The organism is Micromonospora sp. NPDC093277 (assembly GCF_044765245.1).
GTDB lineage: Bacteria > Actinomycetota > Actinomycetes > Mycobacteriales > Micromonosporaceae > Micromonospora.
This window is the reverse complement of the sequence record NZ_JBIWJO010000010.1, coordinates 115034-227358: the sequence shown is the minus strand read 5'-3', so window position 1 is coordinate 227358 and position 112325 is coordinate 115034. Positions and strand designations below refer to the sequence as shown.

Genomic DNA, 112325 nt, shown 5'->3' with positions numbered 1-112325 from the left:
GGTGGTCAGCGCGGACGCGGCCCGGGCCGCCACCGACGCCGCCCGCTGCCCGACCGGCGACAGCCCGGCCAAGGGCGGCTGCGGCGGCTGGTCCACCGCGGACAGCGTCCGGGGCACGGTCGGCCGCCCGGTCGCCGGCAAGACGGGTACCACCGACAGCACCCGGTCCGCCTGGTTCGTCGGCTACACCCCGGAGCTGGCGGCGGCGAGCTTCGTCGCCGACCCGGACAACCCGTTCAACGCGGTGGGTGACGGCATGTCCGAGGTGCCGGTCGGCGCGGTGGCGAACACCCTGCGCGACGCCCTGAAGAACCAGCCGGTCCGCCAGTTCACCCCACCGTCCGACCAGATCGTCGGCTGAGCTGTCGCACGGCCACCCGGGGGTGCGCCCGGGTTAGTTGATCAAGAGGTTTGCGTCCGGGATCACGCGGATCCCGACGCAAACCTCTTGATCGCCTTCATGGGCTGGGGGTGGGGGGCAGGGGGTTAGTGGAGGTCGGCGGTTACGAAGGACCAGAGTTCCAGGTCGGCGCGGGCGCCGCGGACGAAGCCGGCGTTGCGGAGCAGGCCCTCGTAGCTGAAGCCGGCCTTCTCGGCCACCCGCCGGGACGCCACGTTCCCGGGCGCCACCCGCAGCTCGACCCGCTGGAAACCGTGCTCCAGGATCAGCGCGATGGCGACCGCGTCCACCGCCTCGGCAGCCAGGCCGTAGCCGCGGGCGTGCGGGGCGATCGCGTACGACACCTCGGTCAGCCGGGCACCCCAGTCGGTGCGCCGGGTCCAGAGGCAACCCACCACCCGCTCGTCCTCGCGACGGAGCACCGCGTAATGGTCGCCGTCTCCACTGTCCCGCCGCTGCCGGGCCAGCTCGGTGCACCACGCCTGCCCGTCGATCTGCCCGGACGAGTCGGCCAGCGGCAGCCAGCGCTGGGTCTGCCGATCCGCGAACACCTCGTCGACCGCCTCGGCGTCCGTCGCCACCAGCCGACGTACCTCGGTGCGCGGGGTCGAGACCGTCAGCTCCGGAAATCGGCGCACGGCCACCTGCCCGATCACGCCACAGCCTCCGCGTCCGCCCCGACCGCCGCGACCAGCCGGGCCGCGATCTCCGGGTACGCGGCCCAGTGCGGCGCCAGCTGCGAGGCGTGCACACCGCGCCAGACGAAGCCCTCCGGCGCGCCGCCGTCCCAGCTCCACGCGGCCCGCTCGCCGGCCCGTGGGGTGAGCACGGCCACGTGCTGCTTGTACCCGACCACCACCGTGCCGGCCCCGGCCACCGGGCTGTCGCTCTGGGCGGTGGCCTCGCGGTAGCCGGCCACCAGGCCGTCCCGGCTGGTCCCGGTCGCGTCCAGCACCCCGCACATCGGCAGCCCGTCCAACTCCCGGGCCAGCCACAGCAGGCCGGCGCCCTCGGCGATCACCGGCCGGCCGGTACGGGCCAGCTCGGCCACCGCGATGCAGAGCCGGCGGTTGGCGGAGAGCTGCTCCGCGTACGACTCGGGGAGCCCGCCGCCGACGACGAGCGCGCGGGTCCCGGCCGGCAGGGCCTCGTCGCGCAGCGGGTCGACGGTGACCACCTCGGCTCCGGCGGCGCGCAGCAGCTCGGCGGTCTCGGGATGGCTGTAGCTGCCGCCCGGGCCGCCGGCGAGCGCCACCACCGGACGCTCCCCGGTCGGCGGATCGGCCGCCGGTGCGGGTGACCAGGGCTCGACGGCGAGCTCCGGGGCGGAGCGGGCCAGCACCAGCAGCCGGTCCAGGTCGACGCTCGCGGCCACCGCCTCGCCCAGCCGGCGCACCGCCCGCAGCGCCTCGTCGTCGCGCCGCACCACCGGGCCCATGCCGTGCCGGCGGGGTGGGAGCACCGGGGGCAGCTCGTGGCGGCGCAGCGCGCCGTAGACGGGCACCCCGATGTCGTCGAGCGCCTCGCGCAGCATCGCCTCGTGCCGGGGTGACGCCACCCGGTTGAGGATCACCCCGCCCAGCCAGAGCTGCTCGTCGTACGCCCGGAAGCCGTGCACCAGGGCGGCCACCGACTGGCCCATGGCGGCCACGTCCACCACCAGCACCACGGGGCTGCGCAGCGCGGTGGCGACGGCGGCCGTGGACTCGGCCTCCGGCCGGCCGGCGATCGAGTCGTAGAGACCCATCGTGCCCTGCACCAGGGCGAGCCCGGCCCCGGCCGCACCGTGCGCGAAGAGCGGCGCGACCCGCTCCGGCCCGACCAGCCGCGGGTCGAGGTTCCGCCCCGGACGCCCGGCGGCCAGCCCGAGGTATGCCGCGTCCACCTGGTCCGGCCCGATCTTGAACCCGGCCACGGCCAGCCCCCGGTCGGCGAGGGCGGCGAGCAGGCCGAGGGCGAGGGCACCGGTGCCGTGCCCCGAGGAGGGTGCGCTGAGCACGACGCGCGGTACGACGGTCATCATCGACTCCTCGCGGGCGACGGGGACGCACCGATGGACGGTGCGGGGGATTTCCGCCCGCGTGACCATACCCGTCCGGACCGACCCGCGATGGCCGCCGACCGGCCGGTTCCGGCCCGGCCCAGCTCAGTGGCGATACGCGGGCGGGTAGCCTTGGCAAACGTGTACCGGTTCCTGCTGACCCCGCGCTGGCTGGGCTATCTCGCGCTGACCCTGGTCGCCGCCGCGCTGATGGTGTTCCTCGGCAACTGGCAGCTGGACCGCTACCGGGGCCGTACCGCGATCAACGAGCGGATCGACGCCGGGTCGGCGATGGCCCCCGCGCCGCTGCGCGACGCCCTGCCCGCACCGACCGGCGGGGCCGGCAGCACCGGCCCGGCCCCGGCCGAGCAGGTCACCTGGACCAGGGCCACCGCCACCGGCCGGTACGACACCGCCAACCTCGTCCTGGTGCGTGGCCGGACGGTCGACAGCAAGGTCGGCTTCGAGGTGCTCACCCCGCTGGTCCTCGCCGACGGCACCGCCGTGCTGGTCGACCGGGGCTGGATCCCGCCCGTTCCGGGCAGTGGCGCCACCGCCCAGCCGCCGGTGCCCGCCGCGCCGACCGGCGAGGTGACGGTCACCGGCCGGGTGGTGTCCAGCGAGAGCGGCGGCACCGTCGAGCGGCGGAACGGCAAGCTGGAGACCCGGCGGATCAGCATCTCCCGCATCGCCGGGCAGTTGCCGTACCCGGTGGCGGGCGGCTACCTGCTGCTCGACCAGCAGACGCCCGCGGCCGACGCGGCGTTCCGGGCGGTGCCGATCGGGCACACCAACAACTGGCAGAACTTCGGGTACGTGGTGCAGTGGTGGCTCTTCGCCGGCATGAGCCTCGTCGGCTACGGCTGGGTGGCCCGCCGGGAGGCCCACCGCGCGGCCGGCCTGGACAAGCCGCGTACGCCCGTCGACCGGGCCGCCGAGCCCGCCGCCACCTGACCGATCGGAGCCCGGCCCGGCCCCATGCGGGGGCACCTGAGGCAGCCTGATCGCGGGTAGGGTCCCGTCCATGATCAGCAGCCGTGAGGGGGTCCGGTGACGACCCCTGATCCCACGATGCCTCCGCCACCCGCCGAGCCGCCGACCCAGGCGCACCCGGCGTACGACCCGTGGGCCGCCATGCCGCCCGCCGCAGCGCCGCCCACCGAGCGGTTCCCGGTGCTGCCCGCCGGCTCGGTGGGCGGTCAGGTCCCGCCGACCGCGCCGCTCGCCGCCGTTCCGCCGGCCCCGTTCCCCGCGTCACCGCCGGCGCCCACGCCGCCCCCGATGGCCGCACCGCCCGCCGTCCCGGCGCCACCCGTGACAGCGCAGTTCTCGGCGCCGCCCGCCTTCTCCGCGCCGCCCGCGACCGCCCAGTTCTCGGCGCCGCCCGCCTTCTCCGCGCCGCCCGCGACCGCCCAGTTCTCGGCACCGCCCGCCTTCTCCGCGCCGCCGGCGCCGCAGTACGGGGAACTGGCGGCCTGGCCCGGGCCGCACCCGCCGGTGGGACCGCTGCCGCCCGCGCAGTCCGTGGTGGCGGTGCAGATCGCCGAGATCATGGTGGCGCCGCCGGTGATCCGTACGCCGGCCGGCGTGCTGCCGCTCGCCGGCTCCTCGTGGCACGTGGTCGACCACTGGCAGAAGGAGGAGAAGATCGCGACCTGGGCGCTGGTCTGCGCCATTCTCGGCTTCTTCTGCCTGACCGTGTTCAGCCTGTTCTTCCTGCTGATCAAGGAGACCAAGCACCACGGGACCGTGCAGGTGACGGTGACCAGCGGTGGCCGCCAGTACGTGGCCCGGATCCCCGTGGTGGATCAGTCCCAGGTGCAGCACATCAACAACCAGGTCAACTACGCCCGGTCGCTGTCGGTCGGCTGACCGTTCCGGCGCCGGAGGTGGCCCGCACGCTCGCCTCCGGCGCCCGCGGACTCACCCGGTGGCCCGTCCGAGGTGGATGGCGCGTACGTCGTCGATCGTGTCGGCCTCGGCCGCGGTCTTGTCGTCCCGGTAACGCACCACCCGGGCGAAGCGCAGCGCCATGCCGCCCGGATAGCGGCTGCTCATCTGCACCCCGTCGAACGCGATCTCGACCACCTGCTCGGGGCGGACCCGGACCACCCAGTCGCCCCGTTCCACGGCCAGGTCGAGGAACCGCTCGGTCTGCCAGCGCAGCAGCTCGTCGCTGAGCCCCTTGAACGTCTTGCCCAGCATGACGAACTCTCCGCTGCGCGGGTCGCGGGCACCGAGGTGCAGGTTGGAGAGCCAGCCCTGCCGCCGGCCGCTGCCCCACTCGACCGCGAGGACGACCAGGTCGAGGGTGTGCCGGGGTTTGACCTTGACCCAGGCCGAGCCGCGCCGGCCGGCGTCGTAGGGGGCGGCCGGGTCCTTCACCACCACCCCTTCCTGGCCGGCGTCGATCGCCGCCGCGAAGGCGGCACCGGCCTGCGCCGGGCCGTCCACCTCGATCCGGCCGACCAGCAGAGTCGGGTCGACCGCGCCGGCCAGCGCCGCCCACCGCTCCCGGCCGGGCCGGTCGATCAGATCCGTGCCGTCGAGGTGCAGCAGGTCGAAGAAGTACGGCGTCAGCACGGTCTCGCCGGCACGCTCGGCCGCGGCGAGCACCGCGGGCGCCACCGGTGCGCTCCCGGTGGTGCTGGGGGTGGTGCGCCGGGCCGCCCGGCTGGAGGTCTGTTGGAAGGGCAGCGGACGGCCGGTGGCGTCCAGCCCGATCGCCTCGCCGTCGAGCACCAGCTCTCGTGCTGGCAGCGCGCGGACGGCCGCCACCACCTCGGGCACCCGGACGGTGATGTCGTCGAGACTGCGGGAGAAGACCGCGATGTCCGGGCCGGACCGGTGCACCTGGATGCGGATGCCGTCGAGCTTCACGTCGACCACCGCCGGAACGCCGGTGGCGGTGAGCGCCTCGTCGAGGGTCGGGGCGCTCTGCGCCAGCATCGGAGCCAGCGGGCGGCCCACCTGGAGGCCGAACCCGGCCAGCGCCGCCGCACCGCCGGAGAGCGCCGCCACCGCCACCGTCCGCAGGTCGCCGGCGAGCAGCAGCGCCCGGCGTACGGCCGCCACCGGCACCTCGGCGGCTCGGGCCACGGCCTCGGCGAGCAGGCCGGCCTGGGCGCCCTGGCGCAGCTCGCCGCGGAACAGGCCGACCAGCAGCCGCTGCTCGTCGGCGGTGGCCGCGGCGAAGAGCCGGTGCAGCAGCTCGCGGCGGCGGGCCTGCGAGCCGGGGCCGCGTACCGCGGCGATCTCGTCGACGGCCGCGTCGACACCGGCCACGGTCAGCGTCGGCTCGGTGGCCGGCGGCGGCAGGTCGCGCAGGCCGGCCCAGCCCACGCCGGTCTGCCGCTGGCGCAGCTCACCGGCGAGGTAGCCGGCGCCGGCCGGGACCTCGGTCGGGTGGAGCGAGCGCAGCGCAGCGGCGAGCAGCTCCACCTTGGCCCGCCGGCCGTTGGTGGCTCCCACCGCGGCGGAGGTGGCCGCCAGGTCGAGAAACCGCACGGATCCCATCCTGCCAGCCACCCCCGACGCGGCGGCGCATCCCGACCAGGCGACGGATCCCGTGCGCCGCCCAGCCGGACGCCGCCCGACCGGCCCCACGGCCGGCCGCCGACCCGCAGCGGGTCGCGGCATTCCGTGGTCTCCAGCCGGTGATCCACTCAGCGTGCCGCATCCCGCGGTGTCCGGCGAACGGAAAAGCCCACCTGCCGCATCTCAAGTCGGTCACGACACCCGCTGCCGAGGAGCCGGTCCCGGTCAGACCGGGACCGGCTCCTCGATCCGCAGGCCACGGGCGCGGACCTCGTCGGCGACCCGGGTGAGCAGCGCGTCGAGCGTGACCAGCGTGGCGGAGAGCTCGCCGAGCCGGTCCTTGAGCGTGTCCTCGGGCCACGCGGAGACGTGGACGTCTCCCAGAGCGCTGACGGCGGCCTGGAGCCGCGCCATCTCGTCGTTCGTACGCATGTTCGAAAGGCTATAACACCCGTGCGCCCGACACACCGCAAACTCCGACATCGGCCGGGAAGTTACGGTTCCGACACCTTCACCGCCGGTTCGCGCCCGCCTCGGCGACCTTGGCCAGCAGCAGCGCCTCGGCCAGGCAGACCCGGGCGAACTCGCCCAGGTGCAGGCTCTCGTTCGGCCCGTGCGCCCGGGCGTGCGGGTCCTCCACGCCGGTCACCAGGATCGCCGCGTCCGGGAACATCTCCTGGAAGGTGGCGATGAACGGGATCGAGCCGCCCACGCCGATGTCGACCGGATCGGTGCCGTCCCAGGCACCCCGGAAGGCCGCCCGCGCCGCCTCGAACATCGGCCCGGTGGCGTCGATGACGCAGGGCGAGCCGTCGTGCTCGAAGGTCACCGTCACCCGCGCGCCCCACGGCGCGTGCTTCTCCAGGTGGGTGGTCAACGCGGCGTACGCCTTCTTCGGGTCGTCGCCCGGCGCCAGCCGTACGCTCAGCTTCGCCTTCGCCGACGGGACGAGCGCGTTCGGCGCCTCGGCGGTGGCCGGCGCGTCGATGCCGAGCACCGCGAGGGCCGGCTTGGTCCAGAGCCGGTCGGTGATCCGGCCGGTGCCGAACAGGTCGGCCCCCTCGACCAGCCCCGCCTCGGCGCGGAACCGGTCCTCGGGGTAGTCCACCGTCGCGCCCTCCCGCCCGACCAACCCTTCGACGGTCACGTTCCCGGCGTCGTCGTGCAGCGTGGCGAGCAGCTTGACCAGCGCGGTGAGGGCGTCCGGCACGGCACCGCCGAACATGCCGCTGTGCACGGCGTGGTCCAGGGTGCGTACCTCCACGAAGCAGTTGACGATGCCGCGCAATGAGGTGGTCAGCGCGGGCACGCCGACGTCCCAGTTCGTCGAGTCGGCGATCACGATGACGTCCGAGGTCAGCTCCTCCCGGTGCTCGGCGAGCAGCCGCTCCAGCGAGTCCGAGCCGTACTCCTCCTCGCCCTCGATGAAGAGGACCACGCCGACCGGGAGCCGGTCGCCGAACGCGCGCAGCGCGGCGACGTGCGCCATGATGCCGGCCTTGTCGTCGGCGGCGCCCCGACCGTAGAGGCGGCCGTCCCGCTCCACCGGCTCGAACGGGTCGGACTCCCACTTCGTCAGGTCGCCGACCGGCTGGACGTCGTGGTGGGCGTACATCAGGACGGTGGGCGCGCCGGGCGGGGCCGGCTTCGTCCCGATAACCGCCGGCTGCCCGCCGGAACGCACGATCTTCGTGTCGAGGCCGCAGCCGCGCAGCAGCTCGGCCACCGCCTCGGCGGAGCGCTCCACGTGTGAGTGGTCGAAGCCGTCGAAGGCGATGCCCGGGATACGGACGAGGCGTTCCAGGTCGGCACGGACTCCGGGCAGCTCACGCTCGACGGCGTCCCGCACCTCGGACTCGGAGAGGATCGGTGTGGTCATGACCGGCATCGTATGCCGGCCTTACCGCAGGCCACCCCCGAGGCCGCCCCACCACCCCCAGGGCCGCCCCACCACCCCCAGGGCCGCCCGCCCCGGTCGGCGGGGGCGCCGCCGGACGAGCGCCCGGCTTCGCCGGGGACGGGTCCGGCTTCGCCGGGACGTCCGGCCGGTCAGCGACGGCGGACGTAGTACCGGTCGGGGTCGTGGGCCAGGGCCGCGGCACCGTCGACCACGAGATCCACCCCGGACTCGGTGTCGTCGGCCGCGAAGTGCGCCCGCTCGCCAGCGTGCCAGCGGCGCAACTCGGGCAGGATCGCCGCGCCGTCGCGGGCGAGCGCCCGGGACAGCCGCAGCTGCGCCGGCGCGGTGACGAAGACCGACAGGGTCAGCTCCGGCCGGACAGCGGCCCGCGCGGCGCTCACCCCCTCCACGATGAGCACGGGGCCGGCCGGGACCGGCACCTCGCGGTCGAGGAAGCCGCGCCGCTCCCAGCTGTACGGGCGGTACGCGCCGGGCCGGCCCGCCCTTACCGGCCCGAGCACCCGGTGCTCCAGGCGGGGCCAGAAGGTGAGCTGGTCGTCCCAGCCGTCCAACAGGTCGTCGGTGCGGACCACCGGTGGCCGGTCGCCGCCGGGCAGCGCGGCGAACGCGTCCGCGAGGCGCGCCGCGAAGACGCTCTTGCCCGCACCGCTCGGCCCGTCGACCGCCACCAGTCGGGTACGCCCCAACCGTGCCGGCCCGGCAATCACCCGCTCCGCCAACCCGGCATAAGCCTCGACCACCGCCCCCACCACCACCGCCTCCGCCACCACCGAGCAAACGCTAGCGCCGTCCGTGACCGTGCCGATCCGAGGGCGCAGTTTCACGGAAACTGTGGCCTTCCAGGTGCCGATAGGGCCACTTTCCCGGAAGTTGTGGGCTGACCTGCCGTCGGTGGAGGCGTGTGGGGGGCCGCGGCGTAACCCGTTTGCTTGATCCTGGACTTGAGCCGGGCGTTCGGCGGTCCGGCCGGGGCGGTCAGCGGCATCATCGGGTGGTGCTCCACGACGTGATGAGTCCGGGCATCGACGCCCTGCTGGAACAGGCCCGAGCCGGGCTCCGCCGGCTCACCCCGCACGAGACCGTCGCGGCGGTCCGCCAGGGTGCGCTGCTGGTCGACACCCGCCCCGACGCGCAGCGACGCGAGCAGGGTGACCTGCCCGGCGCGATCGTCATCGAGCGGAACATCCTGGAGTGGCGGCTGGACCCGGCCAGCGCCTGGCGCATCCCGGAGGCGATCGGGTACGACCGGCAGATCGTGGTGGTGTGCGCCGAGGGCTACAGCTCCAGCCTGGCCGCGGCCAGCCTCCAGGCGCTCGGCCTACGCCGGGCCACGGACATGATCGGGGGCGTGCGGAACTGGCGGGAGTTGGGCCTGCCGATGTCCGAACGCCCCGCCGACGTGCGCTACTGAGCGGGCATTCGCGTCGGCTGCCGATGGGCGGCCACCGTTCGGCGTCAGCCGCTCGGGTTTGACCGGCCGGGCTCAACCAGACGGGTTCGGCCGGCCGGGTTCAGGCGGTCGGCGCGCCCGGCGGGATGAACGGCAGGGCCGGTGGCGCGCCGGTCTCGATCAGTTGCCACAGGGCGTCGGTGTCCAGGTGTTCCTCGACCAGGTCGCCGAGCAGATCCAGGGTCCGCTCGCGGGCGGCGGCGAACGCGGTGTCCGGGGCGACCTTGAAGCCGGTCCGACCGGCCTGCCGGGCGACCTCGGTGAGGAAGCGGCGGCGGAACTCGTCGGACTCGAAGGCACCGTGCCAGTGGGTGCCGTGCACCGCGCCGAGCCGGGCTCCCTCACCGACGCCGTCGGCGTACCGGAGCAGCGGGGGCAGGGCCGGGTCGGCGGCGGAGACGTACCCGTGGTGGATCTCGTAGCCCTGCACCGGGACGTCACCGGCGGCCGTACCGGTCGCCCGGCGGACCGTCTTGCGCGCGTCGAAGGTGACCTCAACAGGCAGCAGCCCGAGCCCGGGGACGCTGCCCCGACCGCTCTCCACCGGGTCGTGGATGGTCCGGGCCAGCATCTGGAACCCGCCGCAGATGCCGAGCAGCGGCCGGCCTGCGGCGGCGTGCCTCGTGACGGCGTCGGCCAGGCCGGTCTCCCGCAGCCAGGCCAGGTCGGCCACGGTCGACTTGGAGCCGGGCAGCACCACCAGGTCGGCGGCCGCCAACTCGGCCGGCTCGATGGTGAGCCGTACCCGCACCCCCGGCTCGGTGGCCAACGCCTCGACGTCGGTCGCGTTACTGATCCGGGGCAGCCGGACCACCGCCACGTCGAGCCAGTCGGTGCCCCGAGGCGCCGCCGGCCGGCCGAGCACCCGGCCGTACGCGAGCGAGTCCTCGGCGTCCAGCCAGAGGTCCAACTCCCAGGGCAGCACCCCGTACGTGGGCCGGCCGGTCACCCGGTGCAGCATGTCCAGCCCCGGTTGGAGCAGCCCCAGGTCACCCCGGAACTTGTTGATCACGAAGCCGGCGACCAGGGCCTGGTCGGCCGGATCGAGCAGCGCGACGGTGCCGAACATCGAGGCGAACACGCCACCCCGGTCGATGTCGCCGACCACGATGGTGGGCAGGCCGGCGTGCCGGGCCAGCCCCATGTTCACGTAGTCGCCGGCCCGCAGGTTGATCTCGGCGGGGCTGCCGGCGCCCTCGCAGATCACCACGTCGTACGCCGAACGCAGCTCGGCCAGCGCCGCGTACGCGGTCTCGGCGAGCCGGGGACGCAGTTGCCGGTAGTTGCCGGCGGTGACCGTGTCGACGGCTTCGCCCAGCAGCACCACCTGGCTGGCATGGTCGCTGCCCGGCTTGAGCAGCACCGGATTGAAGCGCAGGTCCGGGGCGAGCCCGCAGGCGGCGGCCTGCATCGCCTGGGCGCGGCCGATCTCGCCGCCGCGCCCGCCCGGGCCGACCACGACGGCCGAGTTGTTGGACATGTTCTGCGCCTTGAACGGCGCCACCCGCACGCCCCGGCGTCGCAGCCACCGGCAGATGCCGGCGGTGAGCACGCTCTTGCCCGCGTCGGAGGTGGTGCCGGCCACCAGCAGCCCGCCGCTCACCGCCCGCTCCCCTGTCGCGCCGGACCGCTGGCCGCCCGGACGCGACCGGCCACGGCCCGGCCCGGCCACGGCACGGCACGGCCCGGAACACGACCGGCCACGGCACGGCGTGGCCCGGCCGCGGCACCACTGCCCGCGACCCGGCGCAGCACGGATCGGGCGGCCGTGCCGACCAGGCGGCCCACGGTCAACGGGTAGATCGCGGCGACGCCGAGGGCGGCCAGGCCGACCGCGCCGGAGATCCGGGCGGCCCGTTCCAGGTGCGGCGCCTCGGGCCGGGGCCCGTCGCCGAGGAACGGCCGGGTCTCCGAGCGCCCGAAGTAGACGTTGCGCCCGCCCAGCCGTACGCCGAGCGCGCCGGCCATCGCCGCCTCGCACTGGCCGGCGTTCGGGCTCGGGTGGTCGTTGCGGTCCCGGCGCCAGATCCGCCGGGCGGCGCTCCGGTCCCCGCCGGCGGCCGGCGCGAACGCGATGGTCAGCAGCCCGGTCAGCCGGGCCGGAACCAGGTTGAGCAGGTCGTCCAGGCGGGCGGCCGCGGTGCCGAAGCGGGCGTAGCGGGGCGAGCGGTGCCCGACCATCGCATCGAGCGTGTTCGCCGCCCGGTAGCCGAGCAGGCCGGGCAGCCCGGCGATCGCACCCCAGGTCAGCGGTGCGACGACCGCGTCGGAGGTGTTCTCGGCGACCGACTCGACGGTGGCCCGGGCCAGCTCCGGCTCGTCGAGCGTGGCCGGGTCCCGGCCGCAGAGATGGTTGAGCCGGCCGCGGGCGGCGGGCAGATCACCGTCGCGCAGCGCCCGGGCCATCACCGTCGACTCGTGCCGCAGGGCGCGGCCGCCCAGCACGGTCCAGGTGCCGGCGGCCACCAGTGCCGCACGGGCCAGCGGTCGACGTCGGGTGGCGAGCGTGGCGGCGACACCGAGCAGCACCGGCGCACCCACGGCCAGCCCGGTGAACGCGGCACCGGCCGACCGGTCCGGCCGGTAGATCCGCCGCTCCAGGGCCCCGGCCGCGCGGCCGAAACCGGCCACCGGGTGCCACCGGCGGGGATCACCCAGCAGCGCGTCCAGGGCGTAGCCCGCCACCAGTCCCGCCGCGTTCGCCATCGCGGTCGCCTGACGCACCGTCACCACCTCCGGCCGGCAAGCCTAGTCGTACGGCGGGGTGGCCACCTCGGCGTCGCCACCCCGCCCCTGCACGAAACGGCCGCTCAGGCCGGCACCGGCGTCCGTCGCCGCCCCCGGCGACCCGGACCGGTCGAGGTGACACCGCCGGCCTCGGGCGCGGAGGCCCCGTCGCCGCTGCCCTCGTCGGGCTCGGGGGCCAACTCGTCGTCCCCCTCGTCGTCGTCACCGGCCGGCTCGTCGAACGGGTCGACCAACCCGTCGACCTCACCCGCCGGCCCGCCCGAGCCGCCCAGCAGAACGTCACCCGCCGGCCCGCCCGGATCGCCCGAGAGCTCGTGGCCGGGCCGTCCGGCGAACTCCGGCAGCTCGTGCCCGGCCCGTGCGGCGAACGCCGGCAGCTCGAACTCGTCGTCGAAGGGCCGGTCGTCGAGGGTGGCCGGTGCCTGCGCGTCCGGCACCGACTCGGTCTCCTCGCCGTGCACCCGGCGTTCCGCCTCGGCGTCCTCGACCGTGCTGGTGGTCGCGCCGGGCCGGTTGCGCAGGAACCTGCCCCGGCCCCGGGACAGGTCGTGGCCGACCGCGACCGCCTCCAACTCGTAGAGGGTGCGGTGGTTGCCCGCGTCGTCGGTCCAGTCGCGGGTGTAGAGCCGGCCGACGACGACCACCGGGTCGCCGACCATCACCGAGGCGGCCACCCCCTCGGCCAGCTTGCGCCAGCAGTTCACCCGCACCCGCAGGCTGTTCCCGTCGACCCAACGGCCGCTGTCCCGGTCCAGCCGGCGAGCGGTGGAGGCGACCTTGAAGTTGGCCACCAGGGTGTTGCTCTGGGTGGTGCGGCGCCACTCCGGCGCGGTCAGCACATTGCCGACGATCGTTACATAGGTGTCGAACATCGCCCCTCCACGAAGACTCGGCTTGTCAAGGCCGAGCCTCGACCGGCGGAAGCCCGGTCACCAGCCGCGCCCGGCCAGCCTGTGGACGAACGGATCGGCTGTGGACAACCACCTGATCAAGGTCCCGTCTGCTAGGGACCAGAGCCCCTGTGGCGGTGGCCTGCGGCGCAGCATGATCAGAAGTGCCGACCGGGACACCGGGGACAGGGGTTCCGGACGCGGCCCGACCGGGTAGGAGCCGATCAACCGAGAGAAAGGGCAGCGAGATGATCATCCGCGCACCCCGTACCGACGCCTGTGGGGCCGGGCGATGAGCGCCGTGGCGAACCCCGCGACCGTGGCCGAGTGCCTGCGGATCGGCGCCGGGTTCTCCCAGGGCGACCGCACCTGGATCGCCGAGCGGTTCGTCACCCTGGACGCCCGGCTCGCCGGGTTCCACGCCGACGCCACCGAACTGGAGGTGTCGGTCAAGGATCGGGAGGCCCGGGGACAGAAGGTGACCCTGGAGTGCTGGATCGCGGGCCGGCAGAAGATCGTCACCACCTCCGTCGAGGAGGATCTGCACGCCGCGCTCAACGACGTCCGGGACGACCTGCGCCGCCGGCTCAACGACGCGAAGACCCGGCAGGAACCGCGTAACAACAAGCACCTGCGCGAGGGCCACCACGCCGAGGTCGTACCGGCCCAGGCCGAGGCGGTTGACGAGCGGGCCGACGCGGAGACCGCCTGAGTGCTCCCCCGCTCCCGTTCGCGGCGGTGCGACGGACGGGAGCGGGGGCCTACCGCCGGGTAGCATCGCGGCGTACCGTCGCGGTCGTGGAAGCCGATGTGCTGGGACCGCCGTACGAGCGGCAGACGATCGACCTCGGCGGCGACGACGAGGGTCCGGTCGTCGCGACCCTGGTCCGCCGGCGGGCCGAACGCCCCACCCGCCGGGCGGTGCTCTACGTGCACGGCTTCGTCGACTACTTCTTCCAAACCCATGTCGCCGACTTCTTCGCCGCGCGGGGCTGGGACTTCTATGCCCTCGACCTGCGCAAGTACGGCCGCAGCCTGCTGCCGCACCAGACCCCGAACTTCTGCCGCGACCTGAGCGACTACTTCCCCGAGCTGGATGCCGCCGCCGAGATCATCCGCACCGACGAGGGGCACGACACGCTGCTCGCCATGGGTCACTCCACCGGCGGCCTGATCATGTCGCTGTGGGCGCACGCCCGCCGCGAGGCCGGCCTGGTCGACGGACTCTTCCTCAACAGCCCCTTCTTCGACATCAACGCCCCCTGGCTGGTCCGTCGGCCCATCGCGGCCGCCGTCTGCCGGCTGGGCCGCCGGGCGCCGCACCGCGCCCTCCCGTTCCGGTTCGGCACCGTGTACGGCGAGAGCCTGCACGCCGACCACCGCGGCGAGTGGCGGTACGACCTGGCCTGGAAGCCGCTCGCCGGGTTCCCGGTGAGGGCCGGCTGGCTCAACGCGATCCGCGCCGGCCAGCGACAGCTCCGGGCCGGTCTGGACATCCCGGTGCCGGTGCTGCTGGCCTGCTCCACCCGCAGCTACCGGAGGATGAAGTGGCACGAGTCGGCCACCGTCGCCGACGCCGTGCTGGACGTGGAGCACATTGTGCGCTGGGCGCCCCGGCTCGGCCGGCACGTCACCCTGGCCCGCTTCGACGGCGGGCTGCACGACCTGACGCTCTCCAGTCCCGCCGTACGGGAACGTGTCCTCGCCGAGGCCGGCCGGTGGGCGGAGGCGTTCCTCGGCGCCGGCCCGACGCCGGACGCTCTGCCGGCGGCGCGCCAGCCGGCCGACGACCGGACCGGCGCCGCCGCCGAAGGCTGAGCCGGAAGGGTCAGCGGTAGCCGGCGGTGGCCGCCGCGATGGCCGAACTGATCCGGTCGAACGTCGCGACCCGGTGACCGCCGTGCTCGCCGGGCAGCACCAGGCCGAGGCAGCTCAGCGCCAGTTCCCCTTCGGCGCGCGTCCCGACGCCGAACACGGGCGCGCCGACGTACCCCGCCGGCAGTTCGGCGGTGACGCGCAGGTCGTCGCCGTCCCGGACCACCCGTTCGATCCCTGCCTCCAGCTGCCGCGACCCGTCGTCGGCGACGCCGAGCGCCAGCACGAACGCCGCGCTCGGCTCGGCGCCGATCCCGGCAATCGCGTCGGCCTGCGCGGCCACCGCGTCGGTCACCTGCTGGGTACGCCACCACCAGCCCTCGTCCTCGGCGTATCCGTGCAGCCCACCGGTGGGCATGGCGGCGACGCCGATCTCCGGAAGGTGCAGCCACTGGCCGGCGAGGTCGGGCAGCAGAATGCGGTCCGGTGCCGCGTCCGCAGGCTCCGCGACGCTCGGCCGCAGACCGATTTCCCCGTACGCCGATGTTGTGGCCGCGTCGGCGGTCAGCAGCCACTCGTGCACCACGTCCCCGTCGTCGGTGGCACCGACCAGCTCGCTGTAGAAGAAGGCGGTGGCGAAGCCGTCCACGGCCGCTCCGGGGCGGTCGAACCGGCTCAGCGGCAGAATGGACCGCCCGAGCAGCTGGCACAGCTCGTAGACGATCTCGTTCTCGGTCTCCTGATCGAGCAGCACGACGCAGAGGGTACAAACCGGTCCGGGCGGCCCGCGCGCGGGGCGTAACCGGGCTGCCGGAATGGGACAGCTCGTGCGACCCTGGGCAACGGCGTGGCCACGACCACCCGTTCCCCCGACGACGCCGGGGGCGGCGGTACCCTCTTGGCGCGACACGTCGACGCGCGCCCGTAGCTCAGCGGATAGAGCAGGGGACTTCTAATCCCAAGGCCGCAGGTTCGAATCCTGCCGGGCGCACCACCGTCACCCCAGGTCAGCGGCCGATAGCTTCCGGTCCAGTCGGTCACCACGGCTCCCGTACGGCCAAGTCAGCCAACAAGCTGCCTCGCGGCCTCGTCCCGCTGCCGATCTTCTAGCGGATGGCATTGGAACAGTGGCACGCTGGCTCCGCGGAGGTACGCTCGCGGACGTCATCCTCTGGTCGGCAATCGAAAGCGGGGCGGATATGACCGGGCTGGCCGCTACCGCGCTGGCGTCGATCCTCGTCCTGCTCGTCGTGCTCAGTGTCGACGCCTGGGTTTATGCGGATGCCAAGAAACGACAGAGGAGCGGAAACGCAGCCTCGGTTTCACTTGGCACCTTCCGTGTCGAGAGCCCGGAGGCGTGGTTCCTCGGTTGTGTGATCCTGTGGGTGGTGTTCGTCCCGCTCTACCTGACCACGACAGGGCGCAACCCCTTCGCTCGCAACCGCGGCTGACGATCCCGACCCCTGATTCAGGGGCGGCCTCCCCCTACCGCCCCCTGACGCACCGTCCCCGGACCGGCTTTCATGGACGCCCCTCGTCCTAGTCAGACTCGTGCCCATGCCGCACGCCCGGTTCTTCTTCGACGCAGGGTCTGGGGGGCTCCTGTGGCCAACCGGCCAACAGGACCAGGATGCCTGGGAGTATCCGGTACGCCTGGAGGCGCTGCCGATCAGCGCGGCCCTTCGGGATGAGCTGACCCGGTTGGTCAAGTGGTACGACGGATCACTGAACTGGGACTATCCGCCTGACCCAGGGCCATGGCGCGAGCCGGAATGCCGGGCCTTCAACACGGCCGTTCGGCGGGCACTTGACCAGCTACGCGCCGAACTCGGCGAGCGGTGGGTGATCGCGGACGGATTTCACGAGGTGCACGAGGATCCGGACCTCGATCGGTACCTCGCCGACCCGGTCAGCTTCCGGCGATGACCTGCGCCGGCCCCAGCAGCCGACCTCCAAGACCGACGCGGCTCGACCCGCCCGAACCGGCCCGCAAACGAGGCGAGCACCCCGGCCCAAACCGGCTCCCACCCGACAGGTTTACGCGGTGGCGCGCGGCGACCGCCAGATCTGAAGTTATGTCCACAACGTACAGACGATCACGCGGGAACCAGAGGCCGACGGCGTCCGTCACACCAGTTGTCGGGTACCGGCACGTGAGTGGGCGGATGGACGAGGGAGTGGCATGGCACGACGCAGCGCGACAACGTTGGCGGTGCTGATGTCGCTGGCAACGGTCGGATGCACCTCCTCTACCGCGCCAGATGAGGCGCCGGCCGGAACGACCGGTGTGGGCAAGACATCCGCTGAGGTGGCGTTCGACTTACGCACGCACTGCGGCATTGATGAGGCGAGGTTCGAAGGCCGCTACTACGAGGCGGTTCATCCGCTCTCCGACGGAAGTGGCAACCCTCCGGATGGTTGGGGCAACCCCTACCAAAGTGGCACGATGCAGGTTGTCTCGGCCAACGAAGCAGAGTTCCGCGACGGGGCGGGACACGTTGTACTGTTCCGCCTTCGACCGCAGGCGACGGCCTTTCAACGCCTGTGCTTGGACTGACGGCGACCCAAAAGTCCGCTTACGCACTGCTACCCTCCACGCTCGTGATTGGAGCAAACAGCGCAGGTGCTGCCGATGAGTTTTGCGCCCGCATCGAGGCCGCTGCCGCAGGCACGCCGTATCGGATGTGCCGGACGGAGCGGGGATTCGACCTGACCGTGGACGTCAACGTCCCACAGTGGCAGGCGCTGCTGACCCGTCGCCGGATCACCCAGGTGAACACCTACCGCGTCGCGCTACGTCCGGAGAAGAAGATCTTCACCATGACGGACATTGTGCGCACCGTCGAGTTCAAGGCGGGCGTGGGCGGAGTGCAGCTGGGCAAGACTGCCTTCGTCGGCCGGAGCGTGTCCGTCACCTCGTACCAGGCATTGGACGGCTCCGATCAGTACACCTTCTCGTCCGGTGAGGGCCACCATCTGATCCGGAGAGCGGCCGGGGAGTTGGGCTGGCAGGAGGCTCAGCCCGCCGTCGTGAAGATCGCCGCTGGCGTCGCAATCCTCGGCGGCCTCGGCGGCCTCGCCGCAGTGATCACCCTCGCCATCACCAAGTGGCTCTGAGCTGAGGGCGGCGCTATTGCCTCTCGACGGTCACGCCCAACTCAGTGACGGCCAGGTCCGCCAGGCCCGGCAGTTGGTCCGGGGCGAGGGTGACGCCAGCGAGGTTGGACAGGCCGGCTTTGAGGCCCGACAGGTCGTTACCGCGTAGGTCCGCGCCGCGTAGGTGGCAGCCGTCAAGTTCCGCGCCCATCAGCTTGCAGCCCGACAGCGCGCATCGCTCGATGGCGGTCTCGAAGGCCGTCGCTCTGCTCGGTCCGCGCCCGCCGTGAGCGCGTACGACAAGTGCCTGAGCATCGCCTGTACGACCTTCAACTTGGCCCCGGCCCTAGAGCCGTCGTGGCCGCCCCGTGGCGAAGATCGTGCAGGCGGATCGGCGGGAAGTCCAAGCGCTTGACGAGGCGATCGATGGAGGTGTGGCCGCTCTGGGACGACACCGACGTGCCGAGGCGCTGTTGTCGTGTCCACGGTCGTCACCCGATTGGAGTGCTCATGTCGAGGGGCAGATCCTTGTTGGTTTCGACGCTGATCCTTACGGCCCTGACGGGTTGCAGCCACGCCGACGAGAGACCGTGCCTTTTGATCAATGCCCCGAAGGGGATCGGCGTCACCATCAACTCGGCGATTGCGGAGCGGATTGACACAGCAGAGTTGACCTTGTGCTGGGACAGTTCCTGCCAGCCACGGCCGGTCGGCCTGCGGTCTGGTTCCAAGATCGCTGGCGACGGTTGCACCGGGAGCGGAGCCGATGCCGTCTGTGTCGCGCGTTCGGAGCCTACGGACGAGGAGGTGGGCTTTCTTGACCTGCCCAACCTGCCGTCCAGCCCGGTTGAGGTGACCGTGATCGTGACCGATCTGGCGGGCACCCGGATTGTCGATCAGACGTTGATGCTCGATTCGAGAACGGTTGATTCCCCCGGGGAGTGTGGCGGAAGGCCGCAGGGGTGGATCACGGTCGACGCCGACGGGTGGGCGCGTGCGGCCGGCTAGATCGGCCGCACGAAGCGCTGTGGAGGCAGCGTGCTGCCGTCCACACGGCGGGTCCAGTCGGCCACCACGGCCCCGTACAGCCGAAGAGCCGACGCCGTGCAGGACGGCACATTTCCCGGCGTCTCGATGGTCTTGACGGACGAGTCATGAAAGGGTGTCCTGATGAGCGTCACGTTCACTGTGAGTCACCGGGCCGGCATCCTGGGTGTCGGCTACGAGGGCCGCTCGATCGATGAGTTCGTGGCGGGTTTGGTGGACGTAGGCGTCAGGCGCCTGATTGACGTCCGAATGACGCCGATCTCTCGGAAGCGCGGCTTCAGCAAGTCGGCCCTCAGTCAGGCACTCGCTGCACAGGGCATCGCGTACGAGCACCGCCGGGAACTGGGCAACCCGAAGGAAAATCGCCCTGGCTTCGGTGGCAGTCCCGAGGAACTGCGTTCCGCCCGTGCTGTTTACGCTTCGCGGCTACACCGCGCTGACTCCTTGGCTGTGCTCGACGCGCTCGCCGAGACGGCACAACGCGAGCTGATAGCGCTGCTCTGTTTCGAGGCGGACGAGAGCCGGTGCCACCGCCAAGTAGTGATGGATGCGCTCGCCAACCGGATGACTACCGCTTCGGCCAGTACACGCCCAGCACGCTGAAGACGTGAACCCGCTTGGCTTGGTTGCCGACGTAGAAGGCGACGGCACGGTTCGGCGCGCACATCTCTCCCAGAAACTTAGCCTCCAGCGCTTCCCGAAGCGCAGCATCTGAGTAGCCAGCGAGCCGGCGTTGCAGAGCCACCAACTCCCAGTCAATGACGTGCTGCTTGTGCCCGTTGCACCCGCGTTCATGGCAGCGATAGTGATATGCCGCCTTGAAGCGGGGCGCCTCTAGCGGAGATCTGCTCAAGCCGCTGAAGAGATCCGGCTGATTCGCGTACGCATCGATCTTGCGTTGCTCGTCAGGGGTCCAGCCAGGATGCGGCGTAACCTTCAGGCCGCGAACTTCTTTGGGACGCACGAGGGCCAGCGATTGCGCGTCCGCGCGCTCCCGAGCCTCGCTGTTGAGCCGGCACATCGAATCCTCTACAGCCGGATCGAGCAACGGCTGTCGCGGCCTCCAGCCGTCGAGATGCCGCTCCTTCTGTAACCGATCCATGATCGGCTTCCAGCTCTCACGCCGTTGATCCTGCCGTGCCGGTTTGGCATCAACGGAGATGATGTCGTACTTCTTGAATGCCTCGTCGCTGTCGAGGTGCCGGAAGTTGATCGGATAGAGGCGCACCCACGTCGGCCTCAGCACGTCCGTCCGCAACCCTGCCACGCAGACGGTCTCCCCGTACTTCTCTGAGGGGTTCGGTGCAGCCTTCACCGTGATTAGTAGCTGCAGCCGAACGGTGCGGTCGTCCGCAGGCTTCGGGTCGGGTCCGGCCTCACTGGACCCGAAAAGCGACATCTGGGACACCGCGCCTCCAGCCAGGTAGCTGCGAGTAGTCACACAATCACTGAGGGGTTCAGGTTCTCATGAATCGACGGGCGCGCATAGGGGCCGTAGTGCGGCACGTGGTGCGAAGCGCAGGCAGTTCAAGGCCATCGAGCCGCCACCGTCGCCCTTGACGAGCTGCACGCCAGGTACACCTCGACCAGCTGTGCACCGAACTCGGCGAGCAGTGGGTGATCACGGACGCATTCGAGGGGGTACACGAGGATCCGGACCTCGATCGGTACCTCGCCGACCCGGTCAGCTTCCGGCGATGACCTGCGCCGGCCCCAGCAGGAGACCGGAGGGGCGCATGTCCCACTCAGCTGCCCCGGGGTAGCACTCCGTCTGCTTGACCCTCGACCTGGTCGAGCCATCAGGATCATCGGGTCAATCATTCAATGGGAGTGATGGTGGATCTCGGAAATCCGGTGCTCAAGCTGTGCCAGGACGGGATGCAGGCGGAGGCGGAGGGACGGCCAGCTGACGCACGGGCGTTGTTCGAACAAGCCTGGGCGGGGCGTACCGACAACTACGACGCCTGCGTCGCCGCACACTATCTCGCCCGGCAGCAGGACAACCCCGAGGAGATCCTGCGGTGGAACCAGGCGGCGCTGCGGCATGCCGACGCCGCCAGCGACGACAAGGTCGCCGCCTTCTACCCTTCGCTGCACGTCAGTGTGGCGACGGCTTACGAACGGCTGGGCAACACGATCGCGGCGCGCGCCGCCTTTGAGCGGGCAGCCAACCATGTCGCCGCCCTGCCGGCAGACGCGTACGGCGAGCACCTTCGGGCGGCCATCGCCGACGGTCTTCGCAGGCTGAGCTGACTTCTTGGCCTTCTTTCGGTTCCCGCACACATAGCGGCCCACAGCCAGCCTGCCCAGAGGTCTGGCGGCTGCCCGACAAGGAGATTGGCCGCTCCTGGAAGACTCCCCGCATGACTTACGACCTGGCGGTGTGGGAAGGCGAGCAGCCCACGGACGATGTTGAGGGCGGGCAGGTCTTCCAGCAACTCTACGAGAAGTACATCGACGCGGACGATGAAACGACGCCGACACCGCGCATCCGGGCCTACGTCGACGCACTGCTGGAGCGGTGGATCGACATGACCGAGGACGAAGAAGACCTCAGCCCGTGGTCGGACGGCCCGATGATCAACAATGCATCGGGGCCGATCATCTACTTCGCGATGCGGTACAGCATGTGCGAGGAGGTGTCGGCCGAGGCAGCGAAGATAGCGGCGGAGCGAGGTCTGATCTGCTTCGACCCCCAATGGAGCCGGCTGCGGCCAGCACGCGAGGAACATCCGATCGGGCCATCCGCAAGCCAGTAGCGGGCCGGCACAACGGGCATCAGCGCTGCATGGCGGCCTAGCTGATACCGGGGAGCACGGCGAGCAGGCTGTCGGCACCCTTGCGGACCGCATCGTCTTGGTCATCGAGCAGTGTCGCAAGCACCGTTTGGAGGTTAGTGCGCTGAGGATCAGTCGAGTCAAGCCAGAGGCCGTAGCTGGTGGCGCCATAAAGGTAGTCAGCGATTTCTGACAAGTGGGTGCTGTCCACCTCTGAATGAGCTCGATGCCAGCCTGCGGCGAACGGACGGAGCGCTGCTCTGTCGCCGCTCTTGATCAAGGCTTCCGCAGTCACCCGAACGGGAAAGGTGTTGTCGTCGTCCAGCAAGAGCTTCAGCAGCACCTGGTCGACAGCCTCTGATCCAGCGAACCGGCTCAACTCGGTGCCAGCGCGCGCACGCTCCGAGTAGTCATCCGACTTGGCCCGACGCAACAGTGTCTCGACTACGTCCGTCAAGAGGAGCCTCCTCGAAGAACTGGTGGGCGGATCGTACCGGCCTCACGTGGCCCCATTGGTGACGGTGCGCGGGCGATCGGGACGGCGGGCGCGCCTGTTACCCGCCGGACAACAGGAAACGTCGGGGTGGCATAGCCTTCTGGAGGCGTCATCCGAGGAGGCATCATGATCGGAAAGATTGCCCGGCACCTTGCTGGTGCGGCTGCCGCCTGGTTGGTGTTCGTCGTGCAGGGGGTCGTCGCATACGTTGGACAACTCGCGTATGCGGTGGTGGCCGATGCGGATACGGGCGGTCCGCTCGCGGGACCACTGCTGGTGCTGCTTGCCGGCGGGGTGGGCGTCGCCCTGGTGCCGCTGCTGTTCGTGCCAGCCGGGTTGGTCAGCGAGGTCGCCACGAAAAGCGGTCGACTACTCCCGAAGTTGCTGATCGCATTCGCCGTCGCCGCTGCGCTGGCCACGATCTACATTACCGTCGTGGCAGTGGCAACCGACGTACCGATCATCGGCGCATTGTCGGCGTGCCTGGGCGGCGTGGTCGCTGTGCTTGGCCCTACTGCGGTCCATGTCGGCGTCTCTCACGGCACGCTGAGCATCGGCTCGATCTGGCGGCGCTTTCGGCCGGCTGCACCTGGGGTCCGCATTTAGCTGCAGCTGGCGAGGCGGATCAAGGCTCCCGGGTCGAGGAAGCGACGGCTGCGGCGATCGCCTCCGCCACGCACTCATAGTCCTTGGCCAGCGGCCCAACCAACTGCGGTTCGGCCTCGACTGCCTCGACCAACCCACGCACCAGGTCGCGAACCCTGGCCTCGTGCGATGGCTGATGGATGCGAGGGTGCCGCCGATGGAAGCTGTGCCAGCGGCGCAGGCCGATGTCGACGAGGCGCTCGCGGTCATCGGGTGCGGCGATCGGACATCCTTGGTCCCACAAGTCGGTCAAAGCCGCCAACGCGACCGCGCGAGCTGGTTCGGCCACCCTCGCCTCCTCGTTGCTTGCGCTGACCCGTGGCGACCGTACAACCATCCGTACGGCCAGGCCCGCCCGAAAAGCCTCCAGCCACGAGGTGATCCGTTCTCTACGACGCCCCGTCCAAACCCAGGGCACCCGGCAACCCGTGAATGAACTCAGCGCGTTCGGGCTCCGCTGCCGCAACCTGCTCCAGCAGATCACGGAACTCCTGACGTTCATCGGAGTTCATCTGGCCGAGCAGGTATGCGATCCCTTCCAGCGTATTCAGACCGGTGCGCTCTGTATCCCAGCCCGATTCGACGGACTCGGCCAACGTACCAATTGCCGTCAGGAGTGCCCTGGCAAGGTGGTTGGCGATCATCTGCGTGCCCTCCGCATTTCGGATGCAGTGCCTGAGAAGACGCTATTGCCTCTCGACGGTCACGCCCAACTCAGTGACGGCCAGGTCCGCCAGGCCCGGCAGTTGGTCCGGGGCGAGGGTGACGCCAGCGAGGTTGGACAGGCCGGCTTTGAGGCCCGACAGGTCGTTACCGCGTAGGTCCGCGCCGCGCAGGTGACAGCCGTCCAACTCCGCGCCCATCAGCTTGCAGGAGCGTACGGCGGCGTTGGGTAGGCGGCAGGAGGTCAGCGTGGCGTTGGTCAATACGCAGTCCACGAACGCGACCGCACCGGTCGCGACGACGAGCCGCAGCGAGGCGTAGTCGAAGCGGCAGCCTTCGAACAGCACGTCCTTGAGGGTCACGCCGGACAGTCGCGCGCCGGTGAGCTTGCAGCCCGACAGCCTGCACCGCTCGACGGTGAGCCCGGACAGTTCCGCGCCGGACAAGTCCACGCGGTCCAGCTCACAGCCGAATACTCGGCCGCCGTCCCACACCGACTCGCCAAGGTCGACACCGATGAGGCGACTGCTCTGCCACCGCACCTCGTCCAGCCGCGCCCGCGTCCAACGCACACCGTCGACATCAGCTTCTTGCAGGTCGTCGCTCTGCTCGGTCACCGCGTCCAGGTCACGGGGATCGAGGTCCGGCAGCAGGATCGACAGGTCCCCGAATGTTCTGGTGTGCACGCTCTCTCAACTCACTCACGCGGGGAGCGGTCACCCGATCCCCGAACATGCGGGCCTCCATCAGGGCTCCCGTGCGGACCGGCGGCAGAACCGGCCACGACAGGAAACGATCAAACAATTCCTCACTACCGGGCGTGTCTGCGCGCAGCTTCGCCAAGTCGTCCACCGCATCACCGAGGCAGCCCGCAAGGTACACGAACAGGCTCACCCGATCTCGCTCGTATTCGGCCAGTAGCGCGAGCTTGGCCTCACCGCACGGCCACCGATGGCCGCAGGCGCGACACAGCCAGATCGGCCGGATCGGCGTGTGCGGACGCCGTGTCACCGGGGCCGCCTTGCCCGGCCCGCTGTCGTCATAGTTCCCCCGGCCTGTGCGTGCGGTGCGCCGTCGTCGGGGCTGTCCAGGACCAGCCGGAACCGCGTCTTGGCATCGGCACCAGCGCGCGCAAGCGACTCGTCCAACATGACCTGTATGGACATCTTCAAGGAGGTGGAAGCGGTCCGGCGTTCCCACCCCGAAACGGTCTCCCTGGCCACCCTGAGGAATTCAGCAAACGCACCCACGGTCATCCGCAGCGCCTCCCGCAGCGCCCGGGACTCCCGCCCGGTCCACCGCCCGACCGCCACGCCGCACCCGCAGCCACCCGACCCCGCCATCGCGGCCTCGACGGCCGGCGGGGCCGGCTGCTCGTGCTCAAGGTTGATGCCCGCCGTCTGCATGCGGCGGTCCCGCGCAAGCGCGTCCACCTGATCGAACGCCGCAACCAGCGCACCACCAGCGCCGACCTCAGCGTCAGCACGCTGCCAAAACTGGCGAGTACTGCGGTCCCGACCGATCTCGACATTCGCAATCGAGCTTCGCGAGTAGCAGATACGTCGGCAAGCTCCACCTGTGTCAACCCGGCCGCGTCGCACCACGCGGCCAGTTGCCGACCCAGCCGTTGACGCGCCTCAGCCACCTGATCCGGCGTGATCCGGTCCCCGGCCGACGTGATCCGCTCTCCGCCACCGATGCGACCCGGCCGAGCCGGCACCCGCCGAACCAACCCGCCCGCCCCCGGCTGCCTATCCGCGATCACGACCGCGCCTGCCGCTCGTTCAGCGCGTACACCCGCGCCCCGCCAACCACCATCGGCGCATCGACGACCGCCGGAACGACGCCGCCGGCCGCAACGGTGCCGGACAAGTCGATCAGCAGATGGACCGGTCCGGCCAGCACCGCACCGCCGGGCGACTCGTCATGACACACCACCGTGAAAGCCGCATCCCCGTTCACACTGACCTGCACCGCCGCCGCACCGGCCGGCACCATCACAGACGCGCCACCCATCCCGTACGCAGGCGTGTCCCCCGGGTCGACGGCCACCCCCGGTGGCACCGCCGTATGCCGGTCGATCGGCACGGCGTTGGACGGCCCGGCAGCCAAGGCCGGTTCTGCCGGGTGTCTGGGGTCCTTGGCGTGGCCCTGGATGACGAAGAGGCCAAGCTCAGCGTCCGTGGCCTTGCCCAACACCGCCCGCAACGCCGCCCGATAGTGCGCCGACGGCCACCGAGTATCACCACGCTCAAGACCGCCGATGTACCGGGCAGCGATAGCGGTCCGGCGCCCCATGTGCTCGTACAACCACGCGTTCACCGCCTCGGCCAACTCCTGCCGCGACATCGGCCGACCCGACCCCGAAGGAGACCGCAACGCCTGCCGCGCCGCGCGGACCAGATGATTCGGTCCCGGTTGATACGCCACTACGAAAAGTCCATTCCTGGTCGCCGCTTGGTCAAGCGGTGGGGAGTTCCGGAAAGCAGATGAACCCGCTCGACAGCGATGAGGGCCGGAGCAGCACCCTCACCCATGGTTCATGCCGCGCCATCACGACGGGGATCGGCGGAAGGGGCCCCAGGCCACGAACCGTTTGAACAGTTCCTCCGGGCTCGGCCCGCCCTCCGGGTTGAGGCGGTAGAGATCCCTCATCGCCTCATACATCAGACCCGCCAGGTAGATCGACAGGCCCTGGTGGTTACGGTCGTGCTCAGCCCTCAACATCAGCCGGGCCGTGCCGCACGGCCACGGCTGACCACACGCCCGGCAGGCCCACATCGGACGCAACGGAGTGTGCGGCGGGGTGCTCTGCGTCCGGTAGCGCGGACGATCCGGCTCCGGGCAGGAGCCCGGAGAGGGCAACATCGTCATGATCATCGACGCCTCCCGTCGGCTCGCCGCTCCTGGCCCGGGGTCAGGGTTACGCGGTCGTCTCCGTAGTGATGAGAGCGCAACTCCGCGCACCTCGTCATCAAGGGCCGGTTGCCCGCGACCGGCATTAGCACCGTGGGCCCGTACCACTGGGCGACTCCGCGCACCGGCCCGGACACCATGTCAATCGGTTTGGCCTTGCGTTGAAACCACTTCCACCGAGGCACGTCTTTTACCTCCCGTCACGTCGTCTGGTTTCAGCCTGCGATCAACGGACTACGCTCGGAAGGAGGTCGATGCTTTCAGAGGCTTTCAACAGGGGGACCCGTGGACGACCTTGGCGCGCAGTTGCGGCAGGCTCGTACCGAGGCCGGGGTGACGCTGGCTTCGGTGGCGGCCCGATCGTGCTACTCGGCTTCGCATTTGAGCAATGTGGAGGCAGGACGGAGGGTCGCGACCCCTGACATCGTGCTCGCCTACGCGCGGGCGCTCGGGGAGGTTGACGTGAACCGCCGACAGGTGCTCGGACTCGCGGCCGGCGTCGTGGGCCCGGTCGTGGCTGGAGAACTCATCCGGGCTGGCTTCACCGCAGCCCTTGATGGCCGAGGGGCCGAAGAGAACTGGCGGGAGCGGGTTGACCAGTACGGCCGGGACTACATGGCCGTAGGCGCGGCGATCCTCCAAGCCAGGCTTGCGAGTGACCTCGTGATCCTCCAGCAGCACCTAGACACGCCATACATGTGGTCGCACGCCGCGCGGGCGCTGGTCACCTACGGGAAAACCACGCCCAACCCGGCCGAGGCGATCCGTTGGTACGACCTGGCGACAACGGCGGCGGACCGATCCGGCGATCTCGGAGTCCGCGTGTGGGTTCGGGGCCGAGCAGCTATCGCGCTCGCCTACGAAGGCGCGGCCCTTCCAACGGCCCGGCGGTACGCCGACCAAGCCCTAGCCCTGTCCGACCGGCCCTCGATCGGCCGCGTCCAGGCCCTCATGGCAGGAGCGCACGTCGCGGCAGGACGCGGCGACCAGGCGGGCGCGGTCGCGCTTGACACCGAAGCGCGGCGAGCCTTCGATCACGTCGCGTCGCCGGACGGCGAAGTCTCCGACACCGCCGTTCCGCCGTGGCGAATGGCGACCTTCCGCAGCATGCTGTACGCCCGCCTTGGGATGACTGGTCCAGGTAGCGAGGCTCAGGAAGAGGCCGACCGGACACGGCCGGCAGGACTCCCGCGCTTCGCGACGCACATCGAGCTACATCGCGGTCTGACGATGGCGAAGGCCGGCGACAAGGCTGGCGGCGTCGCGTACGCCCGGCGGGCTTGGGACGCACTTCCGGCCGAGCGGCGATCACAGAGCCTCGCGTTGATGCTGCGCGAGGTCGAGCGATCCTGACAGCGCGGCGGAGCCTACTGCGGCTGAGGGGAGCAGTAACACCTGGCCACCGTTCCAATTTCCTACCGCTGAGCAAAAGATTGAGTCAGGTCGCCATAGTGTCCATCACCCACGACCATGATCGGGATTCAACCCCTAATCCCAAGGCCGCAGGTTTGCATCCTGCCGGCCGACACCACTATCACCTCAGGCCAACGGCCTGCCGCTCCCGGTCCAGTAGGTCACTACGGCCCGTGTATTGCAGGACGTGCCGCAGGTTGTCGGCGTCCTCGATGGCGTGGCGGGTCACGGTAGGGGCTGGGTGACACGCATGCCGCGAAGACGCATGGGCTCTCCACCGGTGGGACAACCGCCCTGCCGCCACCGATGATCACCAACTATTCCGTGGGAAGCCTTTAATTGGAGGATGACGACCCTCCACGCGAAGCCTTCCACCCTGCGGCCACCGGACCGGGTCACCCGTCGACTGCTCGGCTGCGGTGCCATCGGCGCGCCCCTGTTCGTCATCGTGTTCCTCGTTGAAGGTGCGGTGCGACAGGACTACCGCCCGCTGCGCGACCAAGTGAGCGGCCTGGCCATCGGGCAACGCGGCTGGGTGCAGATCGCCAACTTCATCATCTGCGGTGTCCTCATGCTCGCGCTCGCCGTCGGACTGCGCCGGGCGCTGCGCCCAGGCACGGTCGCCGTGGTGGCGCCGGTCCTGGCAGGGCTGTACGCGTTGGGCCTGATCGCATCTGGAGTGTTCGTCACCGACCCGCGAGACGGATACCCACCGACCAGCCCGAGCGGACAGGCCGCGGCGCATACCTGGCACGGAGACGCCCACAACGTCGCCGGCACCGTGGTCTTCCTGGCGCTGCCGGTCCTGTGTTTCGTGGTCGCTGCATGGTTCACGCGACGCAGCCGTCAGTGGCTGTGGGCCGCGTACAGCGTGGCAACGGGTGTGGCAATGCTGGCGCTCATCCAGGGCCTGGCCGTCGAAGACCACGGCGGGCTGTATCAACGGCTCACCATCGTGGCCGGCTGGGGATGGCTCACCGCGCTCGCACTGCACCTGCGCCGACGGGCCACCACGGCGCCGGCCGAGGTGCTGGCCCATCTCCCCGGCACCTGACCCACCCCAGTGGACAATGGAGAGATGGACAGCGTCGCGCAGTTGATTATCGTCCGTCACGGGCAGAGCACCGCGAACGTGGCCTTCGCCGACGCCCAGGCGCGGGGCCTGGCCGACCACGGCCTCACCGGCCGCGACGCTGATATCGAACTATCTCCGCTGGGGTGGGAGCAGGCCGGACACCTCGGTCGCTGGCTCGCCGGCCAACCCGTCGACCAGCGTCCCGAGGTGGTCGTCTGCTCCCCGTACCTGCGGGCCCGCCAGACCTGGACCCGGGCGGCCGAGAGCGCCGCCGAACTCGGCGTGACCTGCCCGCACGCCATCGTCGACGAGCGGCTGTGCGACCGGCTCATGGGCGACCTGGAACTGCTCACCCCGATCATGATCGCCAACCAGTTCCCCGCCGAAGCCGCCCGGCTGACCGCCGACGGCCTCTACGCCTACCGCCCACCAGGTGGCGAGGCGTTCCATGACGTCGCCGAGCGGGTCAAGGCCGTTCTGGACGACGTCAACCGGGCACACTCCGGCCGGCGGGTCCTCGTCGTCGCCCACGACGCCGTGGTCGTCGCGGTACGTCACCTCATCGAGGGCCTGTCGTTCACCGACCTCGACGCGATCCTCGCCGTCACCCCGGTGTCCAACACATCGATCACCCGCTACGCCCACGCCAGGGGGCGCCTCGGCCTGGTCAAGTTCGCCGCCACTCCACACCTGCGGCCCGGCGAAGAGGACCACGCCCACCTCGGCCGATGAGAGCTGCACGGACAGCAGGAGCCGTCGCGGAGCCGGATCAGCCGCCCTACGCGTGGAGAAGTCGGTCGCCGGTCGTGCCCACCCCTGCTTGACTCCATCGGATGATTACCGAGGAGAGGCTGCGATCGTGTCTGGCGGACGCGTGGGGTGTCACTGACGCGACGGTGGAGCCGCACCACGGCGGCATGAACTCGGCGACCTGGTTCGTAACCGCCGGTGAGGAGCGTTGGGTCGCCAAGTCGGTCGTGCCGGGGTCACGCCGCTCCTTCCTGGGCGGACTCACCGTCGCCGGCCACGTCGAGGCAGCGGGAATCTCAGTGGGCGCACCGATAGCGACCAGGCAGGGGACGATCGTCGCGGACGTCGAGGGGTTGCCTCTGGCACTGCTGCGCCGGGTCGACGGGGACGAACTGTCCGGCGGCACCCCTGACGAGCAGCGGCTGATCGGCCGGACCCTCGGCCAGGTGCACAAGGTGTTGCGGGATGTCCCGGTCGGGGAGGCCGACCAGTTCCATTGGGTGGACGTTCGGGCCGCCCATCTGGCGATCCGGCCTTGGGTCCGGCCGGCGGTCGCCGCCGCCGTGGCGGCGTACGAAGCTCTTGATCCCTCGGCTCTCTCCTGGGGCCTGTTGCACACCGATCCCGCCCCGGGGGCCTTCCTGCTGGACGGACGTACCGGAGTATGCGGCCTGATCGACTGGAGCGTGGCGATCAGAGGCCCACTGCTCTACGACCTCGCCTCGGCGGTGATGTACGTCGGCGGCCCGCAGCGGGCCAACTGCCTGATCGAGGCGTATCTGACGAGCCGGAATCTCTCCCACGCCGAGGTGGAGCACGGGCTGCTGACCATGTTGCGGTTCCGCTGGGCGGTGCAGGCTGACTACTTCGCCCGCCGCATGGCAACCAATAACCTGACCGGACTCGCCGGCAATGAGGGAAACGAACAGGGCCTGGAGGACGCACGCCAGCAGCTGAGCCAGGCTCGGTCGAACCCGCAATCTGCGATCACGCCTGCGGAGGCCCGAGATGAATGACCAGGAGGGTGCACACATGGGCCAGGAGAACGTGAGCGCCATCCTGACCATCGTCGCCGCTCGGTCCGTCCGAGGCCAAGGTCACCCTCACCTACGACTGGTCGGCGGTGCCGCAGTCCATCCGGGAATACCTCCACTTCCCGCCGTTCGGCTCTGAGCATCTCGCCAACTCGCTGCACCACCTGGCGTCGTTGGCCGCCATATAGGGTGCGGTCGCGAGGGTGCCCGGATCAACGCGCGACCTGCTGGCGGTGGGGTCCCCCGTGCCTCAAGGGCGCTTACGGTCACCGGCCGGCGGCAACGGTGTAGCACGTTCCTCGTACACCTGGATCTCCGCGCGGAACCGGTAAGCCGCCGGGTGCCAGATCTCGTCGAACGGCCCCATCACGTCGCCGCCGATCCCGCGTCGGCGGACCCGGGCCGCAAGCCACGCGAGGAGCGCCAGGAAGGCGGCGAGGGAACCGATGACCAGCAGGATCGCCGCGAGTTCCGCCATGGGACCACGTTACGGCACGCCAGGGGCACGTGGCCGGGCGCCGATCACTGGCACCCGTCCGGCGACTCCTGGTCACACCCGCTGCACATAGGCGGCCCGCCACTCGGGCGAGGGGTCCGCGCCCGGACAGGTCCAGTACTCGCGGCCGTCGACGATCTTTCCGTCCCGTACCGTCCAGAACGACGCCACCTGGTGGAGCCCCGCCGTGTCGTGCGGGACCTCCACCTCGGACACCACCGTCTCGCCGTCGGCCACGATCCGGAGCACGTTGATCGTCCACCCCTCCGGGTACTCCGCGTTGATCCGCACGTAGTTCTCGCGACCCACGATCCGCTCGGCGCTGACCGGCCACTCCACCACCAGGTCATCAGCCAGCAGCTCACCGAGCCCTGCCCAGTCACGGGCCTGCATGCGATCCCACAGCTCCTGAACGATCTTCGTCGACTCCATCAGCGCATCCTGGCAGGGCACCCTGACAGGATGCGCCTCACCGCACGTGCTCGGGGCGTACGCCGATGCCGACCAGCCGGGCGGGGATGGCCTGCAGCCTGGGGAACCGCTTCAGCAGGCGGATCGGTGCCGGGGCCGCGATCCGGCCGGTGGCGTGCAGCAGCGGGTCGACGACGCGCCGCTGCGCGGCCCGCTGGACGTTCTGGGTCACCGCGGTCGGGAAGTGCCGGCGCTTCTGCACCGCGGCGAGGTCCGCTTCCGTCACCGGCTGCCCGGCGGCGAGCTTCGGGCCCAGCATCCAGGCGGTGGCCACGGCATCCTGGACCGCCAGGTTGATGCCGACGCCGGCGATCGGGGACATTGCGTGGGCGGCGTCGCCGATGAGCAGCACGCCTGGCCGGTGCCAGCGTTCCAGCCGGTCCAGCTTCACCGTCAGCAGTTTGACGTCGTCCCAGGTGGCGAGCTCACCGACCCGGTCGGCGAGGATCGGGTGCCGCCGCGCCACCTGCTCCCGCAACGCGTCGAGCCCGGCCGCGCGGATCTCGTCGTAGCCGCCCTTGGCGATGAGGTACGCGCACTGGTAATAGTCGCCGCGGTCGATGGCGAGCATCAGCCCGCCGGAGCCGATCCGCATCGCCAGGCCGTCGCCGTCGGTGGGCCGGCGCGAGATCCGGAACCACAGCACGTCCATGGGCGCGCCGTAGTCGACCGGCCGCAGGCCGAGTTCCTGGCGTACCAGGGAATCGCGGCCGTCGCAGGCGACGGTGAGCGATGCCTCGATCTCCAGCGTGCCCTCCGGACCCGCGGCCCGCACGCCGGTGACGGTCCCGGACGCGTCGCGGAGCAGGCCCGTCGCGGTGGTGGCGCGCAGCAGCGTGAAGGCCGGGAACTTCGCCGCCTCGGCCGCGAGCATTTCCAGGAAATCCCACTGGGGTACGAAATACACGTAGTTGTGCGGCGCCGGCAGGCGGGTGAAGTCCACGACCGGATAGGTGCCGTCGTCGAAGGTGGCGTGCAGCCCGCCGACCCTGCGCCCGGGCAGTGCCGCCATCCGTTCGCCGAGCCCGATCTCGTCGAGCATGTCCAGGGTGGACGGGTGGACGGTGTCGCCACGGAAGTCCCGGAGGAAGTCGGCGTGCTTCTCCAGCACGGTGACCACCACCCCCTGACGGGCGAGCAGCAGCCCGAGGACGAGGCCCGCGGGCCCGCCGCCGACGACACAGACGTTGGTCTTCATCATCCTGCCCCCAATCGCAACTAGCGTTGCTTTTTGCAGTCTGGCATGATGGCGGCAGTAACGCAACAGCCGGTGCGATTAGAGGGGGTGTCCGATGTCCGTCGGCCAGCGACCGGGCGGGCGCAGCGCCCGCGTCCGCGCCGCCGTCCTCACGGCCGCCCGCGACCTCCTCCCCGACGGGTACGCCGAGCTGACCGTCGAACGGATCGCCCAGGCGGCCGGCGTCAACAAAACGTCGATCTACCGCCGCTGGACCGACCTGGAGGGCGTCCTCGGCGACCTGCTCAGCGAGTACGCCAGCGAGGTCGTCCCGATCCCGGACACCGGCAACCTCGACACCGACCTCGAAGAGCTGGCGTTGCTGATCCGGCGCGGCATGACCGGCGAACCCGGCGAGCTGATCACGGCCCTCGCCGCGGCCGCGCCCCGCAACCCGCGCGCCGCGCAGATCGTCCGCGGCTTCTTCACCGAACGGTTCGGGCTGGCCGAGGCCGTCGTCGGCCAGGCGGTCGCCCGCGGCGAGCTGCCCGACGGCACCGACGCCCAGGCCGCGATCGAGGTCCTGGGCGCGCCCTTCTTCCTGCGCCTGCTCGTCGTCGCCGAGCCCATCGACGAGGAGTTCGCCCGGCGTACGGCGGCGGCGGCCGCCGCCGCCCTCCGCGCCGGAGTCTTCAACCCGGCGCGCGGGCTGCTTCACTCCGCCGGATGACCGGCAGCGTCGTCACATGACGGTGCCGAAGGTGGGCTCGCCGGCGCTGTCGTAGGTCAGCATCGTCACCCCGCCGGCCGAGGTGCGGGTGCCGGTCAGCCGCAGGCCGGCCGGCGGCACCCCGTCGGCGCCCGTTGGACTGCTGGCGGGCGATGTCGTCCCGGCTGAACCAGTGGCGCAGATCACCGTATAGCTGTTTGTACACGGTGGGGTGTCCTGCCACGCAGCAGAGGCCGAGCACGATACCGACGGCGATGAGGACCGTCCGGGTCGCGTTCTTCTTCGGTGGCCCAATGGCCGGCTGCTAGGACATGCCGGCAAGAGTGGGAGCAGCATGCGACAAGAACAAGATGAGCTTTACGAGACCGTCGTCCACCATCGACGGGTGCCCCATCGCCGACGGGTCGAACCGGACATCCGGCGGTACTACACCGAGGTCTACGCCGAGGCGGACCGACTGCACCGCACGGCGCAGGGGCGCCTGGAGGCGAGACGCACCCGGGACCTGCTCGCGCGCCTGCTTCCCGCACCGCCGGCGGCGGTGCTCGACGTGGGCGGCGGCCCCGGCACGTACACGGGGTGGCTGGCCGCCTCCGGTCACCGGGTGCACCTGGTCGACCTGGTGCCGGCGCACGTGGCCGCCGTCAGGGCGGCGTGCCCGGAGGTGACGGCGACCGTCGGCGACGCCCGCGCGGTGCCGCTGCCTGACGGCTCGGCCGACGCGACACTGCTGCTCGGCCCGCTCTACCACCTGCCCGACCGGGCGGACCGGGTGGCCGCGCTGCGCGAGGCGGCGCGGCTGACCCGACCCGGTGGCCCGGTGGTCGGGGCGGCGATCAGCCGGAACGCGGCGCTGATCGAAAAGAGCGCGGAGGGCCGGGTGGACGAGTACAGCCGACCGCTCCTACTCAGGGCGTACGCCACCGGGGTCAATGACCCGGCGACCGGCTTCACCACCGCGTACTTCCATCGACCGGAGCAGTTGGTCGAGGAGTTCACCGCGGCCGGGCTGCCGGCACCCCGGCTGTACGGGGTGGAGGGTCCACTCTGGCCTCTGCTGGACGCGCTGGACACCGTCCCGGACGACCGGCTCTTCCATGACGCGGTGGCCTGCGCCGCAGCCTTCGAGCAGGACCCGGCAGTGCTCGGGGTCAGCGCGCACCTGCTTGCCGTCGCGACGGCCTGAGTCCGTCAGGAGCACGGATCGGCGCAGCGATGTTCCGCGCACCGAGGGTGACCGGTGGCGGTTTGGCATGTTATTCTCCGGCGTCGATCTAGGCCGCCGGACCCGACCCGGGGTCGCTGCCGGAAGGACCCTCCCCCGATGCCGGTCGTTGGCGTCACGACCTCGTCCCCAGCCCCGCTGGACCGGCCGGCCGGCGGCGCGTTCGCCCTGGTCTTCACCACCCTGCCGGCGCTGCTGCGGCTGACCTGCGGCCTGGTCGGCGCGGTGGTGGCCCTGGCGGTCCGCACCCCTCCGGTCCGGGTCGCCCTGCTGGTGCCGGTGGTCGCCGTGCTGACCGCCTGGTCCGTCTGGTACGCGTTCCGCGCGCTGCGGCACGGGGCCACCGCCGCGCTGGTGGCCGGCGACGTCGCGCTCACCACCGCGGCCGGGCTGGCGATCCCCTGGCTGGTCGCGCCGGAGGTGCTGCCCGGCGAGGTGAGCTGGATCGCGGTGCTCGCCAGCACCACCGTGATCAACGCCCAGGCCACCGCCCCGGTCCGCTGGTCGGTCCCGGCGGGGTTGCTGGTCACCGCCGGCTACATGACCGGCGCCAACGCCGCCGGCAACCCGGTCGAGGCGCGGACGCACGCGATGACGCTGCTGGTGCAGACCGGCATCACGGCGGCGATCTGCGCGCTGATGCGGCGCCGGATCGAGCACGCCGACACCGCCTTCGCCGACTACCAGCGGCTGGCCCGCGACGCGGTCGTGGCCCGTGCCGCCCGCGAGGCCGAGCGGCGGCAGAACCGCGACCTGCACGACACCGTGCTCGGCACGCTGACCATGGTCGGTCTCGGCGCGGTGCCCGGCCCGTCGGCCACGCTACGCGAACGGTGCGTGGCGGACCTGCGTACCCTCGCCGCCCTGGCCGACGCCAGGTCGGCACCGGCGACCGGCCCGGTGGCGCTGGACGACCGGCTCCGGGCGGCCCTGGCCCAGCTGCCGGAGCTGCCGGTGGCCGCGACGCTCGCGCCGTGCGCGCTGCCGGCGGAGGTCGCCGGTGCGCTGGCGGACAGCGCAGCCGCCGCGCTGGCCAACGTGGCCCGGCACGCGCCGGGTGCCAGCACCACGCTGCGCCTGGCCGGGGAAGCGGGCACCGTCGTGGTCGAGGTGGCCGACGACGGCCCCGGCTTCGACCCCGCCACCGTCCCCGCCCACCGGTACGGGCTGCGCGAGTCGATCATCGGCCGGATGGCGTCGGTGGGCGGCCGGGCAGAGGTGATCTCCGCCCCGGGCAGCGGCACCCGGATCCGGCTGGAGTGGACCGGTGACTGACCTGGGTGCGGCCCTCGACGGCGTCGACCGCCGGCCCGGCCCGGCCGCCGCGCCGGCGGTCTCCTGGACCGGTACGGCCGGCGCGGCGCAGCGGACCGACCGGGCGGAAGCGGCGGGCGCGGTGGCGAGCGCCTCCGACCGGGCCGCCCGGATCGGGGCGGTCACCATCGCGCTGGCCTGGCATCTGGCGATCGACCTGCCGGCGCTCTCCGGCACCGGGATCTCGCCCACCGCCTCGGCCGTGGTCGCCGCCGGCTGGCTGGTGACCACGGCGGTCGGCGTGGCGGCCGGCGTACGCCTGCTGCGCGGTGGCCTGCCGCCCGCCCGGCGGTTGGCGGCGGTGCTGCTGGTGGTCGACGTGGCGGTCTTCGCGGCGGTCGGCGGCGGACAACTGTTCGCGGCGGCGAACTGGGCCTGGGGCGGCCTGGGCTGGTTCTTCCTGCTGGTGCTCTGGCGTCGGCCGGTCCGGTGGCTGCTGGCGTTGCTCGGCGCGCACGCGACGATCGCCCTCGCCGTGGTGATCGTCGACGGCGTGACCGCCCCGGCCGACCTCGCCCGCTACGCGATGTACGTCTACGGCGTCTCCTCGCTGCCGGCCGCGGTCTTCATCGGTGGCACCGCACTCTCCACCCTGGCCCGGGACCGGGCCGCGACGGCGGCGGCGACGATGGCGGTCGAGGCGGAGCGGGTGGCGGCGGAACAGGCCCGGGGGGAGCGGCGTGCCCGGCTGGGCCTGGTCAGCGGCACCGCCGAGGAGGTGCTGGCCGAGCTGGCCGCCGGGGACGCCGACCCGGCCGACCCGGAGGTACGCCGTCGCTGCGTACTGGCCGCGGCACGGCTGCGCCGCCTGATCGCCGAGTCGGACGACGTGCCCGACCCGCTGCTGCACGAGCTGCGGGCCGCCGCGGATCTGGCGGAACGCGACGGGCTGCCGATCGAACTGGTCGCCGTCGGGGTCCCACCGGAACTTCCGGTCGAGGTACGCCGGCGGCTGACGGACCCGCTCACCGCGGCGCTCGCCGACGCCCGGGGATGGGCCCGGGTGACCGTGGTCGCCGGCCCGGACGAGGTGGTGGTCAGCCTGGTCACCCCGGACCACGACGGGCCCGACACGAGCGGGCCACCGGGCACGACCAGCCCGCCGGGTACGGACGGGGACGGCGGCGAACCGGTGGAGATCGGGCACGAGCGGGACGGGGAGATCAGGTGGACACAGACCCAGTGGCGCAGGACGTGACGGGCGAGCCGCCGATCGGCGTGGCGATCGTGGACGACCATCCGGTGGTGATCGACGGGGTACGCGCCTGGCTGGCCAGCGAGCGGCGGTTGCGCGTACTGGCCACCGGGGACGATCCGGACGTGGTGCTGCGGGCCGCCCCGCAGGCCGAGGTGGTCCTGCTCGACCTGCGGCTGCACGGGCGGATGGCGATCGACAAGCTCGCCGAGCTGAGCGCCGCCGGGCGGCGGGTGGTGGTCTACTCCGAGCACACCGACCCGGCCACCATGCTCGCCGCGCTGGACGCGGGGGCGGTCGCGTTCCTCGCCAAGCACGAGGGGCGCGAGCACTGCGTGGCGACCGTGCTCGCCGCGGCGAGCGACCGGCCGTACGTGCCGCCGGCGCTGGCCGGGGCGATGGTCGGCGATCCCCGTCCGGACCGGCCCACACTGTCGGACAAGGAGCGCGAGGCCCTGCTGCTGTGGTTCCAGTCGATGTCGAAGGCTTCGGTGGCTCGCCGGATGCGGATCAGCGAGCACACCGTCAAGCAGTACGTGGACCGGGCGCGGATCAAGTACACCCGGGCGGGCCGACCGGCGGCCACCAAGGCGGCACTACTCGCCCGGGCGATCGAGGACGGACTAGTCCGGCCGGAGGAGATCGGCATCTACCGGTCACAGGCGTCCACCGACCGGCCGACCCCCTAACGGCTGTCATGACACCCGGTGACGAGTGGGCCAGGCTCGGGATACCGCCAACCGTCTTTCCGGGAGGTCGTGACGTGCAGGAGGACGCCGCCCCCTTCTTCATCGGGCCGCACCGCTTCGACGCGGACGATCCCGCCCGTCCCCTGCTCGACCGGGGGTACGCGCTGGTCCCCGAACCGGGCGAGCAGGTGCTCGGTCAACACCGGCTCGAGGTGTCCGGTCAGCTGCTCGGCCCCTCCGAGACCGCCCGCGCCTGGCGGCTCGCCGCCCCGGCCGAGGTCACCGTGACCGACCGGCGCCTCGCCTACGTCTGCCTTGACTCCGAACTGTCCCTGGTCTCCGGTCGGGACGGCCGGACGTACGCCCGGCACCGGCGTCCGGTCCGGCTGTCCCGACTGGTCAGCGGTCAGATCCGCTGGCAGTGGCCGTCCCGGCTGGAGCTGGTCGACGGCCCGGAGGTCGGCGGCGAACTGCGGGTGGTCTGCGACGCCCTGCGGACCATCCGGCAGCCCGCCCTCGCCCTCGCCGGCCCGGACCTCGAGATCGTCGCGCTGGCCCGGCAGATCAGCCGCGCCGTGGCCGAGTTCCGGCTGGTCCACCCCGAGATGGTGGAACTCTCCCCGCCGGAGCGGGACACCCTGCTGTTCCGGTTCGGTGGCGCGCCCGGCCCGGCCCGCGGTTCGGTGACCCTGCCGGGGTCGCTGCCGGTGGAGTTCCTCTCCCGGGACGACTACTACCGCCCGGCGGCGGACGCCGTCGCGGCCTGGGGGCGGCAGGCACTCCCGGCGCGGGGCCGCCCCGGCTCCGCCTGCTGACCCCTGCGATCCAGCCGGGGTGGATCAGGTGGTACGGGCACGGCGGCCCGGCCGGTCCAGCTCGGCGGCCTCCTGCGGGGTGGGGGCGGTGCCGCCGAGGTGGGCCGGCTGCCACCAGGCGTCGTCGGTGCCGGCGGGTCGCTCCGGGTAGTCCTGCTGGGCCCGGTCGACCAACGCGCTCAACCGGCTCCGCAGTTCGGCCGTCATCGTGCTGGCGTCCGGGTAACCGGCCGGATCCATCGGCTCCCCCACCAGGATGGTGATCGGGATGTGTCGCCGGGTGAGGGTGCGCGGCCGGCCCTTGGTCCAGAGCCGCTGGGTGCCCCAGACGGCCACCGGCAGCAGTGGTACGGACGCCTGCTGGGCCATCCGGGCGGCCCCGCTCTTGAGGTCCTTGACGGTGAAGGAACGGCTGATCGTCGCCTCCGGGAAGACGCCGACCACCTCGCCGTTTCGCAGCGCGGTCACCGCGGTCTGGTACGAGCCGGCGCCGGCCGCCCGGTTCACCGGGATGTGCTTCATGCCCCGCATGAGCGGGCCGGAGACCGGATGTCTGAAGACGGAGTCCTTCGCCATGAACCGAACCAGGCGGCGGGACTCCAGCGCGCCGAACCCACAGAAGATGAAGTCCAGGTAGCTGACGTGGTTGCTGGTCAGCACCGCACCCCCGGTGCGCGGCACGTGGTGGCTGCCCTCGACGGTCAGGTGCAGGTCGAGGACCCGGAACATCGTCTTGGCGGCGGCGATCACGGGCGGGTACACGAGCTCCGGCATCCGCCGACTTTACCGCGAGTAGGTTACGTGACCGTAAGGACAAGAGACCCCGTGACCGCACGACTCCGGGTGGTGACCGGATGCTGACCGCACGGCGACGCCGCCGGCAAGGTGGACCGGCGGCGTCGGACGTCGACAGGCAGGTCAGGCGGCGAGCTTGTTCAGGTCCAGCCGACCCCGGGCGAAGGCATCCACCTTGCCCCACCGGCCCGGGATGTCCAGCACCTCGATCCGGCCCATGCCGACCGGCAGCCGCGGGTCGACGGACAGGTGCCCCTCGTGCGGCTCCAGCCCCAGCATGGTCCGGATCAGCAGCAACGGGCTGCCCGTTGACCAGGCCTGCGGGCTGCACGCCGTCGGATACTCCACCGGGAACTTGGTCAGCTCCCGGTGGTAGCCGCCGAACGCCTCCGGCAGCCGGCCGTCGAAGTAGCGCGCCGCGTCCAGGATGCCGTTGGCGATGCAGGCGGCCTCCTCCGCGAAGCCGTACCGGCGCAGGCCCCAGGCGATGAAGGAGTTGTCGAACGGCCAGATGGTGCCGTTGTGGTAGCCGATCGGGTTGTAGCGGACCTCGCCCTCCGCCAGCGTTCGTACCCCCCAGCCGGAGAAGAGCCGCGGCCCGATCAGGTGCTCGGCGACCTTCCCCGCCCGGTCCTCGTCGACGATGCCGCTCCACAGCAGGTGCCCGATGTTGGAACTGAGCACGTCGCACTGCCGGCCGTCCGGGTCCAGCCCGAGGGCATAGAACTCGCCGTCCGCCACCCACCAGTCGCGGTTGAACCGCTCCTTGAGCGTGGCCGCCTCACATTCCAGGCGGTCGGCGTACCTCGGGTCGTCCCAGCACTCACGGGCCATCCGGGCGGCCCGCATCTTCGCGTCGTACGCGTACCCCTGCACCTCGCAGGTGGCCCGCGGGAACGGCGGCAGCTTGCCGTCGGCGTACGAGATGGAGTCCCAGGAGTCCTTCCAGCACTGGTTCTCCAGGCCGGTGTCGGTGTTCCGCCGCTCGTACCAGATGTAGCCGTTGCCCAACAGGTCGGCGTAGTCGTCGACCCACTTCAGCGCCGCCCGGCACTCCTTTTCCAACTCCTTGACCAGCGCGACGTCCCCGGTCCACTTCTCGTACTCGTCGAGGAGCACCACGAACAGCGGCGTCGCGTCCACCGAGCCGTAGTACGGCGAGTGCGGCTGCTCCTCGAAGGCGGCCGTCTCGCCGTACCGCATCTCGTGCAGGATCCGGCCCGGATCCTCGTCCCGGAAGTCGTCGAACCGGGTGCCCTGCAACGCGCCGAGAATCCGCAACGTGGTCTTGGAGAGCGCCGGCGCGAACGGCAGCACCTGCAGACAGGTGAGGATGCTGTCCCGGCCGAACATGGTCATGAACCAGGGCAGGCCGGCGGCCGGGAGCGTCTGCCCGCCGAGGGAGAGCGGCGAGAAGCGCAGCGCCGCCAGGTCGATCAGGCTGCGCCGGTACGTCGAGGCCAGCTCGGGGTGCTCGGTGTTGACCTTCGGCGCGTTGGCCATCCACTCCTCCAGGTCACGCTGGAGGGCGAGCCGCTCGGTGCCGCGAACCTGCAGCCCCATGCGCAGGTCCCGGCCACCCGGGCCGATCGCGACGGTCTCCACGTCGATCGTGCTGTCCCACTGCCCGTTGGGTTCCAGGTGGACGGTCCAGGCGAGCCCTTGGCGGTCGTACCTCGCCGGAACGGAGGCGGAGATGACCGTCTCCCGCTTGAAGTTGCCCCGCCGGTAGCCCAACCGGAGCCGGTCCTGTTCGGCCTCGGAGTAGATCTCGCCCTTCTTGTTCAGGATCTCGTCCTTCACCTGGAACAGGTCGGCGAAGTCGGAGCCGGCCTCCATCCGGATCTCCAGGTCGACCGGCTTCTCGTCGTGGTTGAGGATGGTCACCTTCTCCCGGAAGCTGCCACCCACCGTCCGCTCCCGGATGACCGACAGCTTCGCGTCGATGTAGTGCGTGGCCAACCCCGGCACCAGGAAGAACCGGGCCTCGAAGTACTGGAGGTCGTCGTACGACAACGCGTTGAGCCGTTCCCCGTTGACCGTCATCACCCATTTCGACAGGAATCGGGTGTCGATGGAGAAGAGACCGGTCGGCTCGCTCGGCGTCGCCTCGATGTCGCCGGTGTCCTCGGAGACCACGAACGTGTTTCCGTCGAGGATCCGGACCGTGTTGCCGCCTGCCATCAGAGCACCTCCCGCCCGAACGCGCGCCGCGGCCCCTGCGAGCTGGGCGGACCGGGGAGAAGCCGTTCGACCTGGAGTAGCAGCCGCAGGTCGCCCGCCACGGTCATGTCGCCGCGGAGCAGGGCCGCGATGGCGTTCTCCTCGCCCCTGACCAGCTCGCCGAAGAGCCGTGGCGGGCTGCCCACCACCGTGTCGGCCTCCCGGTCCTCCTGCCGGACCTGCAGGTTGCCGCGGTCGATCTCCAGCAGCCAGTGAGTCGTCTGCGCCCCCTCGTGCAGGTCGAAACGCAGGGTTCCGGAGCTCTTCGCCAACAGGGGTTCGAACCCCCGCCGGTCCAGTTCCTCGAAGAATCTCGTGGTCGCGTCCACCATCCGCTCCACTCCTCCCGCGATTCCGCGGCGTCGACGTCGGAGGACGGGTCCCCGCCGGGTACGGCGTCAACCTCGCCCGGATCGGGTGACCGCCGTCCGGGGCGCCGGGTGACTCGGCGAACCCGGAACGCGCGAGGACCGCCCGGAACGCGCGAGGACCGCCCGGAACGCGCGAGGACCGCCCGGAACGCGCGAACGCCGGCCCCCGGGCGGGGAGCCGGCGTCACCGCGGCGGACGGGGTCAGTTGTTGGGATCGTCTGCGCTGATGTCGGCGAGCACCGACTGGGGTTCCCGCTCGACCGCGAGGTCACCCATCGAAATCAGCCCGACCAGGCGGCCGTCGTCGATCACCGGCAGTCGGCGTACCGCGTACGTCCGCATCAGGTCGGCGGCCGCCACGGCGTCGTCGTACTGGCTCACCGTCACCACGTCCTTGCTGGTGATCTGGTTGAGCCGGGTCGTGTTGGGGTCCATGTTCTCGGCCACGCCGCGGACCGTGATGTCCCGGTCCGTGACGATGCCGACGACGTTGTCGCCGTCGGTCACCACCACGTCACCGATGGCGCTGTCCCGCATCTCCTGCGCCGCGGCGGTGAGAGTGTCGTTGCCGTCCATCGTCACCAACCGGGTCGTCATGAACTCTCCGACCGTCGTCATGGGGCTCCCCTCTCGGTTTCGGCACCGCGGTGTACCCGCCGGTCCCGGCCCGGTAACCCCGGCCGGTGCTTCGCGCCGCCCTGCCTCGCGCCGCCCTGCCTCGCGCCGCCTTACAGGGCCGTCCGCCTCGGCCCGGCCTTGATCGACTCCATATGCGGGATGTGGTGGTCTCGCCGGGTACCGGATGCCGCCATGTGCGCCACGTGCAGTGGATCACCACCTCGTGCCCCCGCGACGCGGCGGGACCGCGTGCCGGGCCCTTGATCGACTCCGTTCGCGGGATGTGGCGGTCTCGCCAGGCACCGGATGCCGGTCACCCGGCGAGACGCCACATGGGCGAGGGTCAGGCGCGCGGAGGCGCCCCGTAGACGCGCTCGACGTGCAGCCGCAGCACGAGCCGCCGATCGGCGACCATGGCCCGCCGGAAGTCGTCCCAGTCCGGGTGTTCGCCCTGCACCGCCCGGTAGATCCCGACCAGTTCCGCCACGGTCGGGTCGTCCGGCCGCTCGGCCACCGGCGTCAGCTCGGCTCGGGCCTCCGCCACCGCGTACGCCCAGCCGTCCTCGCTGCTGACCTGGAAGCTGGCCCGGGGGTCGCGGCGCAGGTTGGCGGTCTTGGCCCGGCCGTCGGTGACCGAGACCCGGATCAGGCCCTCGCCACGGTCGAAGGAGTAGACCACGTTGGACAACTGGGGTCGGCCGTCCCGCTTGATGGTGGCGAGCGTGCCGAGCCAACGGCTCGCGATGAGGTCGGTCAGGGCCTGCCGGGTCTGCTCGTCCGTCATTCGGGCCTCCCGCGTCGACTGGTGGTGGTCGTCCCCATCTCACCGCATTTCCGGTCCGGGTGCCCGACCATCGGCCGGGCACCCGGGCCCTCAGCGACGCTCGGCGGCAACCAGCTCGGCGAGCTGCACCGCGTTGAGCGCGGCACCCTTGCGGAGGTTGTCGTTCGAGCAGAAGAGAGCCAACCCGTGCTCGACGGTCTCGTCGGCCCGGATCCGGCCCACGTACGTCGGGTCCTGGCCGGCCGCCTCGAGCGGGGTCGGCACGTCGGCCAACGCCACGCCCGGCGCGCCGTCGAGCAGTTCGCGGGCGCGGGCCGGGGTGATCGGGCGGGCGAACCGGGCGTTGATCTGGAGCGAGTGGCCGGTGAAGACCGGCACCCGGACGCAGGTGCCGGAGACCTTCAGCCCGGGGATCTCCAGGATCTTGCGGCTCTCGTTGCGCAGCTTCTGTTCCTCGTCGGTCTCGAAGGAACCGTCGTCGACGACAGAGCCGGCCAGCGGCAGCACGTTGAAGGCGATCGGGCGGGCGAACGAGCGCGGCGCGGGGAACTCGACGGCCGCGCCGTCGAAGGCGAGCCCGGCGGCGTGCTCGGCGACCTTACGGACCTGCTCGTCCAGCTCGGCCACCCCGGCCAGGCCGGCGCCGGACACCGCCTGGTAGGTGGCGACGACCAGGCTGACCAGTTCGGCCTCCTGGTGCAGCGGGCGCAGCACCGGCATCGCGGCCATGGTGGTGCAGTTCGGGTTGGCCACGATGCCCTTCGGCCGGTCGGCGACGGCGTGCGGGTTGACCTCGGCGACCACCAGCGGCACCTCGGGGTCCATCCGGAACGCCGACGAGTTGTCGATGACCACCGCGCCGGCCTCGGCGACCCGGGAAGCCAGCTCCCGGGCGGTGCCCTTGCCCGCCGAGAAGAGCACGATGTCCAGCCCGCGGTAGTCAGCGGTGGCCGCGTCCTCGACGGTGACCTCGCCGTCCCGCCACGGCAGGGTGCGTCCGGCCGACCGCGCCGAGGCGAACAACCGCACCTGCTCCGCCGGGAACTCGCGCTCCGCCAGCACCTGCCGCATCACGCCACCGACCTGGCCGGTGGCCCCCACAATGCCGATCCTCATGCCCGCGAGGCTACCCACCCGGCCGGCCGGCCCGGGAAGCCTTTCCCACGGCGCGGGCCGGACCGCGGGCGGATCTTGGTACGAACGCCCGCTACGGGGCTGTTTCGTACCAAGATCCGCAGGCGGGTTACGGGGTGTGGTCGATTACGTCGCCCAGGGCGGCGGCGACCAGGTCGTCGCGGATGAGCGCCGAGTCGCCCTCGACAACCACGGTGAGCGACTCCGGGTGCAGGTGCGCCCCGGCCGCCGCGGAGACCTGGTCCACGTCGGCGGCGAGCAGCGCCTCGCGCAGCCGGGCGTGGTAGTCGTCCGGCAGGTCGTGCACCACCAGCGTGGTCAGCGCCGACGCGATCGCCCGCGGCGTCTGCAACTCGACTGAGAGCTGGCCGGCCCGCCACGAGCGGGCCACCGCCAGCTCGTCCTCGGTCACCCCGGTCATCTGGGTACGCGAGACCTCGCCGATCGCCTCCACCAGGGCCGGCGCGGTCACCGCGGTCTGCACCCCCGAGCTGATCGCGAACCGGCCGAACCGGCGCGACGAGGCGAAGTCGCCGCGGATGCCGTACGTGTAGCCGTGCACCTCGCGGATCAGGTGGTTGAGGCGGGAGGTGAACGCCCCACCGAGCACGGTGCCGGCGAGCGTCATCGGCACGTGGTCCGGGTGGGCGCGGTGCGGGGACGGGTGCCCGATGCGGAGCGTCGACTGCACCGAGCCGGGTCGGTCGACCAGGATGACCCGCCGCCCGCCGGGCAGCGCCACCTCGATCGGGCCGCCCATCTCCACCGGCCCGCCCGCCGTGCCGGCGAACGCGGCGGCACCCAGCGCGTCGAGGTCGACCCGGTCCAGGTCGCCCGCGACGATCAGCGTCCCCGGACGGATGAACCACTCCGAGTGGAAGACGGTCACGTCGTCCACGTCGAGCGCGGCCACGCTCTCCGGGTCGCCGTACATCGGGCGGCCCCAGCGGTTGTCCGCGCCGAACAGGTCGGCGCGCAACACGGCGTCGGCCCGGGGACCGGGGTTGGCCCAGTCCATCCGAAGCGCGGTCACCTCGTCGTCGCGGACCCGCCGCACGTCCGCCGGGTCGAGCTTCGGGGTACGGACGGCCTCGGCGAGCAACTCGACGGCGGCACCCAGCCGGTCCACCGGCACCTGCACGCTGACCTGGAACGAGTCCCAGTCCAGCCCGGTCACCAGCTCGGTGCCGAGCGCCTCGATCGCCAGGGCGTACGCGGTGGCGTCGCGCTGCGCGGTGCCCTCCTCCAGGGCCTTGGCGAGGACCGCGCCCAGCCCCTCCTTGCCCACCGGCTCCCGGCCGGCGCCCCCGTCGAGGAGCAGCAGCGCGACCGCGAGGTTCTGCCCCGGCAGGTGCGCGGCGACGACCTGCCCACCGGCGACGGCCCGGCGGACCACCTGCGGGAACCGGTACGGGCGGGCGGCGCCCGGCCCGGGACGGGTGGTGATCAGCGTCATGGCTTCTCCTCGGGCTGGTAGACCAGGGTCACCCGGTCGGCGGCACCGAGCAGCTCGGCGGCCTGCTCGGCGATCTGCTCGGCGGTGACGGCGAGCCAGCCGGGCAGCCGCTCGCCGGCCTTCGCCGGGTCACCGAACTGGGTGGCGTACCGGCCCAGCGTGTCCGCCCGGCCGTCCACGGTGGACATCTGCCGCCACCACAGGGTGCTCAGCAGCGCCTTGGCGCGGTCCAGCTCGGCGGCGGTCACCGGCACGCCGGCCAACTCGTCGACGACCTCGGCCAGCCCGTCACGCAGCCGCTCGGCGGTCACCCCGGGGCGGGCCGTGACGGTGGCGATCAGCGGAGCCGGGCCGTGCGCCAGGTCCACCCCGTACGCCCCGACCAGGTCCGGCTGGGCGATCCGCTCACCGTCGGCGAGGCGCTGGTAGAGGCGACTGCCCCGGCCGCTGCCCAGGACGGTGGCGAGGACGGTGGTCACGTCGTACCCGGGGGTGCCGAGCGGGTGGGTGCGGTGCGCGACGTACACCCGGGGAGCGGGCACGTCGGCGGTGACGGTCTCCACCGCCGGCTGCCCGGTCGCCGGCACCGTGCGCCCGTCCGGGGCGGCGGGGATGTCGGCGCGCGGCGGGATGCCGCCGAAGTACTTGTCGGCGAGCGCGAACACGTCGCCTGCGGTGGTGTCGCCGACCACGGTGAGCACCGCGTTGTTCGGCGCGTAGTACGTCTCGTGGAACGCCTGGAAGGTGGGCAGGTCGGCGGCGTTCAGGTCGGCCATCGACCCGATCGTCGCGTGGTGGTACGGGTGGCCGGGCGGATAGAGCAGCGGCAGCAGCCGCAGCCAGGCGTCGCCGTACGGGACGTTCTCGTACCGCTGGCGGCGCTCGTTCTTGACCACGTCCCGCTGGTTGTCCAGCGTCTCCCGGGTCAGCGCCGGCACCAGGCCGCCCATTCGGTCGGCCTCCAGCCAGAGCGCCAGCTCCAGGTGTTCGGCCGGGACGGTCTCGAAGTAGTTGGTCCGGTCCGGGTTGGTGGTGGCGTTCAGCGACCCACCTGATCCCTGGATGAACCGCATGTGCTCGGTCTTCGCCACGTTCACCGAGCCCTCGAACATCAGGTGCTCGAACAGGTGGGCGAAGCCGGTCTCTCCCTCCGGTTCGTGCCGGGAGCCCACGTCGTACCAGAGGTTGACGGCGACGGCGGGGGCGGCGCGGTCCTCGCTCACCACCACGCGTAAGCCGTTGTCCAGTCGGGTCGTCTCGATGGGCCAGGGGTAACCGCTGTCGGGCATGCCACGACGCTATCCGATCTCGCGGGCGGAAAGGTGACGAGCGGGGAGCCCGCGCACCCCCGCTCAGTCCGGCGGTTCACTCGGGGTCACCGTCTGATCCGACGTGCGGTGTTCCAGGGTGGTGTCCTCGGCGACGTCGGTGTCCTCCCGGATGTCCGATTCGGTGAGGATCGCGTCGGCCTGGGCCTCCGGATCCTCGCTGCCCGCCGCGGCCTCCTCGGGCAGCAGATGGGCACGGGACTCGATCCGCTCCTGCTCACTCTGCTCGTGATCCATGCACTCCGCATACCCCGCGTACCGCAGTGCGGAACGGAGCGCGACTTTCCCGGCGCGTCGGGTACGCTGGCCGGCGTGACGCGGTCGTATCGATGGTTTAGGCAGCCGGCTGGAGGAGCCGGTGACCTCACCATGAGCTGACGTCACTCCTCTTCGAGCCGGCCGGGCCGGGATGCTTTCCCCGCCCTCTCGCCAACGAGCAGCCGGCTCGTTCCCGGGCGCCGGCCCCGGGCAGCGGTCGGCGGAAGGAACCCCCACCGTGACTGCCCCGGACGCCCGTCGGGTCATCGACCAGCGGATCGACCGTGTCGTGCCGCTGACCACCCCGGCCCTGCTGCACCACCATCTGCCGCTGGACACGGCGCTCGCCGAGGCCGTGGTGGCCGGCCGGCGGGCCGTCGCCCGGGTGCTGGACCGCGCCGACGACCGGCTGCTGGTCGTGGTCGGCCCGTGCTCGGTGCACGACCCCGTCGCCGCCCTCGAGTACGCGGGCCGGCTGCGTGAGGTCGCCGACCGACTCGCCGACGACCTGCTGGTGGTGATGCGGGTCTACTTCGAGAAGCCACGCTCGACGGTGGGCTGGAAGGGCCTGATCAACGACCCCGGGCTGGACGGGTCGGGCGACGTCAACACCGGCCTGCGGAAGGCCCGCGCGCTCCTGCTCGACGTACTGCGTCTCGGTCTGCCGGTGGGCTGCGAGTTCCTCGACCCGATCACTCCGCAGTACATCGCCGACACCGTGGCCTGGGGGGCGATCGGCGCCCGGACGGTGGAGAGCCAGGTGCACCGGCAGCTCGCCTCCGGCCTGTCCATGCCGATCGGCATGAAGAACCGACCCGACGGCAGCATCTCCACCGCGGTGGACGCGATCCGGGCGGCCGGCGTGCCCCACGTCTTCCCCGGCATCGACGTCTCCGGCACTCCGGCGATCATGCACACCCGGGGCAACGCGGACGGTCACCTGGTGCTGCGCGGCGGGGGCGACCGGCCGAACTACGACGCGGAGTCGGTGGCCGGCGCGCTCGACCTGCTGCGGGCCGCCGACCTGCCCGAGCGCGTGGTGGTCGACGCCAGCCACGCCAACAGCGGCAAGGACCACCGCCGCCAGCCGCTCGTCGCCGCCGACGTGGCCGCCCAGATGGCCGCCGGCCAGCGCGGCATCGTCGGCATCATGCTGGAGAGCTTCCTCCAGCCCGGCCGCCAGGACCTCGACCCCACCCGGGAGCTGGCCTACGGCATGTCGATCACCGACGCCTGCATCGGCTGGGACACGACCACCCAGGTCCTCACCGACCTGGCCCACTCCGTCCGCACCCGCCGCGCCACCCTCCCCACCTCCGCCTAACCCCCACCCCCCACCCACCCTCGCCGCGCCCCACCCCCCACACCGTCGATCATGGAGTTGTGGCTCCTGAGATGTTCCGGATTTTCCGGTTCGCCACGTGCCACAACTCCATGATCGCCGCGTTACCGGAGCGGGGGCGGCGACGTTTGACCGATTCGGGCCGGGGTAGTGACGGGCGTGACCGACGACGCGCCTGTGACGGAACAGCCGGACACCCGGCTGCTCGACGAACTGCTCGACGACATCTACCACGGCCAGGAGCGGATCAGCCAGGCCGACATCTACCGCAGGGCGGTCGCCGCCGAGCTCCCCGCGGAGCTGCTCTCCAGGATCGCCGCGCTTCCCCAGGGCGAGTACGCCGTCGACGAGGTGGCCGACCAACTGGGCGGAACCGTGGCGTGAAGGGGCGCCCGCAGACAGGCCTGAAGCGGGACCGTGGCGTGAAGGGGCGCCCGCAGACGGGCCTGAAGCGGGACCGTGGCGTGAGGGGCCGCCCCCGGACGGGCCTGAGGCGGAACCGCGGAGGGCCGCCTGGGTGCCCCGGAGGACGGAGGACAGGGCAATGACGGACCGTAACGAGGAACGACACGAACACCCCCCGGCGCTCGGCCAGCCGGAGGGCCCGGACACGCTGCCCGAGCCCGACTTCGCCGCGGAGCACGAGTGCACCGCCGTGGACGCGGACATCGTCACCGGAGCCGACGAGGAGGAACGGGAGCCAGAGGCGGCGCGGGGTTGGGCGGGCGAGGACCACGGCACCACCCCCACCTGAGCGACACGAGCGGTGGGGGTCTTGAGGCCCCCACCGCCCTGACGAACTCGGTGTACCCGACGCCGCAGAGGAGTCGGGTCACTGTCCGTGGTGGCCACCCTCGGCCGCGCGCTGGGCGACGGCATACCCCATCTGGAGGAAGTCGGAGGCGGCCACCGCGGTCAGCGCGGTGGCGACCAGCCGGGTCAGCCGCGGTGCCAGCACCAGTCCCCCGGTGAGTCCGGTCGCCACCCAGACCGCCATGCAGAACGGGCAGCTCAGCAGTTCGCCGACGGCGTGGCGGGTGGGGCTGCCCTGGTCGCGGACCTGCTCCATCACCTCGCCGCTGCCGATCGGGCGGTCGTAGCGGGTGAACGGCGCGCGCAGCGGACTGGTGATGGCGTCCTTGGACAGCAGTCGGCTGAGCTTGTGGGTCGCGACGCAGAGCAGCATCACGTCACCGGCTGTGGGCCGCTGCGGCACCGGCCGGCCGGTTGCCCGAACCAGCCCGACCAGCGACGCGGTGACTGTGGCGTACGTGCCCATCGCCGCCAGGTAGCCGCCCAGCGGCCGGTGTTCGTGCGGCGCGTACGCCTGGCGCAGGCGCGCCACCCTCTGCTTCAAGCCACTCCCGGTCACCTGGCCTCCTCGGTGTTCGTGGCAGTGCCGGCTCAGCCGGCGGTCAGGTTGTCGGCCACCTCGCGGGCGAGGTTGGCCAGGGTCTCCTCGGCGAGTCCGTCGGCGTCCACGCCGGCCAGGTCGAGCCGGACCCGGGCGCCGCCGGCGTCGACCGGCTCCACCAGGATCTCCGCCGACCAGTCGGGCGCGGAGTCGCTGTACCAGGTGGCCCGCATCTGCTCGACGCTGACCAGCTCCGGGCGGCGACCGCCGTCCAGCCGGAGCGGTTCGGGCAGCCACGCCGCCGCCCGGTCCGGGTCGATGGCCGTGTTGAACACCACCTCGGGTGGCGCGGACATCCCCCGTTCGGCGTGCGCCACCATCAGACGTCCCGCAGCCGGCTGGGGTCGACCTCCCGCCCCGGGTGCCGGGCGAGGTACTCGGTCTCCAGCTCGGCGGTACGGCGCAGGTGGTTGGCGAGCGCCGAGTCGGTGGCGTGCCGCAACGTGTCCAGCCGGGTGCGGTGCAGGCTGGTCATCTCCCGGATCAGGTCCTCGTCGCCGAGCTCGGCCGGGTCCACCCCGAGCGCCTCGCCGTCGAGGTCGTCGAGCGTGGCGTCGGTCCCGGTGCGGTCGCCGGCCCACTCGGGCACCCGCTGCTCCGGGCTGGCCTCACCGGTGCCGCGTACTGATTCGGTCATCGTCGCCCCCTCTTCTCGTTCGGGTTGGCGTCTGGACGGATGCCCACCCGGGATGCCACCAAACCCCGCCACCTACGACACCGCGTCGGAGACCGCGGCCGACCCCGGTACCCTCGATGGCATGAGACGACTCTGGACACCGGCGTGGATCGCCCGCCACGTGGCCATGGTCGTGCTGGTCGTGGCGTTTCTCGGGCTCGGTTGGTGGCAGGTCACCCGGGCCACCGAGGGCAACGCGCTGAGCTTCGGGTACGCGATCGAGTGGCCGGTCTTCGCCGGCTTCGTGGTCTTCGTGTGGTGGCGTGAGGTGCGACACACTCTGCGGCGCCCGCGCGAGGGGGGCCCGTCCCCGGCGCCGGCCGCCGCGGGCCCCGAGCCGGCCGCCACCACCCCGGCGGTACGCCGGCCCGTACGGGTGAGCCGCGTGCCGGCCGGCCCGGCGCCGGGCCCCGAGGACGGCGAGCTCACGGACTACAACCGCTACCTGTCATGGTTGAACGCCAACCCGGGTGCACGGCCCGGTGACTATCCCGGCTGACGCCGGTTCGGAAGGACGGACGAAGGTGGGCGGAGCCCTTACCCGGTACCGCGTGATCGCCTGGATCGTGGGCGTGGCGCTGGCCGTGCTGGTCCTGATCGGCATGCCGCTGAAATACCTCTTCGACAGCCCGACCGTGGTGGCCGTGGTCGGCACCGCGCACGGCTGGCTCTACATGGTCTATCTGGCGCTCACGTTCGACCTGTCGCGCCGGGCCGACTGGCCGCTGAAGCGGATGCTGCTGGTGATGCTGGCCGGCACCGTGCCGTTCGTCTCGTTCTACGCCGAGCGCCGGGTGAGTCACTGGCTCACCGACGCGGAGCGGTCCCGGACCCCGGAGCCGGTCGCCGGCTGAGTCGGCGGTCCGCCGCGACCTGCCGCCGGTCGGCGCTTCGGCGCCCCGGGCACGGACCTCAGCGCTTCGGCGCCCCGGGCACGGGCCCCAGCGCTTCGGCGCCCCCGGCACGGGACCCAGCGCTTCGGTCGCCGCAGGGGCGGGCGGTGTCACCGCCTCGGTCGCCACGGGTCGGCGGTGGCCACCGGGTCCGCCCAGCCACCGAGCCGCGCGCCCTCCCGGGCCCGCCGCACGGCCCGGGCGACCTGGCCGAACTGCCGCTCGTCGTCGCTGCTGAAGAGCAGCACCTCGGCACCCCGGTACCGCCCCCACAGCTCGTACGGCGGCGGCCGCCAGCGGTCACCGATCAGCACGAGCAGCAGCGGCAGCAGACCGACCACGCCCAGCACCAGGTACGCGGTCGCGGTGAGCCGTTGCAGTCCACCGGTGAAGCCGAGCAGCACCCCGACCGCGCCGATCAGGGCGGCGGTGACCGCGACCGCCCGGAGGGCGAGCCGGTCGTGCGGCCCGCGGGCGGTCCAGATCTGGGCGAGTTCCGCGACCGGCCAACTCTTGCGGCCGACGGTGAAGCGTTCGTCGGTGACGACGATGCCCGGACGAGAGTAGAGCAGGGTCGGAGCGTTCGCCCGCGGCGGCCGGGGCGGGTGGGTGGCGGAGCCATCGGTCTGCACGGCATCCTCCAAGGGATCGCGCGCCGGGTTCTCCCCGCCCGACGAGCTGCGTCGATGCCGCCTGACGAGATTCCCGGCTCCGCGCTTCATTGTGTTGTGGGCGCGCCAGCCCGGCCGGGTCTTTCCGCAGGCCATCGCCGCACCTGGGGCGGTGGCAACGCCGAGAGACAGCGCTGATTTCGCTCTTTGTCATGACATTGCGCTGCGATGCCTGGCGACATCCGCCCAGAACGACGAATCGGGCCAGCCGCGCCATCCACCCAATCAGCACTTCAGGCCGCGAGCCGGGTGGCGAAACGGTCACAAGTTGTCACCGTCACCGTTGTCACTTCCTGACACTTTGCCAACATTCGCCTCTGCTTCAACTCCCCACCACACCTACCAAGGGTTAGGTTGGGCAGGCTGGACCGGTCGACCGCCATCCGCCCGGATGGCCCCGGCCCGGTGTCGCCGGGTGCCTTTGCGCTCCCGGCGGCCGTCGGAGAGGAGCTTTCCGCTCTTGTCGTCCTTACGGATCCTGCTGCGTTCGCTGGCGGTCGTCGGCCTCTCGGCCGCGCTGATCGCCCCGGCGTCGGTGGCTCGGGCCGAGCCCACCCCCGCCGAGCTGACGAAGCAGATCGAGAAGTCCTCGACTGAGCTGGAGCGAATCGTCGAGTCCTACAACAAGCTCAACGAGGAGATCAAAGCCAACAAGGCCACCGCGGACGCGTTGCAGGCCAAGATCGGTCCGTTGCAGGCGCTGGCCGAGCAGAGCCGTGCCGACGTCGGCACCCTCGCCGTCACCGCGTACAAGACCGGCGGGCTGCGCACCGCGCGGGCCTTGCTGGAGCCGGGCGGGCAGACCTCACTGCCGGAACGGCTGGGCACACTCGACCAGCTGACCCGCCAGCGACAGCAGACCATCGACGGCTTCACCACGAGCCAGCGCAAGCTGATCGAAGAGAAGACCAAGCTCGATGTCACGCTGGCCAGGCAGGCCGCGCAGGCGAAGCAGCTCGGCGCCGGAAAGAAGAAGATCGAGGCGGACCTGGCCCGCCTCTACGAGCTGCGCCGGCAGGCGTACGGGCGGGCCACCGAGGCACCCGCGAAGGCCAGCTCGGCCGGCAGCGCCCCGGCCATCTCCGGCTCGGCCGGGGTGGCGGTGAAGTACGCGTACGCGGCGATCGGCAAGCCGTACGTCTACGGGGCCGAGGGTCCCGGGGGCTACGACTGCTCGGGCCTCACGCTCGCCGCCTGGCGGGCGGCCGGAAAGTCGTTGCCGCACAACGCGGCGATGCAGTGGGACGCCACCTCACGGATCAGCCGCGGCTCGCTGCAGCCAGGCGACCTGGTCTTCTACTCCGGCCTCGGTCACGTGGCCATCTACGTCGGCAGTGGCCAGATCATCGACGCGCCGAGCGCGGGCCGCAACGTCAGCAAGCGGGACATAAACATCATGTCCATCGCCGGCTACGGCCGGGTGCGCTGACCCCGCCAGAGCCGACGAACGGCCGGCGTCCCCCTATCGGACGCCGGCCGTTCGCGTGTCATTACTACCAGCTCAGGCGGCCTGGAGCCCCTCCGCCCGGGCCAGCTCACGGAGCCGGCCGAGGGCCTGGATCTCCAGCTGGCGGATCCGCTCCCGGGAGAGCGAGAACCGCGAGGCGACCTCGGTCAAAGAGTGCTCCCGGCCGTCCTCCAGGCCGTAGCGGGCCCGCATGATGCCGGCCGAGCGGTCGTCGAGGTGGTTGAGCAGACCCTCGATCCGCTGCCGCTCCAGGCCGGTGAGGACGATGTCCTCCGGCGACGGCGCATCACTGTCGGCGACCAGGTCACCGAGGTTGGTGTCGCCGTCGTCGCCCACCGGGGTGTCCAGCGAGACGGTGTCCTGCGACCAGCGGATCAGCTCGTTGACCCGCTCGACGGTCACGCCGAGCGCCACCGCGACCTGCTCCGGCTCCGGGTCGCTGCCCAGCTCGCGGGTGAGCTGCCGGGTCACGTTCCGCATCCGGTTGACGTCCTCGACCAGGTGCACGGGCAGCCGTACGGTCCGCTCCTGCTGTGCGATCGCCCGGCTGATGGCCTGACGGATCCACCAGGTCGCGTAGGTGGAGAACTTGTAACCGCGCTCGTAGTCGAACTTCTCGACCGCCCGGACCAGGCCGGTGTTGCCCTCCTGGATCAGGTCCAGCATGGGCATCCCGGAGCGCACGTAGCGGCGGGCGATCGAGACGACCAGCCGCAGGTTGGCGCGGATGAAGAGATCCTTCGCGCGCTCACCCTCGACGACCACCCGCTCCAGTTCCTCCCGCTCGACGCCGGCGGGGACGCGGTCCTCGCCGAGCAGGTGCTCGGCGTAGAGCCCGGCCTCGATGGCCTTGGAGAGGTCGACCTCCTTGGCGGCGTCAAGCAGCGGCGTCCGGGAGATCTCGTGCAGGTAGACGCCGACCAGGTCCCGCTCCTCGGCGACCTCGTCGGTACGCATGCCGATGTTCTTGTCCACGATTGCCACGGTCCCCTCGCTCGCGCCGGTTGCCCGGTTCCTTGCCATCCCCACGTCCATCAGCCCTCCCCGTAACCTCCGCTGTGCCCGTAGGTGCTGACACCTACACAACAGATGAGACGCGTCGGGGATTCCATGTCGTGAGTCGAAAGTGTCACGAATGCCTGAGTGCTAGCTGAGAGCCAGGTCCATGTTCGCTGTCAGGGCCCCTGCTCGGCCTGCTCGCGTACGGCCTGGTGAAGCGCCCGCCGGAGCAGCGGAATCGTCGTGCGCCCAGACAATCGCACCATTGCGTAATCCATGAACACAGCGACCCGCGTCACCGCGGCATTGCGATCCTGGTCACTGGGAGATACGCGCCCGAGGACCCGTCGGTTCAGCCACGGGTGAGGATTACCCCACGCCTGCTTGAACAATCCGCAGCGCGGAAAGCGTCCCGCCGACGCCGTGACGCGCGTCGCACCTGCCGGCGCGGACGCGAGGACGGGCAGGCGCCGGGTGGGGCCGGGCGGGGCACCGACGCGTGACCGCGCTCAGGAGGCGAGCAGGGCCAGCGCGCCGCGTACCTGGTCGGCCGAGCGGGCCAGGGCGGCCCGAGCGGCGGGGACGTCCGCGCCGGAGACCAGCGCGACCAGCGCGGTCTTGAGATCGCCGTCGGCCTCCCGCAAGGCGGCCTGGCAAACCTCCTCGGCGCAGCCGGTCGCCTCCGTCAGGATCGAGATCATCCGGCCGCGCAGTTTGGCGTTGGTGGCCACCATGTCGATCATGAGGTTCGAGTAGACCCGGCCGAGGCGCACCATCACGGCCGTGGAGAACGTGTTGAGCACCAGCTTCTGCGCGGTGCCCGCCTTCATCCGGGTCGAGCCGGTGACCACCTCGGGTCCGGTGTCCACCCCGATGAAGACATCCACCGACGAGGCGGCATCAGCCTCCGGATTGGCGCACAGCAGCACGGTCGAGGCCCCCTGTGCCCGGGACGCGCCGAGCGCCCCCAGGACGTACGGGGTGCGTCCGCTGGCGGCCAGTCCGACCACCAGGTCGCCGGGGCGTACGCACTCGGCGGCCTCGGCGGCCCCGGTGCGGTCGTCGTCCTCGGCGTCCTCCACGGCCCGCCACATGGCTTCCGGGCCGCCGGCGATGTGGGCGCAGAACCAGTGCTGCGGCGAGTTGAAGGTCGGTGCCAGCTCGGCGGCGTCCAGCACGCCGAGCCGGCCGGAGGTGCCGGCGCCGAAGTAGTGCACCCGGTGCCCGCCGCGCAACGCGGCGACCGCCAGGTCGACGGTCTCGGCTATCTCGTCGAGGACGACGGCCACCGCGGCGGGCACCCGCCGGTCCGCGTCGTTGATGACGGTGAGTACGTCCCGGGTCGACATCAGGTCGAGGTCGACGCTGTCCGGGTTGCGCCGCTCGGTGGGTGCGCCCACCCGCACCACGGGCCGCGCCGGGGCCACCTCGTCCCGGTCCAGCCGGCCGGCCGTCATGCGCGCCTCCGCCCGGGGCCCACCCGGTGCGACCGGACGGCCTCGGCGGTCGCCTCGAGGGCTTTCCTGGTCCTGGCCCGGCTCCGTGCGGCCACCCCGACGAAGAGGCAGTCGACGACGGTGAGCTGGGCGAGCCGGCTGGCCGTCGCGCCGGAACGGTAGGTGGTCTCCCGGGCGGCCGTGGTGAGCACGAAGTCGGCCACCTCGGTGATCGGCGAGCGGGGGAAGTTGGTCAGCGCGACGGTGGTGGCGCCTCGCTCCCGGGCCTGCTCCAACACCTCGATGACGTCGGAGGTGGTGCCGGTGTGCGAGATGCCGACCGCGACGTCGCCACGACCGAGCAGTGCCGCGGAGGTCAGTGCGGTGTGCACGTCGGGAAAGTAGAAGGCGGTCCGGCCGATGCGGTGCAGCTTCTGCTGGAAGTCGGAGGCGACGAAGCCGCTGGCCCCCGCGCCGTAGACGTCGATCCGGCCGGCCGCGCCGATCGCCTCGACCACCTGCTCGCAGACGGCCGGGTCGAGCTGTTCGGCGGTCTCCTCCACGGCCCGCGCGTCGTTGAACGCGATGGTCGCGATGATCTGCGCCAGGTCGGCGCCGGGCGGGATGTCCCCGCCGACCACCCGGGCGTCGGGTGGCTCGACCCGGCGGGCGGCCTCGGCGGCGAGCCGGATCCGCAACTGCGGGTAGCCGTCCATGCCGACCGACCGGCAGAACCGGATGACGGTGGCCTCCGAGGTCTCGGCGGCGGTGGCGAGGTCGGTGATGGTGCGCCGGGCGGCGTCGGCCGGGTTGGCGACGACCAGCCGGGCCACCCGCTGCTCGGCCGGGGACAGCGACGGGAGCAGGCCACTGATGTGGACGATCAGTCCACCGGGCTCGTGACTCGCAGAAATCTTCGGACTCTTCGCCACGGATGAAACTTACTTTCATGAGGCGTGACCGTCAACCATCACGGCGCGTATCGGGAAAAGTACCGCCATCCGCGCTGGACCATCGCGGCAAGGGTGCCATTTCCGCAGCCTGGCCGCCTCCTCCGCACCGGTCGACTCGTCCGCGCCGGCGAGCAGCGCGCCGGCTGTCGTCCAGGTCACCCCGGCCGGACGGCCCGGAAGGAGCCGCCGGACGGATGGTCCGGCCGGCAGCGCAGGTCGCGCCTCGGACACCGCGCCACTACCGTGAGCCCATGGCGGAACGCACGGTGCTGGTGACCGGGGGCACGGGCGGGCTGGGCGGCGCGGTCACCGCGGCCTTCCTGGAGGCGGGCTGGCGGGTGGTCGTACCGACACGCGAGGGCGAGGCGCCGACGGAAGCCGGCGCCGTCGCCGTCGCCGAAGCCGTCGGCGCGGACCTGATGGAAGCCGCCGGGGCGGCGCACGCGGTGGAGGTGGCCACCGCCGAGCCGGCGGCACCGCTGCGCGCCGTGGTCAACCTGGTCGGCGGGTACGCCAGCGGCGGGCTGGTGCACGAGACCCCGGTCGAGGAGTTCGACCGGATGCTGCGGATCAACCTGCGCCCCACGTACCTGGTCACCCAGGCGGCGTTGCCGCACCTGGTGGCGGCCGGCGGCGGCGCGGTGGTCTGCGTCTCGGCGCGGGCCGCGGTGGCGCCCTTCCCCGGCGCGGCCGGCTACGCCACGGCCAAGGCGGCGGTGCTCGCGTTCGCCAACGCCGTCGCGGTGGAATACCGCCAGCGCGGGGTGCGGTGCAACACGGTGCTGCCGAGCGTGATCGACACCCCGGCCAACCGGGCCGCCCAGCCGGACGCCGACCACCGGCGCTGGGTGCCGCCCGCCGAGATCGCCGGGGTGATCCGCTTCCTCGCCTCCGACGAGTCCGCCCCGACCAGCGGGGCGAGCATCCCGGTCTACGGGCGGGCCTGAGCCGGCAGCGGATCACCGCGACTCCCGCCGCCGGAGGGCGGGCCGGTGCCGCCCGGTGGCCCGGCCGTCGACGGCGGTGGGTCGTCGGGGAGCCACTCGGCGAGGTGGGCGCGAATCCGCCGGGACACCTCGTCCGGCGGGCCGTTCGCGTCGACCACCACGAAGTCGGCGTACTCCGGTAACGTCCGGTACGCGGTGGCGGCGGCGGTGAGCCACCGCATGCTCTCGTGGTCGGTGCCGCGCTGTTCGATCCGCCGGTACGCCTCGGCCGGGTCGACGGTGAGCAGGATGGTGACCCGGGGCGCGGGAAAGACGCGGTAACCGGCCCGGGTCAGCCGCTCCCAGCGTTGCCCGCCGTGGGCCCGGATGCTCGCGTACTGGCAGGCGGAGTAGCGGTCCATCACCGCCGTGCGGCCGGTCACCAGGCAACTCAGCAGCGCGAGGGCGATGGCGAGCCAGCGGAGCACCGACTCGACCGCGAGCACTCCGTCGCGCCCCACAAGCCGCTGGGCGTCCGGCCGGCCGAGCCGGTTGGCGAGCCGGCCGAGCCAACGCCGGCCACCGGCGTTGCGGTGGTAGGTGGCCGGGTGGCCCGCGGCGGTGAGCGCCTCGGCCAGCCGGTGGGCCTGGGTGGTCTTGCCCGAGCCATCGATGCCGATCAGGGCGATGCTGCGCAGTCGGGCACTGCCCCGCCGCCCCCGCAGTGACCTGGCCACCCTCCCGAGGTTATCCGACCCCGCGCCCACCCCCTGGGGTTTTGTCCGTTCCGTCCCGGCCACGCCCGAGGCGCGCCGACAAGAGGTATGGCCGAACGGATCGCCGGGTACACAACTTCATTCCCACCGCCTACCCACGACGACGGGAGACCCAGATGGCCGAGCGCGGGGACGAGACCCTGGTGCACACACTGAAGAAGGTCGCCGCCGTGCTCAAGCAGTCCCAGATCCCCTTCGCGCTCGGCGGGAGCTTCGCCGTGTACGCCCACGGCGGCCACTCCGGCGACCACGACGTGGACTTCCTGATTCGTGTCCAGGACGTCGACCGGGCCCTGGAGGCCCTGGTCGAGGCCGGCTTCACCGCCGAGCGCCCGCCCGAGGACTGGCTGGTCAAGGTCTACGACGAGGGGCGGATGGTGGACCTGATCCACCGGCCGATCGAGACCCCGGTCACCGAGGAGACCTTCACCGACACCATCGTGCGTCCGGTCGACGCGATCCACATGCCGGTGCTCTCGGCGACCCAACTGATGGTGCACAAGCTGCTCAGCTTCTCCCAGCACTACTGCGACTTCGCCCGCGCCCTGCCGCTCGCCCGCTCACTGCGGGAACAGATCGACTGGGAACGGGTACGGAAGGAGACGCAGCACTCGCCGTACGCGGAGGCGTTCCTGGTGCTGCTCGACCGGTTGGACGTGCTGCCGGGCGGCCCGTCCGGAGGAAGGGAGACACCGTGACCGAGCAGCACGGCGGCACACTGCCCGACGAGTACGTCGAGGCGGAGATCCAACGCCTGTTGGCCGAGGACCCCTCCGTCGCCGAGCAGGGCATCACCGTGGTCCGCCGCGAGCCGGGCCTGGTGCTCTACGGCGAGGTGGAGAGCGCGCACCGGCGCGAGGAGATCCTGCGGCGGGTCGCCGAACGCTTCCCCGACGAACCCATCACCAGCGACATCGGGGTGATCGGCACTCAGGCGCCCAGCCAGGCCGAGGAGCTGCCGTGAGGGAGGCACGATGGTGATCCGGATCGCCGCCGTCGGCGACGTGCACATGGACGAGGACGTGCTCGGCCGGTTCCGTCCCGCCCTGGACGAGCTGCCCGACTCCGCCGACGCGCTGCTGCTCGCCGGTGACCTGACCCGGCACGGCACCGAGGCCGAGGCGCGGTGCGTGGCGCGGGAGTTCGGGAACCTCGGCGTGCCCGTGATCAGCGTGCTCGGCAACCACGACCACCAGTGCGACCAGGTGCCGCAGGTGGTGCGGGTGCTGGAGGACGTCGGCATCACCGTGCTGGAGGGGGACGGGATCGTGCTGGAGTGCGCCGGCGGGCGACTCGGCGTGGCCGGGGTGAAGGGCTTCGGCGGCGGGTTCGCCGGGCGGTGCGCCACCGACTTCGGCGAGCCCGAGACGAAGGCGTTCGTCCGGACCGCCAACGAGAGCGCCGACGCGCTCGGCCACGCCCTGCGCGAGCTGGACTGCGACCTGCGGGTCGCGCTCACCCACTACTCCCCCGTGCCGGACACCCTCGCCGGCGAACCGCTGGAGATCTATCCGTTCCTCGGCTGCTACCAGCTCGGCCAGGCGATCGACTCGGCACCCACCGCGCTGGCGCTGCACGGCCACGCCCACCACGGAACCGAGCGGGGCATCACACCCGGCGGGATACGCGTCCGCAACGTCGCTCACCCGGTGATCAACCAGGCGTACAGCGTCTTCCACCTGGGAGACCACCTCGACCAGCAGCAGGTTTCCGGAATCGGACAGCAGGGTACTGCTCGATCATGGAGCTGATTCTCTGGATTCTCGCAGTCGTACTGGTGGTCTCCGGCATCCTCGCGCTCTTCCGCCGGCAGATCCTGTGGGGCATCGTTCTCATCATCGTCGGCCTGTTGGTCGGCCCCGGCGGTGTCAGCGTCTTCCACTAGGTGAGCGCGCAAGATCACGCCCAAGCCGGGAAATTGGCAGGAAGTAGTGGCCTCCATCGACGGGGAGGCCACTACTTCCATGTTTTGAGCACGTCTCGGCGAACGACGTCCGGCGCCCACCTGCCGGGTTGCGGGATTGTTACCGGGCCGTGTCCGGTAGGGGGTGGACCGGGCGCGATGCAAGCGCTTACATGTGGAGACGACCATCGGACCGGCGCAGCATCGATTTCCCCCACGCGCCGGCAAGGAAGGAGATCGGCATGGCGTTTGCCAGATCGCGCCAGGCTCTCGCGATCGCCGGCGTACTGGGCCTGGCGCTCGGCGTCACCGCCTGCGGCACCGGCAGCGACAAGAAGAGCAACAAGGCGGGCTCCGCCGAGTGCGCCGCATACGAGAAGTACCAGGGCCACGACGGCAAGAAGGTCACGATCTACTCGTCCATCCGGGACATCGAGGCCGACCGTCTGGCGCAGTCCTGGAAGCAGTTCGAGGACTGCACCGGGATCAAGATCGACCACGAGGGCTCCGGCGAGTTCGAGGCCCAGCTGGGCGTTCGGGTGGACGGCGGCAACGCCCCCGATCTGGCCTTCATCCCGCAGCCGGGTCTGCTCAAGCGGTTCGCCGACGCCGGCAAGCTCAAGCCGGCCGGCGACGAGACCAAGGCCATGGCGGAGCAGAACTACTCCCCCGACTGGCTGAAGTACAGCACCGTGGACGGCAAGTTCTACGGCGCCCCGCTCGGCTCCAACGTGAAGTCCTTCGTGTGGTACTCGCCGAAGACCTTCAAGGAGAAGGGCTGGAACGTCCCGACCACCTGGGACGAGCTGATCGCCCTCAGCGACACGATCGCGGCGAGCGGCACCAAGCCGTGGTGCGCCGGCATCGAGTCCGGTGACGCCACCGGCTGGCCGGCCACCGACTGGATCGAGGACCTGATGCTGCGTATGACCTCGCCCGAGGTCTACGACAAGTGGACCACCCACGACATCCCGTTCAACGACCCGCAGGTGGTCACGGCGGTCGACAAGGCCGGCAGCATCCTCAAGAACGAGAAGTACGTCAACGGCGGCTTCGGCGGCGTGAAGAGCATCGCCACCACCTCCTTCCAGGAGGCCGGCACGCCGATCACCGCCGGCAAGTGCGCGCTGCACCGCCAGGCGTCCTTCTACGCCAACCAGTGGCCGCAGGGCACCAAGGTGGCCGAGGACGGCGACGTCTTCGCGTTCTACTTCCCGGCCGTCGACCCGGCCAAGGGCAAGCCGGTGCTGGGTGGTGGCGAGTTCGTCGCGGCCTTCGCCGACCGTCCCGAGGTCCAGGCGGTGCAGACCTACCTGGCCTCCGGCGAGTACGCCAACAGCCGCGCCAAGATCGGCGACTGGGTCTCGGCGAACAAGAAGCTCGACCTCAACAACGTCCCCAACCCGGTGGACAAGCTCTCCGTGCAGATCCTGCAGGACGAGAAGACCGTCTTCCGCTTCGACGGCTCCGACCTGATGCCGGCCGCGGTCGGCGCGGGCACCTTCTGGAAGGGCATGGTCGACTGGATCAACGGCAAGGACACCGTCACGGTCCTGAACGGCATCGAGAGCAGCTGGCCGAAGTGATCTGAGTCGGTGGTCCGGTCCGCGTCGGCGGGCCGGACCACCGCCGGTCAATCCAACCTCTGAGGGAGGGTCGATGGGGTTCGACTTCGCGGAGGAACAGCCCAAGTTCCTCATGCTGATGTACGGGCTGATCGCTTTCGTCGCGGTGGTGGGCGGTCTGCTCCTGCTCCTCGACGTGGTGCCGGCCTGGTTCGCCCGCCGCCGGGAGGCGCAACTGGTGGCCGCCACGGCCGACGGCGCCCCGCCGCCCAGGCGACGGAAGCAGCGGGAGGGGTTCTTCGCGTTCTTCTTCCTGCTGCCCACGCTGTTGCTGCTGATCGTCGGGCTGGTGGTGCCGGCGATCCGCACCACGCTGCTCTCCTTCATGGACTCGGGCAGCACCAACTGGGTGGGACTGAGCAACTACGGCTGGATGTTCTCCGAGGACTCGATCGTCCGGGTGCTGATCAACACCCTGATCTGGGTGCTCCTGGTGCCGCTCGTCGCAACCGCGTTCGGCCTGATCTACGCCGTACTGGTGGACCGGGCCCGGCTCGAGGCGGTGGCCAAGTCCCTGATCTTCCTGCCGATGGCGATCTCGTTCGTCGGCGCCAGCATCATCTGGAAGTTCATCTACGCGTACCGGAGCGAGGACCAGGACCAGATCGGTCTGCTCAACCAGATCGTGGTGAGCCTCGGCGGCGAGCCGAAGCAGTGGCTGCTCGATTCGCCCCTGAACACCTTCCTGCTGATCGTGATCATGGTGTGGATCCAGGCCGGCTTCGCCATGGTGGTGCTCTCCGCCGCCATCAAGGCCATCCCGGCGGACATCGTCGAGGCGGCCCGCCTGGACGGCGTCACGCCATGGCAGATGTTCTGGCGGATCACCATGCCGAGCATCCGGCCGGCGCTGATCGTGGTGGTGGTGACGATCTCCATCGCCACGCTCAAGGTCTTCGACATCGTCCGGACCGCCACCAACGGCAATTACGACACCAGCGTGATCGCGAACGAGATGTACAACCAGGCGTTCCGGTACGGCCAGAACGGGCAGGGCTCGGCCCTGGCGGTCTTCCTCTTCGTCCTGGTCATCCCGATCGTGATCTACCAGATCCGCAACCTGCGTCAGCAGCGGGAGGGCTGAGATGACCACCGCCACGCCCACCGCCGGAACCGGCGTACAGACCGCCAAGCCGACCACCCGTGTCGGCCGGGTCCGCAAGCGGCTGAACAGCCGGACGGCGACCCTGGTCTCGATCGTCATCGCGCTGCTCTGGACGGTCCCGACCTTCGGCCTGTTCATCTCCTCCATCCGGCCCGAGGACCAGATCAAGACCACCGGCTGGTGGACGTTCTTCAGCGATCCGCAGTTCACCCTGGAGAACTACCAGGAGGTGCTGTTCGGCAGCTCCTCCTCGTCCGGCCAGCTCGCCAGCTACTTCATCAACTCGCTGGCGATCACCATCCCGTCGGTGCTCTTCCCCATCGCGTTCGCGACGCTGGCCGCGTACGCGCTGGCGTGGATCAACTTCAAGGGGCGGGACTGGCTCTACATCGGAATCTTCGCCCTGCAGATCGTGCCGCTCCAGATGGCCCTGGTGCCGCTGCTGAGGTTCTTCTCCACCGGCGTCAGCGTCGGCGGCATCCAGCTGCTCCCGGCCTGGGAACTCGACGGCGCGCAGAAGTTCGCCCAGGTGTGGTTCGCGCACACCTGCTTCGCGCTCCCGTTCGCCGTGTACCTGCTGCACAACTTCATCTCGCAGCTGCCCGGGGACCTGATGGAGGCGGCCCGGGTCGACGGGGCCACCCACCCGAGGATCTTCCGCACCATCGTCCTGCCCCTGATCACGCCCGCCCTGGCCGCGTTCGGCATCTTCCAGTTCCTCTGGGTCTGGAACGACCTGCTGGTCGCGCTGATCTTCGCGGGCGGCGGCAGCGAGACCGCCCCGCTGACCGTCCGGCTCGCCGAGATGGCCGGCACCCGGGGCAACGAGTGGCAGCGGCTGACGGCCGGCGCCTTCGTGTCGATCGTCGTACCGCTGATCGTGTTCCTGTCCCTCCAACGCTTCTTCGTGCGGGGCCTGCTCGCCGGTAGCGTCAAGGGTTGACCCGCTGTCCGCCGCCGCCGGCCCACCGGCGGCGGCGGGCACGGGCCGGAGCGGGGAACAACGATGACGAAGATTGACGATGTCGCCCGCCTGGCCGGGGTCTCCACGGCCACCGTCTCCCGCGCGCTGCGCGGCCTGCCCACGGTCTCCGCGGCGACGCGCCGCCGGGTCCTCGCCGCCGCCGAGCAACTCCAGTACGCGGTCTCGCCGAACGCCTCCCGGCTGGCCGGCGGAAAGACCGGCACCGTGGCGATCGTGGTCCCCCGGATCACCCGCTGGTTCTTCGGGACGGTCGTGGAGGCGGTCGAGGACTTCCTCGACCAGAACGGCTACGACCTGCTGCTCTACAACCTCGGCGGCCGGGAGCAGACCCGGCAGCGGGTGCTGCGTACCGCCAGCCTGCACAAGCGGGTGGACGCCATCATCCTGGTCGCCACCCCGCTGCGCCCGGCCGATGTGACCGCGCTGACCGAGCTGGACCTGCCGGGCGTGACCATCAGCTCCGGCACCGGCGTGCCCGGCTGGCCCTGCGTACGCATCGACGACGTGACTGCCGCACGGACCGCCACCCGGCACCTGCTCGACCTCGGGCACACCCGGATCGCGCACATCTCCGGTGACCCGGACGACGAGCTTGCTTTCACCACCCACCTGGACCGCCGGCGCGGCTACCAGGAGGAGCTGCACACGGCCGGGATCCGGACCGACCCGAGCCTGGACGTCGAGTCGCAGTTCACCATCGACGGCGGTATCCGGGCCACCGCCGAACTGCTGACCCGGGGCGGGCCGCCGACGGCGATCTTCGCCGCGTGCGACGAGATGGCGATGGGCGCGATGACCGCGCTGCGCGACGCCGGACTGCGGGTGCCGCAGGACGTCAGCGTGATCGGCATCGACGACCACGACCTGGCCGGGGTGCTCGGATTGAGCACCGTCGCCCAACCAGCGGCGGAGCAGGGGCTGCTCGCCGCCCGGATCCTGCTCAACCCGCTCGGCGTACCCGGCGTCGACCCGTACCCCGGGCTGGTTCCCGAGGCGGACGGCGCCGACACCGACGGGGGCTCCCCGGCGCCGCCGGTGATCCTGCCCACTCGACTGGTGGTGCGTGAATCGACCGCACCGCCCCGGGCACACTGAACGGACCCGGCCGTCCGCGCGGCCGGGAACGACCGTCCGCGCCGGACGGCCGCGGCTCGACACAGGGGAGAAGACTCTGAACACGGACACGACGCGACAGGAACCGGCCGGTGGCTGGTGGACCGAGGCCGTCATCTACCAGGTCTACCCCCGCTCGTTCGCCGACTCGAACGGTGACGGCATCGGCGACCTCCCCGGTGTCACCGCTCGCCTCGACCACCTCGCCGAGCTGGGGGTCGACGCGCTCTGGCTGTCACCGTTCTACCCGTCGCCCCAGGCCGACGCCGGATACGACGTGGCCGACTACCGGGACGTCGACCCGATCTTCGGTACCCTCCCGGACGCCGACACGATGATCGCCGAGGCGAAGGCGCGCGGGCTGCGGGTGATCGTCGACCTGGTCCCCAACCACACCTCGTCGGCACACCGCTGGTTCCAGGCAGCCCTCGCCGCCGGAGCGGGCAGCCCAGAGCGGCAGCGCTACGTCTTCCGGGACGGCAAGGGCCCGCAGGGCGCCGAGCCGCCGAACGACTGGCAGAGCGTCTTCGGCGGCCCGGCCTGGACCCGGCTGCCGGACGGCCAGTGGTACCTGCACCTGTTCGACTCCGGCCAGCCGGACCTGAACTGGGACAACCCCGAGGTACGCGCCGAGTTCCTGGACGTCCTCCGGTTCTGGCTGGACCGGGGCGTCGACGGCTTCCGGGTGGACGTGGCGCACGGCCTGATCAAGCAGGCCGACCTGGCCGACTGGCGGGAGCCGCAGGAGATCCTCTCCGGCAACGAGGTGGACAAGCCCCGCCCGCCGATGTGGGACCAGGACGGCGTGCACGAGGTCTACCGGGAATGGCGGCGGCTGCTCGACGGGTATCCCGGGGAGCGCATCCTGGTCGCCGAGGCCTGGGTGGAGCCGGCCGAGCGGCTGGCCCGCTACGTGCGGCCCGACGAGATGCACCAGGCGTTCAACTTCGAATACCTGCTCGCCGCCTGGACCGCCCCGGCCCAGTACGCGGTCATCACCCGCTCGCTGGAGGCCACCGACGCGGTCGGCGCGCCGACCACCTGGGTGCTGTCCAACCACGACGTGGTCCGGCACGCCTCCCGGCTCGGCCTGCCGGTCGGCACCCCCCGACCGAACGGGATCGGCATCGGCGATCCGCAGCCCGACGCCGCGCTCGGCCTGCGCCGGGCCCGGGCGGCCACCCTGCTGATGCTGGGCCTGCCCGGCTCCGCATACCTCTACCAGGGCGAGGAGTTGGGGCTCCCGGAGCACACCACGCTGCCCGACGAGACCCGGCAGGACCCGACCTGGGAGCGCAGCGGGCACACCGAGCGGGGCCGGGACGGCTGCCGGGTGCCGATCCCGTGGGAGGCCGACGCGCCGTCGTACGGCTTCGGGCCGACCGACGCGAGCTGGCTACCCCAGCCCCCGATCTGGACCGAGTACGCCCTGGACCGGCAGCGCGGGGTGCCCGGGTCGACGTACGAGCTGTACCGGACCGCGCTGCGGCTGCGCCGCGAGCACGGGCTGGGCGGCGGCCCGCTGCGCTGGCTCTCCTCCGGGGACGAGGTGCTCACCTTCACCAACGCCGGGCTCACCGTACTGACCAACTTCGGCGCTGCACCGGTGGCCCTGCCGGCCGGCGCGGAGGTGCTCGTGGCCAGCGCCCCGCTGGACGGCCACGCCGTCCCCACCGACGCAACCGTCTGGTACCGCGCCTGACGGAGGCAGGTAAGGAAGGGCCCTTGTTAACGTCTCGCGTTGTACAAGGGCCCTTCCTTACCTCTGGGCGCGGGTGTGCAGGAGGTCGCGCACCTGCTTGATGTCCCGCGGCGAGGTACGGGCGGCGAGCCAGTACATCAGGCCGGTCGGGATGAAGAAGAGCTGGAAAGCGGCCAGCCCGACGGCGTAGTTCAACGGCGGTGGGAAGGCCGCCCGCAGCCCGTGGAAGACCAGCCCGACCACGCCGTTTCCGGCCGCCCGGCCGACCCCGTTGACCAGGTTGCCCAGGCTGTAGACGGTGCCCCGGTGCTCGGGCGGGTTGACGTCGGCGATCAGCGCGAACCAGTTCGGCGAGTTGGCCGAGGTGAGCGCCAGCGCCAGCACGGCGGTCAGCAGGCTCAGCCCGACCGTCGGCTCGGTGACCACGCTCGCCAGCACCGCGCCGATCACCGCGCCGGAGCTGCCGCCGTTCGGCACGTCGATCCGGATCGGCACCAGGAACAGGACCAGGTAGAACGGCACGGCCGCGAGGATGCCCACCGCCGCGACCAGCGCCCGGCCGCTCGGCGTACGCCGCTGGAGCGCGTCACCGGCCAGCCCGCCCAGGATGGAGAACACCCCGCCGAGCTGGAACAGGGTGGCGAACACACTGCCCACCACCACGGCGGTGGCCGTCGAGTAGCCCTGCGCCTCGGCGCGCTGGGCGAAGAGCACCGGCAGCCAGACCAGCGAGCCGAACGCCGCCTGCGCGGTCAGCCCCTGGAGGATCAGCCATCGGTTGGTCCGCCGGCCCAGGATCCGGGACAGATCGGCCCGGCTGATCCGGTAGTCGTACTCGGCGCCGCTGTCGAACGCCGCGGCCAGCTCCGGCTCGCTCTGCCCGCGCCGGATGTCGTACGTGAACAGGTAGGCCACGGTGGCGGCCAGGCCGACCACGGTGAGCAGCAGGAACGGCCGACGCCAGTCGGCGGCGCCGAGGACGCCGCCGCTGAGCGTCCCGGCGAGGGTGCCGACGCCCTGCGACAGCCCCCAGAAGCTCATCACCAGGCCCCGGCGGCGGGGCGAGATCAGGTCGGTGACCACGGAGAAGCCGACCGAGCCGACCGCGCCCAGCCCGACCGCGGCGACGAGCTGGGCGATCAGGAACGTCGGGTAGTGCTGGGCGAGGGCGCTGCCACCGGTGCCGGCCGCCCAGATCAGCGTGCCGAGCATGAGCAGCGGCTTGCGGTTGGTCCGGTCGCCCACGTACGCCCAGGCCACCGCGGCGACCGCGCTGACCAGGAAGCTCACTGCGGTGACCAGGCCCAGCAGCCGTTGCGGCACCCCCAGCGCGCCGGAGATCGGCCCGTACAGCGGCGGAACCAGGCCGATCGCCACGTTGTCCAGCGAGGCGAGCACCACGAACACGACCACGCTGTAAAGCCGATGAAAGGTTCCCCCGCCACGGGTCGCCCGCGCCATGCCCATGGTCATGTGTGGCACCCAACCAGGATCTTCGACTGAGCGCCAGCCGCCGCACAGACCCCCACCGCTACGCCGGCCGGTCGCGGTGCGCCTCCGGCGACGCCGTGCCCCGCTCCGGCGGGGGCAACGGAAGCCGGGCGGCCAGCCTCGAGTCGGCGTCGCGGGCGCTGGGGTGGGCGACCCGGTGCAGCAGGTCGCCGGCTTCCTGCCACGCCGCCAGCGCGCCGTCGTGGTCGCCCTGCTCCTCCCGGATGTCGCCGAACGTCAACAGCGCCCTGCCCAGCCACCGCTCACCCTCGTTACGTCCGGCACTGATCGCCGAGGCCAGCATCTCGGCCGCCGCCACCAGCCGCCCCGCCCGACGACGCGTGCTGGCCAGCACGCTCAGCGCCTCGGCGATTCCCGTCGAATACCTCATCGCCTCCGCGATGGCCAGCGCCCGCTCGGCTGCGGCCTCGGCCTTCGCGTCGCTCCCGGCCGCCAGGTGGATGCCCGCGAACCGGTACAGCGTGATCACCTCACCGTACGGGTCACGCAACTCCCGAAAGATCGACAGGGCTGCTGTGAGCAGTTCCATCGCGTCCTCGATCCGGCCGGCATCGAGATAGACGCGGGCAAGCCCGTTCAGCACGTCGGCCTGGCTGCTCCGGCTGTCGCACGCCGTGTACAGGTCGAGGGCACGGCGCAACTGCTGCTCCGCTTCCCACAGCCGGCCGTGCTCGCGTTCGATCGCCCCGAGGTGCTGCCGGGCGCGGGCGGTGCACCAGCGGCTGCCAACCCGCTCGGCCAGCACGAGGGCTCGCTCCGCGGCCTGCCGAGCCTGTGGCAGGTGCCCCAGATAACCATGCAGGTAGGTGAGCCGGTTGAGGGCGTGCGCCTGGCCGCAGTCGTCGTCAAGCGCCTCGAACAGTTCCGCAGCCCGCTCCGCGCAGCGGGCGGCGTCGGGGACGGCACGGTACTCGTCGGACCGGCTGCGGTACAACATCGCCAGTGCCGTCATGCGCCGGTCACCGGCACGTTCGGCCGCCGCCTCGGCGAGCGAGTTAATCGACCGCCAGACGTCGACCGCGCCGCGCATCTCGAGGAACGGCCCGAGCACGTGCGTCAGCGCTGCGCACAGCTCGTCCAGGCCGAGATCGTACGCCTGGCGCACGCCGGCCAGCAGCGATTCGCTCTCCGCCTCGTACCAGCCGACGGGATCCCCCGCCGCGACGGAGCGTATGACCGGGTCGAGGGGCGAGGTGCCGCTGATCGCCGGCTCCAGCCCCGGGAACTGCTTGTCGGGCAGACCCCGCATCGCCGACAGCGCGTGACCGAGCCAGGCGTTGAGACCCGCCACCACCGCCGTACACCGGCTCGCCGCGTCGATCCGGGCTTCGGCGCGTTCCCGCAGCAGCAGCCCGACCAGGTCGTGGAACCGGTACCGGTCCTGCCCGGCGGCGTCCTGACCGGCGTACTCGACGATGTGGTGCTGCACCAACTGGTCGAGCAACGCCTCCGCGACCGCGACGGGCCGCTGCAGCACCGCCCCGGCGGCCCAGGTGGGAAAGCTCGGCGCGGCCAGCAACGCCAGCACCTGCGCGGCGGCGTCGGCGTCCGGGTCGAGACCGCGGAAGCTGAGTTCCAGGCTGGCCCGCACCTCGAGGTCGCCGTGGTGCAGCTCGTCCAGGCGGTGCTGGTCGGCCAACCGCGCAGCCAGCGTGCGCAGGGACCAGTGCGGCCGGGCAGCCAACCGCGCACCCACGATGCGGACCGCCAATGGCAACCATCCGCACAGCTCGACGAGGCGTGTGGCGACCAACGGCTCGGCCGTCACGCGCTCCGCGCCCGCCGTCGCCCTCAGCAGCGCCAACGCGTCCTCGTCGGGGAGCACGTCGAGGTAGAGGTGGTATCCACCTTCCACATCCGCCAGGTCGGACCGGCTGGTGACGAGCACCGCACAGCCCGCGCCGCCAGGCAGCAGCGGACGCACCCGCGCGGCGCTCGCCGCGTCATCGAGCACCACCAGCACCCGGCGCTCCGCAGTGACCGAGCGGTAGAGCAGGACCCGGTCCTCAAGGTCGTCGGGGACCGCGGCGCGGTGGATGCCCAGGGCCACGAGCACCCGGCCCAGCACCTCCGCCGGCTCCTGCTGCCGGTCGTGCGTCCCGTGCAGCCCGACGTACAACTGGCCGTCCGGAAACTGCGCCCGCAGCAGGTGGCCCACGTGGGTGGCCAGAGCACTCTTGCCGACACCCGGGATGCCGGACACGATCACGACCGGGACGGCGGTCAGGCCCGCCACCGATCCGGACGAGGCCAGCCGACGGCACAGCTCGTCCACCTCCGCGGCCCGGCCGGTGAAGTCACTGATGTCCGCGGGAAGCTGGGCCGGAACCGCGACCGGCGAGGGCACGACCGCACCAGCCGGATGGGAGCCGGACGCGGTTCCCAACGCGTCCCGGTCCGGCACCGGCGACGACTGGCGCTGGTCGCGGTCGGCGCGACGTTCGGCACCGACCAGGATGGTCCGCTCCAGCCGCTGCAGTTCCGCGCCGGGCTCGATGCCCAGTTCATCGGCCATGCGCCGGCGTCCGGCCCGATAGACCTCCAACGCCTCGGCGGCACGCCCGACCGCGTCCAGCGCCGTCATCAGTTGCCCGCGCAGTCGCTCACGCAGCGGATGTTCGTCCACCAGCCGAGTCAGGTCCGGGATCAGCTCGGCGTGCCGGTCCAGCGCGAACTCCACGTCGACCAGCCTCTCCATGGTGGCCAACCGCAGCTCGTTCAGCCGGTGCGCCTCGGTGACCGCGAACGGCGCCGGCACGTCGGTCAGCTCCGGCCCCCGCCACAGCGCCAGCGCGGATCGCAACGCGGCCGCCCTGGCCTTCGCCGGCAGGCCGTCCCGCTCCGCATCACGCAGGAGCTCCTCGACCCGCGCCAGATCAAGCTGCTCGTCCTCGATCCGCAGCAGATAGCCCGGACTGCGGGTGACCACCAGCCGGTCATCGTCCGGTCTGCTGGTGTCGCCGAGCAGGCGGCGCAGCGACGACACCACCGTCAACACCTGCTCCCGGGCAGTCGCCGGAGGAGACTGTGGCCAGAGTCCGTCGATCATCTCGTCCACCGAGACCACCCGGTTGCGCCGCAGCAGCAGCGCGGCCAGGACCACCCGCTGCCGGGCGCCCGGCAGCAGGATGGGACCCGATCGCCCCCGTACCTCCAGCGGGCCCAGAACGCTGAACGCCGGCTCCCGCACGTCGCCTCCGCCACCCGCTTCAGCCACCCGACCATCTTGCCGTTGGTGGGCCGGAGCGCGCGAGCCCGAAATCGTGGCCGCGCCGGGATGCGGCGGGCCGCCGGTGGTCAACGACCGCCGGCGGCCCGCCTTCCGTCCCCTGTAGAGCCCAGCGCCTACCACCCCCACGCGGTGTTGGCGGCGCCGGCGCCCATACTGGCCAGGCCCCAGACATTCGACTTGTACCCCGTGCTCACGTAGCCGCGGTACAGGGCGGCGCCCGCCCGGTCCCGGGCCCGGGTCATGCCCGCGGTGGCCCGGGCACCGAGCCGGGTCGGCAGTCTCGGCACCCGGAGCCCGGCAACCTTGTTCGCGCCTCGATACAGGACCTTGGAGGCGCCACCGTAGGCGGCTCCGAGCCCACCTGTCGCCCCGGAGAGCAGATTGAGCGCCCCGGACCGGTAGTTGCCGTTCCGGAAGTCGCGGTACGCGTCATACCCACTGCTGATCGCCGCCCCGATTCCGCAGACCACCGTGGCGACGACCGAACACACGGCGAGGATGTTCGAGCGGTTCTGCCAAGCCCACTCACCGGCGGCCTTGGCGCCATGCCAGGTCGCCTTGGCGCCCTTGCCGATGGCGTTCCCGGCCGCCTTGCGGCAGGCGCTGCTCCAGAAGCTGGTCAGCTTGCACCGCTGGTGCTTCTGCTTCTCCTTGGCCGCGGCCTCGCGGGCCTTCTTCGCCAGCGCCTCGCGCGCCTTACGGGCGGCCTCCTCCCGGGCGTGCTTGGCGGCGTACTCCCGAGCCAGGCGCCGGGCCTCCGCCGCCTTCCGCATGTAGTCACAGCCGTCGCAGTAGTGGCGTGCCGGCGACGACGACACCGGCCTCGAGTAGTTGCAGCCGTCGCAGTAGTGTTGCGCCGCCGAGGAGGAGCCACTCGACTTCTTGGTGCTGGTCTTCTTCTTGGCCTTCTTCGTGGCCTTCTTCTTCGGCGGCGGGTTGTTGTAGCCACCGCAGCCGTCGCAGTAGTGACCGCCGGGCAGGAGCCGCCACTGCCCGTCCGGGTCGCTCATCGTGACCGGCGTGTTGTCGGCGTACGCGTACCCGTTCATCTGCTGGGGGTCTTCGGTGCCGATGAGCGGGTCCACCGAGATGAACCGGCCGATGTCCGGATCGTACTCGCGGGCACCGAGATGGGTCAGCCCGGTGGTGGCGTCGACCGTGCCGCCCACGTAGCCCTTCTGGTCCGGCCAACTCGCCGGAGCCGTGCCGCGCAGTTCGCCGAACGGCAGGTAGCGGCGCTGGGTCAGAGACAGGTTGTCCGCGTCGACGGCCAGTTGCGCCGTCCCGTGCTGGTCCTCCGCCTCGAACGAGAGCCCGTCTGTCGTGGAACGCACCGCGGTGGCCGAGCCGATGTCGTAGTACCGGGTCGCCGTCACCGCGTCCGTGGACCTGGCGAGCCGCAGCTCCATGTTGTCGAGGTAGAGGGTGACAGCGTCCGGCTCGCGACGGATCAACCGGTCCCCGTCGGCGTCGTACAGGAACTCGGTGGCCTTGCCGCCCTCGATGACCGAGGCCAGGTCCCCCTCGGTGTTCCAGGCCAGGGTCTGGCCGGAGCCGCCGACCGTACGCCCGATGGTGTTGCCGGTCGCGTCGTAGCGGTAGCTGTTCGTCTGGCCACCGGTCGTCACGGTCGAAAGGGCGTGCGGCTGGGCCGAACCGGCAGCCGGATAGGTCGAGGCGCTGGTGGTCCCGGCACCGGTGGTCGGGTTGTAGTTGGTCTCGGTGAGCCGGTTGCCCGTCTTGTCGTAGGTCCAGGACTGCCAGTAGGGCGCGGGCCCGCCGAGAACGCCCACCGCCGGCGCGGCCGCGCAGTTGTCGGTCGCCGTCCAAGCGGTGGTGAGCCGGCGCAGGTGGTCGTACCGGAAGCACTGGGTGTCGGCCGAGCCGCCGGAGGGGGTGTCGGCGATCCGCGTGACGTTGCCGGCGCCGTCGTAGGTGTACTTGACGTCGGCCAGGTGCAGCGGCGACACGTTGCGATCCACCAGCGCACGGCTGAGCTTGCGGGTCGCGTCGTCGTAGAAGAACGTCTGCGCGACCTGTTTGCCTGACACCGCCGCCATCGTGTACTGCAACGGCTCGTCGTAGGGGCTGTAGGTGGCCGAGACGAGCAGGGAAGACAGACCCGTCTGGGCCGTCTGGAGCCGGCCGTCCGCATCGTAGGTGTACCGCAGGGTCTCCGACACGAGGCCACCGGCCGCAGGGTACGAGACGGACAAGGGGTTACCGGTCGCCGTGTACCCGGTGTTCACCCGGTAGCTGCCGGCCAGCTTGCCCTCCGCCGCCGGGATGGTGACCGTGGTACCCAGCGAGCGGTAGCGGGAGTCGTAGCCGTTGACCGACGTCGTGTAGGCGTTGCCGTTGACGTACCGGGTGGACGAGGCGGCCTGCCCCTTCACCACGATCCCGTTGGTCAGGGTGTCGTAGGTCCATTCCGCCAGCTTCGGACCGGAAACCGACCCGGCGTACATGGCGGTTTTGCGACCGAGCGAATCGTACGCATAGGACAGGGTGGCGCCGCGTGCGTCGGTGGTGGTCAGCATCTGGTCGGCGTCGTCGTAGGTGTAGGTGGTGGTGCCCTTGTCCGGGTCCTCCTCTTGCACCTTGCGGCCCCGGATGTCGTACGTGTACCGCCAGGCGTTGCCCACCGGGTCGGTCACGCTGGCCAGCTCACCAGCCCTGGTGTACGTGTAGCGGGTGGCGTCGTAACCGCCGCTCGGCGTACCGCCGGAGTACTGACGCAGCTCGGCCGTCCGGCCCTCCGGATCGGTGATCGTCGTGGTGGCCGTCCCGCCCGTCGGCGGAGTGACCGAGACGCGGTCGCCGCCGTAGCTGGTGGTGGTGCGCCACTTCTCCGCGCCGAAGGAGAGGAAGATCTCCGCCGTCTCCCGCTCGTCGCCGTCGTAGACGGTCCGGGTCTGGGCCGGCACCGCGTTGTCGGCGACGGTCAACAGGGTGGTGCCGGCGGTGCCCTCGGTCCAGTAGGCCGCGTTGCTCTTCACCTCCAGGCCCCGGGAGTCGTAGAAGGTGTCGGTGACGATCCGGCCGCCGCCCGCGGCGGGCTGCTGAGTCTGACGCTCCCGCAACTGGCCGTCGTAGAACGCGTACTCGGTGTCGTACTTCTCGTCGTCGCGAATCGTCTGGGTGGTGACCACGTTGGGCGCGTCGGCCCGGATGAGGTAGGAGAACTTCATGGTGGGGGTGGCGCCGCCAGCCTTGGACCGGTCGGGGAGCCAGACCCCGGTGGATCGGCCGAGCGGGTCGTAGGTCAGGTCGGTACGCCGGCCGTTCGGGTCCACGATCGCGGTCTCGACGCCCCACGCCGGCTCGAACGTCGTGGCAGTGGCGTGCCCGAGCGGGTTGGTGACCGTGGTCGCGGTGACCGGGCCGGTGGCCGGTGTGAAGACGGTGCTGGTCTTGCGGTTCAGCTCGTCGAACGTGTCCAGGGTGCGCCCGTAGCTGTCGTACGTCGCCCGCGACGCCTGCACGTACACCGGCGTGTCGCCCGAGTACGAGGCCAACTCCTGAGTCAGGGTCTCGTCGCCCCTGGTCGGCGCCGTCCCGAACGTGGTCGAGCCGTCGTAGAAGGTCCGCTGGTCGGAGAGGACGTCCGCCGGGCGGGACGGCGTCACCGTGCACGCCACCGCGACCCGCTCCACCCGCGCCTCGTAGTCGATCATCCACTTCGCCGTGTCGCGGGCATACGTGGTGCGGTTGCACTCGTCGTCGGCGCTCGTCGAGGTGTCACCGAGGTCGTTCATCATCGTCGGCAGCCCGTACGAGTCGTAGCTGGTCTGGACCTCGGTACGCCGCCAGCCGCCGGCGGAGAGCGCGACGCGGCTGCGTGTCTTCGCGACGCCGGTCAGGTACGCCTTCACCGAGCCGTGCGTGGCGGTGGCCGCCGAGACCCAGGGGTCGTTGATCTCGCCGGTCAGCACGGCTCCGCCGGCCCCGTCGTAGGTGGTGCTCTCCCGGGTGAAACCCGCCAACGCCCGGTGGTCGGCGATCGACACCCCTTCCGAGTCGGTCACCGACACGCTGCGGGTGCCGGAGCTCAACGCATCCCCGTCCATGCCGCGCAGGTAGAGCGTCTCGTGCTGCGAGCGCACTCCGCCGGACGCACCGTGGGTCACCCGGACCCTGCCGTAGCCGCGCCACTCGCCCCAGGTCCGGTATTTCGCCGGAGTCAACTCGTTGTCGTTCTGGTGCCAGGCGCCACCGCCGAGGTACTCGTAGTCGGTCTGCTCGATCCCGGCGACGCCCGACTGGTCGTCCTCAAGCACCTGCACCGCGACGTACTTGTGGAACCAGTCGAGCTGCGGCTGCAACGCTCCATCCGGCACCCAGTACTGCGGGAAACAACGCTTCGTGTTCGTGTCCGGGGTCGGGGCGGCCGCTCGGGTGCACTCCCGGCCCGAGTAGTTGACCCGCACGTGCCCACCGGATTCATCGTAAATGTCGGTCAACCGCCACTTGTACAGCGGTGGTATGCCTTCGAGCGCGTCAACCCGGTTCTCCAGTTGCACCCCCTCGAAGGTCACCGCCGGCAGGGTCAGGCTGCCACCGACCTTGCCGGCCCGGTTGATCGAGGCGAGCCAGAGCGAGGGCGCCGTGCCGTCGCCCGGGGCGCGGAACTGGTAGCCCAGCGTCCAGATGTTCACGTCGCCGGAACCGGCGACGCGGGTGGTGACGCTCTTGAGGCGCTTGCGGGTCCAGAAGGTCGGGGCGTACCGGTCGGTGCAGCTCGCGCCGGAGTCGCAGTTCTGGTCGTACGGCACGTCCGGCCAGTTCTTCGCGGTGTCCTTGGTGATCGCACCGGTGCCGCAGGTTGCCCCGTCGGCGCACCGTTCCTCCATGCCGAAGACCACCTGCATCGGCGCTGCGGCCGAGTAGATCGTGTCCGCCCGCTGCCCGTAGTCGATCCGGCCCAGGTAGCCGCCGCGAACGTACGCCGTGCCGGCCGACGCGGTCAGGTTGCGGCCGTAGTAGTTCCACTCCTTCGTGTACCAGTACGACATCGCGTTGCCGTTCGGGTCCACGACGTAGTCCAGGTTCCACCGCCACGCCTGGGTGCAGTACGAGGCCGCGAAGGTGCTGGCGTGGCACGGCTCACCGCTGTCGTCACCGAAGACCGGCACCGTCCACGCCGACTCGGTCACGGCGGCGTTGGTGGTCCAGCCCGGCAACCGGTTCAGCCCGTAGAAGTACTGCGTGCCGTCCCGGGACGTGATCTTCCAATACTCCCCGTCGTTGTCCCCGTTCGTGGCGCCGGTCAATTTCTCCACTCGCGAGCCGTCGTCGTTGCGCGGATGCCACGCGCCGGTGCTGTCGTCCTTCACCAGTTCCACGGTGCGCCCGCCGAGGGAGAGGAAGGCGTTGTCGACCTGCCAGCACAGATCCCACGGCTTCGGGGTGAACGACACGTCATCGGAGCACGCCCCGTACCGCCGCTCGATGAAGCCCTCGCTGAGGTCCCAGCCCTCACCGACCCAGGACGACTGGTTGTTGGTCGACACCGTCCGCCCGTCCACGCTGCCCGACGAGTAGGCCAGGGTGATGTCGGGTTCCGGGCCGCCGAACGCGGGCACCTCCGCCAGCGGATACGACCAGGCGAAGTCACCGGCCGAGCCGCCGGCCTCCCAGGACGACGACGCCGACAGCGAACTCGCCTTGTAGTCCCCCGCGCTGCCGGACGGGGCGGCGGTGGCCGCGAAGACGCTCGCGGTGGCCCCGACCGGGACGTCGGCGGTCAACCGCCCGGACCGGGCGTCGTTACGGGTCGCCAGCGGCGTGCCAGCGCGACACTCCGAACGCTCCGGGCTGGTCAGCACGCACGCCGGGAGCCGCACCAGGCGCAGCCGCGACCCCCAGTCGCCGCCGTACGCGTCGCGGAATGCCGAGTAGTCCAGCTCGACGGACACCCCGCCGGTGCCGGTGCTGCCGGTGCTGCCGGTGCTGCCGGTGGTGGCGAGGGTGAGCAGCAGCCCGGCGAGGTCGGCCCGGCGGGCGACGTCCTGGCCGAGCACCTCCACCCGCAGGCCGTCCGGCTGGCCGGCGCCGATCGCGCCGACCCGCACCGGCAGGCTGCCGGCGCGGACCCGGGCCGCCCGCACCGGCGCGGACAGGCCGCCCGCCAGCGCGTCTTTTCGGTCCGCCGCGGAGAGCCCGGCCAAATTCGGCGGCAACGCCACCTCGACGACGCCGGGGGCCGGCCAGGCCGCGGCGGGCGTCACTCGCCGCCCCGCGCTGGATGGCCGTGACGCCGCGGGCGTCAGGTCCTTGCCGGGCACCGGCCGCTCCCGGGCCACGTCGGGCTTCCACGGCAGCGGGGCCGCCGCGGCGGATCTCGCGGGCACGACCAGCGCCCCGGCCGCCAGCGCGGACGCGAGCACACTGGCCATCGCCACAGTCAGCCGTCGCTGCCGCGTAGGTCGCCGACGACCACGGCGCGTCACGATCGTTCTCATCGCCGATTCCTTCCGTTCGTGTTCCGGTGCCCTACCCGGCCCGCGCCGTGGACAGGTCCCAGATCGCCTGGTCGCTCAGCGGTCCCGCGTACGTCCGGACGTCGTCCACCGCACCGGTGAGGTACTGGTCGAACGTCACCCCGGCCCGTCCCCGGCCGATCCGCACCGCGCCGCCGGCCTGCCAGGTGCCCGCGAAGTACGTCTCGGCGACGAACTCACCGTCCACGTAGAGCCGCAGCGCGTGCGCCTGCGCGTCATACACGCCGGCGAGGAAGGTCCAAGCACCCACGGTCGGAACGCCGAACTGGTCCACCGCCTCCCGCACCTCGGCCGAGGCCGAGTCGCCCACGGGGGTACGGATCGACCAGCGGTACGTTCCGGCCGCGGCGTCCCACGACCAGCCGAGGTTGGCGCCACCGACGCTGCCACCGTCCTGGCTGAGCGCGATGCCGTTCTTGGTCAGCGCGCCCGGCCGGACCCAGGCGGTCACGGTGTAGCTGCCGTCCGTCCGGATCGCCGGGGCGGTGGTGCTCAGCACTCCGTCGGCGAGCTGGACCGCGTTGCCGCTGACGCCGGCGGTGCGGGTCACGCCGGTGGCCGACCATGTCGCCGGATGCCCGCCGACGGAGTCCGCGGCGGTGGTGCCCGAGGTCTCGTCCAGCTTCCAACGCCCGGTCAGGCGCGGCACCTGCTGGATCTCACCGGGCAGCAGCACCCGGTCGTAGAACCGCTCGGCGTCAAGATCCCCGGGCCAGTAGTCGGTGAAGTTGCCCTTCCACTTCGACCGGCCCAGCTGTATCGGGCCGCTGCTGTTCCACGGCGTGGTGTAGCTGGTCGTGCCCTCCAGCACGCCGTTGACATAGAGCCGAAGCTGCTGCGCGGGCGCGTCGTACACCCCGATCAGGTGGTACCACTCGCCGGCCACCGGCGTGGTGGTCGAGGCCGCCTGGATGGTGGTGGCCGAGTCGCTGTCCGCGTTCATCCGCTTGAACTCCCACCGCTGGTAGGTGGCGGAGTAGTAGAGCAGGAACGCCGCGCCCCGGCTGCCGGGCTGGGAGATCGCCGCCCCGTTCTTGGTGGTCCGGTCCAGGCGGACCCAGGCGCTCACCGAGAAGGACCTGGTGGTGTCCGGAACCAGGTCGGTGGTGGTGGCGTACCCGGTGGCACCGTCCAGGTTCAGCGCGCCGCCGGTCACCCCCTCCGTCCAGGACGCGCCGCCGGCGAGCGTGGCGTGATGCCCGCCCGCGATGTCCTCGGCGACGGTGCGATCACCGGTGTCGTCCAGCGGCCAGTCGGCGACCGGCCCGGACGGCTCGGTGGCGTAGAAGACCACGGTGGCGACTTCGGAGCGGTTCCCCGCCTTGTCCACGGCTCGCACATGGATCCAGTTGACGAACCTGTCGGGCACCACCGTGATGTTCACCGGCGAGGTGCCCGCGGCGGGCGTCGCCTTCTTGTTCAGCGCGGTGACGTCTCCGTTGACGCTGTAGTCGTAGTACGACACGTCGCTGCCGCCGTTCGGGCCCAGGGTGACCGCCAGGTTGGCACCCATGACGGCGTTCGACTCACCGTTGTCCGGGAAGCCGGAGGAGGTGACGGTGGGGATCGGCGGGCGGGTGACGTCCACCTGGAACTCGCAGAACGCGCTCCAGGCGCTGCTGTCGGTGCCGTCCTCGGCGCGTACCCGCCACTTGGCGACCGCACCGTTGCCGAACGCCCCTGCGGGCACCGTGACCGCCACGACCGTCGGGGTCTTGCCGGCCACCGTCGGTGACGTGTAGCTGCCGACCGCCGCCGAGCCGCTCGCGGTCCACCACTCGAAGTGGGCCTTGACCGCGTTGTCCGCGTCGCTGACGGTGGCCCGCAGGGTCGGCGTCGCGGTGCCCAGCACCAGCCGCCCCGAGCCGGCGGTGCAGAGGGTCGAGTTGTCGGTGGTGAGGTTGGTCGGCGCGTTCGGCACCGTGTTGTAGTCGATGGTGAAGGTCGGGTTGTTGCGGAACTTCTTCCACGACAGCGTGTCCTTGTTGGACTCCGCCGTCGACGACGCCCGCAGTCCCTCGGTGATGCTGGTCCACTTGTTGGCGGCTGCCTTCTGCACATGGGCGGTGACGTTGAACTCCACCCCGCCGGTCGGGCAACTCGACGAGTAGCCCTTCGCCACACTCTTCGCGTCCAGCTTGGTGATCCAGCTCGGCTGGTTCTTCCAGGTCGTCGCCGACGAGATCCCTCCGGTCTCCCACACCTGCACCTCTCGGGTGGTGCACGACCGGGACCACGTCTCGTACGTCTGCAGGGTCGCCTTCAGTACGTGCTTGCCCGCCACGCCGGAGGTGTCGATCCGGAACAGCGACCGGGTCAGCTTGCCGTCGGTGGCGTCGTACCCGACCCGGGCCACGTTCTCCGAGGAGCCGAGGTTGGCGCCGTTGTAGAAGGAGGTGGTCGGGTAGTTGCTCCACACCTGGGTCCAGGCCTGCCGGCTGCCCGACCAGGCCGGATCCAGATAGACCGGGTATTGGGTGTCCGGGCCGGACAGCAGGTCATGGTCCGGCACGAGGGTCAGCGCGTCGGCGGCGAGCGACATGCCCATCGAGCGCACCCGGCCGCCGGGTAGCACGGCGGCACCGAGGCTCGCCTGTCCCGGCTCCGCCGCGGCGGCTGTCTCCCCGGCCGAGTCCCACATGTACGCCGCCGGGGCCCGGAACACCTCCTGCCCCGCCCGGTTCATCGCCGACAGGCTGCCGCCCTGCCCGGCCCGGATCTCCAGGCCGGAGACGGTCGTCGCGAAGCGCAGCCGGCGCAGGGCGGGGTTCGCGGCCGCCTGAGCGGACTTGACGACCAGCAGCTGGGAGAGGCCCTCGACCTCCGCCCGGAGCAACAGGTCGACGCCGGGCAGCACCTCGCGGTAGGTGGCGGTGTTGCCGTCGAGGACGGGCGTTGGCAGCCGCCCCGGCCACGCCAGGGCCAATTCGGTCTCGTCGCGGCGTAGCCGCACCAGTGGCCCGCTGCCGCCGCCGGAGAACGTCATGTCCAGCGTCGTCGCGGCCGGCGCCACCGTGCCGTCCGCGCGGGCCTGCAGCGTGGTGTCCACCGGCACCCAGTCCGTGCCGCGTCGCACCCGTTCCGGCACCACGGACTGTCGAAGGGTGAAGGTGCCGTTGGGGTTCGCGAAGACCTGGGTGTTCTCGGTCCGCAGCGCGGTCGCCTCGACGCGCTGACGGCTGGCGAGAGCGGCAGTGCGGGCGGCCTCCTCGCCGAGTGCGGTCGACCCGGACGGGGCGGACGGGGCGGCTGAGGCCGCGGGTGCGATCAGCAGTCCAGCCACGACAGCGAGCGCCGCCGTCAGAACCGTACCGGTCCGACGGCGGGTCACGGAGGCTGACGGATTCCCGGCAGACATCGACGTTCCTCCCAGGTCTCAAAGGTTCCCTGGAGAGTCACGCATCGACATATCGCCGGGCTACTCGCCGCCTATCGTCGGGGCATCGCGTCCGGCGGGACGCAACTGGGGCGGAACAGCCGGCACCGGAAGCACAGCGCCGGCGGTGCCCCGAAGGGCACCGCCGGCGAAGCGGATCGGTTCAGTCCGCGTCCCGCTCGATGATCAGATCGCGTGCCTGGGAGTAACGCGCCCGAATCGCCGGGACCGGGTCCGCCTCGTAGACCTCGACGGGTTCGGCGGACCACGTCGGCGGCTCCGCGCCGCCCAGTGCGACCCAGGCGGCCTGGCGCGCGGCGCCGTCGGCGACGTACTCCCCGGGCGGCGGCACGACCACCGGCCGGCCGAAGACCTGCGGGGCGATCCGCCGCACCGCCGCCGACCGGGCCCCGCCGCCGACCAGGATGATCCGGCGGGCCGTGGCACCCTGCTCGGTCAGCGCGTCGAGCCCGTCGGCGAGCGCGCAGAGCATCCCCTCGACGGCGGCCCGGGCCAGGTGTCCCGGGGTCGCGCTGCCCAGGGTGAGGCCGTGCAGCGCCCCGGTGGCGGTGGGCCGGTCCGGGGTCCGCTCCCCCTCCAGATAGGGGACCATGACCAGCCCCTCCGCGCCGGCCGGGGTGGCCAGGGCCAGCTCGCTCAGCTCGTCGTGGCCGACCCCTAGCAGGGCCGCCGCGGCGTCCAGCACCCGGGCCGCGTTCAGCGTGCAGACCAGCGGCAGGTACCGGCCGGTGGCGTCGGCGAAGCCCGCCACCGCGCCGGTGGCATCCGCGGCGGGGGTGTCCGCCACCGCGAAGACCGTGCCGGAGGTGCCGATCGAGACGACCACGTCACCCGGACCGGCCCCGACGCCGAGCGCGGCGGAGGCGTTGTCCCCAGTGCCCGGGCCGAGCGGCACGCGCCCGGCCGCCGCGCCCGCGAGCGCCGCCGGATCCAGCAGCCCGGCCGACTCCGCCGGGCCGAGCACCGTGGGCACCACGAGCTGCCGCCCGAAGGCACGTTCCAGCAGGTCGAACCGGTATTCACCGGCCCGCGGGGACCAGTAGCCGGTGCCACTGGCATCACCCCGGTCGGTGCGCAGCGCGGCCAGCCCGGGGGCACCGGCCAGTCGCCAGGTGAGCCAGTCGTGCGGCAGGCACACGGCGGCCACCCGGTCGGCGTTCGCCGGCTCGTGCCGGGCCAGCCAGCGCAGCTTCGTGGCGGTGAAGCTGGCCACCGGAACGCTGCCCGTCGCCTCGGCCCAGAACCGCCGGCCGGCCTCGCCGCCGCCCGCCTCGGCGATCAGGTCCTGGGCGGCTCCGGCGGAGCGGGTGTCGTTCCACAGCAGCGCGGGACGGACCACCTGCCCCGCCTCGTCCAGACAGACCATGCCGTGCTGCTGGCCGCCGACTGCGACGGCGGCGACGTCGGCCAGCCCGCCGGCCGCGTCGATCGCGGCCAGCAGGGCGTCCCACCAGGCGTGCGGGTCGACCTCGGTGCCCTCGGGATGCGGCGCGCGGCCCTGCCGGACCAGCGCGCCGGTCTCCGCGTCCCGGATCACCACCTTGCAGGACTGGGTGGACGAGTCGACCCCGGCGACGAGCGGCATCGCGGCCCGCCTCAGCGCGCGCCGAGCAGGTGCTCGACGGCGAGCTGGTTGAGCCGGACGAAGCCGAAGCCCTTCGCCCCGGCCGCCTCCGGGTCGAAATCCTCGAACGCGGAGCGGTCGGCAAGCAGGTCGGCGCAGCTCTCCCCGCTGCCCAGCGTCGGCGTGGACAGGTCACCGACCTTGCTGGCGGTCAGCGCCTCGGCCACCTCCGGGTCGGCCCGGAACGCCGCGGCCCGCTCCTTGAGCAGGAGGTAGGTGCGCATGTTCGCCGCCGCCGACGCCCACACCCCGGTGAAGTCCTCGGTGCGGGAGGGCTTGTAGTCGAAGTGCCGCGGCCCGTCGTACGCGGGACCGCCGTTCGGGCCGCCGTTCTCCAGCAGGTCGACCAGGGCGAACGCGTTGAGCAGGTCGCCGTGGCCGAAGACCAGGTCCTGGTCGTACTTGATGCCGCGCTGGCCGTTGAGGTCGATGTGGAACAGCTTGCCCTGCCAGAGCGCCTGGGCGATGCCGTGGGCGAAGTTCAGCCCGGCCATCTGCTCGTGGCCCACCTCGGGGTTCAGCCCGACCATCTCGGGGCGGGCCAGGGTGGAGATGAACGCCATCGCGTGCCCGATCGTGGGCAGCAGGATGTCGCCGCGCGGCTCGTTCGGCTTGGGCTCAAGGGCGAAGCGCAGGTCGTAACCCTGGTCGACGACGTACTGGCAGAGCAGGTCGACGGCCTCCCGGTACCGGTCCAGCGCGGCGCGGACGTCCTTGGCCAGGTCGTACTCGGCGCCCTCCCGGCCGCCCCACATGACGAAGGTGCGGGCGCCCAGCTCGGCGGCGAGGTCGACGTTGCGCAGCACCTTGCGCAGCGCGTACCGGCGGACGTCGCGGTCGTTGCTGGTGAAGCCGCCGTCCTTGAACACCGGGTGGGTGAAGAGGTTGGTGGTGACCATCGGCACGACCAGTCCGGTCTCGTCGAGGGCCTTGCGGAACCGGGTCAGGTGGGCGTCGCGGGTGGCGGCGTCCGCGCCGAACGGGACCAGGTCGTCGTCGTGGAAGGTGATCCCGTACGCGCCGAGCTCGGCGAGCCGGTGCACGGCCTCCACCGCGTCCAGCTCGGGGCGGGTGGCGTCGCCGAACGGGTCGCGAGCCTGCCAGCCCACCGTCCAGAGACCAAAGGAGAACTTGTCGGCGGGGGTGGGACTGGGTGCCATGGCGGACCTCCGAGGGTGTCGTCCCCAATTTGTTCAGTGGTTGAATTAAATGACCGCGCTGTGGCAGTGTCAAGGGGTGACCACCGACAGCACCACCGGGGCGGTCCGGCAGGGCAGTCTCCGCGAGCTCAACCTCGGGGTGGTGCTCCGGCGGATCGCCGCCGCCGAACGCCCCCCCTCCCGGGCCGATCTCGCCGCCGGGACCGGGCTGACCCGCGCCACCGTCTCCGCGGTCGTCGACGACCTGATCGCCGGTCGGCTGGTCGCCGAGGCGGCGCACACACCACGTACCGGCGCCGGGCGGCCGGCGCGCGGCCTGGTGCTGGCCACCGACGGCCCGGCCGGGCTCGGCCTGGAGGTCAACGTCGACTACCTGGCGGCCTGTGTGGTCGACCTGAGCGGCGCGGTCCGCCACCACCTGGTCCGCCGAGCCGACCTACGCCCGGTCTCCCCCGCCGACGCCCTGGACCGGCTCGCCCGGCTCGCCGCCGAGGCCCGCGCCGCGGCCGTACGCGACGGGCTGACCCTGGCCGGCGCGGCGCTCGCCGTGCCGGGCCTGATCGGCGACGGCGGCCTGGTCCGGCTCGCCCCCAACCTGGGCTGGCGGGACGTGGACGTCCCCGGGCTGCTCGGCGGGCACCCGCTCGCAGAGCCGGTCGACGGGATCCCGCCGTTGGTGGTCGACAACGAGGCCAACCTGGCCGCCCTCGGTGAACTGCACGCCGGCTCCCCGGGGCCGGCCAGCTTCCTGCACATCTCCGGCGAGATCGGCATCGGCGCCGGAATCGTGCTCGACGGGGCGCTCTACCGTGGCGCCCGCGGTTGGAGCGGAGAGATCGGTCATGTCCCGGTGCACCCGGAGGGGCGGCCCTGCCGCTGCGGCGGCCAGGGCTGCCTGGAGCAGTACGCGGGCCAGGAGGCCATCCTGGCCGCCGCCGGGTTGACCGGCGCGGAACTGCCCGCCGACACCGCCGCGACCCGGCTGGCGGACCTCGCCGGGGCCGGCGACCCGGCCACCCTGGCCGCCCTGGCGGACGCCGGCACCGCCCTCGGGGTGGCCGTGGCGGGCGTGGTGAACCTGCTGGACCTCGACACCGTGGTGCTCGGCGGCGGATACGCCCCGCTCGCCCCCTGGCTCTGCCCGCCGGTGGTCACCGAGGTCTCCCGGCGGGTGCTCACCGCGGCGTGGGCACCGGTCACGGTGCGCCCGGCGGCGCTCGGCGCACGCTCCGCGGCGGTCGGCGGCGCCGCCTCGGTGGTGCGCCGGATCGTCGACCGGCCGGTCGGCTGGCTGGCCCGGGCCGGGTGACCGGCCCGCAGCAGCCGGTGTGTCGCTCAGGCGGTACGGGCCACCGGCGGCTCGCCGGGCGGCACCAGGTACGGCGGCTCCCCCGGCTCGACCGGCGGGTGATCGATCCGTTCGCCCGCCGACTGAAGCACCGGCCAGCCCTCCGTGGCGGCGGCCTCACCGCGCCGCGCGACCTCGTCGAACTCGCGCATCCCGTGCAGCAGCGCCGCGCGCCCCTCGACGCTCATCCCGGTAAGGATGCGTTCCAGCCGGCGCCGGCGGTCGGCGCGCAGCTCGGCGAGGAGCCGGGTCGCCGCCGGGGTGAGGTGCAGGGAGATCTCCCGCCGGTCGTACCGGCCCGGCTCCCGGTCCAACATGCCGGCCGCCACCAGCCGGTCGCAGAGCCGGCTGGCCGAGGAGAGCAGCATGTCGGTGAGCGTGGCGAGGCGGCGCAGGTTGATCCCGTCGTACTGCTCCACGACCATGACCGCACGCAACTGGGCGCCGGAGAGCCGGCTCGTCGTCCGCTCCCGGGCCGCCTCCCAGACGGCCAGGAGAGTGCCCGCCACTTCGTCCAGTGCGACGGCCACACTCGCGTCAGGTCCGTGAGAACCACGTTGTTCGACCATGGTGAGCCCGACACTACCCGGCGCACCCGGCCGGCGACCTGTGCAAAGGAGCAAAGATGCTCGACCCGGATCAGTTCGCCGACCACTTCGGACGCACTGCCGTCACTTTCTCCTGAGCCGGGAAACCTCCACCGCGCCGGACCCACCCGGTACGGCGGAAGCCGTTCGCTGAGGACCAGGTCAGCGGGGTGCCGCGGGTCGCAACGCGATGGCCTGCAGGAAGATCTCCCCGATCTTGGTCGCGTCGGCGGTGACGAACGGCCGGCCACCGGTGATCGCCGTGATCGGTTCGAGCTCCGCCTGGCTGACGTCGGTCCCGATACCGATGATGATCACCTGAATTGGCTGCTCCGGGTCGCGCAGCTTCTTGAGCTGGGCGAGCAGGTCCTTGTGGGAGATACCGTTGTCGTCGTCGTTCTTGCCGTCGGTGAAGAGCACGATCGAGTTGACCTTGCCCGGCTGCCAGTCCTCCTGGACCTTCTTGTAGGCCGCCAGAATCGTGTCGTAGAGGCCGGTGTCGCCGCTCGACGGCTTGATCGAGCCAAGGCCCTGCCGCAACGCGTTGCGGTTGCCCGACAACGGCTTGATCGGTACGACTTCCTGATAGTCCTGCGACCCCTTCAGGTTGGTGGAGAAGGTCCACAGCCCGATCGACCAGGAGTCGTCGAAGAGTTCGAGGCCCTGGTTCGCCGCGGCGACGGTGACCTGCAACCGGCTGGCACCGTTGGCGGTCGCCACCTTGCTCTTCATCGAGCCGGAGACGTCGATGACGGCGAGCATCCGGCCGGACTGGGTGGCGGCGGTCCAGGTGGTGGTGGCCGCCTGGATGGCGGCCGGGTCCGGGCCGGCCGGCGCCGTCCCACCGTCCGTCGGGATCGGTGCCCCCTGCGGCGCCTCGAACCCCTCACCCCAGTTGCCGTCGGGTCCGCGCAGCGACTGCGCGGCGAGCCGATTGCGGAATTTCGAGGCGCTCAGCACCTCGAAGAGCGACTTCGCGGCCGACGCCTTGACCGGCTCGATACCGGGCAGGACCGCGAACGGGTAGTCCAGCGGCATCGGCGCCGGGTCCAGATAGAGCGCGGCCAGCGGGACCGGCGGCTTGGTGCTGTTGTACGCGATGACGTCCTCTTCGGACAGCGGCGCGGCGCCCAGCCCGCTGGCGATGGTCGTCGGGTCGGACGAGCGCGGGAAGCGCGCCAGGAGGTCCTGCCGCAGCGACGAGCGGTTGGTCGCCAACTGCCGCATCGCCCCGGTCGTCGCCTCCTTCGACTTGCCGGCCGCCCCGATCAGCGCGAGCAGTCCGGACAGGCCGGCCGCGTCCTGGTTCGGCTCGACGATGCCGGCGCGCAGCGGCTTGCTACTGGTGACCTGGCCCAGCAGGTCGCTCCAGGTGAACTTCTTGTCCGGCCAGCCCAGCTGGGCGGCCACCGGCTCCGGCACGGCCACCACCACCGGGCTGCGGGCGATCGAGGCGCCGATGGCCGGGTCGAAGGCGGCGGCGCCGCTCTTGAGCCGCACCAGCCAGGTGGAGGAGTCCGGCACCCAGACGTCCGGCGTCACCGCCGTGCCGCTGGCCTGCCCGACACCGGCCAGCGTGACGCCGTGCTTGCCCGCCACCGCGGCGGCCACGTCGACCGACTCGGCGGCGGTCACGTTCACGGCGACGCACGTGTCACCGACCGCCGCCCCGTCCTTGACCCACTGGTCGGCCGATGCCTGGACGGCGGGAGCGATCTCCGGCACGGCCGCCACCGACAGCTGGATCCGCCCCGAGCAGGACGGGCCCGACAGCTGCTGGTAAGCGAACCAGGAGCCGGCTACGACGACGACGAGCGCGGTGGCCGCCGCGACGGCACCCGCCCCCCGGAGCCTTGAACGCATGCGATGGCGGCCAGACACGGTGACCATCTTGCGTACCTCGTGGGGTTACTGCCACAACCGTTCGGCCGAAAGTTATGCAGCAGAAACAGTTGACCAGGAAAACCTTACCTTGAGCAATCAATCAGTGATGCCCCGTGGCCGCCGCCCATCCGTGCGTCGCGAGGCCCGGCTTCAGGGCCGTACGCAGGTCGGACTCGCCACCGGCACCGGCTCACCCATCGGCTCCGGCACCCCGGTGTCGGAGTCCACCCGGAAGGTCCTGATCATGTCGGCCCGCTCGTCGGCCACGTAGAGATACCCGCCCGCCAGGGCGAAGTGTCGTGGCCACTCCCCGCCGGTGTCGACCTCGGCCACCAGCTCGGGCGCCGCGCCGCCGAGCGCGAACACGGCCACGGTACCCACCCCCCGGTTGCCGACGTAGAGGAAACGGCCGTCCGGCCCGACGGCGACCTCGGAGGGCTGGACGTGCCCGACCCGCCCGCTCGCGTCCACCCGGGTCCGCTGGTGCAGCCCGTCGGCGGTCAGGTCGTACCCGGTGACCGTCCCGTCCAGCTCGCCGACCAGCCAGCAGCGCCGCCCGTCGGGGTGGCGGGCGAGGTGCCGGGGCCCGGTGCCGGCCGGCGTACGCAGCCGCGGGGCGCGCGGCACCAGCCGGCCGGAGGCGGGGTCGAGGTCGTACCGGTAGACCGAGTCGGTGCCCAGGTCGACGGCGAGCAGCGGACCGCCGTCCGGGTCGGGCGAGACCATGTGGCAGTGCGGCCGTTCCTGTCGGTGCGGGTCGGCGCCGTGCCCCTCGTGCCGGACCAGATCGCTGCGGTCCCCCGGTACGCCGTCGGCGTCGAGCGGGAACACGGCCACGCTGCCGCCGCCGTAGTTCGCCGCGAAGAGGTAACGCCCGTCCGGGGCGACCACCACGTGACAGGGCTCGGCCCCGCCGGTCGGGCGGACCCCGATCAGGTCGAGGCCGCCGTCCGGGGCCACCCGGAACGCGCTGAGCTGCCCCTCGGACAGCTCGTTGACCGCGTAGAGCACGGGCGACACCGGATGCCGGGCCAGGAACGACGGCGACGGGGTGACCGCCACCGTGCCGAGCGGGGTCAGCTCCCCCGACACCGGGTCGCGGCGGGCCGCGACGATGCCCTCGGCCCGCCCGCCCGACTCCGCCGTGTAGCCGCCGATGTGGACGACCTCGTCCTGTGCGCTCACCGGTTCCACCTTCCGCCGAGTCCTCCGTCGATCCAACCAGAGGCTTACCGGGATCCCGGCCGGTTGGCCGGCTTCCGGGACCCGTACCCGGCGGACGCCGCGCCCGACGTGCCGCCGACGGTCATCGGTTCAGCCCACCGGCACCGGCTCGCCACGCTGCCGGGCGACGTGCTCGACCAGCTCGATCAGCACCAGCTTGCCGGACTGCCGGTCCCGGGCGTCACAGAGCACCAGCGGCACACCGGGGTCCAGGTCCAGCGCGTCGCGTACCGCCTCCAGGCTGAACCGTCGAGCCCCGTCGAAACAGTTCACCCCCACCACGAAGGGGATGCCCCGCTGCTCGAAGTAGTCGATCGAGGGGAAGCAGTCGGCCAGCCGGCGGGTGTCGGCGAGCACCACCGCGCCGAGGGCGCCGAAGGCCAGCTCGTCCCAGAGGAACCAGAACCGGTCCTGCCCCGGGGTGCCGAAGAGATAGACCTGCAGGTCGTCGTTGATGGTTATCCGGCCGAAGTCCATCGCGACCGTGGTGGTGGCCTTCTCCTCCACGCCGGAGACATCGTCGGTGCCGACACCGGCCCCGGTCAGCACCTCCTCGGTCTGCAACGGCCGGACCTCGCTCAACGAGCTCACCAGCGTCGTCTTGCCGGCCCCGAAGCCGCCGGCGATGAGGATCTTCAGAGCCAGCGGGACCGGCGGCAGCGCCTCCCGGTCAGAGCGCACGGAGTCCATTGACCACCGCCTTGAGGATGTTGTCGTCGGGCAGGTGTGCGGCCGCCGACGGCTGGTGCACCGCGACGAGGCCCCGGGCGAGCAGGTCGCCGATCAGCACGCGGACTACGCCGACGGCGAGGTCCAGGTCCGCGGCGAGGTCGGCGAGGGCGGCCGGCCGCCGGGCCAGCTCGACCAGGCTCCGGTGTTCCGGCTGGAGGCCCGGCAGGCGGGCCGTGTCGGCCACCGTGGTGGCTCGCACGAAGGCCACCAGGTCGACGCCGCCGACCAGCGGTCGCACCCGGCCGCCGGTGAGGGTGTACGGACGGACGACCGGGCCGGCGGCGGCGTCCAGCCACTCGTGCCGCGGGCCCGCCGCCTCAGCCGGCATCGACCCCACCCGGCGCCGTCCGGACCGGGGCGGTCAGGTTCTCCCCGACCCGGATCACCAGCATCGCCATCTCGTACGCCACCAGACCGATGTCGGCGTCCGCGTCGCTCACCACCGCCAGGCAGGCACCCTGCCCGGCCGCCGTGACGAACAGGTACGCGGACTCCATCTCCACCACGGTCTGTCGGACCGCACCGCCGCCCACGTGCCGGGTGGCGCCCTTGGCCAGGCCGGAGAACCCGGAGGCGAGGGCGCAGAGGTGCTCCGCGTCGCTGCGGCCCAAATCGGTGGAGGAACCGAGCAGGAGCCCGTCGGCCGACAGCACCACCGCCTCGCGGGCGGCTGGTACCCGATCCACCAGGTCGTCGAGCAGCCAGTCGAGATCGGCGTTCTGCCGCGTCATGTGCACCACTAGGCGTCCCTCTCAGTTGCGGTCGAAGGTTCCGGTTCGGGCGCCGACACCGGCGGGAAGGATTGCCCCGCCCCGCCCCCGTCCGCTGCGGTGGACGAGCCGACCCCCGAGGACCGGGCGGCGGCGGCGCGGGCGCCGTCCCGGCGGCCCCGAGCGGTGCCGGCCTGGAGGGCGGACATGGCCCGGCGGGCCTCCTCGGGCGGCCGCTGCGCCGGGGTGTCCACGACGGGCGGCCGGGGCCGGGCGGCGGGGCCACGCCGGCGGACCCGCCGGGGCAGGCCGTCGCCGTCGGCGGGCGGCTCGACCGAAGAGGTACGGCCGGCGGAGAGCGGCACCACCGCCGACTCGGGGCGGTCCCGCACGGGCCGGGCGGCGCGCGCCCGGGGCACCGAGCTCAGCCGGGTGACCTTGGCCATCCGCCGCTCGTCGGGGCCGGACTCCCCGGCGTCCCGGTCGCTCGGGCCGAGCGCCGGCTCCTCGGTCACCAGGTCGGCCGGAATGAACACGGTGGCCGTGGTCCCGGCCGGGGTGGCCAGCCGCAGCTCGACCCGGACGCCGTGCCGGCCGGCCAGCCGGGCCACCACGAACAGGCCCAGCCGGGCGCTGTCGGCCGGATCGAACTCCGGGGAGCTGTACAACTTGCGGTTGGCGTTCGCGAGGGCCTGCGGGGACATGCCCAACCCGTGATCGGTGATCTCGATGGCGTACCCGCCGGGCACGCTCCGCCCGGTCACGTCCACGCGGGTGGCGGGCGGGGAGAAGGCCGTGGCGTTCTCGATCAGCTCGGCGAGCAGGTGGATCACGTCGCCGACGGCCCGACCGAGCACCCCGGCCGGCTGCACCTGCCCCACGTCAACCCGGTCGTACGACTCCACCTCGGAGATCGCGCCACGCAGCACGTCGACCGCGGCGACCGGGCTCCGCCAGCCCCGGCCGGGGGCCGAGCCGGCGAGGATGACCAGGTCCTCGGCGTGCCGCCGGAGCCGGGTGGCGAGGTGGTCGACCTGGAACAGCCCGGCCAGCTCGTCCGGGTCCTCGGTCTGCCGCTCCAGCCGGTCCAGCACCGCCAACTGCCGGTGCACCAGGCCCTGGCTGCGCCGGGCGATGTTGAGGAAGACCTCGTTGAGCCCCCGGCGCAGGGTGACCTCGTCGACGGCGGCCTGCACGGCGGTGCGGCGTACCTCGTTGAAGGCCCGCGCCACCTGGCCGATCTCGTCGGCGCCGTGGTCCAGCTCGGGGGCCTCCCGGGCGACGTCCACCTCCTCGCCCCGCCGCAGCCGGGCGACCACGTCGGGCAGCCGCTGCTCGGCCATCTCCAGCGCGGCGGTGCGGACCCCGGTCAGCCGGCGGGCCAGCGACCGGCCGACCCGCAGCCCCACCAGCAAACAGACCACGATGGCGACCAGGCCGAGCACCCCGGCCGCGGCGAGCCGGACCAGGGTGGCCACCGCCATCGGCACGGACCGTTCGGCCACGTCGTCGGCGCCGCGCAACTCCAGGTCCCGCAGCCCCTGCCAGACCGCCGCCTGGCTGGACTCCCAGGCCCGCACGTCGAACCCGGTCGGCAGCTCCCGGGCGCGGATCAGGCTGTCCTGAAGGCCGTGCAGCCGGACGTACGCCTCCCCCTCGGTGAACCGCTGGTAGTCCGCGCGTTGCCGCTCGGGCAGGTCGGCCACCGCGCTCTCGACCAGGAAGCGCTGGTTGTCGATGGTGCGTACCAGTTGCTCGTGCTCGCCCGCGGCGTACCGGCCGGCGGTCAGCGCGCCGGCGAGCAGCGCGTCGGCCTGGCCGAGCAACTCCCGGGACCGGCCGAGCGCGGTCAGGGCCAGTGTCTCCCGGTTGAGCTGGTTGTCGGGGAGGGTGGCCATCGCGGAGAACGCCTGGAAGGCGGAATTGATCATCCCGCTGTAGAGGCCGACCGCGCCGGCCCGGTCGACCTTCCGGGCGTCGATGAAGCCCCGACCGGCGGGCAGCGCGTCGAGCGCGGAGACCAGTTGGTCGAGCCGGGAGTCGAGCAGGTCGTCGGCGGCGTCCCGCAGGTCCGGCCCGGCGATCCGGCGGCGCAGCTCGGCGACTGCCCGGTCGGTGCGGGTGCGCTGCTCGGCCAGGGCGGGCAGGAGGGTGTCCCCGGCGAGTTGGACCACCGCGAGCCGGCGTTCCCGCTGCAACTCGGAGACGACCGCCTGGCCGGGCCGGCCCAGGTCGTAGAGGAGGGTGCGCGCGGCGAGCAGATCGAGGGCAGGCCCGAAGGTCAGCGAGGTGGCGAAGATCCAGAGCGCCAGCAGCGCGGTCACCGGACCGATGACCAGCGCGGTCAGCTTGGCGCGGATCGGCCAGTCACGGGTGTTCATCAGACCTCGCCCGGAAGGTGTCGCATGGGTGGCGCCGGCCGGCCGGAGGATTCCCGGCCTCGACGCCCGGCCCCGGATCGGGCGCCCTGGGCAGGATACGTAATCGCCGACCGATGCACTACCGGCCGTCTCGACCGTCACTACTGTCCGGGATGTTCCGGTGCGCGGCCCCCATGGCGGCGAACACCCGCCAGAACGGCGGGGGTGCGGTTACCCCGCGTTCGTCCGGTGGGTGCTCCGCGTTGATCATGGAAGGCGTCTCGGGATGCGGGGGCCGTTCCCGGTCACGGAATCGCCCACGAAAGTGCCCCGGATCGGGATTGGCGATCACGAAACTGAGGGAATCAGCGGGGAGGGAGTCCCCGGCCGGGTGCCCCGCCGCCGGCAGCCGCGCCGCCCGACCACGAACACGACGTCACGAGCCGCTGAGGAGGTCGCCGCATGCGCCCGGAAGAGCAGCAGGTCACGCCGGAACCGCCCGAGACCGTGCCGGTCCGTCCGCCCGCCGAGTCCACCCGGGCCGACGCGTCCGAGGAGGCCGCCGACACCGACGCCGACGCCCGCCCGGAGTACCACGACCCGGCACCGCTGCCGACGGCCTTCGGGGCGGCCAGCGTGGGTGACGCGGTGGCCGCCTCCGCGATGGCCAGCGGGCGGCCCGAGGACGAGCGGGACCCGCGCGGCGAGGACACCGCCCAGCCGGGCGACGGGGCCCCGGGGCGGACCGACGCGTTCGACGACGCGCGGGCCGACCCGCAGGCCGGCGACTGGCTGCACAGCGCCGAGCCCGCGGCCGAGGACTCCGGCTCGGAGCCAACGGTCGACACCGCCGGGTACGGCCGTGCCGAGCCGACCATGGTCGACCCGGACTCCTGAACCGCGTCCTCGGCCACGAGCCGGCCGCCGCGCGGAATGGCCCGGCCGCTGCCGGGTACGCCAGGGGGATCACGGAACGGGACAGGAGGGCAGCAGCATGACGGATCGTGACCGCGGTGGCGGGCGACCGCTCGAGGAGACTCCCGAGGCGGCCGCGGCGGTGGACGACGACAGCACGGTGCCGCAGTTGCGTACGGGCGGCGGCGCCGACCGGGACAATCCCGTCTTCACCGAGCCGGACGGTGCGGTGCCCGACACCGGGTCGCCGGACATCCTCGGCGACCCTTACGCGGCGGGAACCGGGCCGACCGGCACCGGGACCGGGGCGACCGGCACCGGCACGGGCGCGGCCGCCCCCAACCGACGCACCGGCGCGGAGCAGCCGTGGGACCCGGAGGACCTGGTGCTGGCCCGGGGCCAGGACCTCACCCCGGCGAACATCGAGCGGGCCCGCCACGACCTGGCGGAACTGGGCCGGGCGGCGATCGAGAAGACCGTCCCCTGACAGCCGGGGGCCCCTGGCCGACCTCGTCAGGTCGGCCAGGGGCCCGGGGAACCCGCGCGGCGGTGCCTCACTCCCGCCGCGGCGGGTGGGCCTGCCGCTGGCTCAGGAGAGCGGCGGGTAGGCGTTGCGCATGAGCTCCTGGAACTGCGCGGAGAACCAGGCACCCGAGATCGGCGCGTTCGCCAGGGCACCGCTCTTGCTGTTGCCGTTGCGACCGTTGCCACCGTAGTTCGGGTCGCACATCTGGTCGAAGCCCTTGCCCTCGTTGTTCGGGATCTCCTTGCTGGAGCCGTCCGACTCGCCCGGGGGCTTCACCCAGACGTAGGCGTCGATGCCGGTCGCCGGGTTGGCCCGGGGCCGCTCACCGAGGCCGGCACCGGCCTGGTTGCACCAGTTGCCGGCGTGGATCCGCCGGTCGATGCGGCCGCCGTCGACGTAGGTGTCAACGCTGGTCGTCGCGCCCGGGCCGGTGGGCCGGGCGGTGCCGCCCCAGCCGTTGCGGGAGGTGTCGATCAGCATGCCGATGCCGCTGTCGAAGCCGTTCGAGACGGCCTGCGTCCGGAACGCCTGGGCGAACGACAGCTCGTCGACGTACTGGTTCCAGTCGATCCACTTGGACTGCCGCACGGTCTGGCCGTTCACCTGGTCGGTGACCTTGACGTACGGCTCCTGCAGCGCGGAGTAGTTCGCCGTGTTGACGATGAAGCCGTGCACGTTGCGAACCGTGCTGCCGGAGGCGGTGGCGGCCTGCTTGATGATCTGGATGGTCGGGACGAGGTTCGTGTCCCAGCCGATCCAGCCGTGGTGCGCGGCGTCCACGTAGTTGTAGACGTTGCCGATCGCGCCCAGCTTGGCCAGGGCGTAACCCACACCGTTCACGTACGCGCCGTTGGCCTTGACCGTGTCGCACATCGCGGTGCCGCCGGCCTGACCCGAGGTGTTGGTCACCAGGTTGGGCAGCGAGTCGATCTCGATGATGTTGATGATCCGCAGGTTGCGGTACTTCGCGTCACCCTGGATCGCGGCGATCGGGTCGATGTACTCGGACTTGTAGCGGGGCAGGTCGTTCGGGCCCAGCTCACCGTTCGAGGCCAGCGCGGCGCAGTCCCGGCCGGGCAGGTTGTAGATGACGATCTGGATGTAACCGGCGCCCTGGGCGAGCGCGGCGTCCAGGTGGTCCCGGAGGCCCATCGCGCCGTTGGAGCTGCTGTTCGGGGTGCCGTTGATGGCGGCGGTCCGGTCCAGCCACACGGCGGTCGGGTTGTTCGAGACCCGGCTACCGCCCGGCTCGCCCTCCGCCTTGGCCTTCCACTCCGGGTTCACGTACCCCTTGGCCCCCGCGTACGGGTTGTCCACCTTCTGCCCCGGCGGCGGGGTGGTGGGCGGCGGGGCGGTGGTGGGCGGCGGGGCGGTGGTCGGCGGGGCGCTGGTGGGCGGCGGGGCGGTGGTCGGCGGGGTGCTGGTAGGCGGGGTGCCACCGTTGCAGACCGTGCCGTTCAGGGTGAAGCTGGTCGGCTTCGGGTTGGCGCTGCCCCAGGAGCCGTTGAACCCGATGGTGGTGCTGGAGCCGCTGGGCAGCGAGCCGTTGTACGACTCGTTCTTCACGGTCACGTTCTGGCCGCTCTGCGACCAGATCCCCGACCAGCCGTTGACAACCTTCTGCTGGCCGTTCGGGAAGGTGAACCCGAGCGTCCACGAGCTGAGCGCGTCACCGAGGTTGTTGATCGTCAGGTTGGCGGTGAAGCCGCCCGGCCAGTCGTTGGTGGTGTAGTCCACCCGGCACTGGGTCGCGGCCTGCGCCGCGGTGACCGGGAGGGTCACCAGTCCGCCGGCAACCAGGACGCTCGCACCGGTGAGTGCGAGGGCCCGGCTCCGGCCGGACAGCCTTCTCCACAGATTCATGCCACTGATCTCCTTGGGCGAGACCGGATCCGCGTACGGCCCGGCGAAAGAGGCCCTCGGGACGTCCGACTGGGACGGCCGTCGGTGCCACGGTGTCTTCGGGGAGTGCCCGACCCGGACGGGCGTGGTGGTGGTGAACGCGACCGGCAAGGGTGCAGCCGGCCGGCTTCAGACAGTCGCCCGGTGACCCGGTTGCCCTCGACGTCCGAACTCGCGGTGTGGCTCCCCTGACCGCGTGGAGAGATTCTTGCATGGGAGCGCTTCCATGGCAATGCCTCGATGCGGGTCGGGCCAGGACCCGGGGGTGAAGAGCCCATCCGGTACGGGCTCGGCCGGTTGCTGGCAGACGGGTCGAGGCAGGTGGAACCGGGTACGGCGACCTCGCGACGGAACCTCCGGGCGCACGCGGTACCCGGCGGGTCGCACCGCTCGGGAAGGCCGCTGAAAGCCCACCTCGGGAACGGCGCCACTTACCGTCCTACGCCCACCAAACCTCAACAAACTCCCAAATACGAATCTTTCCTCGGATAACTCGCGAAAGCGGCTAACGTCGGGCGTAGCTCGACCGCCGTCGGGCTCAGGACAAACAGGGATGGAGTGACGCAGGTCATGGGAAAGAAGATGCTCGGGAAGGTCGTTGCGGGCGCCGCTCTCGGCGGCGCGTCCCTGCTGCTGTTCTCGCCCGGGATGGCGAACGCGGCCGCAAACAGCGCGTACGCGGGCAGCGTCGTCGCGCAGCCGCAGGTCAACCTTCTTACCGACGACCAGTCGGACATGGACCAGAAGGACCAGGACCGCCAGGACGAGAACAAGAAGGACGAGAACCGCAACGACAAGGACAACCGGGACCACGACGGCAAGAACCGCGACGAGGACCGGAACAAGGACCGCGACAAGGACAACCGCGACCACGACGGCAAGGACCGCGACAAGGACCGCGACAAGGACAACCGGGACCAGGACGGCAAGGACCGGGACAAGGACCGCGACAAGGACCGGGACAAGGACAAGCGCTGCGACGACCGCAAGGACGAGGACAACCGGAACCAGGACGGCAAGAACCGCGATGAGGACAACCGGGACCGGGACCACTGCTTCCCGAAGGGTCACGTCGACGGTGGTGACGGTGGCATGACGACGACCAGCGTGGACCGCAACATGGCCGCCAGCGGGGTGGGCGTGGTCGGCGCCGCAGCCCTGGGCGGCATGGTCCTGCTGCGCCGGCGGCGGGCCAATGACCTCGTCTGACCAGACGGCGACACGGGCCGGCGGCCGTCACGGGAGACCGTGGCGCGCCGCCGGCGCGACCGTCGTCGTCCTCCTCGCCCTGGTGGGCGCCGGCCTGATCGGCGCGTCCTTCCGGAGCGTGCCGCCGCCCCGCCCGCCCCAGCCGCTCGCCCAGGCCGGTCCGGCCGACACGACCGCGCCCGCCACGCCGGGCTCCGCGACCGGCACCGGTACGGAGACCGCCGACCAGACACCCGCCGACGACCCGTCGAACCCCGACACCACCCCCGCCGGGCTGCCCCGGTCGGCCCCCACCACCATCTCGATCCCCAAGATCGGGGTACAGGCCGAGATCATGTCCCTCGGCACCAACCCGGACGGCACCGTCCAGGTCCCCCCGCTGGACCAGGCCATGAAGGCTGGCTGGTACTCCCCCGGCGCGAGCCCCGGCGAGCCCGGCAACGCCGTCATCGTCGGCCACGTCGACTCGGCCAAGATCGGGCCGGCGGTCTTCTTCAACCTCGGCTCGCTACAACCGGGCGACACCATCAGCGTCGCCCGGCAGGACGGCTCGACCGCCACCTTCACCGTCAACGAGGTCAAGTCGTACCCGAAGACGGCCTTCCCCACCGACCTGGTCTACGGCCCCAGCGACCAGCCCGGCCTACGGGTGGTCACCTGCGGCGGGAGCTTCGACCAGAGCGCGGGCAGCTACGTCGACAACGTCATCGCATTCGCCAGCATGACACCGTGAGGCTGCGCAAACGGGCGCGGCCCGGTGGTCGGGTGACCGACCACCGGGCCGCGCCCGTTTCCATTCCTGAGTCAGGCCGCCGCCGACGTCCGCACCAGGGTACGGATCTGCCGCAGCAGCACCGACAGCGCGGAGAGGTCGGCGCGGGACTCGTCGAACTCACCCATCGCCCGGTGCGCCCGGTGGATCGACGTGGCGTTCGCCTGCTCCCATTCCTGCACCCGGTCGACCGGCGAGACGCTGTCCGGGGTGGAGCCGAGGACCTCCGCGGTGAGCGCAGCCAGCGCGGCGTACAGGTCGTAGCGCAGCGCCATCCGGGCCAGCGTCTGCCAACGGTCCTCCCGCGGCAGCAGGGAGATCTTCGACAGCAGGGCGTCCACCCGGAAGCGGTCGGAGAGGACGAAGTAGACCGCGGCCACCTCGCTCACGTCCCGGCCGGTCGACCGGGCCGTCTCCACCACGTCGAGCAGGCCGAAGCTGTACATCAGGCGGGTCACCTGCTCGGCCAGTTCCCGGGGCAGCCCCTTCTCGGTCAGCGAGTCGATGTGGGCGACGATCCCCTCCCGCTCGCTGCCGAAGAAGAGGTTCTCCAGGTCGGGCAGGAGCCGGGCCACCCCGTCGCGCAGCCGGGCGATCTCCCCCGGCACGTCGATCGGCGAGCGCCGGTTGGTGACCAGCCAGCGCACCGCGCGGTCGAGCAGCCGGCGGGTGTCCAGATGGACGCTCGTCTGCAGGTCGGGCGAAACCTTGTTGTCCAGCGCCTCGATCGCCTGCCAGATGTCGCGCAGCCCGAACACCTCGCGCACCACCACGTACGCCCGCAGCACGTCCGCCGCCGACGCCGCCGTCTCCTCGACGGTCCGGAAGACGAACGAGATTCCGCCCCGGTTGATCGCCTCGTTGACCAGCACGGTGGTGACGATGTCCCGGCGCAGCCGGTGCCGGCCCATCCGGTCGGCGAACCGCTCACGCAGCGGGGTGGGGAAGTAGTTGACCAGGATCTCGGTCGTCCACTCCTCGTCGGCCAACCCCTCGGCCACGATCTCGCGCTCCAGCACCATCTTCTCGTACGCCAGGAGCACCGCGAACTCCGGCGCGGTCAGCCCGGTCTCGGTGCGGACGGCGAGTTCCTCGTCCGGCGGGAGCGCCTCCAGCGCCCGGTCGATCTGCCCGGCTCGTTCCAACTCGCTGATGATCCGGCGGTGCACCGGCAGCAGCGAGGCGGACTGAGCCTGGGCGTTGTTGAGCGCCCGGGCCTGCTCGTAGTTGCTCCGCAGCACCAGCTGGGCGACCTCGTCGGTCATCTGGGCCAGCAGCTCGTCGCGCTCGGGCCGGTCCAGCTCGCCGTCCGCGACCGCCGTGTTGAGCAGGATCTTGATGTTCACCTCGTGGTCGGAGCAGTCCACCCCGGCCGCGTTGTCGATGAAGTCGGTGAAGATCCGCCCGCCGTTCTGCGCGTACTCGATCCGGCCGTGCTGGGTCCAGCCCAGGTTGCCGCCCTCGCCGGCGACCCGGCACCGCAGGCTCTTGCCGTCGACCCGGATCGCGTCGTTGGACTTGTCCCCGACCTCGGCGTTGCTCTGCGTCGACGCCTTCACGTAGGTGCCGATGCCGCCGTTCCAGAACAGGTCCACCGGCGCGGTGAGGATCGACTTCATCAGCTCCTGCGGAGAGATCTGCTCAACGTCGTCGTCGAGGCCGAGCCGCGCCCGCACCTGCGGGCTGACCGGAATCGACTTGGCGGTACGCGAGTACACCCCGCCGCCCTCGGAGATCAGCTCCGGGTTGTAGTCCTCCCAGGACGACCGGGGCAGATCGAACAGCCGCTTGCGCTCCTGCCAGGAGGTGGCCGCGTCCGGCTCCGGGTCCAGGATGATGTGCCGGTGGTCGAACGCGGCCACCAGCCGGATGTGCTGCGACAGCAGCATCCCGTTGCCGAAGACGTCGCCGGACATGTCACCGACGCCGACCACCGTGAAGTCCTGGGTCTGGGTGTTGTGTCCCAGCTCCCGGAAGTGCCGCTTCACCGACTCCCAGGCGCCCCGGGCGGTGATGCCCATCTTCTTGTGGTCGTAGCCGGCCGAACCGCCGGAGGCGAACGCGTCGCCCAGCCAGAAGTCGTGCCCGGCCGAGATCTCGTTGGCGATGTCGGAGAACGTCGCGGTGCCCTTGTCCGCCGCCACCACCATGTACGGGTCGTCGCCGTCGTGCCGAACCACGTCCTCCGGCGGCACGATCTCCCCGCTGGCGATGTTGTCGGTGACGTCCAGCAACGCGCCGACGAACTCCTTGTAGCAGGCCACCGCCTCGTCCCGGTCGCCCGGCTTCTGCTTGAGCACGAAGCCGCCCTTGGCGCCCACCGGCACGATCACGGCGTTCTTCACCATCTGCGCCTTGACCAGGCCGAGCACCTCGGTGCGGAAGTCCTCGCGCCGGTCCGACCAGCGCAGGCCGCCCCGGGCCACCGGCCCGAACCGCAGGTGCACGCCCTCGAACCGGGGCGAATAGACGAAGATCTCGAACTTCGGCCGCGGCGCCGGCAGGTCCGGGATCGCCTGCGGATCCAGCTTGAACGCCACGAACGACTTGGGCCGCCCGCCGACCGGCTTCTGGTAGAAGCTGGTCCGCAGGGTGGCCTGGATCAACGTCAGGTACGACCGCAGGATGCGATCCTGGTCGAGGCTGGCCACCTCGTCCAGCGCCGCGCCGATCGCGCTGACCAGCTCGCCGCTGCGCTGCCGCCGCTCGTCCATCGTGGTCGCGCCCGGGGCGAACCTGACCTCGAAGAGCTCCACCAGCAGCGACGCGATCTTCGGGTACGCGATGAACGTCTGCTCCATGTACTCCTGCGAGAAGACGGTGCCCGCCTGCCGCAGGTACTTCGCGTACGCCCGGAGCACCACCACCTGCCGCCAGGTGAGACCGGCCCGGAGCACCAGCTCGTTGAAGCCGTCCACCTCGGCCTCGCCCCGCCAGGCGGCGGCGAAGGCGTTCTCCGCGTGCGGGCGCACCTCGGCCAGGTCCTGGTGCGCCTCCGGCAGTTGCAGGCCGAAGTCGTACAGGAAGACGCGGCCGTCGATTCGGTCCACCTCGTACGGGTGCTCGTCGACGACCCGGACGCCGAGCGAGTGCAGCACCGGCAGTACGGCGGAGAGCATCATCGGCTCGCCGTACCGGTAGACCTTGAACCGGACGTCCATGGCCTCGCCGAGTTCCGTCCGTTCCTCGACGCGCGGCGGCACCTGCTTGCGGAACAGGTGCATCTCCAGCTGGCCGGGCTCCTCCAGCAGCTCCAGCTTGGCCAGGTCCTTCATCGCCTCGTACGGCGTGTGCCCGTCCTTGTAGCCCTCCGGGAACGCGTCGGCGTACCGGGCGAACAGGTGCTTGGCCTGCTCGTCGCCGAGCTTGCGCTCCAGCACCAGCCGGTAGTCGTCGTCCCAGAGCCGGGTCGCGTCGGCCAGCTCCTCGGCGAGCAGGTCGGCGTCGATGTCCGCGGGCGGGTTGTTCGGGTCGGTCCGGACGGTGAAGTGCACCCGGGCGAGCATCGACTCGGTGACCCGGGTGGTGTAGTCGACCCCGACACCGTTCAGTTCACGCAGCAGGATGTCCTGCATGCGCAACCGGTTCTGGGTGGTGAACCGGTCCCGGGGCAGGTAGATCAGGCAGGAGATGAACCGCCCGTACCCGTCGCGGCGCAGGAACACCCGCAGCTGCCGGCGACCGGCCATCCGCAGCACGCCGACCGCCGCGTGGTAGAGGTCGTCGGTCTTGATCTGGAACAGCTCGTCGCGCGGGTAGGTCTCCAGGATCTGCAGCAGGTCCTTGCCGGAGTGGCTGCGCAGGCTCAGCCCGGAGCGGTCCAGCACCTCGGCGACCTTGCGGCGGACCACCGGCAGCTCCTGCACGCTGGTCCGGTACGCCGCGGTGGAGAACAGGCCCAGGAAGCGGCGCTCCCCGACCACCTCGCCGGCCTCGTTGAAGATCTTGAAGCCGATGTAGTCGAGGTAGGCCGAGCGGTGGACGGTCGCCCGCGAGTTCGCCTTGGTGATGATCAGCAGGCGCTTCTCCAGCACCTTCTCGTGCGCCTCGGGCGTCATCGAGGACAGCGACCGGGCCTCCGGCGAGTCCGAGCGCAGAATGCCCAGCCCGGTGCCGAGAACCGCTTCGAGGGCCTGACCGCCATCCGTGCCGTCGGTGTCGACCAGGCGGTATTCCCGGTAGCCGAGGAAGGTGAAGTGATCGTGCGCCAGCCAGCGCAGCAGCTCCACCGAGTCGGTGATGTCCTTCTCCGGCACCGGCGGCCGGCTGTCCGAGGTCCGGGCGGCGGCCAGCTCGTCGGCGAGGGCCAGGGCCCGCTGACGCATCTTCGGCCAGTCCTCGACCGCCTCCCGGACGTCGGTGAGCACCCGCTGCAGCTCCTTGCGCAGCTTCTCCCGCTCGGCCGGGTCACGCACCGGGTCGATCTCGACGTGCATCCAGCTCTCGACCAGGTCACCGGCGATCGCGTCGTCCGGCTCCACGTCGGCGGACACCTCGGTCAGCCGGCCCAGCGGCTCGCGGCGGACCACCACCAGCGGGTGCACCAGCAGGTGCACGTCGAGGTGGTACGTGTTGAGCAGCGCGGTCACCGAGTCGACCAGGAACGGCATGTCGTCCGTCACGATCTCGATGACCGTGTGATGCTGGTTCGCGTCCGGCTCGTGGATCCGCAGCTTCAGCTCGCCCGGTACGCGCTGCTGGGCCAGGTCCCGGTGCGCCCGGGCGGCGTCGAGCATCTCCTCGGCGGTGAAGCCGATCAGCTCCTCGTCCGGCGCGAAGCGCCAGAAGCGGTCGACCAGGGTCGCCGCGTCGTGGTCGTTCCCGGCCAGCGCGACGGCCTGGGCCACCAGGCGCTCCGCGTTGGGTACCGGCTCGTCCAGGTCGGCGCCCTCCGACTCGTCGGCCAGCGCCTGCGCGGGCAGGCCCAGCTCGTGGAGGGTGTCGATGCTGGAACCGGTCATCCCGGTCACTCCTGTGTCAATACGGCCGAAACCGTCCCCATCGGTCGCCGTATCGAAGCTGTCGTCATCCCGGCCGGTGTCAACCTGCCGCAGGTCGGGTCCCGGTTTTGTCGCCGGACGCCGGTCCATCGGTGCCACTCCCCTCGACCCACCGCGTTGTGGGTCACTCTGCCGCCCAGCCTAGGCCCTGCCGCTGTGCCCGTTCGTCGGCGGACCACTGGCCGGACGTCCGGTTCGGGACTCTGTCCTTTCACCCGTTGCGGGTTCCGTGGTCGGCCGGTCGCCGAGTACCCGGGCTCGCGATGTTCATCACACTGCTACGGAGCGTCTTTCCCCACAGCGGGGCGACCACGGGACGGTGGAAACCCGCCCGGCGTACTAGCGTGCAGGGCAGTTCGCACCGGAGGGACTGCTTCATGCCCGTGTCGTACCCCGTTCGCCACCGCCGCTTCCCCCGCCGTCCGGTCCTCGCGGCCGTGGCCGCCACCGCGCTGACGGTCGCCGGGCTGGCCGGGTGCTCCGGCGCGGACGGGCCGGAGCAGAGCGTGGACGCGTTCCTGAAGGGCTGGAGCTCCGGCAACCTCCAGTCGGTGGGCTTCATCGACCCGGCAGGCACCCGCATCCCCGCCACCGACGTGGCGAAGGAGATCAAGTCGCTCTCCGGCGAGTTGTCCGCCACCCCGCCGGAGCTCAAGCGGGCCGGCGACGCGAAGATCACCGCCGACACGGCCGACGCGCGGATCCAGGTGACCTGGACGCTGCCGGGCAAGACCCACTGGACCTACGAGAGCCCGGTGCGCCTCGCGCGCAGCGACGACGACCGTTGGCAGGTGATCTGGGAGCCCGCCATCGTCCAGGAGAAGCTGGAGAAGGGCGACCGGCTCGCGCTGCGCCGCGACACCGCACCCCGGGCCGGGGTCCTGGACGGCGCGGGCAAACCGATCGTCGCGCCCCGGCCGGTGGTCCGGGTGGGTGTGCAGCCCAGCGAGGCCGGCGACGTCATGAAACTGGTCCGGCAGCTCGACGCCGCGTTCAAGGCGATCCGGCCCGCGCTCACCCCGCCGGTCGACCTCTCCGACCTGCCCAAGCGACTCGCCGAGGCCGACCAGAACGCGTTCGTCGAGGTGGTGACGCTGCGCGACGAGGCGTACCGGCAGATCAAGCCCCGGATCTACGACCTGCCCGGTACCAAGTTCCAGGCCGACAAGCTCGACCTGGCGCCGACCCGGGAGTTCGCCCGAGCCCTGCTCGGCTCGGTCGACCCGGCCCAGGCCGACGACCTCCAGGCCCATCCCGACAAGTACGTCACCGGCGACCTGGTCGGCCACGGCGGCCTCCAGGGTCGGTACGACGACCGGCTGCGCGGTACCCCCGGGGTGACCGTGATCACCGAACGCACCGGTCCCGACGGGACCACCACCCCCACCGGCACCGAGGTCTTCCACAGCGAGCCCAAGGCCGGCGAGCCGCTGAAGACCACCATCGACGTGGCCACCCAGAACGCCGCCGACGCGGCGCTGCGCGGGGAGACCCGGCGCACCGCTCTCGTCGCCGTACGGATCAGCGACGGCGCGGTGCTGGCCACCGCCAACGGCCCCGGCTCGGCCGGCGAGAACCTCGCCTTCACCGCCCAGGTCCCGCCCGGCTCGACGTTCAAGATGGTCAGCGCGCTCGGCCTGTTGGACGCGGGCGCGGTCACCCCGACGGCGACGGTCGCCTGCCCGAAGACGGCCACGGTCGACGGCCGCGCGTTCAAGAACTCCGACAACTTCGAGCTGGGGTCGGTCCCGTTCACCACCGACTTCGCGAAGTCCTGCAACACCGCCTTCGTGGGACTGGCGCCGAAGCTCGGGCCGGACGGCCTCGCCACCACCGGCCGTGCGCTCGGTCTGGAGGCGAAGTGGGACCTCGGCGCGGAGGTCTTCGCCGGCAAGGTCTCCGCCAACGGCTCCGCCACCGAGCAGGCCGCCGCCGCGATCGGGCAGGGCACCACCGTGGTCAGTCCGCTGGCCATGGCCGGTGCCACCGCTGCCGTGGCCCGGGGCCAGTGGGAGCAGCCGAAGCTGGTGCTCGACCCGGCCCCTGGGCAGCCCGCACCGGCCGGCCCGGCCCTGAAGCCCGAGTCCGTGGCGGCGCTGAAGACGATGATGCGCGCGGTGGTCACCAGCGGCACGGGCAGCGCGTTGAAGGACGTCCCGGGCAAGCCGGTGTACGGCAAGACCGGCACCGCCGAGTACGACGACAACCCGGCGCACACGCACGCCTGGTTCGTCGGCTGGCAGGGCGACATCGCGTTCGCCGTCTTCGTCGAGCAGGGCGGGATGAGCACCGCCAGCGCCGTCCCGATCAGCGAGCGCTTCCTGCGCGCCCTCGCCGCCCGCTGACCCGGTAACCCGTCACGCGCCCGGCCACCGCCTCCACTCAGGATCACGCTCGATCCCGGAGCCAGCGGCCTCGACCCGGTCGGAGACCACTGGATCCTGGACCGTGCCCGATCATCCGGCGATCGGGCCGCCGGTGATCGTCTCCGGAGCCGCGGTCTCATCCTCGGCGGGCGCGGGATCCGTCGGCGCGGGGCCGATGGGCTCCACGGCGACGGCGGGTGCCGGGCTGGCCGTCGGGGGTGGCAGCGCCGGACGCTCGGCGGTGCGGCCGCCGCGCCGGGGCGCCGGGGCGGCCGGCAGCAGCCGGGGCGGCAGCGCGCTCGGTGCCGAGACCGGGGCCAGGCCGGACACCACGGTGTTGACGATCTCGGCGGCGTACGTCCCGTCGGGGTCGTAGTCGGGGTCGAAGACGGTCAGCTCGACGCCGAGACAGTGCGGGGTGTCCACCAGACCGGCGATGAGGATCTCCAGCTCGGCGAAGGCGATCCCGCCCGGGTCGGGCGCGTCCACGGCCGGCATCACCGCCGGGTCGAGCACGTCCACGTCGACGTGCACCCAGTAGCCGGCGCAGTCCGCCAACTGTTCGTGGGCCCACTGGGCGGTCCGGGCCGCGCCCTCGGCCCGCAGGGCCGGCACCGGCCGGGTGGTGATCCCGGCGGCCTGGAGGTCGAGACGGTACTCGTCCTGCGCCCGGATGCCGAGCACCACCACGTCGATGTCCCGGAAGTACGGGCGCCGCCCCTCGATGGCGGCCAGGTCGGCCTGTCCGCGCCCGGTGACCAGGGCCAGGTCCTCGCCCGCCGCCGCGCCCACGTACGAGGCGTTGCCGGGGTGCCGGAAGTCGGAGTGGCCGTCGACGAAGACCAGCCCGATCCGGCCGCCGACCGCCTCGCCGAGCCGGTGCATCGCCAGCGCCGAACCGAGCAGCACCGAGCAGTCCCCGCCCAGTACCAGCGGAAACTCGCCCCGATCGATGATCGCGCCGAGCCGGTCGGCCAACGCCACCGAGTACGCGGAGATCTCCGGGGCGTGGCAGACCCCGTCGCCGGGCCGCCAGTCGCCGGGGTCGTAGCGGGGCGGGGTGAGGCAGCCGGCGTCGCGGGCGCGCAACCGGGCGAGCAGATCGTGGTCGCGCAGCGCGCCGGGTGCCTTGCCGCAGCCCGGGACCGAGGTGATGGTGGGCGGACGCAGCCCGAGGTTTGTCGGCGCGTCGAGGACGGCGATCCGGCGCATCATGAGCTCCCGTCCTCGGCGGTCGGGCGGGCCGGCCGATACGCCGGCCCGCGCTGGCGTGCTACGAACTCAGAACAGGGCGCTGGCCAGAGCCCGTCGGGCCGACGCCACGGCCGGGTCCTCCGGACCAGCGATGGTGAAGAGGCCGACCAGGTGCTGGCGTACCTTCTCCCGGTCGTCGCCGAAGGTCCGGCGGACCAGGCCGACCAGCCGCTGGTAGGCCTGCTCGGCCAGGCCGCTGAGCACCTCGACGTCGGCGGCCAGCAGCTGGGCGTCGACGTCGTCGGGTGCGGCCGCCGCGGCGGTGAGCGCCGCCTGGGGGTCGGCGCCGGCCACCCGGCGGGCCAGCCCAACCTGGGCGAGGCCCGCCTCCGCCACCGCGTCGGTCGGAGACTCGGCGAGGATCTTCCGGTACGCCCGCTCGGCCGCGTCCAGGTCACCGCTCATCAGGGCGTCGTCCGCCTCGTCGAGGCGCGGGTCCTCCGGTGCGGCGACGCTGACCCCGCCGGCCTTCAGCACGGCCTGGATCCACTGGCGCAGCTGGGCCTCCGGCACCACCCCGGAGAAAGCGTCGACCGGCTGCCCGCCGACGATCGCGTAGACCATCGGGATGCCCTGCACCCGGAACATCTGGGCGATCCGCGGGTTGGCGTCCACGTCCACCTTGGCGAGCACCCACGCGCCGCCGCCCTCGACCGCCAGCCGTTCCAGCACCGGCGAGAGCTGCTTGCAGGGCTCGCACCACTCGGCCCAGAAGTCCACGATCACCGGGGTGGTCAGCGAGCGTTCGAGGACCTCGGCCTGGAAGGTCGCCTCGGTCACGTCGATGACGCTGATCCCGCCGACGGCGCCGCCGGGCGCGCCGGCCGGGGGCCCGGCCTTGATCGGGGCAGGGGTGGTTGCGGTGCTGCGCAGTGCGCTGAGGTCGACCGCGCCGCGGGTGAAGATCGACGGGGTGATCCGTGGGTCGCTCATGGTTGTCTAGTCTCGCACGTGACCCGCGGAACTCAGATCAACCGCGACGGCGACAGTTGCAACTCTCACGCCTGGTCGGACGCAAGGAAGGGCCCCTTCCCAACGCCTCGCGTAGGGAAGGGGCCCTTTCTCGACACCTAGAAGCGGGCGGGCTCGCGGTAGACGCCCCACTCGCCGCGCAGCGCGTCGCAGATCTCGCCCAGAGTGGCCTCGGCGCGGACCGCGTCCAGCATCGCCGGGATCATGTTCTCGCCGGTCCGGCTGACCTCGACCATGTGCTGGACGGCGGCCCGGACCACGGCGTCGTCGCGGCCGGCCTTGCGCTCGGCGAGCACCCGCCGCTGCTCCAGCTCCACCTCGTGCGAGATACGCAGGATCTCCAGGTCCTTGGCGACCGTGCCGGTGTGGCAGTTGACGCCGACGATCTTCTTGTCGCCCTTCTCCAGCGCCTGCTGGTAGACGAAGGCGGACTCGGCGATGTGCCCGGTGAACCAGCCGTCCTCGATGCCCCGCAGGATGCCCGAGGTCATCGGGCCGATCTTGTGCGGGCCGTCGCCGCCGAGCTGCCGGATCCGGGCGAAGATCTCCTCCGCCTCGGCCTCGATCCGGTCGGTGAGCGCCTCGACGTACCAGGAGCCGCCGAGCGGGTCGGCCACGTTGGTCACCCCGATCTCCTCCATCAGCACCTGCTGCGTACGCAGGGCGATCTCGGCCGACTCGTCGGTGGGCAGGGCGAGGGTCTCGTCGAGGGCATTGGTGTGCAGCGAGTTGGTGCCGCCGAGCACCGCCGCGAGCGCCTCCACGGCGGTCCGTACCACGTTGTTGACCGGCTGCTGGGCGGTCAGCGAGACCCCGGCGGTCTGGGTGTGGAACCGCAGCCAGAGTGCCTTCTCGCTGGTGGCGCCGTAGACGTCGCGCAGCCAGCGGGCCCAGATCCGGCGGGCGGCCCGGAACTTGGCGATCTCCTCGAAGAAGTCCACGTGGGAGTCGAAGAAGAAGCTCAGCCCCGGCGCGAAGACGTTGACGTCCAGCCCGCGGGAGAGGCCCAGCTCGACGTAGCCGAACCCGTCGGCCAGGGTGTACGCCAGCTCCTGTGCGGCGGTCGCCCCGGCCTCGCGGATGTGGTAGCCGGAGACCGACAGGGGCTTGTACCTCGGGATCTCCCGGGCGCAGTACGCCATCAGGTCGCCGATCAGGCGCAGGTGCGGCTCGGGGTCGAACAGCCACTCCTTCTGCGCGATGTACTCCTTGAAGATGTCCGTCTGGAGCGTGCCGTCCAGGGTGGACAGATCGGCGCCCTGCCGCTCGGCGGCGACCAGGTACATGCAGAAGACCGGCACGGCCGGGCCGGAGATGGTCATCGAGGTGGTCACGCCGGCCAGGTCGATGTCGTTGAAGAGCACCTCCATGTCGGCGGCCGAGTCGATGGCCACGCCGCAGTGCCCGACCTCGCCGAGCGACTGCGGGTCGTCGGAGTCGCGCCCCATCAGGGTCGGCATGTCGAAGGCGACGGAGAGTCCGCCGCCACCGGCCCCGAGGATCATCTTGTAGCGCTCGTTGGTCTGCTGGGCGTTGCCGAAGCCGGCGAACTGCCGGATGGTCCAGGTCCGCCCGCGGTAGCCGGTCGGGTAGAGGCCCCGGGTGTACGGGTACTCGCCCGGCCAGCCGATCCGCTCGAACCCGGGGTAGGGCACGCCCTCCGGCGGGCCGTACACCGGGTCCACGGCCATGCCGGAGAGCGTGGTGAAGTCCGCGTCCCGCTTGCGGGCGGCGTCGTAGCGGGCCTGCCAGCGGGCCCGACCGGCGGCGATCTCTTCGGCGTCCATGCGCGGAGCTCCTCCTCGAGTCCTCGACTGAAGACCGAGTGTAGAACGGTGGCCTGAACGATCGCTAAGTATGTGCGTACCGGTCGGTAACCGAGTCAGGCCGACGGCGCCACCGGGCCGCCCAGGGCCACGTCGTCGACCCGGATGTTGATCTCGTCGACCCGCAGCCCGTACGCCTCGACGGCGGAGGTCACCGCCGAGCGGACCGCGTCGGTCACCTCGGGCACCGGCCGGCCGGCGTCGATCACGATGACCAGGTTGATCACCGCCGCGCCGTTGGTGACGTGGGCGGAGCAGCCGCGCCGGGCGTCACCGACCTGGTCCAACCCGACCTTGTCCAGTACCGCGTTGAAGAAGCGCGCCACGTCGCCGCCGAGGTCTGCCACCCCGGGCACGGCCCGGGCCGCGGCCACCGCGATCTTCTCCACCACCTCGTCGGAGACCTGCGTCGCGCCGCCCGCCACCGTGTCGGGAGTCACCGACAGCTCCTGGGTCGCCTCCGCCTCGCCAGCCATGCTCCACCCCGCCTACTCGTCCAGCCCCACGACCGCCATGAGGCGGTGCGAGCGTACTAGTTGGCCGGTCCGTAGTGGACCCGTCAGGCGGCCAGTTGGGTCAACAGTTCGGCGGCGGCCGCGTACGGGTCGATCGCGCCCTCGGCCACCTTGGCGGCCAGGGTCGGCAGTTGCGTACCGTCGCGCAGCGAGCCGATCCGGGCCCGGAGGGTGCCGAGCGCGATCGCCTCGATCTCGGCGGCGGCCCGCGCCTCCCGGCGGCGGCGCAGCTCACCGTGCCGCTCCAGCCAGTCGCGGTGCTTGTCGATCGCGGCGGCGATGTCGTCGATCCCCTCGCCACGCGCGGCGATCGCCCGGACCACCTGCGGCCGCCACTCCCCCGGCCCGCGCTCGCCCAGCGCGATCATGCCCTGGATGTCGCGGACGGTGGCGTCGGCGCCGTCCCGGTCGGCCTTGTTGACCACGAAGACGTCGGCGATCTCCAGGATGCCGGCCTTGACCGCCTGGATGGCGTCGCCCATGCCCGGGGCGAGCAGCACCAGGGTGGTGTCGGCCAGCGAGGCCACCTCGACCTCGGCCTGCCCGACGCCGACGGTCTCCACCAGCACCACGTCGCAGCCGGCGCCCTCCAGCACCCGGACCGCCTGCGGGGTGGCCGCGGAGAGCCCGCCGAGGTGCCCACGGCTCGACATCGAGCGGATGTAGACGCCCGGGTCGGTGGCGTGATCCTGCATCCGGACCCGGTCGCCGAGGATCGCCCCGCCGGTGAACGGGCTGGACGGGTCGATGGCCAGCACGCCGACCCGGTGGCCGCGCGCCCGCAGCGCGCGGACCAGCTCGTTGGTGGTGGTCGACTTGCCCACCCCCGGCGACCCGGTCAACCCGACCACCTGGGCGTGCCCGGAATACGGCGCGAGGGCCGCCGCGACCTGCGGCAGCACCTCGTCGCCGGACTCGACCAGGGTGATCAGGCGGGCCACCGCGCGGGGGTCACCCGCGCGGGCCCGGTCCACCAGCATCGGTACGTCCCGGCTGAGGCGCACCGATACGGTG

Annotated in this window: 104 protein-coding genes, 1 tRNA gene and 2 pseudogenes (1 of these 107 cut by a window edge); 48 read left to right on the top strand and 59 right to left on the bottom strand. The window is 71.9% G+C overall.

The annotated features are described in order from the left end of the window. Nucleotides 1-361, top strand: partial view of a transglycosylase domain-containing protein gene (locus ACIRG9_RS22955; protein ID WP_402859311.1) — the end only. 1775 nt of this gene lie to the left of the window's left edge; the window shows 361 of its 2136 coding nt (coding positions 1776-2136); its start codon lies beyond the left edge, outside the window; it ends in the stop codon at nucleotides 359-361. A 125-nt stretch (nucleotides 362-486) separates the two neighbouring features. Here the strand turns inward: ACIRG9_RS22955 and ACIRG9_RS22950 are convergent, their stop codons facing one another. Both ACIRG9_RS22950 and ACIRG9_RS22945 read right to left on the bottom strand, forming a co-directional pair. After that, on the bottom strand, nucleotides 487-1056 hold the full coding sequence (locus ACIRG9_RS22950; protein ID WP_402859308.1) for a GNAT family N-acetyltransferase: 570 nt from the start codon (nucleotides 1054-1056) through the stop codon (nucleotides 487-489). Continuing rightward, a complete protein-coding gene (locus tag ACIRG9_RS22945; RefSeq protein WP_402859305.1) occupies nucleotides 1053-2420 on the bottom strand; it encodes a cobyrinate a,c-diamide synthase in 1368 nt (455 codons plus the stop codon). The genes ACIRG9_RS22950 and ACIRG9_RS22945 overlap by 4 nt, the downstream gene beginning before the upstream one ends. Before the next feature lie 162 nt (nucleotides 2421-2582). Between ACIRG9_RS22945 and ACIRG9_RS22940 the strand changes: the two genes are divergently transcribed. Next, on the top strand, nucleotides 2583-3395 hold the full coding sequence (locus tag ACIRG9_RS22940; protein WP_402859302.1) for an SURF1 family protein: 813 nt from the start codon (nucleotides 2583-2585) through the stop codon (nucleotides 3393-3395). Nucleotides 3396-3491: 96 nt separating this feature from the next. After that, nucleotides 3492-4313, top strand: coding sequence for a hypothetical protein (locus tag ACIRG9_RS22935; RefSeq protein ID WP_402859299.1), 822 nt, complete (start codon nucleotides 3492-3494; stop codon nucleotides 4311-4313). A gap of 51 nt (nucleotides 4314-4364) precedes the next feature. On the opposite strand, the gene ACIRG9_RS22930 is transcribed toward ACIRG9_RS22935, so the two are convergent. The 4 genes from ACIRG9_RS22930 to ACIRG9_RS22915 all read right to left on the bottom strand — a co-directional run bounded on the left by ACIRG9_RS22930 (nucleotide 4365) and on the right by ACIRG9_RS22915 (nucleotide 8651). After that, nucleotides 4365-5957, bottom strand: a complete 1593-nt coding sequence (locus tag ACIRG9_RS22930) for an ATP-dependent DNA ligase (RefSeq protein WP_402859296.1) — start codon at nucleotides 5955-5957, stop codon at nucleotides 4365-4367. Between the two features lie 246 nt (nucleotides 5958-6203). Next, a complete protein-coding gene (locus ACIRG9_RS22925; RefSeq protein ID WP_402859293.1) occupies nucleotides 6204-6410 on the bottom strand; it encodes a hypothetical protein in 207 nt (68 codons plus the stop codon). Between the two features lie 79 nt (nucleotides 6411-6489). Beyond that, nucleotides 6490-7857: a dipeptidase gene (locus ACIRG9_RS22920; protein WP_402859290.1), complete on the bottom strand. Its 1368-nt coding sequence runs from the start codon at nucleotides 7855-7857 to the stop codon at nucleotides 6490-6492. A gap of 170 nt (nucleotides 7858-8027) precedes the next feature. Then, complete coding sequence (locus tag ACIRG9_RS22915) at nucleotides 8028-8651, bottom strand: uridine kinase (protein WP_402859484.1); 624 nt, start codon at nucleotides 8649-8651, stop codon at nucleotides 8028-8030. Between the two features lie 257 nt (nucleotides 8652-8908). Here ACIRG9_RS22915 and ACIRG9_RS22910 point away from each other — a divergent pair, with 257 nt between their 5' ends. Further along, nucleotides 8909-9310 (top strand): rhodanese-like domain-containing protein, encoded by a 402-nt coding sequence (locus ACIRG9_RS22910; RefSeq protein WP_402859481.1) that lies wholly within the window; start codon nucleotides 8909-8911, stop codon nucleotides 9308-9310. Between the two features lie 100 nt (nucleotides 9311-9410). Here the strand turns inward: ACIRG9_RS22910 and ACIRG9_RS22905 are convergent, their stop codons facing one another. From ACIRG9_RS22905 to ssb, 3 genes and pseudogenes are all read right to left on the bottom strand, one after another. Continuing rightward, nucleotides 9411-10952, bottom strand: coding sequence for a cobyric acid synthase (locus tag ACIRG9_RS22905; RefSeq protein ID WP_402859287.1), 1542 nt, complete (start codon nucleotides 10950-10952; stop codon nucleotides 9411-9413). A gap of 122 nt (nucleotides 10953-11074) precedes the next feature. Then, nucleotides 11075-12073, bottom strand: a pseudogene (locus ACIRG9_RS22900) (cobalamin biosynthesis protein); the annotation flags it as partial. An 86-nt stretch (nucleotides 12074-12159) separates the two neighbouring features. Beyond that, nucleotides 12160-12969 (bottom strand): single-stranded DNA-binding protein, encoded by an 810-nt coding sequence (gene ssb / locus ACIRG9_RS22895; RefSeq protein ID WP_402859285.1) that lies wholly within the window; start codon nucleotides 12967-12969, stop codon nucleotides 12160-12162. A 310-nt stretch (nucleotides 12970-13279) separates the two neighbouring features. Here ssb and ACIRG9_RS22890 point away from each other — a divergent pair, with 310 nt between their 5' ends. Both ACIRG9_RS22890 and ACIRG9_RS22885 read left to right on the top strand, forming a co-directional pair. Then, nucleotides 13280-13699: an HPF/RaiA family ribosome-associated protein gene (locus ACIRG9_RS22890; RefSeq protein ID WP_402859282.1), complete on the top strand. Its 420-nt coding sequence runs from the start codon at nucleotides 13280-13282 to the stop codon at nucleotides 13697-13699. 86 nt (nucleotides 13700-13785) lie between these two features. After that, nucleotides 13786-14805 (top strand): alpha/beta hydrolase, encoded by a 1020-nt coding sequence (locus ACIRG9_RS22885; protein WP_402859279.1) that lies wholly within the window; start codon nucleotides 13786-13788, stop codon nucleotides 14803-14805. Between the two features lie 10 nt (nucleotides 14806-14815). Here ACIRG9_RS22885 and ACIRG9_RS22880 read toward each other — a convergent pair whose 3' ends face one another. Then, nucleotides 14816-15556, bottom strand: a complete 741-nt coding sequence (locus tag ACIRG9_RS22880) for a hypothetical protein (protein ID WP_402859276.1) — start codon at nucleotides 15554-15556, stop codon at nucleotides 14816-14818. A 164-nt stretch (nucleotides 15557-15720) separates the two neighbouring features. On the opposite strand from ACIRG9_RS22880, the gene ACIRG9_RS22875 reads away from it, so the two are divergent. The 5 genes from ACIRG9_RS22875 (at nucleotide 15721) to ACIRG9_RS22855 (ending at nucleotide 17919) form a co-directional block, all read left to right on the top strand. Next, a tRNA-Arg gene (locus ACIRG9_RS22875) sits at nucleotides 15721-15796 on the top strand. A gap of 133 nt (nucleotides 15797-15929) precedes the next feature. Continuing rightward, nucleotides 15930-16253: a hypothetical protein gene (locus ACIRG9_RS22870; protein ID WP_402859273.1), complete on the top strand. Its 324-nt coding sequence runs from the start codon at nucleotides 15930-15932 to the stop codon at nucleotides 16251-16253. 106 nt (nucleotides 16254-16359) lie between these two features. Continuing rightward, nucleotides 16360-16728 carry a hypothetical protein gene (locus tag ACIRG9_RS22865; protein WP_402859270.1) on the top strand — a complete coding sequence of 123 codons (369 nt, stop codon included), beginning with the start codon at nucleotides 16360-16362 and terminating at the stop codon, nucleotides 16726-16728. Between the two features lie 256 nt (nucleotides 16729-16984). Continuing rightward, on the top strand, nucleotides 16985-17359 hold the full coding sequence (locus tag ACIRG9_RS22860; RefSeq protein ID WP_402859267.1) for a hypothetical protein: 375 nt from the start codon (nucleotides 16985-16987) through the stop codon (nucleotides 17357-17359). Nucleotides 17360-17484: 125 nt separating this feature from the next. Further along, nucleotides 17485-17919, top strand: a complete 435-nt coding sequence (locus tag ACIRG9_RS22855; RefSeq protein WP_402859265.1) for a hypothetical protein — start codon at nucleotides 17485-17487, stop codon at nucleotides 17917-17919. Between the two features lie 13 nt (nucleotides 17920-17932). On the opposite strand, the gene ACIRG9_RS22850 is transcribed toward ACIRG9_RS22855, so the two are convergent. Then, the gene (locus tag ACIRG9_RS22850; RefSeq protein WP_402859478.1) at nucleotides 17933-18127 is read right to left on the bottom strand and encodes a pentapeptide repeat-containing protein; all 195 of its coding nucleotides are present in this window, start codon (nucleotides 18125-18127) and stop codon (nucleotides 17933-17935) included. A 299-nt stretch (nucleotides 18128-18426) separates the two neighbouring features. On the opposite strand from ACIRG9_RS22850, the gene ACIRG9_RS22845 reads away from it, so the two are divergent. Further along, on the top strand, nucleotides 18427-18906 hold the full coding sequence (locus ACIRG9_RS22845) for a hypothetical protein (protein ID WP_402859262.1): 480 nt from the start codon (nucleotides 18427-18429) through the stop codon (nucleotides 18904-18906). Between the two features lie 162 nt (nucleotides 18907-19068). Then, nucleotides 19069-19548: a DUF488 family protein gene (locus tag ACIRG9_RS22840; protein WP_402859259.1), complete on the top strand. Its 480-nt coding sequence runs from the start codon at nucleotides 19069-19071 to the stop codon at nucleotides 19546-19548. Here the strand turns inward: ACIRG9_RS22840 and ACIRG9_RS22835 are convergent. Continuing rightward, nucleotides 19514-20353, bottom strand: coding sequence for a hypothetical protein (locus ACIRG9_RS22835; protein WP_402859256.1), 840 nt, complete (start codon nucleotides 20351-20353; stop codon nucleotides 19514-19516). The two genes, ACIRG9_RS22840 and ACIRG9_RS22835, sit on opposite strands and share 35 nt — an antisense overlap. A 425-nt stretch (nucleotides 20354-20778) precedes the next feature. Here ACIRG9_RS22835 and ACIRG9_RS22830 point away from each other — a divergent pair, with 425 nt between their 5' ends. Then, a complete protein-coding gene (locus tag ACIRG9_RS22830; RefSeq protein ID WP_402859253.1) occupies nucleotides 20779-21198 on the top strand; it encodes a hypothetical protein in 420 nt (139 codons plus the stop codon). 110 nt (nucleotides 21199-21308) lie between these two features. After that, complete coding sequence (locus ACIRG9_RS22825) at nucleotides 21309-21704, top strand: hypothetical protein (RefSeq protein WP_402859250.1); 396 nt, start codon at nucleotides 21309-21311, stop codon at nucleotides 21702-21704. 37 nt (nucleotides 21705-21741) lie between these two features. On the opposite strand, the gene ACIRG9_RS22820 is transcribed toward ACIRG9_RS22825, so the two are convergent. Then, entirely contained in the window at nucleotides 21742-22179 is a 438-nt protein-coding gene (locus tag ACIRG9_RS22820; protein WP_402859247.1) for a hypothetical protein, read from the bottom strand. Nucleotides 22180-22344: 165 nt separating this feature from the next. Here ACIRG9_RS22820 and ACIRG9_RS22815 point away from each other — a divergent pair, with 165 nt between their 5' ends. Then, nucleotides 22345-22824 (top strand): hypothetical protein, encoded by a 480-nt coding sequence (locus ACIRG9_RS22815; RefSeq protein WP_402859244.1) that lies wholly within the window; start codon nucleotides 22345-22347, stop codon nucleotides 22822-22824. A 19-nt stretch (nucleotides 22825-22843) separates the two neighbouring features. Here the strand turns inward: ACIRG9_RS22815 and ACIRG9_RS22810 are convergent, their stop codons facing one another. From ACIRG9_RS22810 to ACIRG9_RS22785, 6 genes and pseudogenes are all read right to left on the bottom strand, one after another. Further along, entirely contained in the window at nucleotides 22844-23152 is a 309-nt protein-coding gene (locus ACIRG9_RS22810; RefSeq protein WP_402859241.1) for a hypothetical protein, read from the bottom strand. Nucleotides 23153-23252: 100 nt separating this feature from the next. Further along, nucleotides 23253-23507 (bottom strand): hypothetical protein, encoded by a 255-nt coding sequence (locus tag ACIRG9_RS22805; protein ID WP_402859238.1) that lies wholly within the window; start codon nucleotides 23505-23507, stop codon nucleotides 23253-23255. 42 nt (nucleotides 23508-23549) lie between these two features. Continuing rightward, the gene (locus ACIRG9_RS22800) at nucleotides 23550-24212 is read right to left on the bottom strand and encodes a pentapeptide repeat-containing protein (RefSeq protein ID WP_402859235.1); all 663 of its coding nucleotides are present in this window, start codon (nucleotides 24210-24212) and stop codon (nucleotides 23550-23552) included. 88 nt (nucleotides 24213-24300) lie between these two features. Further along, nucleotides 24301-24537, bottom strand: a pseudogene (locus ACIRG9_RS22795) (hypothetical protein); the annotation flags it as partial. Between the two features lie 750 nt (nucleotides 24538-25287). Then, nucleotides 25288-25875 (bottom strand): hypothetical protein, encoded by a 588-nt coding sequence (locus ACIRG9_RS22790; RefSeq protein ID WP_402859232.1) that lies wholly within the window; start codon nucleotides 25873-25875, stop codon nucleotides 25288-25290. Nucleotides 25876-26079: 204 nt separating this feature from the next. Then, the gene (locus tag ACIRG9_RS22785; RefSeq protein ID WP_402859229.1) at nucleotides 26080-26406 is read right to left on the bottom strand and encodes a hypothetical protein; all 327 of its coding nucleotides are present in this window, start codon (nucleotides 26404-26406) and stop codon (nucleotides 26080-26082) included. A 321-nt stretch (nucleotides 26407-26727) separates the two neighbouring features. Between ACIRG9_RS22785 and ACIRG9_RS22780 the strand changes: the two genes are divergently transcribed. The 4 genes from ACIRG9_RS22780 to ACIRG9_RS22765 all read left to right on the top strand — a co-directional run bounded on the left by ACIRG9_RS22780 (nucleotide 26728) and on the right by ACIRG9_RS22765 (nucleotide 30696). Next, nucleotides 26728-27795: a helix-turn-helix domain-containing protein gene (locus ACIRG9_RS22780; protein WP_402859226.1), complete on the top strand. Its 1068-nt coding sequence runs from the start codon at nucleotides 26728-26730 to the stop codon at nucleotides 27793-27795. Nucleotides 27796-28201: 406 nt separating this feature from the next. Then, entirely contained in the window at nucleotides 28202-28909 is a 708-nt protein-coding gene (locus tag ACIRG9_RS22775) for a DUF998 domain-containing protein (RefSeq protein WP_402859223.1), read from the top strand. A 24-nt stretch (nucleotides 28910-28933) separates the two neighbouring features. Beyond that, nucleotides 28934-29662 carry a histidine phosphatase family protein gene (locus ACIRG9_RS22770; protein WP_402859220.1) on the top strand — a complete coding sequence of 243 codons (729 nt, stop codon included), beginning with the start codon at nucleotides 28934-28936 and terminating at the stop codon, nucleotides 29660-29662. Between the two features lie 101 nt (nucleotides 29663-29763). Then, nucleotides 29764-30696, top strand: coding sequence for a phosphotransferase enzyme family protein (locus ACIRG9_RS22765; RefSeq protein ID WP_402859217.1), 933 nt, complete (start codon nucleotides 29764-29766; stop codon nucleotides 30694-30696). Between the two features lie 268 nt (nucleotides 30697-30964). Here the strand turns inward: ACIRG9_RS22765 and ACIRG9_RS22760 are convergent, their stop codons facing one another. The 3 genes from ACIRG9_RS22760 to ACIRG9_RS22750 all read right to left on the bottom strand — a co-directional run bounded on the left by ACIRG9_RS22760 (nucleotide 30965) and on the right by ACIRG9_RS22750 (nucleotide 32879). Then, entirely contained in the window at nucleotides 30965-31192 is a 228-nt protein-coding gene (locus tag ACIRG9_RS22760) for a hypothetical protein (protein ID WP_402859215.1), read from the bottom strand. Nucleotides 31193-31264: 72 nt separating this feature from the next. Continuing rightward, nucleotides 31265-31642: a nuclear transport factor 2 family protein gene (locus tag ACIRG9_RS22755; RefSeq protein ID WP_402859213.1), complete on the bottom strand. Its 378-nt coding sequence runs from the start codon at nucleotides 31640-31642 to the stop codon at nucleotides 31265-31267. A 37-nt stretch (nucleotides 31643-31679) separates the two neighbouring features. Then, nucleotides 31680-32879, bottom strand: a complete 1200-nt coding sequence (locus ACIRG9_RS22750) for an FAD-dependent oxidoreductase (RefSeq protein ID WP_402859475.1) — start codon at nucleotides 32877-32879, stop codon at nucleotides 31680-31682. A 94-nt stretch (nucleotides 32880-32973) separates the two neighbouring features. On the opposite strand from ACIRG9_RS22750, the gene ACIRG9_RS22745 reads away from it, so the two are divergent. From ACIRG9_RS22745 to ACIRG9_RS22720, 6 genes are all read left to right on the top strand, one after another. Beyond that, nucleotides 32974-33588, top strand: coding sequence for a TetR/AcrR family transcriptional regulator (locus ACIRG9_RS22745; RefSeq protein WP_402859211.1), 615 nt, complete (start codon nucleotides 32974-32976; stop codon nucleotides 33586-33588). 385 nt (nucleotides 33589-33973) lie between these two features. Continuing rightward, a complete protein-coding gene (locus ACIRG9_RS22740; RefSeq protein WP_402859208.1) occupies nucleotides 33974-34774 on the top strand; it encodes a class I SAM-dependent methyltransferase in 801 nt (266 codons plus the stop codon). Nucleotides 34775-34912: 138 nt separating this feature from the next. Next, nucleotides 34913-36088, top strand: a complete 1176-nt coding sequence (locus ACIRG9_RS22735; RefSeq protein ID WP_402859205.1) for a sensor histidine kinase — start codon at nucleotides 34913-34915, stop codon at nucleotides 36086-36088. Beyond that, nucleotides 36081-37325 carry a hypothetical protein gene (locus ACIRG9_RS22730; RefSeq protein ID WP_402859202.1) on the top strand — a complete coding sequence of 415 codons (1245 nt, stop codon included), beginning with the start codon at nucleotides 36081-36083 and terminating at the stop codon, nucleotides 37323-37325. The genes ACIRG9_RS22735 and ACIRG9_RS22730 overlap by 8 nt, the downstream gene beginning before the upstream one ends. Beyond that, nucleotides 37295-38011, top strand: coding sequence for a response regulator (locus tag ACIRG9_RS22725; RefSeq protein WP_402859199.1), 717 nt, complete (start codon nucleotides 37295-37297; stop codon nucleotides 38009-38011). The genes ACIRG9_RS22730 and ACIRG9_RS22725 overlap by 31 nt, the downstream gene beginning before the upstream one ends. A 74-nt stretch (nucleotides 38012-38085) precedes the next feature. After that, nucleotides 38086-38826 carry a hypothetical protein gene (locus ACIRG9_RS22720; protein ID WP_402859196.1) on the top strand — a complete coding sequence of 247 codons (741 nt, stop codon included), beginning with the start codon at nucleotides 38086-38088 and terminating at the stop codon, nucleotides 38824-38826. A 24-nt stretch (nucleotides 38827-38850) separates the two neighbouring features. Here the strand turns inward: ACIRG9_RS22720 and ACIRG9_RS22715 are convergent, their stop codons facing one another. The 9 genes from ACIRG9_RS22715 to ACIRG9_RS22675 form a co-directional block, all read right to left on the bottom strand. Next, nucleotides 38851-39600 carry a lysophospholipid acyltransferase family protein gene (locus tag ACIRG9_RS22715; protein WP_402859193.1) on the bottom strand — a complete coding sequence of 250 codons (750 nt, stop codon included), beginning with the start codon at nucleotides 39598-39600 and terminating at the stop codon, nucleotides 38851-38853. A gap of 144 nt (nucleotides 39601-39744) precedes the next feature. Next, a complete protein-coding gene (locus ACIRG9_RS22710) occupies nucleotides 39745-41805 on the bottom strand; it encodes a glycogen debranching N-terminal domain-containing protein (protein WP_402859190.1) in 2061 nt (686 codons plus the stop codon). Beyond that, a complete protein-coding gene (locus ACIRG9_RS22705) occupies nucleotides 41805-42176 on the bottom strand; it encodes an SCP2 sterol-binding domain-containing protein (protein ID WP_402859187.1) in 372 nt (123 codons plus the stop codon). The genes ACIRG9_RS22710 and ACIRG9_RS22705 overlap by 1 nt, the downstream gene beginning before the upstream one ends. Nucleotides 42177-42417: 241 nt before the next feature. Beyond that, on the bottom strand, nucleotides 42418-42834 hold the full coding sequence (locus ACIRG9_RS22700) for a CBS domain-containing protein (protein WP_091197272.1): 417 nt from the start codon (nucleotides 42832-42834) through the stop codon (nucleotides 42418-42420). A gap of 343 nt (nucleotides 42835-43177) precedes the next feature. Beyond that, nucleotides 43178-43618, bottom strand: a complete 441-nt coding sequence (locus ACIRG9_RS22695) for a PPOX class F420-dependent oxidoreductase (protein ID WP_402859182.1) — start codon at nucleotides 43616-43618, stop codon at nucleotides 43178-43180. 90 nt (nucleotides 43619-43708) lie between these two features. After that, on the bottom strand, nucleotides 43709-44734 hold the full coding sequence (locus ACIRG9_RS22690; protein ID WP_402859179.1) for an aspartate-semialdehyde dehydrogenase: 1026 nt from the start codon (nucleotides 44732-44734) through the stop codon (nucleotides 43709-43711). Between the two features lie 127 nt (nucleotides 44735-44861). After that, a complete protein-coding gene (locus tag ACIRG9_RS22685; RefSeq protein ID WP_402859176.1) occupies nucleotides 44862-46208 on the bottom strand; it encodes a M16 family metallopeptidase in 1347 nt (448 codons plus the stop codon). Then, nucleotides 46205-47497: a M16 family metallopeptidase gene (locus ACIRG9_RS22680; RefSeq protein ID WP_402859173.1), complete on the bottom strand. Its 1293-nt coding sequence runs from the start codon at nucleotides 47495-47497 to the stop codon at nucleotides 46205-46207. Before ACIRG9_RS22680 ends, ACIRG9_RS22685 begins: the two co-directional genes overlap by 4 nt. 63 nt (nucleotides 47498-47560) lie before the next feature. Beyond that, a complete protein-coding gene (locus tag ACIRG9_RS22675; RefSeq protein WP_402859170.1) occupies nucleotides 47561-47773 on the bottom strand; it encodes a hypothetical protein in 213 nt (70 codons plus the stop codon). A 259-nt stretch (nucleotides 47774-48032) separates the two neighbouring features. Here ACIRG9_RS22675 and ACIRG9_RS22670 point away from each other — a divergent pair, with 259 nt between their 5' ends. From ACIRG9_RS22670 to ACIRG9_RS22660, 3 genes are all read left to right on the top strand, one after another. After that, nucleotides 48033-49118: a 3-deoxy-7-phosphoheptulonate synthase gene (locus ACIRG9_RS22670; RefSeq protein WP_402859167.1), complete on the top strand. Its 1086-nt coding sequence runs from the start codon at nucleotides 48033-48035 to the stop codon at nucleotides 49116-49118. Between the two features lie 168 nt (nucleotides 49119-49286). Continuing rightward, nucleotides 49287-49520, top strand: a complete 234-nt coding sequence (locus ACIRG9_RS22665) for a hypothetical protein (RefSeq protein WP_402859164.1) — start codon at nucleotides 49287-49289, stop codon at nucleotides 49518-49520. A gap of 160 nt (nucleotides 49521-49680) precedes the next feature. Beyond that, nucleotides 49681-49890: a hypothetical protein gene (locus ACIRG9_RS22660; protein WP_402859161.1), complete on the top strand. Its 210-nt coding sequence runs from the start codon at nucleotides 49681-49683 to the stop codon at nucleotides 49888-49890. Nucleotides 49891-49968: 78 nt separating this feature from the next. Here ACIRG9_RS22660 and ACIRG9_RS22655 read toward each other — a convergent pair whose 3' ends face one another. The 3 genes from ACIRG9_RS22655 to ACIRG9_RS22645 are packed head-to-tail and all read right to left on the bottom strand — an operon-like array spanning nucleotide 49969 to nucleotide 51187. Continuing rightward, nucleotides 49969-50508 (bottom strand): DUF1360 domain-containing protein, encoded by a 540-nt coding sequence (locus tag ACIRG9_RS22655; RefSeq protein WP_402859158.1) that lies wholly within the window; start codon nucleotides 50506-50508, stop codon nucleotides 49969-49971. A gap of 32 nt (nucleotides 50509-50540) precedes the next feature. Further along, entirely contained in the window at nucleotides 50541-50867 is a 327-nt protein-coding gene (locus ACIRG9_RS22650) for a hypothetical protein (protein WP_402859472.1), read from the bottom strand. A gap of 2 nt (nucleotides 50868-50869) precedes the next feature. Further along, nucleotides 50870-51187: a DUF6158 family protein gene (locus tag ACIRG9_RS22645; protein WP_402859155.1), complete on the bottom strand. Its 318-nt coding sequence runs from the start codon at nucleotides 51185-51187 to the stop codon at nucleotides 50870-50872. 121 nt (nucleotides 51188-51308) lie between these two features. On the opposite strand from ACIRG9_RS22645, the gene ACIRG9_RS22640 reads away from it, so the two are divergent. Continuing rightward, nucleotides 51309-51725 carry a hypothetical protein gene (locus ACIRG9_RS22640; RefSeq protein WP_402859152.1) on the top strand — a complete coding sequence of 139 codons (417 nt, stop codon included), beginning with the start codon at nucleotides 51309-51311 and terminating at the stop codon, nucleotides 51723-51725. Between the two features lie 25 nt (nucleotides 51726-51750). Then, nucleotides 51751-52080: a DUF3817 domain-containing protein gene (locus tag ACIRG9_RS22635; RefSeq protein ID WP_402859149.1), complete on the top strand. Its 330-nt coding sequence runs from the start codon at nucleotides 51751-51753 to the stop codon at nucleotides 52078-52080. A gap of 149 nt (nucleotides 52081-52229) precedes the next feature. Here ACIRG9_RS22635 and ACIRG9_RS22630 read toward each other — a convergent pair whose 3' ends face one another. Next, nucleotides 52230-52751, bottom strand: coding sequence for a DUF6232 family protein (locus ACIRG9_RS22630; protein WP_402859146.1), 522 nt, complete (start codon nucleotides 52749-52751; stop codon nucleotides 52230-52232). A 499-nt stretch (nucleotides 52752-53250) separates the two neighbouring features. Between ACIRG9_RS22630 and ACIRG9_RS22625 the strand changes: the two genes are divergently transcribed. Then, nucleotides 53251-54219, top strand: coding sequence for an NlpC/P60 family protein (locus ACIRG9_RS22625; RefSeq protein ID WP_402859143.1), 969 nt, complete (start codon nucleotides 53251-53253; stop codon nucleotides 54217-54219). A gap of 72 nt (nucleotides 54220-54291) precedes the next feature. Here ACIRG9_RS22625 and ACIRG9_RS22620 read toward each other — a convergent pair whose 3' ends face one another. The 3 genes from ACIRG9_RS22620 to ACIRG9_RS22610 form a co-directional block, all read right to left on the bottom strand. After that, complete coding sequence (locus ACIRG9_RS22620) at nucleotides 54292-55281, bottom strand: RNA polymerase sigma factor RpoD/SigA (RefSeq protein ID WP_402859469.1); 990 nt, start codon at nucleotides 55279-55281, stop codon at nucleotides 54292-54294. Between the two features lie 485 nt (nucleotides 55282-55766). Further along, complete coding sequence (gene murQ, locus ACIRG9_RS22615) at nucleotides 55767-56714, bottom strand: N-acetylmuramic acid 6-phosphate etherase (RefSeq protein WP_402859140.1); 948 nt, start codon at nucleotides 56712-56714, stop codon at nucleotides 55767-55769. Further along, the gene (locus ACIRG9_RS22610) at nucleotides 56711-57625 is read right to left on the bottom strand and encodes a MurR/RpiR family transcriptional regulator (RefSeq protein ID WP_402859137.1); all 915 of its coding nucleotides are present in this window, start codon (nucleotides 57623-57625) and stop codon (nucleotides 56711-56713) included. Before ACIRG9_RS22610 ends, murQ begins: the two co-directional genes overlap by 4 nt. Nucleotides 57626-57897: 272 nt before the next feature. Here ACIRG9_RS22610 and ACIRG9_RS22605 point away from each other — a divergent pair, with 272 nt between their 5' ends. Beyond that, nucleotides 57898-58593, top strand: coding sequence for an SDR family NAD(P)-dependent oxidoreductase (locus ACIRG9_RS22605; RefSeq protein WP_402859134.1), 696 nt, complete (start codon nucleotides 57898-57900; stop codon nucleotides 58591-58593). Here the strand turns inward: ACIRG9_RS22605 and ACIRG9_RS22600 are convergent. After that, the gene (locus ACIRG9_RS22600; protein ID WP_402859131.1) at nucleotides 58578-59309 is read right to left on the bottom strand and encodes a dTMP kinase; all 732 of its coding nucleotides are present in this window, start codon (nucleotides 59307-59309) and stop codon (nucleotides 58578-58580) included. The genes ACIRG9_RS22605 and ACIRG9_RS22600 overlap by 16 nt on opposite strands. A 119-nt stretch (nucleotides 59310-59428) precedes the next feature. Here ACIRG9_RS22600 and ACIRG9_RS22595 point away from each other — a divergent pair, with 119 nt between their 5' ends. The 9 genes from ACIRG9_RS22595 (at nucleotide 59429) to ACIRG9_RS22555 (ending at nucleotide 67781) form a co-directional block, all read left to right on the top strand. Next, complete coding sequence (locus ACIRG9_RS22595) at nucleotides 59429-60046, top strand: nucleotidyltransferase family protein (RefSeq protein ID WP_402859466.1); 618 nt, start codon at nucleotides 59429-59431, stop codon at nucleotides 60044-60046. Continuing rightward, on the top strand, nucleotides 60043-60312 hold the full coding sequence (locus tag ACIRG9_RS22590) for a hypothetical protein (protein WP_402859128.1): 270 nt from the start codon (nucleotides 60043-60045) through the stop codon (nucleotides 60310-60312). The genes ACIRG9_RS22595 and ACIRG9_RS22590 overlap by 4 nt, the downstream gene beginning before the upstream one ends. A gap of 10 nt (nucleotides 60313-60322) precedes the next feature. Further along, nucleotides 60323-61099 (top strand): metallophosphoesterase, encoded by a 777-nt coding sequence (locus ACIRG9_RS22585; RefSeq protein WP_402859125.1) that lies wholly within the window; start codon nucleotides 60323-60325, stop codon nucleotides 61097-61099. Beyond that, nucleotides 61090-61233 carry a GPGG-motif small membrane protein gene (locus ACIRG9_RS22580; RefSeq protein WP_402859122.1) on the top strand — a complete coding sequence of 48 codons (144 nt, stop codon included), beginning with the start codon at nucleotides 61090-61092 and terminating at the stop codon, nucleotides 61231-61233. Before ACIRG9_RS22585 ends, ACIRG9_RS22580 begins: the two co-directional genes overlap by 10 nt. Before the next feature lie 260 nt (nucleotides 61234-61493). Then, nucleotides 61494-62837: an ABC transporter substrate-binding protein gene (locus ACIRG9_RS22575; RefSeq protein ID WP_402859119.1), complete on the top strand. Its 1344-nt coding sequence runs from the start codon at nucleotides 61494-61496 to the stop codon at nucleotides 62835-62837. Nucleotides 62838-62910: 73 nt separating this feature from the next. Further along, a complete protein-coding gene (locus ACIRG9_RS22570; protein ID WP_402859116.1) occupies nucleotides 62911-63960 on the top strand; it encodes a carbohydrate ABC transporter permease in 1050 nt (349 codons plus the stop codon). Between the two features lies 1 nt (nucleotide 63961). Further along, on the top strand, nucleotides 63962-64924 hold the full coding sequence (locus ACIRG9_RS22565; protein WP_402859113.1) for a carbohydrate ABC transporter permease: 963 nt from the start codon (nucleotides 63962-63964) through the stop codon (nucleotides 64922-64924). 63 nt (nucleotides 64925-64987) lie between these two features. Next, the gene (locus ACIRG9_RS22560; RefSeq protein ID WP_402859110.1) at nucleotides 64988-66061 is read left to right on the top strand and encodes a LacI family DNA-binding transcriptional regulator; all 1074 of its coding nucleotides are present in this window, start codon (nucleotides 64988-64990) and stop codon (nucleotides 66059-66061) included. A gap of 76 nt (nucleotides 66062-66137) precedes the next feature. Then, entirely contained in the window at nucleotides 66138-67781 is a 1644-nt protein-coding gene (locus ACIRG9_RS22555; RefSeq protein ID WP_402859463.1) for a glycoside hydrolase family 13 protein, read from the top strand. 57 nt (nucleotides 67782-67838) lie between these two features. Here the strand turns inward: ACIRG9_RS22555 and ACIRG9_RS22550 are convergent, their stop codons facing one another. From ACIRG9_RS22550 to xylA, 6 genes are all read right to left on the bottom strand, one after another. Beyond that, complete coding sequence (locus tag ACIRG9_RS22550; protein ID WP_402859460.1) at nucleotides 67839-69254, bottom strand: MFS transporter; 1416 nt, start codon at nucleotides 69252-69254, stop codon at nucleotides 67839-67841. Nucleotides 69255-69312: 58 nt separating this feature from the next. Continuing rightward, nucleotides 69313-72510, bottom strand: coding sequence for an AfsR/SARP family transcriptional regulator (locus tag ACIRG9_RS22545; RefSeq protein ID WP_402859107.1), 3198 nt, complete (start codon nucleotides 72508-72510; stop codon nucleotides 69313-69315). A gap of 128 nt (nucleotides 72511-72638) precedes the next feature. Beyond that, nucleotides 72639-78923, bottom strand: a complete 6285-nt coding sequence (locus ACIRG9_RS22540; protein ID WP_402859105.1) for an RHS repeat-associated core domain-containing protein — start codon at nucleotides 78921-78923, stop codon at nucleotides 72639-72641. Between the two features lie 97 nt (nucleotides 78924-79020). Beyond that, nucleotides 79021-82311 (bottom strand): LamG-like jellyroll fold domain-containing protein, encoded by a 3291-nt coding sequence (locus tag ACIRG9_RS22535; protein WP_402859102.1) that lies wholly within the window; start codon nucleotides 82309-82311, stop codon nucleotides 79021-79023. Between the two features lie 256 nt (nucleotides 82312-82567). After that, nucleotides 82568-84010: a xylulokinase gene (gene xylB / locus ACIRG9_RS22530; protein ID WP_402859100.1), complete on the bottom strand. Its 1443-nt coding sequence runs from the start codon at nucleotides 84008-84010 to the stop codon at nucleotides 82568-82570. A gap of 11 nt (nucleotides 84011-84021) precedes the next feature. Beyond that, on the bottom strand, nucleotides 84022-85209 hold the full coding sequence (xylA, locus tag ACIRG9_RS22525) for a xylose isomerase (protein WP_402859097.1): 1188 nt from the start codon (nucleotides 85207-85209) through the stop codon (nucleotides 84022-84024). Between the two features lie 49 nt (nucleotides 85210-85258). On the opposite strand from xylA, the gene ACIRG9_RS22520 reads away from it, so the two are divergent. After that, nucleotides 85259-86518 (top strand): ROK family protein, encoded by a 1260-nt coding sequence (locus ACIRG9_RS22520; protein ID WP_402859094.1) that lies wholly within the window; start codon nucleotides 85259-85261, stop codon nucleotides 86516-86518. A 26-nt stretch (nucleotides 86519-86544) separates the two neighbouring features. On the opposite strand, the gene ACIRG9_RS22515 is transcribed toward ACIRG9_RS22520, so the two are convergent. The 7 genes from ACIRG9_RS22515 to ACIRG9_RS22485 all read right to left on the bottom strand — a co-directional run bounded on the left by ACIRG9_RS22515 (nucleotide 86545) and on the right by ACIRG9_RS22485 (nucleotide 94075). Beyond that, on the bottom strand, nucleotides 86545-87066 hold the full coding sequence (locus tag ACIRG9_RS22515) for a MarR family winged helix-turn-helix transcriptional regulator (RefSeq protein ID WP_402859091.1): 522 nt from the start codon (nucleotides 87064-87066) through the stop codon (nucleotides 86545-86547). Nucleotides 87067-87306: 240 nt separating this feature from the next. Further along, nucleotides 87307-89007 (bottom strand): VWA domain-containing protein, encoded by a 1701-nt coding sequence (locus ACIRG9_RS22510; RefSeq protein WP_402859088.1) that lies wholly within the window; start codon nucleotides 89005-89007, stop codon nucleotides 87307-87309. Nucleotides 89008-89178: 171 nt separating this feature from the next. Then, nucleotides 89179-90213, bottom strand: a complete 1035-nt coding sequence (locus ACIRG9_RS22505) for a lactonase family protein (protein ID WP_402859085.1) — start codon at nucleotides 90211-90213, stop codon at nucleotides 89179-89181. 129 nt (nucleotides 90214-90342) lie between these two features. Further along, complete coding sequence (locus ACIRG9_RS22500; protein ID WP_402859082.1) at nucleotides 90343-90942, bottom strand: GTP-binding protein; 600 nt, start codon at nucleotides 90940-90942, stop codon at nucleotides 90343-90345. Beyond that, nucleotides 90923-91312, bottom strand: coding sequence for a DUF742 domain-containing protein (locus ACIRG9_RS22495; RefSeq protein WP_402859079.1), 390 nt, complete (start codon nucleotides 91310-91312; stop codon nucleotides 90923-90925). The genes ACIRG9_RS22500 and ACIRG9_RS22495 overlap by 20 nt, the downstream gene beginning before the upstream one ends. Beyond that, a complete protein-coding gene (locus tag ACIRG9_RS22490; RefSeq protein ID WP_402859076.1) occupies nucleotides 91302-91715 on the bottom strand; it encodes a roadblock/LC7 domain-containing protein in 414 nt (137 codons plus the stop codon). Before ACIRG9_RS22490 ends, ACIRG9_RS22495 begins: the two co-directional genes overlap by 11 nt. An 8-nt stretch (nucleotides 91716-91723) precedes the next feature. Further along, entirely contained in the window at nucleotides 91724-94075 is a 2352-nt protein-coding gene (locus ACIRG9_RS22485) for a nitrate- and nitrite sensing domain-containing protein (RefSeq protein ID WP_402859073.1), read from the bottom strand. Nucleotides 94076-94516: 441 nt separating this feature from the next. Here ACIRG9_RS22485 and ACIRG9_RS22480 point away from each other — a divergent pair, with 441 nt between their 5' ends. Together ACIRG9_RS22480 and ACIRG9_RS22475 are read left to right on the top strand one after the other, a co-directional pair. After that, nucleotides 94517-94951: a hypothetical protein gene (locus ACIRG9_RS22480; RefSeq protein ID WP_402859070.1), complete on the top strand. Its 435-nt coding sequence runs from the start codon at nucleotides 94517-94519 to the stop codon at nucleotides 94949-94951. Nucleotides 94952-95048: 97 nt separating this feature from the next. Next, complete coding sequence (locus ACIRG9_RS22475) at nucleotides 95049-95456, top strand: hypothetical protein (protein ID WP_402859067.1); 408 nt, start codon at nucleotides 95049-95051, stop codon at nucleotides 95454-95456. Between the two features lie 102 nt (nucleotides 95457-95558). Here ACIRG9_RS22475 and ACIRG9_RS22470 read toward each other — a convergent pair whose 3' ends face one another. Next, nucleotides 95559-97358, bottom strand: a complete 1800-nt coding sequence (locus ACIRG9_RS22470; RefSeq protein WP_402859064.1) for a glycoside hydrolase family 6 protein — start codon at nucleotides 97356-97358, stop codon at nucleotides 95559-95561. A 609-nt stretch (nucleotides 97359-97967) separates the two neighbouring features. On the opposite strand from ACIRG9_RS22470, the gene ACIRG9_RS22465 reads away from it, so the two are divergent. Both ACIRG9_RS22465 and ACIRG9_RS22460 read left to right on the top strand, forming a co-directional pair. After that, nucleotides 97968-98606: a hypothetical protein gene (locus tag ACIRG9_RS22465; protein WP_402859061.1), complete on the top strand. Its 639-nt coding sequence runs from the start codon at nucleotides 97968-97970 to the stop codon at nucleotides 98604-98606. After that, nucleotides 98593-99339: a class F sortase gene (locus tag ACIRG9_RS22460; RefSeq protein WP_402859058.1), complete on the top strand. Its 747-nt coding sequence runs from the start codon at nucleotides 98593-98595 to the stop codon at nucleotides 99337-99339. Before ACIRG9_RS22465 ends, ACIRG9_RS22460 begins: the two co-directional genes overlap by 14 nt. A gap of 71 nt (nucleotides 99340-99410) precedes the next feature. On the opposite strand, the gene ACIRG9_RS22455 is transcribed toward ACIRG9_RS22460, so the two are convergent. Continuing rightward, a complete protein-coding gene (locus ACIRG9_RS22455) occupies nucleotides 99411-104468 on the bottom strand; it encodes an NAD-glutamate dehydrogenase (RefSeq protein ID WP_402859055.1) in 5058 nt (1685 codons plus the stop codon). A 287-nt stretch (nucleotides 104469-104755) separates the two neighbouring features. On the opposite strand from ACIRG9_RS22455, the gene ACIRG9_RS22450 reads away from it, so the two are divergent. Then, nucleotides 104756-106723 (top strand): penicillin-binding transpeptidase domain-containing protein, encoded by a 1968-nt coding sequence (locus tag ACIRG9_RS22450; protein ID WP_402859052.1) that lies wholly within the window; start codon nucleotides 104756-104758, stop codon nucleotides 106721-106723. Between the two features lie 111 nt (nucleotides 106724-106834). On the opposite strand, the gene ACIRG9_RS22445 is transcribed toward ACIRG9_RS22450, so the two are convergent. The 5 genes from ACIRG9_RS22445 to meaB all read right to left on the bottom strand — a co-directional run bounded on the left by ACIRG9_RS22445 (nucleotide 106835) and on the right by meaB (nucleotide 112291). Further along, the gene (locus tag ACIRG9_RS22445; RefSeq protein ID WP_402859049.1) at nucleotides 106835-107959 is read right to left on the bottom strand and encodes an arginase family protein; all 1125 of its coding nucleotides are present in this window, start codon (nucleotides 107957-107959) and stop codon (nucleotides 106835-106837) included. 66 nt (nucleotides 107960-108025) lie between these two features. Beyond that, nucleotides 108026-108931 carry a tetratricopeptide repeat protein gene (locus ACIRG9_RS22440; protein WP_402859046.1) on the bottom strand — a complete coding sequence of 302 codons (906 nt, stop codon included), beginning with the start codon at nucleotides 108929-108931 and terminating at the stop codon, nucleotides 108026-108028. A gap of 137 nt (nucleotides 108932-109068) precedes the next feature. Beyond that, entirely contained in the window at nucleotides 109069-110757 is a 1689-nt protein-coding gene (locus ACIRG9_RS22435) for a methylmalonyl-CoA mutase (RefSeq protein WP_402859043.1), read from the bottom strand. 95 nt (nucleotides 110758-110852) lie between these two features. Next, a complete protein-coding gene (locus ACIRG9_RS22430; protein WP_402859040.1) occupies nucleotides 110853-111272 on the bottom strand; it encodes an Asp23/Gls24 family envelope stress response protein in 420 nt (139 codons plus the stop codon). Between the two features lie 83 nt (nucleotides 111273-111355). Next, the gene (gene meaB / locus ACIRG9_RS22425; protein ID WP_402859457.1) at nucleotides 111356-112291 is read right to left on the bottom strand and encodes a methylmalonyl Co-A mutase-associated GTPase MeaB; all 936 of its coding nucleotides are present in this window, start codon (nucleotides 112289-112291) and stop codon (nucleotides 111356-111358) included. Between the last annotated feature and the right edge of the window lie 34 nt (nucleotides 112292-112325).

What these genes read in the sequence shown, in the direction of transcription:
- ACIRG9_RS22660 (WP_402859161.1), top strand. Translation starts at nt 49,681, where the DNA reads ATGACGGACCGTAACGAGGAACGACACGAACACCCCCCGGCGCTCGGC.
- ACIRG9_RS22925 (WP_402859293.1), bottom strand. Translation starts at nt 6,410, where the DNA reads ATGCGTACGAACGACGAGATGGCGCGGCTCCAGGCCGCCGTCAGCGCT.
- ACIRG9_RS22470 (WP_402859064.1), bottom strand. Translation starts at nt 97,358, where the DNA reads ATGAATCTGTGGAGAAGGCTGTCCGGCCGGAGCCGGGCCCTCGCACTC.
- ACIRG9_RS22450 (WP_402859052.1), top strand. Translation starts at nt 104,756, where the DNA reads ATGCCCGTGTCGTACCCCGTTCGCCACCGCCGCTTCCCCCGCCGTCCG.
- ACIRG9_RS22710 (WP_402859190.1), bottom strand. Translation starts at nt 41,805, where the DNA reads ATGGCAGGCGGCAACACGGTCCGGATCCTCGACGGAAACACGTTCGTG.
- ACIRG9_RS22695 (WP_402859182.1), bottom strand. Translation starts at nt 43,618, where the DNA reads ATGACGGACGAGCAGACCCGGCAGGCCCTGACCGACCTCATCGCGAGC.
- ACIRG9_RS22920 (WP_402859290.1), bottom strand. Translation starts at nt 7,857, where the DNA reads ATGACCACACCGATCCTCTCCGAGTCCGAGGTGCGGGACGCCGTCGAG.
- ACIRG9_RS22435 (WP_402859043.1), bottom strand. Translation starts at nt 110,757, where the DNA reads ATGGACGCCGAAGAGATCGCCGCCGGTCGGGCCCGCTGGCAGGCCCGC.
- ACIRG9_RS22585 (WP_402859125.1), top strand. Translation starts at nt 60,323, where the DNA reads ATGGTGATCCGGATCGCCGCCGTCGGCGACGTGCACATGGACGAGGAC.
- ACIRG9_RS22520 (WP_402859094.1), top strand. Translation starts at nt 85,259, where the DNA reads ATGACCGCGCTGTGGCAGTGTCAAGGGGTGACCACCGACAGCACCACC.
- ACIRG9_RS22640 (WP_402859152.1), top strand. Translation starts at nt 51,309, where the DNA reads ATGAGACGACTCTGGACACCGGCGTGGATCGCCCGCCACGTGGCCATG.
- ACIRG9_RS22825 (WP_402859250.1), top strand. Translation starts at nt 21,309, where the DNA reads ATGACTTACGACCTGGCGGTGTGGGAAGGCGAGCAGCCCACGGACGAT.
- ACIRG9_RS22775 (WP_402859223.1), top strand. Translation starts at nt 28,202, where the DNA reads ATGACGACCCTCCACGCGAAGCCTTCCACCCTGCGGCCACCGGACCGG.
- ACIRG9_RS22475 (WP_402859067.1), top strand. Translation starts at nt 95,049, where the DNA reads ATGACGGATCGTGACCGCGGTGGCGGGCGACCGCTCGAGGAGACTCCC.
- ACIRG9_RS22620 (WP_402859469.1), bottom strand. Translation starts at nt 55,281, where the DNA reads ATGGCAAGGAACCGGGCAACCGGCGCGAGCGAGGGGACCGTGGCAATC.
- ACIRG9_RS22945 (WP_402859305.1), bottom strand. Translation starts at nt 2,420, where the DNA reads ATGACCGTCGTACCGCGCGTCGTGCTCAGCGCACCCTCCTCGGGGCAC.
- ACIRG9_RS22715 (WP_402859193.1), bottom strand. Translation starts at nt 39,600, where the DNA reads ATGCCGGAGCTCGTGTACCCGCCCGTGATCGCCGCCGCCAAGACGATG.
- ACIRG9_RS22675 (WP_402859170.1), bottom strand. Translation starts at nt 47,773, where the DNA reads ATGGATCACGAGCAGAGTGAGCAGGAGCGGATCGAGTCCCGTGCCCAT.
- ACIRG9_RS22430 (WP_402859040.1), bottom strand. Translation starts at nt 111,272, where the DNA reads ATGGCTGGCGAGGCGGAGGCGACCCAGGAGCTGTCGGTGACTCCCGAC.
- ACIRG9_RS22465 (WP_402859061.1), top strand. Translation starts at nt 97,968, where the DNA reads ATGGGAAAGAAGATGCTCGGGAAGGTCGTTGCGGGCGCCGCTCTCGGC.
- ACIRG9_RS22750 (WP_402859475.1), bottom strand. Translation starts at nt 32,879, where the DNA reads ATGAAGACCAACGTCTGTGTCGTCGGCGGCGGGCCCGCGGGCCTCGTC.
- ACIRG9_RS22565 (WP_402859113.1), top strand. Translation starts at nt 63,962, where the DNA reads ATGACCACCGCCACGCCCACCGCCGGAACCGGCGTACAGACCGCCAAG.
- ACIRG9_RS22570 (WP_402859116.1), top strand. Translation starts at nt 62,911, where the DNA reads ATGGGGTTCGACTTCGCGGAGGAACAGCCCAAGTTCCTCATGCTGATG.
- ACIRG9_RS22580 (WP_402859122.1), top strand. Translation starts at nt 61,090, where the DNA reads ATGGAGCTGATTCTCTGGATTCTCGCAGTCGTACTGGTGGTCTCCGGC.
- ACIRG9_RS22690 (WP_402859179.1), bottom strand. Translation starts at nt 44,734, where the DNA reads ATGAGGATCGGCATTGTGGGGGCCACCGGCCAGGTCGGTGGCGTGATG.
- ACIRG9_RS22745 (WP_402859211.1), top strand. Translation starts at nt 32,974, where the DNA reads ATGTCCGTCGGCCAGCGACCGGGCGGGCGCAGCGCCCGCGTCCGCGCC.
- ACIRG9_RS22865 (WP_402859270.1), top strand. Translation starts at nt 16,360, where the DNA reads ATGCCGCACGCCCGGTTCTTCTTCGACGCAGGGTCTGGGGGGCTCCTG.
- ACIRG9_RS22700 (WP_091197272.1), bottom strand. Translation starts at nt 42,834, where the DNA reads ATGACGACGGTCGGAGAGTTCATGACGACCCGGTTGGTGACGATGGAC.
- ACIRG9_RS22575 (WP_402859119.1), top strand. Translation starts at nt 61,494, where the DNA reads ATGGCGTTTGCCAGATCGCGCCAGGCTCTCGCGATCGCCGGCGTACTG.
- ACIRG9_RS22785 (WP_402859229.1), bottom strand. Translation starts at nt 26,406, where the DNA reads ATGATCATGACGATGTTGCCCTCTCCGGGCTCCTGCCCGGAGCCGGAT.
- ACIRG9_RS22680 (WP_402859173.1), bottom strand. Translation starts at nt 47,497, where the DNA reads ATGCCCGACAGCGGTTACCCCTGGCCCATCGAGACGACCCGACTGGAC.
- ACIRG9_RS22790 (WP_402859232.1), bottom strand. Translation starts at nt 25,875, where the DNA reads ATGTCGCGGCAGGAGTTGGCCGAGGCGGTGAACGCGTGGTTGTACGAG.
- ACIRG9_RS22460 (WP_402859058.1), top strand. Translation starts at nt 98,593, where the DNA reads ATGACCTCGTCTGACCAGACGGCGACACGGGCCGGCGGCCGTCACGGG.
- ACIRG9_RS22490 (WP_402859076.1), bottom strand. Translation starts at nt 91,715, where the DNA reads ATGACGCGGCAGAACGCCGATCTCGACTGGCTGCTCGACGACCTGGTG.
- xylA (WP_402859097.1), bottom strand. Translation starts at nt 85,209, where the DNA reads ATGGCACCCAGTCCCACCCCCGCCGACAAGTTCTCCTTTGGTCTCTGG.
- ACIRG9_RS22735 (WP_402859205.1), top strand. Translation starts at nt 34,913, where the DNA reads ATGCCGGTCGTTGGCGTCACGACCTCGTCCCCAGCCCCGCTGGACCGG.
- ACIRG9_RS22485 (WP_402859073.1), bottom strand. Translation starts at nt 94,075, where the DNA reads ATGAACACCCGTGACTGGCCGATCCGCGCCAAGCTGACCGCGCTGGTC.
- ACIRG9_RS22500 (WP_402859082.1), bottom strand. Translation starts at nt 90,942, where the DNA reads ATGGACTCCGTGCGCTCTGACCGGGAGGCGCTGCCGCCGGTCCCGCTG.
- ACIRG9_RS22860 (WP_402859267.1), top strand. Translation starts at nt 16,985, where the DNA reads ATGGCACGACGCAGCGCGACAACGTTGGCGGTGCTGATGTCGCTGGCA.
- ACIRG9_RS22440 (WP_402859046.1), bottom strand. Translation starts at nt 108,931, where the DNA reads ATGAGCGACCCACGGATCACCCCGTCGATCTTCACCCGCGGCGCGGTC.
- ssb (WP_402859285.1), bottom strand. Translation starts at nt 12,969, where the DNA reads ATGTTCGACACCTATGTAACGATCGTCGGCAATGTGCTGACCGCGCCG.
- ACIRG9_RS22685 (WP_402859176.1), bottom strand. Translation starts at nt 46,208, where the DNA reads ATGACGCTGATCACCACCCGTCCCGGGCCGGGCGCCGCCCGCCCGTAC.
- ACIRG9_RS22765 (WP_402859217.1), top strand. Translation starts at nt 29,764, where the DNA reads ATGATTACCGAGGAGAGGCTGCGATCGTGTCTGGCGGACGCGTGGGGT.
- ACIRG9_RS22540 (WP_402859105.1), bottom strand. Translation starts at nt 78,923, where the DNA reads ATGGCCAGTGTGCTCGCGTCCGCGCTGGCGGCCGGGGCGCTGGTCGTG.
- ACIRG9_RS22550 (WP_402859460.1), bottom strand. Translation starts at nt 69,254, where the DNA reads ATGACCATGGGCATGGCGCGGGCGACCCGTGGCGGGGGAACCTTTCAT.
- ACIRG9_RS22645 (WP_402859155.1), bottom strand. Translation starts at nt 51,187, where the DNA reads ATGACCGAATCAGTACGCGGCACCGGTGAGGCCAGCCCGGAGCAGCGG.
- ACIRG9_RS22930 (WP_402859296.1), bottom strand. Translation starts at nt 5,957, where the DNA reads ATGGGATCCGTGCGGTTTCTCGACCTGGCGGCCACCTCCGCCGCGGTG.
- ACIRG9_RS22830 (WP_402859253.1), top strand. Translation starts at nt 20,779, where the DNA reads ATGGTGGATCTCGGAAATCCGGTGCTCAAGCTGTGCCAGGACGGGATG.
- murQ (WP_402859140.1), bottom strand. Translation starts at nt 56,714, where the DNA reads ATGACGGCCGGCCGGCTGGACCGGGACGAGGTGGCCCCGGCGCGGCCC.
- ACIRG9_RS22445 (WP_402859049.1), bottom strand. Translation starts at nt 107,959, where the DNA reads ATGATGCGCCGGATCGCCGTCCTCGACGCGCCGACAAACCTCGGGCTG.
- ACIRG9_RS22910 (WP_402859481.1), top strand. Translation starts at nt 8,909, where the DNA reads ATGAGTCCGGGCATCGACGCCCTGCTGGAACAGGCCCGAGCCGGGCTC.
- ACIRG9_RS22805 (WP_402859238.1), bottom strand. Translation starts at nt 23,507, where the DNA reads ATGATCGCCAACCACCTTGCCAGGGCACTCCTGACGGCAATTGGTACG.
- ACIRG9_RS22510 (WP_402859088.1), bottom strand. Translation starts at nt 89,007, where the DNA reads ATGCGTTCAAGGCTCCGGGGGGCGGGTGCCGTCGCGGCGGCCACCGCG.
- ACIRG9_RS22760 (WP_402859215.1), bottom strand. Translation starts at nt 31,192, where the DNA reads ATGGCGGAACTCGCGGCGATCCTGCTGGTCATCGGTTCCCTCGCCGCC.
- ACIRG9_RS22605 (WP_402859134.1), top strand. Translation starts at nt 57,898, where the DNA reads ATGGCGGAACGCACGGTGCTGGTGACCGGGGGCACGGGCGGGCTGGGC.
- ACIRG9_RS22840 (WP_402859259.1), top strand. Translation starts at nt 19,069, where the DNA reads ATGAGCGTCACGTTCACTGTGAGTCACCGGGCCGGCATCCTGGGTGTC.
- ACIRG9_RS22705 (WP_402859187.1), bottom strand. Translation starts at nt 42,176, where the DNA reads ATGGTGGACGCGACCACGAGATTCTTCGAGGAACTGGACCGGCGGGGG.
- ACIRG9_RS22855 (WP_402859265.1), top strand. Translation starts at nt 17,485, where the DNA reads ATGTGCCGGACGGAGCGGGGATTCGACCTGACCGTGGACGTCAACGTC.
- ACIRG9_RS22455 (WP_402859055.1), bottom strand. Translation starts at nt 104,468, where the DNA reads ATGGACCGGCGTCCGGCGACAAAACCGGGACCCGACCTGCGGCAGGTT.
- ACIRG9_RS22560 (WP_402859110.1), top strand. Translation starts at nt 64,988, where the DNA reads ATGACGAAGATTGACGATGTCGCCCGCCTGGCCGGGGTCTCCACGGCC.
- xylB (WP_402859100.1), bottom strand. Translation starts at nt 84,010, where the DNA reads ATGCCGCTCGTCGCCGGGGTCGACTCGTCCACCCAGTCCTGCAAGGTG.
- meaB (WP_402859457.1), bottom strand. Translation starts at nt 112,291, where the DNA reads ATGCTGGTGGACCGGGCCCGCGCGGGTGACCCCCGCGCGGTGGCCCGC.
- ACIRG9_RS22890 (WP_402859282.1), top strand. Translation starts at nt 13,280, where the DNA reads ATGAGCGCCGTGGCGAACCCCGCGACCGTGGCCGAGTGCCTGCGGATC.
- ACIRG9_RS22755 (WP_402859213.1), bottom strand. Translation starts at nt 31,642, where the DNA reads ATGGAGTCGACGAAGATCGTTCAGGAGCTGTGGGATCGCATGCAGGCC.
- ACIRG9_RS22480 (WP_402859070.1), top strand. Translation starts at nt 94,517, where the DNA reads ATGCGCCCGGAAGAGCAGCAGGTCACGCCGGAACCGCCCGAGACCGTG.
- ACIRG9_RS22815 (WP_402859244.1), top strand. Translation starts at nt 22,345, where the DNA reads ATGATCGGAAAGATTGCCCGGCACCTTGCTGGTGCGGCTGCCGCCTGG.
- ACIRG9_RS22495 (WP_402859079.1), bottom strand. Translation starts at nt 91,312, where the DNA reads ATGCCGGCTGAGGCGGCGGGCCCGCGGCACGAGTGGCTGGACGCCGCC.
- ACIRG9_RS22770 (WP_402859220.1), top strand. Translation starts at nt 28,934, where the DNA reads ATGGACAGCGTCGCGCAGTTGATTATCGTCCGTCACGGGCAGAGCACC.